The organism is Streptomyces sp. NPDC044719 (assembly GCF_056433405.1).
In genome coordinates, this window is sequence record NZ_JBWKHE010000003.1 from 762,523 (window position 1) to 875,482 (window position 112,960).

The window sequence follows — 112,960 nt, forward strand, 5'->3', positions numbered from 1 at the left end:
TTGCCTTCCGTGACCACATACAGGCGGTCGCCGGGGTCCCCCTCGTGGAACAGCGAGTCGCCGCGCGCGAGGGTCACCTCACTCATGGAGGCGCGGAGCTCCGAGGCCTGCTCGTCATCGAGCGCCGCGAAGAGCGGGTTGCGCCGCAGAACGTCGTCCACGAGTTCTCTCCTTGTCGACCTGCTCAGGGGACCTGGATCCCCCTTGTATCAAGGCACCGAGGTGCCCATTTTGCCGGACGGTCCAAACAGTGTGATCTGTCACAAGGATGCCGCACTGGTGTCCCGGGGTACGCGGCAGGGGTCCAATTGGACGCCGATCTTCAGGGCCCGGGGCAGATGTCGGTGCCACGCCTTAGGCTGGCCGGGTGTCCAAATCGCCGGTGAGAGCACAGGCCTAGGGGGCTGCGCGGGTGGTTGTACGTCGCGATTCCGCTGTGGGCGAACAGAGCCCCGATGGCGGTAGGAAAACGGCGAAAGAGAACAAGACGGATACCGCGAAGAAGGCGGCTGCCGGGAAGGCATCAGCCAAGAAGGCACCTGCCGAGAAGGCACCTGCCAAGAAGTCGGCGTCCGTGAAGAAGGCGGCGCCTGTGAAGAAGGCGGCGTCCGTGAAGAAGGCGCCCGCCGCCAAGAAGGTCACCGTCGCGCCCAAGAAGGCCACGGCCCGCGTCAAGGGCACCGCCCCCGCGAAGTCCGTCGTCCATCCGCCGGGTGACGAGTCGCGTACCGCCCTGGTCCGCCGCGCCCGCCGCATCAACCGCGAGCTCGCCGACGTCTTCCCCTACGCCCACCCCGAGCTGGACTTCGACAACCCCTTCCAACTGGTCGTCGCCACAGTCCTGTCCGCCCAGACCACCGACCTGCGCGTCAACCAGACGACACCCGCCCTCTTCGCCAAGTACCCCACCCCCGAGGACCTGGCCGCCGCCAACCCGGAGGAGGTGGAGGAGATCCTCCGCCCGTGCGGCTTCTTCCGGGCCAAGACGAAGTCGGTCATAGGGCTGTCCAAGGCCCTGGTGGAGGACTTCGGCGGTGAGGTACCGGGCCGGCTGGAGGACCTGGTCAAGCTGCCCGGCGTCGGCCGCAAGACCGCGTTCGTCGTGCTCGGCAACGCCTTCGGGCGGCCCGGCATCACCGTGGACACGCACTTCCAGCGACTGGTGCGCCGCTGGCAGTGGACCGGCGAGACCGACCCGGACAAGATCGAGGCCGCCCTCGGCGCGCTCTTCCCGAAGAGCGACTGGACGGACCTCTCGCACCACGTGATCTGGCACGGCCGCCGCATCTGCCATGCCCGCAAGCCCGCCTGCGGCGCCTGCCCGATCGCCCCGCTCTGCCCGGCGTTCGGCGAGGGCGAGACCGACCCGGAGAAGGCGAAGAAGCTGCTCAAGTACGAGAAGGGTGGCTTCCCCGGCCAGCGCCTGCGGCCCCCGCAGGCGTATCTGGACGCGGGCGGCAAGCCGGCGCCGCCGCTGGGGGCCGGATGAGCTGCCAGGACGGGGGATCGCGGTCGTTCGCGGAACGATCTCGCACCCGCCGCGCGTTGGAAGCGGCAGGACGACGGGGGTGGCGATGACGCGCGCGAGCGACACACAGGGCGGGCCTTTGACGCCGAGCAAGGAGGGCCTGCCGGCCTGGCTGGACCCGGTGGTGCACGCCGTGGAGACGGTCAGGCCGCGGCAGCTCAGCCGCTTCCTGCCGCCGGAGGACGGCGCCGGGCGCCAGTCCGCCGTGCTGATCCTGTTCGGGGAGGGCGAGCGCGGGCCCGAGCTGCTGCTCATGGAGCGCGCGAGCTCCCTGCGCTCGCACGCAGGCCAGCCCTCGTTCCCCGGCGGCGCCCTGGACCCGGAGGACGGCGACCCGCGCGGCGACGGCCCGCTGCGGGCCGCCCTGCGCGAGGCGGAGGAGGAGACCGGCCTCGACCCCTCCGGCGTCCAGCTCTTCGGCGTCCTGCCCCGGCTGTACATTCCGGTCAGCGGCTTCGTCGTCACCCCGGTGCTGGGCTGGTGGCGCGTACCGAGCCCGGTCGGGGTCGTCGATCCGAACGAGACCGCCAGAGTCTTCACCGTCCCCGTGGCGGATCTCACGGATCCCGCCAACCGCGCCACCACCGTCCACCCCAGCGGCCACCGAGGTCCGGCATTTCTGGTCGAATCAGCCCTTGTATGGGGTTTCACGGCCGGAATCATCGACCGGCTGCTGCACTTCGCGGGCTGGGAGCGGCCCTGGGACCGCGAGAAGCAGGTCCCGCTCGACTGGCGCGCATGACAGGGTGGCCTCCGTGAACGTGCTGGACATCTTGTTGCTGGTCGCCGCCGTGTGGTTCGCGGTCGTCGGATACCGCCAGGGATTCGTCGTCGGCATCCTGTCGGTGATCGGCTTCCTGGGCGGCGGTCTCGTCGCGGTCTACGTACTGCCCGTCATCTGGGACGCGCTCACGGACAACGCGGAGGTGAACACGACCGCCGCCGTCGTCGCGGTCGTCGTCGTCATCGTCTGCGCCTCCGTGGGCCAGGCCCTCACCACCCACCTCGGCAACAAGCTGCGCCGGCACATCACCTGGTCCCCGGCCCGGGCCCTCGACGCCACCGGTGGCGCCCTGGTCAACGTCGTGGCCATGCTCCTGGTCGCCTGGCTGATCGGCTCGGCCCTCGCGGGCACCACACTGCCGACGCTCGGCAAGGAGGTCCGCAACTCCAAGGTGCTGCTGGGCGTCTCGCAGGCGCTGCCGGACCAGGCCGCCACCTGGTTCGCGGACTTCTCCTCCGTCCTCGCGCAGAACGGCTTCCCGCAGGTCTTCAGCCCGTTCGCCAACGAGCCGATCACCGACGTCCAGCCCCCGGACCCGGCCCTCGCCAACAGCCCCGTCGCGAGTCGCGCCCAGCGCTCCATCGTCAAGGTCATGGGCACGGCCCCGAGCTGCGGCAAGGTCCTGGAGGGCACCGGCTTCGTCTTCTCCGGCCGCCGTGTGATGACCAACGCGCACGTGGTGGGCGGCGTCGACGAGCCGACCGTGCAGATAGGCGGCGAGGGCAGGAAGTACGACGCCACGGTCGTCCTCTACGACTGGCGGCGCGACATCGCCGTACTCGACGTGCCGGACCTCAAGGCGCCCGCGCTGCGCTTCACCAGCGGGGACGCGACCAGCGGGGACGGCGCGATCGTCGCCGGCTTCCCGGAGAACGGGGCGTACGACGTGCGTGCCGCGCGCGTGCGTGGCCGCATCACGGCCAACGGCCCGGACATCTACCACCGGGACACGGTCCGCCGCGACGTCTACTCCCTCTACGCGACCGTCCGCCAGGGCAACTCCGGCGGCCCTCTGCTCACCCCCGACGGCAAGGTCTACGGCGTGGTCTTCGCCAAGTCCCTCGACGACGCCGAGACGGGGTACGCGCTGACCGTGGACGAGATCCAGGAGGACATCACCAAGGGGCGCACCGCCAACCAGCAGGTGGACAGCGACAGCTGCGCGCTCTAGGAGCGGCCTTGCGGCGGGGTGGCCCGGGCGTCACTCGCGCGGGTGGCGCCTCAGTCGCGGGTGTGGCGCAGACGTACGGAGACCCAGCGGGCCCGGCGACGGAGGATGCGCGGGATCCCGACCCGGGGATCCGCGGTCACCATCTGCGGTGCGCCGCTTCGATGGTGGGGGTTCGCACCGCCCGCCGAGCGGCGATTGCGGCTTGCGTCACTGTAGTCGTGCGTCCAGCCCATACCCCGACGTGTGCCCCCGCCCCATGGTCGATAACCGCTCCCGGGGCGCCCAATTGGCCTATGCGCCGGGCAAGTGGCCGTTCGTAGGACAAGCGTTCACGTGCGGATACGGGGCGGGGCCGTCCGGTCACCGATCGGGTTCGGGATCCTTGAGCCAGTTGATGAGCTCCGAGGAGAACGCCACCGGGTCCTCCTCGTGCGGGAAGTGGCCGAGACCGTCGAACAGGCGCCAGCGGTAGGGGGCTTCGACGTACTCGCCGGATCCGGCCGCGCTGCGCGTGCGCATGACGGGGTCGAGCGAGCCGTGCAGATGGAGGGTCGGCACGCGCACGGGCCGCTTCATGCGGCGGTTGAACTGGATGCCGTCCGGGCGGGCCAGGGAGCGCACCATCCAGCGGTACGGCTCGACGGCGCAGTGCGCGGCGGAGGGGATGCACATGGCGCGGCGGTACGCCTCCAGCGCCTCGTCCTCCGGCGGGCGCGGCCCGGACCAGTCCTGGATCAGCTCCGCCACGAGCGCCCCGTCGTCGGCGGTGAGCTGCCGCTCCGGGACCCAGGGCCGCTGGAACCCCCAGATGTGTGAACCGGCGCGCGTCTGCTTGACGTCTCGCAGCATGGCCGAGCGCCAGCGCCGTGGATGCGGCATGGAGGCGACCGCCAGCCGCCGCACCAGCTTGGGGCGCATCGCGGCGGCCGTCCACGCGAGGTATCCGCCCAGGTCGTGGCCGACCAGCGCGGCGTCCGGCTCGCCGAGCGAGCGGATGACGCCGGTGACGTCGAGCGCGAGGTTGGCGGGGTCGTAACCGCGCGGCGTACGGTCGCTGCCCCCGACGCCCCGCAGGTCCATGGCGACGGCCCGGAAACCCGCGTCGGCGAGCGCCACCAGCTGGTGCCGCCAGGTCCACCAGAACTGCGGGAAGCCGTGCAGCAGCAGCACCAGCGGCCCGTCGCCCAGCTCGGCGATGTGGAAGCGGGCGCCGTTGGCGGCGACGTCGCGGTGACTCACCTTCCTCCCGCCGGGGACGTCGAGAAGAACGGCCGAGGCCGGTTGTGCCGAAGGTGTGGCGGGGTCCGTCATGACGACGAGCGTGCCACAGCCTCGATGGCCTCGGGGACCCGGTCCTGCGGGAGCTCCGGACGCGGGTGCGGCTTGGCCTTCTGCAGGACGACCGCGGTCTCCTTCATCGAGGCGGCGACCTTCTGCGGGCCCTTGCTCTTCTTGGCCTTCTTCGCGAAGACCACGCCGATCAGCGCCAGCACGACGGCGACCAGCACGTTCGCCGCGAAGGACAGCAGGAAGCAGATCGCGAGGTTCCAGTCGCTCCAGGTGCGGATGCCGTACGCCAGCGCGAAGTTCAGCATCGGCAGGGAGAAGATCAGCACCGCCCCGGCTGCCGAGAAGGCGCCGCCGCTGGTCGCGCCGCGCTTGACGTCCTGCTTGAGCTGCGCCTTCGCCAGCGCGATCTCATCGTGCACCAGCGCCGACATTTCCGCCGTCGCCGAGGCGAACAGCTGGCCGATGCTGCGTTCGGCGCCGACCGGGCTGCCGTCGGGTGCGCTCATCGCGGTCTCTCCCTCTCCGTCTTTTGTACCGTCTCGTCAGATCATGCCGGACCGTCGTGGTCCTCGCCTGCCCCGCCCGGTACTTCGGCAAGCTCGTGGCGCGCCGCTGCCTTCTCCTGGGCGATCCGGCGGTGTTCCGCGGCCTTGGCCTCGTAGCGGGCGGCCAGGCGCAGGTGGTACGCCGGGTCGTCCTCCTCGTAGACGTCCGGGATGCCGTCGAGGTCGTCGTCGCGCTCCTCGTCCTCCCACAGGCGGCGGTACTTGGCGTTCCGTATCTTCAGCAGGACGGTCGCCAGCGTGGCGGCGATGAGCGAGCCCAGCAGCACGGCGGCCTTGACCTCGTTCGTCATCGTCTCGTCGCCGGCGAAGGCGAGTTCGCCGATGAGCAGCGAGACCGTGAAGCCGATACCGGCGAGGCTCGCCACCGCGAACACGTCCGCCCAGGCGAGATCGTCGCTGAGCGAGGCCCTGGTGAAACGGGCGGTCAGCCAGGTCCCGCCGAAGATGCCGAGCGCCTTGCCGACGACCAGCCCGAGGACGACACCGAGGGTCTCCGGCGAGGCGAACACCTCCGAGAGCGCTCCGCCGGAGACGGAGACACCCGCGCTGAACAGCGCGAACAGCGGTACGGCCAGGCCCGCCGACAGGGGGCGTACGAGGTGCTCGATGTGCTCGCCGGGGGAGTGGGCCTCGCCCTCCTTGCGGTGGCAGCGCAGCATCAGGCCCATGGCCACGCCGGCGACGGTGGCGTGGACGCCGCTGTTGTACATCAGCGCCCAGATCACGAGCGCGAGCGGCACGTACACGTACCAGCCGCGTACGCCCTTGCGCAGCAGCAGCCAGAAGACGGCCAGGCCCACGACGGCGCCGCCGAGCGCGGCGAAGTTCAGGTCGGCGGTGAAGAAGACGGCGATGATCAGGATCGCGAAGAGGTCGTCGACGACGGCGAGCGTGAGCAGGAAGGCCCGCAGCGCGCTCGGCAGGGACGTGCCGATGACCGCGAGCACGGCGAGCGCGAAGGCGATGTCGGTGGCGGTGGGTACGGCCCACCCGGCCAGGGAGCCGCCGCCGGTGACGTTGGTGAGGGTGTAGACGAGCGCCGGTACCGCCATGCCGCACAGGGCGGCGACGACCGGGAGCGCGGCGGCCCTGGGCTCGCGCAGGTCGCCTGCGACGAGCTCGCGCTTGAGTTCGATCCCGGCGACGAAGAAGAAGATCGCCAGCAGTCCGTCGGCGGCCCAGTGCGCGACCGACAGGTCGAGGCCGATCGTGGCGGGGCCCAGATGGAAGTGGGCGACGTTCTCGTAGCTGTCGTGCAGCGCGGGGATGTTCGCCCAGAGCAGCGCGGTGACCGCGGCGGCGAGCAGCAGCACACCGCCGACGGTCTCGGTGCGCAGCGCGTCCGCCACGTAGGTCCGCTCGGGCAGCGACAGTCGTCCGAGGACCTTGCGGGGGGTGGTGGAGCGGGGCGCGGTCACGGGGAAGACCTCCGGTCGGTGGGCAGGGCTGAACGCATGCCGACCAGACTTCCCGGCGCACCATGAGGCAGTTGTTTTGCTTAGTTTAGCTAACCGTTTGGCCGTGCGCACCTGGCGATCTTCACCACGGACGCCGAAGGGGCACCCGGCGAGCTGTCTGCCGGGTGCCCCTTCGTCCGATCGGATATGCGTGGGCCTTGATCAGTCCTCGCTGGGCGCGGCCGGCAGCTTGGACTGGATGAGGTCCATGACCGTGGAGTCGGTCAGCGTCGTGACGTCACCGAGCTGGCGGTTCTCCGCGACGTCCCGGAGCAGACGGCGCATGATCTTGCCCGAGCGGGTCTTGGGCAGCTCGGCCACCGGCAGGACCCGCTTGGGCTTGGCGATCGGGCCGAGGGTGCTGCCGACGTGGTTGCGCAGCTCGGCGACCAGGTCCTCGGTCTCGGCGGCCGTACCGCGCAGGATCACGAAGGCGACGATCGCCTGCCCGGTCGTCTCGTCCGCCGCGCCGACCACGGCCGCCTCGGCGACCGACGGGTGGGAGACGAGCGCGGACTCGACCTCGGTGGTGGAGATGTTGTGCCCCGAGACGAGCATGACGTCGTCGACCCGGCCGAGCAGCCAGATGTCGCCGTCGTCGTCCTTCTTGGCACCGTCACCGGCGAAGTACTTGCCCTCGAAACGCGACCAGTAGGTGTCGATGAACCGCTGGTCGTCGCCCCAGATGGTGCGCAGCATCGACGGCCACGGCTCGGTCAGCACCAGGTAGCCGCCCCCGCCGTTGGGAACCTCGTTCGCCTCGTCGTCGACGACCGTCGCGGAGATGCCGGGCAGCGGCGTCTGCGCGGAGCCGGGCTTGGTCGCGGTCACGCCCGGCAGCGGGGTGATCATCATCGAGCCGGTCTCGGTCTGCCACCAGGTGTCCACGACCGGGGTGCGGTCGCCGCCGATGTTCTTGCGGTACCAGATCCACGCCTCGGGATTGATCGGCTCGCCCACCGAGCCCAGCACCCGCAGGCTGGACAGGTCGAACTTGGCGGGGATGTCGTCGCCCCACTTCATGAACGTACGGATCGCGGTCGGCGCGGTGTAGAGGATCGTCACGCCGTACTTCTGCACGATCTCCCAGAAGCGGCCCTGGTGCGGGGTGTCGGGCGTGCCCTCGTACATGACCTGCGTCGCGCCGTTGGCGAGCGGGCCGTAGACGATGTACGAGTGCCCGGTGACCCAGCCGACGTCGGCGGTGCACCAGTACACGTCCGTCTCCGGCTTGAGGTCGAAGACGGCGTGGTGGGTGTAGGCGGTCTGGGTGAGGTAGCCGCCGGAGGTGTGCAGGATGCCCTTCGGCTTACCCGTGGTGCCCGAGGTGTACAGGATGAACAGCGGGTGCTCGGCGTTGAACGCCTGCGGGGTGTGCTCGGGGCTCTGCCGCTCCACGGCGTCGTGCCACCACACGTCACGGCCCTCGGTGAAGGCGACCTCCTGGCCCGTGCGGCGCACGACGAGCACGTGCTCGACGATGCCCGCCTTCTCGACCGCCTCGTCCACGGCCGGCTTGAGCGCGGACGGCTTGCCACGCCGGTAACCGCCGTCGGAGGTGATGACCACGCGCGCGTCGGCGTCCTGGATGCGGGTGGCGAGCGCGTCCGAGGAGAAACCGCCGAAGACGACCGAGTGGGCGGCGCCGATCCGGGCGCAGGCCAGCATCGCGATCGCGGTCTCGGGGATCATCGGCATGTAGACGGCGACCCGGTCGCCGGCCTGAACTCCCAGCTCCAGCAGGGCGTTGGCCGCCTTGGAGACCTCGTCCTTGAGCTCGGCGTAGGTGATCGCGCGGCTGTCGCCGGGCTCGCCCTCGAAGTGGATGGCGACCCGGTCGCCGAGGCCGGCCTCCACATGCCGGTCGACGCAGTTGTAGGCGACGTTGAGCTCGCCGTCCTTGAACCACTTGGCGAACGGCGGGTTCGACCAGTCAAGAATCTCGGTGGGCTCCTTGGCCCAGGTCAGCCGACGGGCCTGCTCGGCCCAGAAACCGAGCCTGTCAGCCTTGGCCTGTTCATACGCCTCCGCGGTGACGTTGGCGTCGGCGGCCAGGTCGGCGGGGGGTGCGAACCTGCGCTCTTCCTTGAGCAGGTTGGCCAGGCTTTCGTTGCTCACGGCATCTGCCTTTCCCAGGGTGTCCGTTGTGTCCCAGGCCACAGCTCATCAGACCCGGGGGTGCGATGACAAGGGCCGACCGCCGATTGGTTTAGACCTCTCGGAGGTCCGTTTCGGCGGCGGGGTCATCCGTACCCACGGACGCCGACCAGGCAGGGTTCATTCTCTGTAACGCCTCTCACAGTCCCGCCCAACTACCAGTGAGGCGCACCGAGAGAGAGGACAGCCGAGTGGACGGCATACGGGGCGGGCCCGCAGCGGCGGCCCACGACCCGCAGCTCTTCGAAGAGTTCTACCGGCGCCATGTGGACGCCGTGATGTCTTTCGTGGCCCGGCGTGTCGCCGACGTCCACACGGTGGCGGACCTGACCGCCGAGGTCTTCCTCGCGGCGCTCGACTCCGCCCACACCTACCGCCCCGGCCGGGGCGACGAGCGGGCCTGGCTGTACGGCATCGCACGCAACATCGTCTCCTCCGAGCGCCGCCGGGTCGCCCGGGAGGCGGCGCGGAACCTCCGTATCTCGGGGCGGCGGTTGCTGGAGCCCGATGACATCGCGCGGCTCGAGGACAAGCTCGACGCCGAGAGCCCGGGGCGCCGGGCGCTGGCCGCGCTGGAGCGGCTGCCGGACGGTGAACGGGCCGTCGTCGAACTCGTCGCCGTGGACCAGCTCACCGTGACCGAGGCCGCCGCCGCGCTCGGCATCCGCCAGGTCACGGCCCGGGTGCGGCTGCACCGGGCCCGCAAGGCCCTGCGGGCGGAAGCGGATCCGGCGCCGGAGGCCCCGCCCGGCGCGTCCCTGTCGTACGTCACCGGCGGAGCCGGAGAATCCGGAGGAGAGGCATGACCACGAGGACCAGGTTCGAGGACCGGCTGCTGGCCGAGCTGCGGCGCGAGATCGAGATGCGAGGGGCCACCGGTCCCGCCGAGGCGGTCACGGCGCGACGCTCCCCGTTCGCGAGGGTGCTCACGGGGCGGCGTCTCGCCCTGACCGCGGGCGCCTGCGCCGTCACCGGGCTGGTGCTGGCGCTCGTGCCGGGCTCACCGGGTGAGTCCCCGGCGTACGCGGTGGAACGGCACGGCGACGGCAGCGTCACGCTCACCCTCACGAAGATCGCGATAGGCCAGGACGCCCAGCGCCGGCTGGCCGAACGCCTGAGGGACGAGGGCATTCACGTGACCATCGACAGCCTCCCCTTCGGCCACCACTGCGCGCAGCCGCGCGGCAAGATGCTGGCGAGCAGCGTGGCACGGGCGTTCATCGGCGATCCGCCCGAGGAGGGTTCCGTCCCCGTCGGCGGCCCGACCGACCCGGCCTTCCACCGCAATTGGCAGGTCACCCTGCACCCGGGCGACTCCCTGGGCATGGAGAACACCAGCCGCAAGGACGGCAAGCCCGGGCTCAACTCCGAGTCGTTCTACGCGATCAAGGGCAAGATCGCGCCGTGCGAGCCGGAGTCTCAGGGCTGAGGGCGCCGGCGGGCGGCGGGCGGCGGGCGGCGGGCGGCGTACGGGGGTTGCCGCCCGCCTCGGCCCGACCTGCCCCGACAGGGGCCGCCGGGTGGAAGGGGCCGCCGGGTGGACAGGGGCCGCTGGGTGCGGACCTCCGCCTCGGTCGGCTGCCGTGGGGCGGGGCCCCGCGCTCACGCCGGCAGGCCGGCCTCCCGTACGTGGTCGAACACCCGGTCCCCGTCCACCTCGGTGAGCAGATAGGCCTGGGCCTCGCCCACGTGGAAGTACATGCCGTGCAGCTCCAGCTCGCCCTCCTTCAGGGCGCGGGCGACCGAGTCGTGGGCGCGCAGATGCTCCAACTGCTGGACCACATTGGTCAGGCAGAGCTGCTCGACCGCGTCCTTGGGCGCCCGTCCGGCGAGCCTGCCCCGCAGGCCGTCGTCGGCCACGCGCTCCAGGCTGGGCAGTCCGTGCCGCAGCCATCGCTCGAGCGGGGTGCGGGTGCCGCCGGGTTCGGAGCCGAGCAGCGCCTGCATCGCTCCGCACCCGGAGTGCCCGCACACCGTGATGGACCGGACCTTCAGCACGTCCACCGCGTACTCGATCGCCGCGGCCACCGAGTCGTCCCCGCTCTCCTCGCCCGGGCGCGGGACGAAGTTGCCCACGTTGCGCACGACGAACAGGTCGCCCGGACCGCTGGAGGTGATCATCGAGGTGACCAGTCGTGAGTCGGCGCAGGTCAGGAAGAGCTGCGAAGGGCGTTGCCCCTCGCGCGCCAGCCGGGCCAGTTCACTGCGCACCAGGGGCGCGGTGTTGCGCTGGAACGCGCTGATGCCACGCGCCAGTTCGTGCCCGCTGGCCCCGCCGGGACCCGCCGGGTCCGGCTCGGGGCGGTCTGTGCCGTCCGGGGTGTGCTTGAAGTGGGGTGCGGGCCCGGGGCGGTCGCACTGGTGGTTGCGCCAGGGTGTCCAGGGTCGGCAACGGCAGTCGGTGAGGGGCTGGGGCTCGGAGACGCGGGTGCCGGGATGCCGGCCGGCGATCTCCACGGTGCCGCCCTGCGCGGTGTGCGTCTTCTGCCAGTCCTGCAACGTCTCGTACGCCGCGTGGTCCATGAACGAACCGTCCAGCTCGACGACGGCGTCGGCACCGTGGGGTACGCGATGCAGGGCCCGGCTGAGCCGAGGGACCGCGAGGAACGTCAGCTGTCCTCTGACGTGTACGTGATGGACTCCTTCCCTCTCGTCGTGCGTGATGCGGGTGCGGGTGAGACGGTGCAGGGCGACGCCGACGGCCATGGCGACGCCCAGCGCCACGCCCTCCAGGACGCCGAGGGACACGACGCCCAGGGTGGTGACGGCGTAGACCCACACTTCCCGGTGGCGCGTCACCGTGCGGATGTGGTTCAGGGACACCATCTGGATGCCGACGGCCATCACCAGGGCGGCGAGCGAGGCGAGCGGGATGAGCTCCAGGAGCGGAACCATCAGCAGTGCGGCGATCACTACGAGAACGCCGTGCAGCATCGTGGAGTTCCGGCTCACCGCACCCGCGTGCACATTCGCCGAACTGCGCACGGCCACACCGGCGATGGGCAGGCCGCCGAGCGATCCGGAGACGATGTTCGCGGCGCCTTGCCCGAGCAGTTCGCGGTCGAGGTTGGAGCGCCCGACCTGGGTCGACAGACCGGGACGCCCGGCGACCAGCTTGTCCACGGCGACCGCGCCGAGCAGGGACTGCACGCTGCACACCAGCGTGGTGGTGAGCACGGCGGCGACGAGGCCGAGCACGGGGCCCTCGGGCAGTCCGGCCAGGGCGTGGTTGCTCCAGGACGGCAGGTCGACCTTGGGCAGGCGCAGCCCGGCGAGGGCGGCGACCGCGGTGGCTCCGGCCACGGCGACGAGCGCGGCCGGGATCTTGCGCAGCAGGCGTCCGGCCCGGCCGGGCAGTCTCGGCCAGAGCAGCAGCAGCGCGAGGGTCAGCGCGCTCACCGAGACGGCCGCCGGGTGCACCTGCGCCAACTGGGCGGGCAGTGCGCGGAGGTTGTCGGGGACGGAGCTCTGCGGGGTGCCACCGAGCACGATGTGCAACTGGGCGACGGCGATGGTCACGCCGATTCCGGCGAGCATGCCGTGCACGATGGCGGGGCTGACGGCGAGGGCGCCGCGGGCCACGCGCAGACAGCCCAGGCCGAGTTGGGCGAGGCCGGCGAGGACGGTGATGGCGCAGGTCGTCCGCCAGCCGTAGCGCAGGATGAGGTCGGCGGTGACGACCGTGAGTCCGGCGGCCGGTCCGCTCACCTGGAGCGGGGAGCCGCCGAGCCGTCCGGCGACGAGTCCGCCCACGGCGGCGGCGACGAGGCCGGCCTGCAGGGGGGCGCCGGTGGCGAGGGCGATGCCCAGGGACAGGGGCAGGGCGATCAGGAAGACCGCGATCGAGGCCGACACGTCGGCACCCGCGATCCGGAAGCGGCGGGGGCCGGCCGGTGGCGGGCTGTGGGGCGGGTGGGTGCGCTCGGTCCGGTTCTGGTCGGCGGCGCGTGTGGGGACGCAGGCAGACATTGTTTCCCGTCTCCTCCGGGGCTGCGCGGTCGCGTAACTGGGCTCCCGCTCGGGGCGGGGTTCGGTCGCGGCCGTAGGTCACGGCGTAAATCGGCGGGATGAATCAACGCTCGGTAAACGGATCGTAATGCAGAGTAAAGGGCGGGCATAGACTTTACGGGCAAATGGGCGAATAAATCACCCCGACGAGTGAAGTGGCTATTTGATCGGCTTGTCGTACTAATTCCTTCTCGGTCCCGTGCGAATTTGGCGGCGCTGTCGGCACCCGAGAGAAGGAAGAAGGTGGGCGACACATGGCCGCCATCCACAGGATCGCCGCGGGCTCCTTGATCGCCGCTGTCTGTGCCGCACCGCTCGCCGGTTGCTCGACCGGCACTTCCCGGCACGAAGCAGCCCCCACCCCGCGGACGGCGAAGCCGGCCCAGGCGCCGAAGAGCACGGTCCGGCTGATCGGGGACGGCTCCACCGCCTACACCGGCGCCCAGCCCCACCTGCCGAGGCCCGAACGGCTGCGGCCCGGCCAGACGCCCCCGCAGTTCGTCGTCTTCTCCTGGGACGGCGCGGGCGAGGACGGCCAGAGGCTGTTCTCCCGCTTCCGCGAGGTCGCCAAGGCCAACGACGCGACGATGACGTACTTCCTGAGCGGCGTGTACATGCTGCCGGACGAGAAACGCGACCTCTACCGGCCGCCGCAGCACTCCCCGGGCCGCTCCGACATCGGCTTCAACGACCGCCGCGGCATCGCCGCCACAGCGAAGCAGCTGCGCCTGGCGTGGCTGGAGGGCAACGAGATCGGCACGCACTTCAACGGCCACTTCTGCGGCAGCGGCGGCGGGGTCGGCGAGTGGTCGGTGGAGGACTGGAAGGACGAGATCGCCCAGGCCAAGCAGTTCGTGAAGACCTGGAAGACCAACACCGGCATGCGCAACGCGTCCCCACTCCCCTTCGACTACGACAAGGAGCTCATCGGCGCCCGCACCCCCTGCCTCGAAGGCCGGCGGAACTTCATGAGGGCGGCCCGCGAGCTGGGCTTCCGCTACGACACCAGCGGCGTCAACGACCAGGTCTGGCCCGAGCGGAAGCAGGGCCTGTGGGACGTGTCCATGCAGCTCGTGCCCTTCCCCGGGCACTCCTACGAGCAGCTCACCATGGACTACAACTTCATGGTCAACCAGTCGGGCACCACCACCCAGGGCGACCCCGGCAAGTTCGACCTCTGGGGCGACCAGATGCGCGACGGCCTGCTCAAGGGCTTCTACCGGGCCTACGACGGCAACCGCGCGCCCCTGATCATCGGCAACCACTTTGAGTCCTGGAACGGCGGCACCTACATGCGGGCCGTCGAGGAGGTCATCGAGGCGGTGTGCACCAAGAAGGAGGTGCGCTGTGTCTCGTTCCGCCGGCTCGTGGACTGGCTGGACGCCCAGGACCCGGCGACGCTGGAGAAGCTGCGCTCCCTGAAGGTCGGCGAGAAGCCGAAGCAGGGCTGGGCGTCCTTCCTCGCCGGCGGCCCCGCCCCGGCCCCGAGGGGCGTGCCCGGGGCTCCGGCGGCGAAGCGGTAGCGCAGTGAAGAAGGCCACTCCGCCGTGGGGAGGGCCCCCGGGGTGCGTAGGGTCGTACTCATGAGTACAGCAGGTGCGACCGCCGACCCCCTCGCGACCCTGGGGGCGCTGCCCGGGGTGGCCGAGTCCGTGGAGTCCGTGCGCAAGGCCGTGGACCGGGTCTACGGGCACCGGATCATGCGGCGGCGCAGCAACGCGGTCACCTCCGAGGCGGCCCTGCGCGGCGCCCGTGGCTCGGCGGCCCTGTCCGGCGCGGACTGGGCCCTGGAGGAGGTGCGCCGACGTACGGACTTCGGCGGTGACGACGAGGCGCACACCGTGGGCGCCGCACTGCGGCTCACCGCGGAGGCGGGTCAGTTGCTGTCGATCTGGCGGCAGTCACCCCTGAGGGTGCTGGCCCGGCTGCACCTGGTCGCGGCCGCCGACCAGGCCGATCAGGTGGGGCGGCCCCGGCAGGAGGGCGAGCCGGTCGACGAGCCGCTCGTGGCCCTGCCGCTGCCGAGCGCGGCCGAGACGCACGGCCGGCTGGAGGGGCTGGCCGGACTGATCATCGCGGGCGGCACCGCACCGGCGCTGGTGACGGCCGCCGTCGTACACGGCGAACTCCTCGCGCTGCGCCCCTTCACGTCCCACAACGGCCTGGTCGCGCGCACGGCCGAGCGCATCGTCCTGGTCGGCAGCGGCCTGGACCCGAAGTCGGTCTGCCCGGCCGAGGTCGGCCATGCCGAGCTGGGCCGGGGCGCCTATCTGGAAGCCCTCGACGGGTACGTCTCCGGTACGCCGGAGGGCGTGGCCGCCTGGATCGCCCACTGCGGCAGGGCGGTCGAACTGGGGGCACGCGAGTCGACGGCGGTGTGCGAGGCGCTCCAGCGCGGAGCGGCGTGACACTGAGCCGGAAGGGCCGGGACCGGAAGGGCGCCGGGAGCGGAAGGGTGGCCGGAAAGAGATGCGGCGGTACGAGAAACTCGTACCGCCGCTGGCATGAGCATCGGGTTACCAAGCGTCCTCGGTATATGCCCATCAGGTCGGGAACTTAGCCCGTCACCTGGTGCGGCTGGCCCGTATTCGACGGGTCGACGTCGCGTGGGTGCCCGGTGTTCATGCGCGGTCCGTGGGGCCAAATGCGTATTTAAGGTGATCCTCTCGGATGTCCTTGGTCTCGCGGGCCGTTGAGTCCTTTGTACTCCTGCCCCGCAGTAAGCGGAAGTCCAGGCTGCACTTCTTTACTTTTGGGTTCAAATAGGACTTGGGGCCGTATCGGGTCAGGCGACCGACGTCCGGCGCCGGTTGGCGTACCAGACGAGACCCGCGGTGGCCGCCGCGGCACCTATCGCGGCGACCGCGACGAGCGCCGGACGCGGCGGTACGGAGAACGCGGGAATGCGCTGCTTGAGCCGGACCGGGCGGTGGAAGTCCAGAATCGGCCACTCGCGCGCGAGGGCCTCGCGGCGCAGCGCGCGGTCCGGATTCACGGCATGGGGGTTGCCGACGGACTCCAGCATCGGGACGTCGGTCGCCGAGTCGCTGTAGGCGTAGCAGCGGCTGAGGTCGTACCCCTCGGACGCGGCCAGCTCCCTGATGGCCTCGGCCTTGGTCGGGCCGTACGCGTAGTACTCCACCTCGCCGGTGAAGCAGCCGTCGTCGCCCACGACCATGCGGGTCGCCACCACGCGGTCCGCGCCGAGCAGTTCACCGATCGGCTCGACCACCTCCGCGCCCGACGTGGACACGATCACGACGTCGCGGCCCGCGGTGTGGTGTTCCTCGATGAGGGAGGCGGCCTCGTCGTAGATGATCGGGTCGATCAGATCGTGCAGCGTCTCGGCGACGATCTCCTTCACCTGCTGCACGTTCCAGCCGCGGCACAGCGCGGACAGGTAGGCGCGCATACGCTCCATCTGGTCGTGGTCGGCACCGCCGGCCAGGAAGACGAACTGGGCATATGCGGTGCGCAAGACAGCCCTGCGGTTGATCAGACCGCCTTGGTAGAACGACTTGCTGAACGTGAGCGTGCTCGACTTCGCAATGACCGTCTTGTCCAGGTCAAAGAAGGCCGCTGTGCGGGGCAACGAGTGGTTTTCCACGCCCCTGAGCATAGGGGCAGCCCATTCGGCGTAAGGTGGGGCGCGTGGGTTTGCCTGAGAGGGCTCTCGGGTACACCATGGAAGTCACGGATCGTTCGCGACCGTGCTAACCCGGCCCGACTCCTCCCCCCCGAGTCGGCCGTGGGGACGACCCCCGCTCTCCCCCCCGGCGGGGGTCGTCGCATGTCCGGGTGGGTTTTCTCCTTCTTCGTGCGCCCGGATCGGCGCTCTGATGTGGCGCTGGCAGCAGTCTTGTCATGCGCATGATTCGTCACCATGTGTAGCTGTCGGACTGCTCTGTGGAAGTCGCACAGAGGGCCTGTGGAGCTCACCGGTATGGGTGACGGCGATATTCACAACTGTCGAAGCGTCCACAGTTATCCACCAAGATCCACACGATTTTCGGGATCGCTGCACCGTGATTCCTGCGCGTCCCGCTCGCGGCGAGTTCATGGCCGGTTCCGATTGCCGGGGGGCGTTTGGCCGGTTTCTGTCGGCCGTTCATAGGGAGGCCGCCTTGTCGGTTCTTCCCACGTTCGGGAATCGCGGGGCCGCAGGGCCGCGCGAGGCAAGCAGTGAAGGGGGATGACCGTGGCCGGAGCCGTCACACACGATCCGCCACCGGCCGCCGGAGGGCGGCAGGGCGGACCATTGATCGTCACCGAGGACACCGACCTCCTCGACGACTTGCTGCGCCTGTGCGCGGCGGCGGGCGCCACGCCCGAGGTGCACCACGGGGTGCCGGAGCGCAGAGGCGGCTGGGAGGCCGCGCCGCTCGTCCTCGTGGGCGACGACGCCGCGCGGCGCGTACGCGGGACCGTGCGCAGAAGGGGCGTCGTCCTCGTCGGCCGGGACCTGGACGACTCGGGGGTGTGGCGGCGGGCCGTCGAGATCGGCGCCGAGCACGTCCTGATGCTGCCCGACGGCGAGCAGTGGCTCGTCGACCGTATCGCCGACGTGGCAGAGGGCGTCGGGCGGCCCGCCCTCACGGTGGGCGTCATCGGAGGCCGTGGCGGGGCCGGAGCGTCCACGCTCGCGTGCGCGCTGGCCGTCACCTCCGCGCGGGAGGGGCTGCGCACGCTCCTCGTGGACGCCGATCCGCTGGGCGGCGGACTCGACGTACTCCTCGGCGGTGAGACGGCCGAAGGATTGCGCTGGCCCGCGTTCGCCTCCTCCCGCGGACGGGTCGGCGGGGGTGCCCTGGAGGAGTCGCTGCCCGAGCTGCACTCGCTGCGGGTGCTCAGCTGGGACCGCGGCGACCGGATCGCCGTCCCGCCCCAGGCGGTGCGCGCGGTGCTCGCGGCGGCCCGCCGCCGGGGCGGCACGGTCGTGGTCGACCTGCCACGCCGTATCGACGACGGGGTCGCCGAGGTGCTCACCCAGCTGGACGTCGGCGTGCTGGTGGTGCCCGCCGAGCTGCGGGCCGTCGCGGCGGCCGGCCGCGTGGCGTCCGCTGTCGGCATGGTCCTGCGCGATCTGCGGGTGGCGGTCCGCGGGCCGTACCCGCCGGGGCTCGACGACCGGGAGGTGGCCCGGCTGCTCGGACTGCCCCTGGCCGGCGAGGTGCCGGTCGAGCCCGGACTGCTGCGCCCGGACGAGGGCACGGCACCACCGGGTGGCGCCCCGCGCGGACCGCTCGCCCGGTTCTGCAAGGGGTTCTGGGAGCGGGCGCTCGTCGAGGCGGGCGCCCCATGAGCGCGATGACCGAAACGACGCCCGGACCGGAGGGCGCCGGGCTGCTCGACGGGGTGCGGCGATGGCTGGCCGAGAGCGGGGCCGAGCCGACCCCCGCGCGCGTGGCCCAGGCCCTGCGGGAGCAGGGGCGGGTGCTCGGAGACGCCGAAGTCCTGGGCGCTGCCGCAGAGTTGCGGTCCGAACTGGTCGGCAGCGGACCGCTTGAGCCGCTGCTCGCCGACCCCTCGGTGACGGACGTGCTGGTGTCGGCCCCGGACCGGGTCTGGGTGGACCGGGGTGGCGGACTGGAGCTCACGCCGGTGCGGTTCGCGGACGCGGGCGCCGTACGGCGACTCGCCCAGCGCCTCGCCGCCGTGGCCGGGCGCCGCCTGGACGACGCCCGGCCCTGGGTCGACGCCCGGCTGCCCGACGGGACCCGGCTGCACGCGGTGCTGCCACCGGTGGCCGTGGGCTGCGCCTGTCTGTCGCTGCGGGTCGTACGGCCGCGTGCCTTCACCCTCGGCGAGCTGGTCACGGCGGGCACGGTGCCGCCGGACGGGGACCGCGTGCTGCGCGCGCTGCTCGACGCACGGCTGTCCTTCCTGATCAGCGGGGGTACGGGCTCGGGCAAGACGACCCTGTTGAGTGCCCTTCTGGGGCTGGTGGGACCGGACGAGCGGATCGTCCTCGCCGAGGACTCGGCGGAACTTCGGCCGGATCATCCGCACGTGGTGCGGCTGGAGACCAGACCCGCCAACCAGGAGGGCGCGGGCCTCGTCACCCTCGAGGACCTGGTGCGCCAGGCCCTGCGGATGCGGCCCGACCGGCTGGTCGTGGGCGAGGTGCGCGGACCCGAAGTGGTGCATCTGCTGGCCGCGTTGAACACCGGCCACGAGGGCGGCTGCGGAACCGTGCACGCCAATGCCGCCGCCGATGTACCGGCCCGGCTTGAGGCGCTCGGCACGGCCGCCGGGCTCGACCGGGCCGCACTGCACAGCCAGGTGGCGGCCGCCCTCTCCGTGGTGCTGCACCTCGTACGCGACCGGGCCGGGCGGCGGCGGATCGCCGAGGTGCATGTGCTGGAGCGCGATCCCTCGGGGCTGGTGCGGACGGTGCCGGCGCTGCGGTGGGGAGCGGAGGCCTTCGTGCGCGAACGGGGGTGGGAGCGGCTGCGGGGGCTGCTTGGTGGCGAGGGCTGCGAGGACCACGGGGGAAGCGGGGGAGCCGGGGGCGGCGGCAGTGGGCCGGGGGAGGCCGGCCGGGCGCCGGTGACAGCGTCGGGCGAGTGGTGACGGGGGCTCAGGGGGCTGAGGGATGGCAGGAACTGGGGGCTGAGCGATGGCAGGGACTGGGAGGGCTGAGCGATGGCAGGAACTGGGGCTGAGCGATGGCAGGGGCTGAAGGGGCCGAGTGATGGCGGGGGTGGCTGAGATGTCGATGGGGGCGGCCGTGGCGTGTATGGGGGCTGGGGTCTGGCTGTTGGGGGAGCGGGACTCGGTGGCGCGGCGGGCGCGATTGCTGCTCGCGGGCGGCGGAGCCGTCGGGAGCGGGCCCTCCGGGTGGCGGCGGATGAGCGGGGGGCTGCGGCGGGTTCGCGGGCGGTTGCGGGCCGAGTGGTGGTCACCGGTGGCCGGGCTGGTGCTGTCGGTGCTCGGGGCGTCGGTGCTGCCGGTCGTCCTCGGAGCTGCCGGAGTGCCGTTGCTGCGGCGGGTCCGGCTGGCGGGCCGGGCGGGGCGGGACCGGGAGCGGCGGGCGGATGCGGTGATCGCGTTGTGCGGGGCGCTCGCCGGGGAGGTGCGGGCCGGACGTCAGCCGGGCGAGGCGCTGTTGCGGGCCGCGCGGGACTGCGGGGGACTGGTGGACGCGCAGGCGACGGTTCTGGCGGCGGCGCGTTTCGGCGGCGACGTACCGGGCGCGCTCGAGGCGGCGGCCCGGCAACCGGGGGGCGAGGGACTGCGAGGACTCGCGGCGTGCTGGCGGGTGGCCGTGGACCAGGGCGCGGGCCTCGCGGCCGGACTCGACCGGCTCACCGCCGCCCTGCGCGTCGAGCGCGACCAACGCTCGGACCTGCGCGCCCAGTTGGCGGGTGCCAGGGCCACGGCGGTGATGCTCGCCTGCTTGCCGGCCCTGGGGCTTCTCATCGGCACCGCCCTCGGCGCCGAGCCCCTCCATGTCCTGCTGCACACCGCGGCGGGCCTGGGCTGTCTGGTCGTCGGCGGGGTGCTGGAGGGCCTTGGGCTGTGGTGGGTGCTGCGGATCGTGCGGGGCGCGGAGGAGGCGGCATGAGCGGGGAAGTTGTCCACAGGCTGGGGGTGGCGGTGGGGATCGTGCTGGCCCTCGGGTGGTCGGCCCGATGGCTGACGAAGTCGCGGCACCGCCGGAGGATGCGGCGGCGGCTGGCCGAGCTGTCGCCCCGGGAGGCGACCGCTCCGGCCCCGCGCCTCGCCTTACGCGGGGCCGCGCGGACATGGCTGCCTCCCGTGGGCGTGGCCTGCGCCGGCTGGGCGCTGGTTGGGGGCCTCGTCGGTGTCGCCGTGGGACTGGCCGGTGCGGTGGGGATGTGGCGGTGGCGGCTCCAGCAGGAGGCGGCGGGTACGGACGCGCGGGCGCCGGATCAGGCCGAGGCGACGCGGCAACTGCCCCTCGCGGCCGACCTGCTGGCGGCCTGCATCGCGGCCGGTGCCGGCCCGGTGATCGCGGCGCAGGCGGTGGGCGAGGCCCTGGGTGGTCCTGTGGGTGACGCCCTGGCGAGAGGCGCGGCGGAGGTCCGGCTGGGCGGTGAACCGGGCGCCGCCTGGCGGAGGCTGGCCGCCGTCCCCGGCGCCGAAGGCCTGGCCCGGTTGCTCGAACGGGCCGGTGTCTCCGGACTGCCCGCCGCCGCACCGGTCGCACGGCTCGCCGCCGAGGCCCGGGCCGACTGGGGCCGCGCCGCGACGGCCAGGGCCCGCCGGGCGGGCGTCATGGTCAGCGCACCGGTGGGGCTGTGCTTCCTGCCCGCGTTCATCGCGGTCGGCGTACTGCCCGTGGTGCTCGGGCTCGCGGGCGGGGTGCTCGGAGGGGGTGGTGGATGACGCGGGACACGGGCCCGAGAGGGGCCGGCGACACCCGGCAAAAGCCGGCGACACACGACAGAAATGCGGACGTTTTTACGGAGGTTGAGATGGATCAGGTGGTACGGGCACGGCTGCGTGCCCTGGTGTGCGGAATGCGTACGGCGCGGAGGGACGCGGGGATGGTCACGTCCGAGTACGCGATGGGAATCGTCGCGGCGGTGGCGTTCGCGGTGGTGCTCTACAAGGTCGTCACCGGCGGCGCGGTCAGCGCGGAGCTGCAGAGCATCGTGACGGACGCCCTCAATGCGCGGATGTGAGCGGGGCTCGGACCGGGGGTTCGTCACGGCGGAGTCGGCCGTGGTGCTGCCCGTACTGGTCATGTTCGCGATGGCGCTGGTGTGCGGACTGCTGGCCGTGGCCGCGCAGATCCAGTGCGTGGACGCGGCGCGGACGGGTGCTCGCGCCGCGGCCCGCCAGGACCCGCCCGACGCGGTCGTGCGGCTGACCCGCGAGGCGGCACCGCCCGGCGCCGAGGTGACCGTCAGCCGGGAAGCGGAACACGTCCGGGTGATCGTCGTGGCCGAACCGCCGGTGCTGCGTGGGCTGTCCTTCGCCCTGCGCGAGGAGGCCGTGGCGTCGGTGGAGGAGGCGGTGGGCAGATGAGACGCCGGGGCATGGCGCGCGATGTCTCGGACCGGGGTTCCGCCACCGTCTGGAGCGTCGGGGCGATCGCCGTCCTGTGCGTGGTGTTCGGCGTCGTCCTCGCGCTGGGACAGGCCGTCGCGATCCGGCACCGTGCGGCGGGCGGTGCGGATCTCGCGGCGCTCGCGGCGGCGGACCACTGGGCCGAGGGCGGTGCGGCGGCCTGTGCCAAAGCAGACCGGGTGGCACGGGCACAGGGCGTACGGCTCGTGCGGTGCGAGGTCGTCGGCGAGATCTCGGACGTGACGGCGGCGTCGGGACGCGGGCCGTTCACGGCGGAGGTCAGGGCGCGGGCGGGGCCTCCGACGGCTCCCCTGGAGCTCCCGTCGGCGGCGGGGAGGACGCGGGCCGGTCCTCCCGCGGTTCCTCCGGACCTCCGGGCGGCTGCTCGGCCGCCACGCCCTCCGCCGGGTCCGTCTCCTCCGTCTCCTTCTCCTCGGGGGCGCCCTCCAGCAGCACCGTGAGCAGCCGCACCGCCCCCCTCTTGTGCAGCGGGTCGTTGCCGTTGCCGCACTTGGGGGACTGGATGCAGGACGGGCAGCCGGCGTCGCACTCGCAGGAGGCGATGGCCTGGCGGGTGGCGGTCAGCCAGGTGCGGGCGGTGTGGAAGGCGCGCTCCGCGAAGCCCGCGCCGCCGGGGTGGCCGTCGTAGACGAAGACCGTGGGCAGCAGCGTGTCGGGATGGAGCGGGATCGACACGCCGCCGATGTCCCAGCGGTCGCAGGTCGCGAAGAGGGGCAGCAGGCCGATCGAGGCGTGCTCGGCGGCGTGCAGGGCGCCGCCGAGGATCTCCGGGTTGATGCGGGCCCGGTCCAGCTGGTCCTCGGTGACGGTCCACCACACGGCCCGGGTGCGCAGCGTACGAGGAGGGAGGTCGAGTTTCGTCTCGCCCAGCACTTCACCGGTGATGAGCCGTCTGCGGAGGAAGGAGACGACCTGGTTGGTGACCTCGACGGAGCCGAAGCAGAGGCGCCCGTCGCCCCAGGGGATCTCGGTGTCCGTCTCCAGGACGGAGATCGACGTGGTGTCGCGGGCGACCGTGGAGTACGGCGGGGCGGCCTCCTCGACGAGGGCGACGGAGTCCTCCAGGTCCAGGGAGCGCACCAGATAGGTGCGGCCCTGGTGGAGGTGGACCGCGCCTTCGTGCACCGTCGAGTGTGCGGCGCCGGCGTCGACCGTGCCGAGCAGCCGGCCCGTGCCGGTCTCGACGACCTGGACCGGGCGTCCGCCCTCACCGCGGATGTCGGTCAGGTCGGCTGCGCGCTCGCGGCGGGTCCAGTGCCAGGCCCTGGTGCGGCGGCGCAGCAGCTTCGCGGCCTCCAGCTGGGGCAGGAGACCCTCACAGGCCGGGCCGAACAGGTCGAGGTCCTCGTCCGTCAGGGGCAGCTCCGCCGCGGCCGCGCACAGGTGCGGGGCCAGGACGTAGGGGTTGTCCGGGTCGAGGACCGTGGACTCGACGGGCTGGTCGAAAAGGGCCTCCGGATGGTGGACCAGGAAGGTGTCCAGCGGGTCGTCGCGGGCCACCAGGACGGCCAGCGCCCCCTGTCCGGACCGTCCGGCCCGGCCCGCCTGCTGCCACAGGGAGGCGCGGGTGCCCGGGTAGCCGGCGATGACGACCGCGTCCAGGCCGGAGATGTCGATGCCGAGTTCGAGGGCGTTCGTCGCGGCGAGGCCCAGGAGTTCACCCGAATGGAGGGCGTGTTCGAGTGCGCGGCGTTCTTCCGGGAGATAGCCGCCCCGGTACGCCGCGACACGCCGGGCCAGCGACCGGTCGACCTCGGCCAGACGCTCCTGGGAGATGACCGAGATCAGCTCGGCGCCGCGCCGGGAGCGTACGAAGGCGACCGAGCGCACGCCCTGCACGGTGAGGTCGGTGAGCAGGTCGGCGGCCTCGGCGGTGGCCGTGCGGCGGACGGGGGCGCCCTTCTCGCCATGCAGCTCGGTCAGCGGCGGCTCCCACAGGGCGAACACCAGTTCGCCGCGTGGGGAGGCGTCGTCGGCGACCTCCAGTACCGGCAGGCCGGTGAGGCGGCGGGCCGCCACCGAGGGCTCGGCGGCGGTGGCGGAGGCCAGCAGGAACACCGGCGAGGCCCCGTAGCGGGCGCACAGCCGCCGCAGCCGGCGCAGCACCTGAGCCACGTGCGAGCCGAACACCCCGCGGTAGGTGTGGCACTCGTCGATGACGACGTACTTCAGCGATTTCAGGAAGGAGGACCAGCGGGGGTGGGACGGAAGTATGCCGCGGTGCAGCATGTCCGGGTTGGTCAGGACGTAGTTGCCGTACTGGCGGATCCACTCGCGTTCCTCGAACGGAGTGTCGCCGTCGTAGACGGCCGGGCGCACCGAATGGCCCAGTGGATGTGAAAGTTCCTTCACCGAGCGGCACTGGTCCGCCGCAAGAGCCTTGGTGGGAGCCAGGTAGAGGGTGGTCGCGCCGCGGCCGTTCGGGGCCTCGGCGCCGTCCAGAAGCGTGGAAAGGACCGGCACGAGGTACGCCAGGGACTTGCCGGAGGCCGTGCCCGTGGCGACGACGACCGATTCGCCGTCCAGCGCGTGCTCGGCAGCGCGCGCTTGGTGGGCCCAGGGATGTTCGATGCCCGCCGCTCGCACGGCGGCGACGACCTCCGCGCGGATCCGGTCCGGCCAGACGGCATGCCGACCCTCGCGCGGGGGCAAGTGCTCCGTATGAGTAACGCGCGAAGCCCTGCTCGGACCGGATGCGAGCCGGTCCAGGACCACGCCCGGCGCGGGTCGGGAGGCGGGGTCCGTCGGGGTTCGATCGGATCGGTGATTCTTGGCCATCGGCACCGAGTGTGTCACTGGCGTGACGGACAATGGAGCCAAGGCGTCGTGCACGCCTGCCGGTAAGTGATTGAATGCCATCGCGGCTGGCGAAGCGTCCAAGGGCTGAAGCCGAGTGCCCCAAGGGCGACCGCTCGATAGCAAGGTGCTGGAGGATCCGTGGACCTGTCCCTGTCGACCGAGACCATGGGCGATCGCACGATCGTCAGGGTCGGTGGCGAAATCGACGTATATACCGCGCCCAAGCTGCGCGAGCAGTTGGTCGAGCTGGTGAACGACGGCAGTTTCCACCTTGTCGTCGACATGGAGGGCGTGGACTTCCTCGACTCCACCGGACTCGGCGTACTGGTCGGCGGCCTGAAGCGCGTGCGAGCCCATGAGGGCTCCCTGCGCCTGGTCTGCAACCAGGAGCGCATTCTGAAGATCTTCCGTATCACCGGCCTCACCAAGGTGTTCCCGATTCACACCTCGGTCGAGGAAGCGGTTGCGGCCACCGACTGACACCGGACCCGGGCCCCGCGCCCGGGCCGGCCGAAGTTCGGCAGAAGTGAAGACCGAGGGGGCCCGGGCTTTCGGCGGCCCGGAGCCCCTCGACAGCACGCCCGTAGTTGCGAGGGGGATGCATGGCCACCGTTGAGCTCCGCTTCAGCGCGCTGCCCGAGCACGTCAGGACCGCCCGTTTGGTGGCGGCAGCGGTGGCGCGCAGGGCCGGAGTGGACGAGGCCGTCCTCGACGAGGTCAGGCTCGCCGTCGGCGAGGCGTGCACCCGTGCCGTCGGGCTGCACCAGACCGTCGGGATCTCGGCACCGGTGAAGGTGCTGCTGATCGAGGAGGAGAAGCAGTTCTCCATCGAGGTCGGCGACGAGGCCCCGCACGCGGTCCCGGGTGAGCACGCGCCCGGCCCCGGCGACCCCGACGGGGAAGCCGACGAGGACGAGATGGGCCTCGCGGTCATCAGCGGACTCGTCGACGACGTCGAGGTCAGCGCGGGAGAGCACGGCGGATTGATCAAGATGACGTGGCCGACCACGCCGCCGCCGACGATTCTGGTCTGAACCGGCCACGGCGCACACCGTTCCAGACGAAGGGCCCCACCCGTGGGGCCCTTCGTCATGTGCGGCTGTCAGTGCTCGCCTTTACAGTAGTTCCTGTGCCGTTCATCGCGTGAATTCGTTCACGATCATTCGCGTGCTCCAAGGGCGCTCCAGAATGCTTTCAGGGCATTACCTTGGAAGGCCAATTCCGTTTATCGCGCTCTGTTTTGATCAGGTTCCGGTACCTACAATCCCGTCCACATCTTGAGCTCAGCCCAAGCGTCAAGGAGGACGAATGGCGGGGCTTTTCATCTCACAACAGTCGGGCCATCCCACCGACCTCGCAGCCGCCGTACTGACCGATGGCAACCGCGTCCTCGTCGTGGTCATCGCGGTCGTCGCGCTGGCGGCGCTCGCGGTCGCGGGCGTCCTGGTGCGCCAGGTACTCGCGGCCGGCGAGGGCACCGACAGCATGAAGAAGATCGCGGCGGCGGTCCAGGAGGGCGCGAACGCCTATCTGGCACGGCAGCTGCGCACGCTCGGCGTATTCGCCGTGGTCGTGTTCTTCCTGCTCATGCTGCTGCCCGCGGACGACTGGAATCAGCGTGCCGGACGTTCGGTGTTCTTCCTGATCGGAGCGGCGTTCTCGGCAGCCACCGGCTATATCGGCATGTGGCTCGCCGTACGCAGCAATGTGCGTGTCGCCGCGGCGGCGCGTGAAGCCACCCCGGCGGCAGGCGAGCCGGAAAAGGATCTGACCGCCGTCTCGCACAAAGCGATGAAGATCGCATTTCGCACGGGCGGCGTGGTCGGCATGTTCACGGTGGGCCTCGGCCTGCTGGGCGCCTCGTGCGTGGTGCTGGTGTACGCGGCCGACGCGCCGAAGGTGCTCGAGGGCTTCGGCCTCGGGGCCGCGCTGATCGCGATGTTCATGCGTGTCGGCGGCGGCATCTTCACCAAGGCCGCCGACGTCGGCGCCGACCTGGTCGGCAAGGTCGAACAGGGCATTCCGGAGGACGACCCGCGCAATGCCGCGACCATCGCCGACAACGTGGGCGACAACGTCGGCGACTGCGCGGGCATGGCGGCCGACCTCTTCGAGTCGTACGCCGTCACCCTGGTCGCCGCGCTGATCCTGGGCTCGGCGGCCTTCGGTGACGCCGGGCTCGGCTTCCCGCTGCTCGTGCCGGCGATCGGTGTGATCACCGCGATGATCGGCATCTTCGCGGTGGCGCCCCGGCGCGCCGACCGCAGCGGTATGAGCGCCATCAACCGCGGGTTCTTCATCTCCGCGGTGATCTCGCTCGTGCTGGTGGCGGTGGCCGTGTTCGTCTACCTGCCGGGGAAGTACTCGGAGCTCGACGGCGTCACCGACACCGCCATCCTGGGCAAGGACGGCGATCCGCGGGTCCTCGCGCTCGTCGCGGTGGCCATCGGCATCGTGCTCGCCGCCCTGATCCAGCAACTGACCGGCTACTTCACCGAGACCACCCGCAGGCCCGTCAAGGACATCGGCAAGACCTCGCTCACGGGTCCGGCCACCGTCGTCCTCGCCGGTATCTCCGTCGGTCTCGAATCCGCCGTCTACACCGCCCTGTTGATCGGCCTCGGCGTGTACGGGGCGTTCCTGCTCGGTGGTACGTCGATCATGCTGGCGCTGTTCGCGGTGGCGCTGGCCGGCACCGGCCTGCTCACCACGGTCGGCGTGATCGTCGCGATGGACACCTTCGGGCCGGTATCCGACAACGCGCAGGGCATCGCGGAGATGTCCGGTGACGTCGAGGGCGCCGGCGCTCAGGTTCTCACCAACCTGGACGCGGTCGGCAACACCACCAAGGCGATCACCAAGGGCATCGCGATCGCCACGGCCGTGCTCGCGGCGGCGGCGCTGTTCGGGTCGTACCGCGACGCGATCATCACCGGGGCGCGTGACGTGGGCGAGAAGCTCAGCGGGGACGGCGCCCCGATGAGCCTGATGATGGACATCTCGCAGCCCAACAACCTCGTGGGTCTCGTCGCGGGCGCGGCGGTCGTCTTCCTCTTCTCGGGGCTGGCGGTCAACGCCGTGTCGCGGTCGGCGGGTTCCGTGGTCTTCGAGGTGCGGCGGCAGTTCCGTGAGAAGCCCGGGATCATGGACTACAGCGAGCAGCCGGAGTACGGCAAGGTCGTCGACATCTGTACCAAGGACGCGTTGCGCGAGCTCGCCACGCCCGGTCTGCTGGCCGTACTGGCGCCGATCTTCATCGGGTTCACGCTCGGCGTCGGTCCGCTCGGCGCGTTCCTGGCGGGCGCGATCGGCGCGGGCACGCTGATGGCGGTGTTCCTGGCCAACTCCGGTGGTGCCTGGGACAACGCCAAGAAGCTCGTCGAGGACGGTCATCACGGAGGCAAGGGCAGCGAGGCCCATGCGGCGACCGTGATCGGCGACACCGTCGGCGACCCGTTCAAGGACACCGCAGGTCCCGCGATCAACCCGCTGCTCAAGGTCATGAACCTGGTGTCGCTGCTCATCGCGCCCGCGGTGATCAAGTTCTCCTACGGCCCAGACAAGAGCATCGGCATGCGGATCCTGATCGCGGCGCTCGCGTTCCTCGTGATCGCCGGGGCGGTCTATGTGTCAAAGCGGCGCGGCATCGCCGTAGGTGACGAGAACGACGCCGAACCGGAACCCAAGTCTCCGGATCCGGCGGTGGTTTCGTAGGGAGGTCCGTCAAGCCCCAGCTCAAGGTGCGGGCGGGCGGCGCGCGTTGGCGCGTCGTCCGCCCGCCCTGTGTGTCCGCACGATCACGTCGTGAGCCTTGTCTCGCCCGGTGCAAAAGATAACAAAAGGGTCTTAATGGGTGCTCGACGTGCGGTTGCCGTGCCTCTGGCGTGTATGTTCCGGGGCCGAGAGCCATGGAAGGGACCAAACCGGTGAACAAGAAGCTCGCGGCCGCACTGTCCGGCGGTGCGGTACTGGTACTGGCGCTGTCGGGCTGCGGCGGCGACGACAACGAGAAGCTGGACTCCTGGGCCAAGGACGTCTGCGACGCCGTACAGCCGCAGGCCAAGAAGATCGAGTCGGCCAATGCCTCGATCCAGAAGGAGACCTCGGACAACAGCACGCCGGAGGACGTCCAGAAGACCGACGCACAGGCCTTCCAGGACATGTCCGACGCCTACAAGGCGATCGGGGCCGCGGTGAACAAGGCCGGGGCGCCGGACGTCGAGAACGGCGAGACGAAGCAGAAGGACGCGGTCAAGGAGCTCAACACGATCTCCGCGTCGTACGCCTCGCTGAAGAAGCAGGTCGACGACCTCGACACCAAGGACCAGGGCAAGTTCGCCGACGGTCTCAAGGACATCGCCACCGAGCTGGACAAGCTGAGCAAGAGCGGGAACGACGCGCTCAGCAACCTGGAGGAGGGCGAGGTCGGCCAGGCGATGGCCCGCCAGTCGAGCTGCAAGGCGGCGACGGGGCCGGCGTCGGCGACCTGAGACGGGCGCCGGCGACGCCGACCTGGACGGCCTGGAGCCGGGCGAGGAGCACGAGGCGCCGGGGACTGCTGAGCCGGGAGTGACGTGAGCCGCCGGGTAGCGGGGGCGCATCCCCTCCCCGGCAAAGCCCTGCGCGCTCCCCGCCCGGGCACGTGCGATCCAGGAACAGGCACATGCCATCCCCGGCACAGCCACGTGCGCCTGCGGTGCCGGCGGCCACAATGGAGGGCGTGAGTAACGCCAGCCAATCACCCCTGCCCCCGCTGCCCGCCCCCGACCGTCCCGAGGTCGCCGCCCGGCTCCGGGACGCCCTGCTCGGGGCCTCCTTCACCGCCGACGGACTGCTCGAACTGCTCGGCGCCCCCGCGTACGCGGCGCTGGCCCGGAGCGAGACCGTGCCCGCGCTGCGGGCGACCCGCGGGGACACACCGCTGGAGATGCTCGTCCGGCTGTTCCTGCTGCAGCAGCCCGTACCGCACGCGCGCGTGGCGGACGCCCTGCCCGTCGACGCCTGCCTGGAGAGCGGCTGGCTCAGGCGCGCCGGTGCGGACGAGCTCGCCGCCACGGTGGACGTGCGGCCGTACGGCGGGCCCGACGGCGAGGACTGGTTCATCGTGTCGGACCTGGGCTGCGCGGTCGGCGGAGCCGGCGGGATCGGCAGCCGCGACGAGGGCGTCGTCCTGGGCGTCGGCGGCGCCTCCACGACCCTCGCGGGCATCACCGTCCGTACGCCGGTCGGCGCCGCCCTCGACCTCGGCACGGGTTCCGGCATCCAGGCGCTGCACGCGGCCCGGCACGCCACCAGGGTGACGGCCACCGACCTCAACCCGCGCGCGCTGCACATCACCGGTCTCACGCTGGCCCTGTCCGGCGCCCCGGCCGCCGATCTGCGCGAGGGCTCCCTCTTCACCCCGGTCCGGGACGACGAGACGTACGACCTGATCGTCTCGAACCCGCCGTTCGTGATCTCTCCCGGTGCCCGGCTCACCTACCGCGACGGCGGCATGGGCGGGGACGATCTGTGCCGCACGCTCGTTTCGGAGGCGGGGGAGCGGCTGAACGAGGGCGGGTTCGCGCAGTTCCTCGCCAACTGGCAGCACGTGGAAGGGGAGGACTGGCAGGACCGGCTCCGGTCATGGGTGCCCCGGGGCTGCGACGCGTGGATCGTGCAGCGCGAGGTCCAGGACGTCAACCAGTACGCCGAGCTGTGGCTGCGGGACTCGGGCGACCACGAGGGCGACCCGGCGGAGTACCAGGCGCGGTACGACGCATGGCTCGACGAGTTCGAGGCGCGCAAGGTGAAGGCCGTCGGCTTCGGCTGGATCACCCTGCGCAGGACGGGCGCCGCCGTGCCCTCCCTGACGGTGGAGGAATGGCCGCATCCGGTCGAGCAACCGCTCGGGGACACCATCAGGGCCCACTTCGACCGGCTCGACCACCTCCGCGGCCACGACGACGCCGGACTGCTCGAAGGGCACTTCCGGCTCGCCGCCGAGGTCGTGCAGGAACAGGTCGGGCTGCCCGGCGCCGAGGACCCCGAGCATGTCGTGCTGCGCCAGAACCGCGGCATGCGCCGGGCGACCCGGGTGGACACGGTCGGCGCGGGTTTCGCGGGCGTCTGCGACGGCACGATGAGCGCCGGCCGCATCCTCGACGCCATCGCCCAGCTGATCGGCGAGGACCCGGTGCTGCTGCGCGACCGCACACCGGCGCAGATCCGGCTGCTCGTGGAGCAGGGGTTCCTGGAGCCGGTCCGCTGAGGGATCCCGGCGGGGCGGCGCGCTGAGGGGCCCGGAGAGGGGTCCGCCAATAAATTTCGAGTCGATTTGAACACCTCGTCCCGAACGGGTCCCGAGGGGCCGGCCCTCCCGGATCCACCGCCCCGTCGCCCCGGCGTTCACCTACGGTTCGCCTGCCCGCCGCCCACGCGTGTCAGCCTCCCGGGGCTGGAGAGTCGCGGACTGGGGAAAAGGGGCACGGGGGCCATGGAGAGCGAACCGGCGATCTTCGCGGGAGCGGTGTTCTCCCTGTTCGGAGCGGGACTGCTGGCGTGGACCGTGACGCGCGTACGCCAGCACCGGCCCGTCGCCGAAGGTGTGAGGCCCGTCGCATCGGCGACCCTCGCGAGCGTCGTCGCGGTGCTCGCCCTGGCGGTCGGAACATGGTGCTTCACCCGCCTCTGAAGCCCGGGTCGGCGTCGCGCCCGCCGGTAATCGAGAGGTCGCGCTCCGCATAGGGCCGGGCCTGCTCCGGGCACTACGGGCGGCAGGAATGGTGGTAGTCGGGTTACCGTTCGAGTGGCCGTTGCGGGCTTTTCCCGTTTGACACGGGGGCGGGCTGTACCGTCACACTCCGCAGCGTCACCACGACCCAGCCCCGGGATAAGCGACTCCGGGGAGGCCCCAGCGTCGACCGGAGAGAAGAGCGAAGTTGTCCCCGACCAGCGAGACCGCAGAGGGCGGCCGCCGACTCGTCATCGTCGAGTCGCCTGCCAAGGCGAAGACGATCAAGGGCTATCTCGGGCCCGGATACATCGTCGAGGCGAGCGTCGGGCACATCCGCGACCTTCCCAACGGTGCCGCCGAGGTGCCCGAGAAGTACACGGGCGAGGTCCGCCGCCTCGGTGTGGACGTCGAACACGACTTCCAGCCGATCTATGTGGTCAACGCCGACAAGAAGGCGCAGGTCAAGAAGCTCAAGGACCTGCTGAAGGAATCCGACGAACTCTTCCTCGCCACCGATGAGGACCGCGAGGGCGAGGCCATCGCCTGGCACCTCCAGGAGGTGCTGAAGCCCAAGGTCCCGGTCAAGCGGATGGTCTTCCACGAGATCACCAAGGCCGCGATCCAGGCCGCCGTGGCCAACCCGCGCCAGCTCAACCAGAAGCTCGTCGACGCCCAGGAGACCCGCCGCATCCTCGACCGCCTCTACGGCTACGAGGTCTCGCCGGTCCTGTGGAAGAAGGTCATGCCGCGGCTGTCCGCTGGCCGTGTCCAGTCGGTCGCCACGCGACTCGTCGTCGAGCGGGAACGCGAGCGCATCGCCTTCCGTTCCGCCGAGTACTGGGACCTGACAGGCACTTTCGCGACCGGCCGCGCCGGAGACTCTTCGGACCCGTCGTCGCTGGTCGCGCGCCTGCAGTCCGTCGACGGCAGGCGGGTCGCGCAGGGCCGCGACTTCGACTCCCTGGGGCAGCTGAAGAGCGCGAACACCCTCCACCTCGACGAGGCGAACGCCCGCGCCCTGGCCGCCGCCCTCGAGCAGACGCGGTTCGCCGTCCGGTCCGTCGAGTCCAAGCCCTACCGCCGCTCGCCGTACGCCCCGTTCCGTACGACGACGCTGCAGCAGGAGGCCAGCCGCAAGCTCGGCTTCGGCGCCAAGGCGACGATGCAGATCGCGCAGAAGCTGTACGAGAACGGCTACATCACGTACATGCGTACGGACTCCACGACCCTGAGCGACACGGCGGTCGCCGCCGCCCGCGCCCAGGTCACGCAGCTGTACGGCGCCGACTATCTGCCGCCGCAGCCGAGGACGTACGCCGGGAAGGTCAAGAACGCGCAGGAGGCCCACGAGGCGATCCGCCCCTCGGGTGATCGTTTCCGCACTCCCGCCGAGACCGGGCTGACCGGCGACCAGTTCAAGCTCTACGAGCTGATCTGGAAGCGGACCGTCGCCTCCCAGATGAAGGACGCGACCGGCAACAGCGTCACGGTGAAGATCGGCGGCACGGCGGCCGACGGCCGGGACGTCGAGTTCAGCGCGTCCGGCAAGACGATCACCTTCCACGGCTTCCTGAAGGCCTACGTCGAAGGCGCCGACGACCCGAACGCCGAGCTCGACGACCGCGAGCGCCGGCTGCCCCAGGTCTCCGAGGGCGACGCCCTGAGCGCCGAGGAGATCACGGTCGACGGGCACGCCACCAAGCCCCCGGCCCGCTACACCGAGGCCTCCCTGGTCAAGGAGCTGGAAGAGCGCGAGATCGGCCGTCCGTCGACGTACGCGTCGATCATCGGCACGATCCTCGACCGCGGCTATGTGTTCAAGAAGGGCACGGCACTCGTGCCGTCCTTCCTGTCCTTCGCCGTGGTCAACCTGCTGGAGAAGCACTTCGGGCGGCTCGTCGACTACGGCTTCACCGCCAAGATGGAGGACGACCTCGACCGCATCGCCCGCGGTGAGGCACGGTCGGTGCCGTGGCTGAAGCGGTTCTACTTCGGTGAAGGCACGGCCGACGGCGGTGCGGCCGACGCCGGCAACGGCGACGGGGACCACCTCGGCGGCCTCAAGGAGCTGGTGACCGACCTGGGCGCGATCGACGCGCGCGAGGTGTCGTCGTTCCCCGTGGGCAACGACATCGTGCTGCGGGTCGGCCGCTACGGGCCGTACATCGAGCGCGGCGAGAAGGACACCGAGCAGCACCAGCGCGCCGACATCCCGGACGACCTGGCGCCGGACGAGCTCTCCGTCGACCTCGCCGAGGAACTGCTCGCCAAGCCGAGCGGCGACTACGAGCTGGGCCCCGACCCGGCCACCGGCCACACGATCGTCGCCAAGGACGGCCGCTACGGCCCCTACGTGACGGAGATCCTCCCCGAGGGCACCCCGAAGACGGGCAAGAACGCGGTCAAGCCGCGTACGGCCTCCCTCTTCAAGACGATGTCCCTGGACACGGTGACGCTCGACGACGCCCTGAAGCTGATGTCGCTGCCGCGTGTCGTCGGCGCCGACGCCGAGGGTCAGGAGATCACCGCGCAGAACGGCCGCTACGGCCCGTATCTGAAGAAGGGCACGGACTCGCGCTCGCTCCAGGCGGAGGAGCAGCTCTTCACGATCACGCTGGAAGAGGCGCTGGCGATCTACGCCCAGCCGAAGCAGCGGGGCCGGGCGGCCGCCAAGCCGCCGCTGAAGGAGCTGGGCCCCGACCCGGTGAGCGAGAAGCCGGTCGTCGTCAAGGACGGTCGCTTCGGGCCGTACGTCACCGACGGCGAGACCAACGCGACCCTGCGCTCCGGCGACAGCGTCGAGGACATCACCCCGGAGCGCGGCTTCGAGCTGCTCGCCGAGAAGCGGGCGAAGGGGCCGGCGAAGAAGACTGCCAAGAAGGCGGCCAAGAAGGCCCCGGCGAAGAAGACGGCAGCCAAGAAGACCGCGGCGAAGAAGACCACGACCGCGAAGAAGACGACGGCCAAGAAGACCACCACGGCGAAGAAGACGGCGGCCAAGACGGCGACCGCCTCGAAGCCCGCGGAGGACTGAGGCCCGTTCAGGATCTGTTCGGGACCCGGGCCGCCAAGGCCTGGGTCTTCGCCCAGGGTTCGGAAAGCGAACGCCCCGGCAACACTTCGGTGTCGGGGCGTGCGCATGCCAGGACGGGCCCTCCAGGGTGTCGGTGGCTCCCGATAGGCTGAATGCATGACGCGAGCCGAGCACCCCACGGCCTCTCCGCCGGCCCCCGACGATGCCCTGGTCGCGGACTCCCGCGAGCGCGCCGTCCGCGCCCTGCTGCGCCGTCCGCAGTTGAAGCGGTTGTGGAGCGCACAGCTCGTGGGCGGCGTGGCCGACACCCTGGCCCTTCTCGTGCTGGTCCTGCTCACGCTCCAGGCGGCTGTCGCCGAGGGCGCGTTCGGGGGCGGCTATCGAGGCGTGGCGTTCGCAGTGGCGACCGTTTTCGGGGTGCGCATCCTCGCGACGCTCCTCTTCGGCGCCGTGCTCCTCGGTCCGCTCACGGCGCTCACCTCCCAGGACGGCCCGCTCGACCGCCGCTGGACCATGGTCGGCGCGGACGGGCTGCGCGCCGCGCTGCTCATCATCGCGCCGCTGTGGATCGACTGGATGCCCGACGACGCCCTGGCCATGCTCCTCGTCACGGCCTTCGTGACCGGAGTCGCCGAGCGTTTCTGGACGGTGTGCCGCGAGAGCGCGGCCCCCGCGCTGCTGCCCGCACCGCCGCCGGAAGGTGCGACGGTCCGGCCGCTGCCCGACCACCTGGACGCCCTGCGCCGGCTCTCGCTGCGCACCGGTTTCATCGCGATCCCGCTCGCGGCCGTCGTACTCGTCGTCGCGGCCCTCTTCAACAACCTGCTGGGCGTCGGCATCGACTGGTTCGGCCAGCACCAGGCGGCCCTCGCCTCGTACGTGGCGGCCGGGCTGTTCGCCGCGTCCCTCTCCGTGCTGACCTTCCTCGAACTGCCCGCCACACGCACCCCGCGCGCGCGTTCGCCGCTCGAGGGGCTGCGCCGCCCGAAGACCGCGACCGGCGCCGACAAGGGCCGCACCGGTGCGATGCCGCTGCTGGTGCTGGCCTGCGCGGCCGTCGCCGCCGCTGTGTCCGCCTCCGTCGCCGTGGTCGTGCTGCACGCCAAGGACCTGGGCGGCGGCCCGGTGCTCTACGGCCTGTTCGTGGGCGTGCTCACCGGCGGTGTCGTCGTCGGCATCCGTACGGCGCCCGCCCTGCTGCCCGCCCTGTCGCGCCGCCGGCTGCTCGCGCTGGTGATCGCCTTCACCGGTGTCGCGCTGCTGGCCGCCGGGCTGGTCCCGGACGTCACCACCGTGCTGCTGATCCTCGCCCTGGCCGGTGTCGGCGCGGGCATGGCCGCCAACATCGGGCACACGCTGCTCGACCAGGAGACCGAGGAGTACCGGCGGTCCCGTACGACCGAGCACCTGCACGCGGTCGTCCGGGTCTGCGTGGCGCTCGGCGCGGTGATCGCCCCGCTGGTGGCGGCGGCGATCGGGCCGCACCGGCTGGAGGGCGGCAAGTTCGTCTTCGCGCACGGCGGCGCGGCCTTCACGCTGATGCTGGCCGGCGCCCTGCTGCTGCCGGTGGCCGCGCTGGTCCTGGCCAAGGTCGACGACCGCTCCGGAGTGCCGCTGCGCCAGGACCTGCGGGACGCGCTGCTCCGCGGCGACGACCCGGATCAGGCGCCCGCGAGCACCGGTTTCTTCATCGCCCTGGAGGGCGGCGACGGGGCCGGCAAGTCCACGCAGGCGGAGGCGCTCGCCGAGTGGATCCGCGGCAAGGGCCACGAGGTCGTGCTGACGCGCGAGCCGGGGGCGACGCCGGTGGGCAAGCGGCTGCGGTCGATCCTGCTGGACGTGTCCAGCGAGGGCCTGTCGCACCGCGCGGAGGCACTGCTGTACGCGGCCGACCGGGCCGAGCACATCGACACCGTCGTACGGCCCGCCCTGGAGCGCGGCGCGGTCGTCATCTCCGACCGGTACATCGACTCGTCCGTGGCCTACCAGGGCGCGGGCCGCGATCTGTCGCCGACCGAGATCGCCCGGATCAACCGCTGGGCGACGAACGGGCTCGTGCCGCATCTGACCGTCCTGCTGGACGTCGCGCCGGAGACCGCGCGTGAGCGGTTCACCGAGGCGCCCGACCGGCTGGAGTCGGAGCCCGCCGAGTTCCACGCGCGCGTGCGGTCCGGCTTCCTCACCCTGGCCGCGGCCGATGCCGGGCGGTACCTGGTGGTGGACGCAGGCCAGGAGCCCGAGGCCGTCACGACCGTCATCCGGCACCGGCTCGACCAGGTGCTGCCGCTGTCCGAGGCCGAGATCAAGGCCCAGGAAGAGGCGCGGAAGAAGGCCGAGGAGGAGGCCCGCCGCAAGGCCGAGGAAGAGGCCGCCCGCAAGGCCGAGGAGGAGCGCCTGGAGCGTGAGCGCCAGGAGCAGCTGGCCAAGCTGCGCGCCGAGGAGGAGGAGCGCAAGCGGCGCGAGCTGGAGGAGGCGCAGCGGCGCGAGGCCGAACGGCAGGCGGAGGAGGCCCGGCGACGGGCCGAGGAAGCGCAGAAGAAGGCCGAGGAGGAGAGGGCGCGGCTCCTCGCGGAGGAGAAGGCCCGGGCCGAGGAAGAGGCCCGCCGCAAGGCCGAGGAGGAACGGCGCCGCAAGCAGGCCGAGGAAGAGGCCAGGCTGCGTGCCGAGGCCGAGGCGCTCCGTCTGGAGAAGCAGCGCAAGGCCGAGGCCGCGCTGCTGCGGGCCGAGGAGGCGCGACGCCTGGCGGAGGCGGCGGCAGCGGCAGCGGAGGCGGGACCGAAGCGCTCTCCCCAGGGTGCTGGCCAGGGTTCCGCTCCACAGCGCCCGTCCCGGGCGACGGGCGCTCAGGACGCGGCTACCGTGCCGACGCCGGAGGTGACACCGGAGAACGCCCCGGACGGTTCAGGTTCCGGCTCCGGGTCTGGCTCCGGCTCCGGATCCGGTTCCGTGGACGAGACGACCGTGCTGCGCCGGGTGCGGGACGACGAGGCGGGCGACGACGTCGGCAACAAGGCCGGTGAGCGGCCCGGCGGCAAGACCTCCGGCCGCGGCCGGAGCTCCGGGGGAGCCGACGCCGAGGTGACGGCCGAGCTGCCGAAGCCGTCCGTTCCGCCGGGAGCGGGCGAGGAGACGGAGGTGCTCCCGCCGGTTTCGCCCCGGGCCTGGGACGAGACCGAGGTGCTGCCCCAGGTGCCCTCCGGTGCGGCGGACGAGACGGCCGTGCTGCCTCCGGTCCGGCCGGGGGACGCCGAGGAGACGGCCGTACTGCCGCCCGTGCGCGGGGACGAACCCGCGGACCGGGTTCCGCCCGGGTACTTCCGGGACGACTCCCCGGCCGCCCGCCCCGACGGGACCGAGGACCGTACGCGCGAGCTGCCCCAGGTCGACGCCGAGGGCGAGCCGCGCCGCCGCCGGTCCGACTGGGCCGAGGAGACGCCGCTGGACGACCTGCCCTCACTGGCGGACGAGCTGCTCGGACCGCACGAGGACGAGCCGGACGAGGGCCGGGGGCGCCGGGGCAGGGGCCGGGGCCGCTGAGGCCCTGCCCGGCAGGCGATGTCGGGAAGATCACCGGCCCCGGCCCGCAGAGGGCCGGGGCCGGTTGTCAGTGGTCGCCCCCACAATGGATCTCGCAGGGCAGTACGGTCCGCGGACGCGGACGTGACGGAAGGGCGGCGTGACCCATGACCGTGTGGGACGACCTCGTCGGGCAGCAGAGGGTGAGCGCGCAGCTGGACGCTGCCGCCAGGGACGCCGACGCCCTGGTCACCGCGGCCGCGGCCGACGCCCCTCCGCCCGAGGCGTCGAAGATGACCCACGCGTGGCTGTTCACGGGCCCGCCCGGAGCCGGGCGGAACCAGGCGGCGCGGGCCTTCGCGGCGGCGCTGCAGTGCGTCAGCCCCGACCGGGCCCTCGGCGGCTCCCCGGGCTGCGGCTTCTGCGACGGATGTCACACGGCACTGGTGGGCACGCACGCCGACGTCACCACCGTGGCCGCCGTCGGCGCACAGATCCTCGCCGACGACATGCGCGACACCGTCCGCAAGTCGTTCACCTCGCCGGCGAACGGCCGCTGGCAGATCATCCTCGTCGAGGACGCCGAGCGGCTGAACGAGAAGTCGGCCAACGCCGTCCTCAAGGCCGTGGAGGAGCCGGCCCCCCGCACGGTCTGGCTGCTGTGCGCCCCCTCCATCGAGGACGTCCTGCCGACCATCCGCTCCCGCTGCCGCCATCTGAACCTGAGCACGCCGTCGGTCGACGCCGTCGCCGACATGCTCGTACGACGCGAGGGCATCGAGCCGGCCGCGGCCGCCGCGGCGGCCCGCGCGACCCAGGGCCATGTCGACCGGGCCCGCCGGCTGGCCACCGACCCGGCCGCGCGCGAACGCCGTGCCGCCGTGCTGAGGATGCCGCTGCGCGTGGAGGAGGTCGGCGGCGCGCTCAAGGCCGCCCAGGAGCTGGTCGACGCGGCCGCCCAGGACGCCAAGCAGCTCGCCGAGGAGATGGACGCCAAGGAGACCGAGGAGCTGAAGGCCGCTCTCGGCGCGGCCCAGGGCGGCCGGATGCCGCGTGGCACGGCCGGCGTGATCAAGGACCTGGAGGACAAGCAGAAGCGCCGCAGAACGCGCACGCAGCGCGACAGCCTCGACCTCGCCCTGACCGACCTCACGTCGTTCTACCGCGATGTCCTCGCCCTCCAGCTCGGCTCCCGGGTGGCCATCGCCAACGCGGACGCCGAGGACGCCCTGGAGCGCCTGGCCCGCGGCAGTTCCCCGGAGTCCACGCTCCGCCGCATCGAGGCGATCGCCGGCTGCCGTGACGCGCTCGACCGCAATGTGGCGCCGCTGCTCGCGGTGGAGGCGATGACGATGGCGCTCAGAGCGGGCTGACGCCCGGGTGAGGCCGGGAGGCGCGGGGGGCCTGGGGTTGACGTTGTAACTCGTACGAGGCTCGGCGTAACTCGTACGAGGCACGACACGCACGCACGGCACTCATTCCATCGCGCAGAGTTACGCTCGCTGGATGTACACAAGGCGCACCTCCCGCTCCGCCTCCACCCCGGCTTCCCGTCGCGCGGGCTCCGTCGGCGCCCACCGCAGGGCCCGTGGCGGAGTCAGGACCGCGGTCGGCCTCCTCGCCACGGCCGCGCTGCTGGTCTCCGCCTGCTCCTCGGGGAGCCCGACGACGTCCGCGGCCTCGGCGGCGCCGGAGCCGGCGGCGCTGGCCGCGCTGCCGAAGTCCGTCTCCGCGGCGCTCGCGCCGTACTACGCGCAGAAGCCGGCCTGGCGCGGTTGCGGCGTCCCCGGCTTCCAGTGCGCCACCATCAAGGCACCGCTCGACTACGCCAGGCCGTCCGCCGGTGACGTCCGGCTCGCCGTCGCCCGCAAGAAGGCCACGGGCGAGCGGCTGGGCTCGCTGCTCGTGAACCCCGGCGGGCCGGGCGGCTCGGCGATCGGCTACATGGAGTCGTACGCCGGCATCGGCTATCCGGCCGAAATCCGGGCCCGCTACGACATGGTGGCGGTCGACCCGCGCGGCGTGGCCCGCAGCGAGCCCGTCGAGTGCCTGGACGGGCCGGACATGGACACGTACACGCAGACGGACATCACGCCCGACGACGCGAAGGAGGGCGACGGGCTGGTCGCGGCGTACCGGACGTTCGCCGAGGGCTGCGGCGCGGACGCGCCCAGGCTGCTGCGCCATGTGTCCACCGTGGAGGCGGCCCGGGACATGGACATCGTGCGGGCGGCGCTCGGCGACAAGAAGCTGAACTACGTCGGCGCGTCCTACGGGACGTTCCTCGGCGCGACATACGCCGGGCTCTTCCCGGACCGGGCGGGCCGGCTGGTGCTGGACGGCGCGATGGACCCGTCGCTGAGCGCGCGGCGGCTGAACCTGGAACAGACGGCGGGCTTCGACACGGCGTTCCGGTCGTTCGCGCGGGACTGCGTACGCCAGGCCGACTGCCCGCTGGGCGGCGCGGGCACCTCGCCCGAGCGGGTGGGCAGGAACCTGAAGGCGTTCTTCGGGGAACTGGACAAGCAGCCCATCCCCACCGGCGACCCCGACGGCCGCCGCCTCACCGAGTCGCTCGCCACGACCGGTGTGATCGCGGCCATGTACGACGAGGGGGCGTGGCCGCAGCTGCGTGAGGCACTGACCGCCGCGATGAAGAAGGACGACGGCGCCGGGCTCCTCGTCCTGTCCGACGGCTACTACGAGCGTGACGCCGACGGCGCCTACAGCAACCTGATGTTCGCCAACGCGGCGGTGAACTGCCTGGACCTGCCGCCCGCATTCGACACCCCCGACCAGGTGCGCAGCGCGCTGCCGGACTTCAGAAAGGCGTCCCCCGTCTTCGGCGAGGGCCTCGCCTGGGCCTCGCTGAACTGCGCGTACTGGCCGGTGCACGCCACGGGCGAGCCGCGCCGCATCGAGGCGAAGGGCGCGGCCCCCATCGTGGTGGTCGGCACCACCCGCGACCCCGCGACCCCCTACCGCTGGGCGAAGGCCCTGGCCGGCCAGCTCACCTCGGCCCGCCTCCTCACCTACGCGGGGGACGGCCACACGGCCTACGGCCGCGGCAGCGCCTGCATCGACCGCACGATCAACGCCTACCTCCTCCGCGGCACCCCGCCCCAGGACGGAAAGCGCTGCTCATAGCCGCCGGCCCGGCCCCGGAGGGCCCGCCTCCGGGGCCGGTACGGAGCACCCTTCGAAACTGTGTAGACTTACCGTCGTTGCTGATCGCACCATAGTGCGGACAGCGCGCCGCCTTAGCTCAGATGGCCAGAGCAACGCACTCGTAATGCGTAGGTCTCGGGTTCGAATCCCGAAGGCGGCTCACCTGAAACCCCAGGTCGGATGGACTCCGACCTGGGGTTTTGTCGTTCAGCGCACGCGACGGCGACGCCGGGCGCGGGCCGCGCGGGTGTCTGCGGTCTCGCTCCCGTCCCCTCGTCCGGGGCGGGGCTCCCGTGGAGATCGCCTACGAGGCGGTCTGGGACAACGGCACGTCATGTTGGCGTCACGGCGTATCAGAATTCCCTCCTCGGAATGCCGGAGCGGAACCTGGGGTCCCGATGTCAGCGGGCGGTTTCCCGCTCCACCGGCAGCCACAGCTCGGCGTCCGCGTGGGTGCCGTCTGCCGAGAGTTCGGTTCGGAGGATCTCCGGGCCGGGGCGGCTGCGGTACGGGTTGGACGGGAACCACTCGGTGAAGACGTCTCGCCAGAGGTCCTGGATGGCCTGGGGAGCCGGGCCGGAGGTGGTGAAGACCGCCCAGGTACCGGGTGCGACGGGCAGGGTGGTGACGCCCTCGGGCGGCGAGGTCCGCGCTGAGGTGATCACGCCGTGGTAGTAGTCGAGTTGCGTCCCCTCGGCCCGGCTCGGGTCCAGGTCGTCGCAGACCGCGACGATGCCCTGGGGGTCCTGGTCGGAGAGCTTCTTCAGGTGTTCCAGGGCCGGCTTGTCGAGGCCGCGGACGAAGTCGATGATCGACTCGTTGGGGCCTGAGTGGACCAGGGGGATCCGGGTCTTGAAGCCGGTGACGGTGAAGGCCGGACGGTCCACCACTCGGTAGTTCATGCTGCTGCTCCCTTCGACGGTGAGGCGGAAGGTCAGCCGGGGCTGGGAGACGAGCACGGCGCCGGTGCGCCGGGCCTCGCCCGGTCCCACGCCGTGCATCGTGCGGAACGCCCGAGCGAACGCCTCGCCGGAGCCGTAGCCGTAGCGCACCGCGATCTCCAGCAGCGTCTCGCCGCCCGTGAGCACCTCGGCGCCCGCGACGGTGAGCCTCCGGCGCCGGATGTACTCCGACAGGGGCATGCCTGCGAGTGCGGAGAACATGCGGCGCAGGTGGTACTCGGAGGTGGCCGCGATCCGCGCCAGCTCCACGGCGTCGACGGAGTCGTCGAGGTGGCGCTCGATGTGTTCCATGGCCTGGTTGAGCCGCTCCAGCACGCCCGGTTCCTTCCTGTTTCGTGCCTCTTCGGTGTCCACCACGCTAGGCAGCGCGCCCCCTGCCGGACCCGACATCCTGTGCCCGATCGGGTCGGGTGCCGGTTCGGCCGAACGAGTCAGGCGGACCGTCGTCCGGCAGGCGTATTTAAGGGGGCCTTACCGTGAACGGCTAGCATCGCCCGTCGACCCGTCAGTTGCCGACCGTGATGAGGTGAGGACATGGGGGCGCCCAGGATCGCCGTCGCCGTGGTGACGATGGGCAATCGGCCCGAGGAGGTCGACGCGCTGCTCCGGTCCGTGGCCAAGCAGGACGTGGCGCCCGAGCGGATCGTGATCGTCGGCAACGGCTGCCCGCTGCCCGAGTTCGCCCGGCGGCTGTCGCTGCCCGGTGAGGTCACCCCTGTCGAACTCGACGAGAACCTCGGGTGCCCCGGTGGGCGGAACGCGGCCCTCGCGCGGCTGCGGGAGTTCGGTGATGTCGACGTCGTCATCGATCTGGACGACGACGGACTGCTCGTGGACGCCGATGTGCTGCGCCGCGTGCGCGATCTGTACGCCGCCGACGAACGGCTCGGCATCGTAGGGTTCCGCATCGCCGACGAACTCGGCGAGACGCAGCAGCGGCACGTGCCCCGGATCGGCGGCTCGGACCCCCTGCGGGGCGGTTACGTCACCGGGTTCCTCGGTGGCGGGCACGCGCTGCGGATGGCGATGCTCGACGAGATCGGCGACTGGCCCGCCGAGTTCTTCTTCGCCCACGAGGAGACCGACCTGGCCTGGCGCGCGGCCGACGCGGACTGGCACATCCTCTACGCGCCCGAACTGCTGCTCCAGCACCCGAAGACCTCGCCCGCCCGGCACGCCATCTACTACCGCGTGAACGCCCGCAACCGGGTCTGGCTGGCCCGCCGCCGGCTGCCGGCCGCGCTCGTCCCCGTCCATCTGGGGGTGTGGGTGCTGCTCACGCTGGCGCGGAACCGGTCCGGTGCCGGGTTGCGCGCGTGGTTCGGCGGATTCCTGGAAGGCGTACGGGAGCCGGCGGGGGAGCGGCGGCCCATGCGCTGGCGTACGGTGTGGCGGCTCACGCGGCTGGGGCGGCCGCCCGTCATCTGACAGCCGAGCCGGAGCGGCCTGAGGTTTGAGTGGGCCCCGGCCGTTCACCTCCGCCGACCGGGACCCGGAACCGGCCGCGGCGGCGACACTCCCCCGAGTGGCGCGCCGAGACGCGCGCACCGCCGGGCCAGATCCGACGGAGTGATCACATCAGGTTGTGCCAACGGATCGCTAACATATGGCCAACGGTTGACCAGGGTGGCGGAGATTCGTCAAGGGCGGTGACAGGGGAAGGCGGGGGAGCGATGGGGGCATCTCCCTGCACCGGCGGTGACGAAGGCCCCGGCGAGCGGTGCGAGCCGCGGTTCGGGCTGCTCGGGCCGCCGGTGCTCTACCACGACGTCAGCGGCGGCGGCCGGAGCGAGGCGCGGGGTATCGCGAGCCCCAAGGTCCGGGTGCTGCTCGCCGCTCTGCTGCTCGACGCCGGGCGGGTCGTCTCCGCCGAGTCGCTCAAGGACGCGCTGTGGAACGGGGCGCCGCCCGCTTCCGCCCAGGCCTCGCTGCACAACCACATAGCCCGGTTGCGGCGGTTGCTCGACGATCCCGAGCGGCTGCGGACCGTACCGTCCGGGTATGTGCTGCGCGTCGACGAGGGCGAGCTGGACGTCCACCTGTTCGACGCCCGGGTCGCCGCGGCGCGTGCCGCGCACGCCGGCCGGGACTGGGAGCGGGTCGTCCGCGCGGGTACGGCCGGGCTCGCGCTGTGGCGGGGCGCACCGCTCGCCGGGCTGCCGTCCGAGGTGGGCGGCTACGCCTTCGCGCAGCGGCTGCACGAGGCACGGCTGCTGCTCCTGGAGTGGCGCTACGACGCCGAGCTGGAGCTGGGCGGCCCGCGGCTCGACGGGCTCGTGCCGGAGCTGACGGCGTTGACCGCCGAGTATCCGCTACGTGAGGCCTACCACCGGCAGCTCATGCTCGCCCTGCACCGCACCGGCCGCCAGGCCGAGGCCCTGGCCGTCCATCACGAGCTGCGCACCCGCCTCGTCGACCGGCTCGGCATCGAGCCGGGGCCGGGGGTGCGGCAGGCGCACGTGGAGGTGCTGCGAGGCGGTACGGGGGGCGGTCGTGCCGACGATCCATGCGGTCCACCGGTGTCAGCGCGGGTCTTGGAGCGTACCGTCGCCCCATCGCCGACGCCGGCCCAGTTGCCTCCGCCGCCCGCTCACTTCACCGGGCGCACTGGCGTACGCGACTGCCTGCGCCGCACTCTCACGACGCCCGGCCCATGTCCCACCGCCGTCATCAGCGGCATGGCCGGCGTCGGCAAGAGCGCACTCGCGCTGCATGTCGCGCATCCTCTGGCCGAACGATTCCCTGATGGGCAGCTCTACCTCAACCTGCACGGCGCCACCCAGGGCATGACCCCCCTCACCCCTTCCCAGGCCCTCACCGCCCTGCTGCGTGACCTCGGCGTCGAGCCATGCCGGATCCCCGAACCGCCTGGCCTGGCCTCCGCGTTGCTGCGCTCGCTGCTCGCGCCGACGCGCACGCTCCTGGTGCTGGACGACGCCGCGAGTGCCGCGCAGGTGCGGCCGTTGCTGCCGGGCGGCTCCGGGTGCGCAGTGATCGTCACCAGCCGTTCGCCGCTCACCGCCCTGGACGGAGCGGCACGCTTCCCGCTCGGTCCGCTGTCGGACGAGGAGAGCGCCGAACTCCTGCACGCGGCCTCGGGCCGCGAGGGACTGGAGGGCGAGGAGGGTGACGCCGCTCGTCGCCTCGTCGAACTCACCGGCAGACTCCCGCTGGCCCTGCGCGTCGTCGCCGCTCGGCTCGCCGCCCGGCGGGCCCTCACCCCGGACGTTCTCGCCGGGCAACTGGCCGCCGTGGGTGAGCGGTTGCACCACCTGGAGTACGACGACCTGAGCGTCCGCCGGTCCCTGGCCGTCGCGCACGACGCGCTCGCCGCCTCCGAACGCGAGGCCGACCGGGACGCGGCCCTCGCCCTGCGCCGCATCGGCGCGCTCGACCTGCCCACCTACGGCGTCCCGCTGCTCGCCCGCCTCACCGGCACGGGCGAACGGCGTGCCGAGGCCGCCCTCGACCGGCTCGTGGACGTCGCCCTGCTGGAGGAGACGGCGTACGGCCGGTACGAGCCGCACGACCTGGTGCGCGACTTCGCGCGTGAACGGGCCGGGGAGGTGCCGGGTGAGACGGCCGGTGACGGGCTCGGTGGCGACGCCGTCGAGACGGCCCTGCGGTGGTACGCCGCCGTCGCCGAGCGCGTTCTCACCGCGATCGTCGAGCCCGGGCCCGACCAGGACGACCGCCGCCGGCCCACCGCGGGCCGGCCGGACGGGCACGGGCCCGCACCCGCCGACGCCGTCGCCCCCTTCAGCGGCCCCGAGGAGGCCTTCGCCTGGGGAGACCGGGAGTTGGCGAACCTCGTCACCCTGGTCGGGCGGCATGCGGACGACCCGTGCCGGCGGCGGGCGGGCCTGGTCTCCGACGTCGTCCGGCTGATCTTTCCCTACGCGCACCGCAGGGGGCGGGTCGCGGAGATGGAGGTGCTCGGGCGGGCCGGCCTCGGTGTGGCGCGGCGGCTCGGTGACCGGGCGGCGGAGGCGTGCGCGCTGGTCGACCTCGCCGGACTGCACTTCCTGACCGGCCGGCAGAACGAGGCGCTCGCCCTCAACGACCGGGCGCTGGTGCTCTGGCGGCGGCTGGACCACCTCTCCTGGATCCGTCGCTGCCTCAACAACCGCGGCCTGCTGCTCGACGGGCTCGGCCGGCACGCCGAGGCCGGCGAGGCGCTGCTGCTGAGCCTGGAGCACGCACGGCAGCTGGACGACCCGTACGGCGAGGCCGTGACCCGCAGCCACCTCGGCAACCTCTACGAGCACACCGACGCGCGGGCCGCCATCGAGCACCACCGGCGTTCGCTCGCCATCGGGGAGGACATCGGTGCCGTCATCCTGCGGCACTCCGCGCACTGCAACATCGGCTACGCCCATCTGCGGCTCGGCGAACCGGCCGCGGCCCTTCCGCACTTCGAGGAGAGCCTGCGCATCCTCGGCGGCCAGGGCGACTGGCACGGCGAGTCCCAGACCCGGCTCGGGCTGGTCCGTGCCCTGCGGCTGCTGGGCCGCACCGGGCGGGCCGCCCGCGAGTGCGCGGAGTTGCTGGACCGGGCCGATGCCCGCGCCGACCGCTACACCGGCGGTCTCGCCCGCCACCAGCACGGGCTGCTCCTGCGGGAGCGGGGGCGGCCCGAGGCGGCCCTCGAGGAGTGGCGCTCGGCACTCGCGGCGCTGGACGGAACGGACGAGCGGACGGTGGTCACGGAACTCCGCGAGCTGCTGGCCACGGCCGACTGATCAACAGGCCGGTGCCCGCCCCTCACTTGGCATCCGCATAGCACTCCACCACCGCCGTGGTGAACGGAAACCGCACCGGGGTCTGGCCGAAGGTCAGTCGGCCGGCCAGGGCCGCCGCCTCGTGGATCGCCGTCACGATCGCCTCCGTCTCCTCCTCGGGGCAGTGCACGATCACCTCGTCGTGCTGGAAGAACACCAGCTCCGCCGCCATGTCCGCGCAGGTCCTGCGCAGCGCGGCGAGCAGGAGCAGGGCCCAGTCGGCGGCGCTGCCCTGGACGACGAAGTTGCGGGCGAAGCGGCCGCGGGCACGGGCGTTGGTGGAGGCGTAGCCGGGCACCCAGGGCGCGGCGGCGTCGGGGTGGTCGTCGTCGGCGACGGGGATACCGGCCTCCTCCGTCCCGTCCTCCGTCGCCCGGGCCGCGGGCGGGCAGGTCCGGCCCAGCCAGGTCCGCACGAGCCGGCCCTCCTCGCCGGCGCGGGCCGCGTCGTCGACGTACGCCACCGCCCTGGGGAAGCGGCGTCTGAGCGCGGCGAGGTTCTTCAGGCCGTCGCCGGAGGTCTGGCCGTAGACCGCGCCGAGCACGGCGAGTTTGGCCTGGGCGCGGTCTCCGGAGAAGGCGCGGTCGGAGACGGACTGGTACAGGTCGGTCTCCCGGCCGGCCACCTCCATCAGCCCGGGGTCGCGGGAGATCGCCGCGAGGACGCGCGGCTCCATCTGGTCGGCGTCGGCGACGACGAGCCGCCAGCCGGGGTCGGCGATCACGGCCCGCCGGATCACCTTGGGGATCTGGAGCCCGCCCCCGCCGTTGGTCACCCAGCGCCCGGTGACCGTCCCGCCCGCGAGGAACTCGGGTCTGAACCGCCCGTCGCGGACCCAGTCCTGGAGCCAGGACCAGCCGTGGGCGACCCAGACGCGGTACAGCTTCTTGTACTCGATCAGGGGCTTCACGGCCGGGTGGTCGATCGACTCGATCTCCCAGCGGCGGGTCGAGGAAATCTTGATCCCGGCCTGGGCGAAGGCCTTGACCACGTCGGCCGGCAGGTCGGGCCGCACCCGGCGCCCGAAGGCCGTGGACACCTCGTCGGCCAGTTCGGCCAGGCGGCGTGGCTCGCCGCCGCCCGCGTACCGCTCGCCCAGCAGGTCGTGCAGCACCGCGCGGTGCGTGTCGGCGCGCCAGGGCAGCCCGGCGCGGTTCATCTCGGCGGCCACCAGCATGCCCGCCGACTCGGCGGCCGTGAGCAGCCGCATGCGGCCGGGGTGCTCGGCGCTCTCGTGCCGGCGCTGCTGCTCGGCGTAGACCGCGAGGAGGTCCGGCAGGGGGAGAGGGACGCCCTGTGGCTCGAACAGGGAGGACTGCGAGCCCGGTTCGGCGGACCGCTGGGGCGGATCGGGCGGTACGGGGCCGCCGCGCAGCCGGGCCAGGGCGGCCGCGGCCGAGCGCGGTTCCCCGTACCGCCCCTCGTGGCCGAGGAGGAGCGTCTCGGCGGCCTCGATGTCGTAGCACCGCTCGACTCGCACCCCCGTGGCGAGCAGACGCGGGTAGACCTCGGCGGTGGACCGCCACACCCACCGTGTGACGCCGGGACGGCTCCGCACGGCCTCGGCGGGGTCCGTCTCCCGTCGCACCGGCCCGGCGGGCAGCCCGTCCGGACCGAGGGAGGCGACGTCCACGCCACCGTCCTCGGCCGGAGCGAGCGCCCACCGGTCGGCCATGCGGCGAGTCTGCCAGGGGGGTCTGACAACGCCCCCCGATCGCCGCCTCGGCAGGCGCTGTCGGCCCTCGTCAGGCCTCGTCCGGCGTCTCCTGCTGCGCCTGCATGATCTTCTCCAGCACGGTCACGACGTACTGCTCGGTCCGCTCCTTGCCGATGCCGAGGCCGCTGAGGACGCCCTCGCCGTTCTCGTGCTCCAGCAGGGCCAGCAGGATGTGCTCGGTGCCGATGTAGTTGTGGCCGAGGCGCAGGGCCTCGCGGAAGGTGAGCTCCAGGACCTTCTTGGCGGCCTGGCCGTACGGCACGAGCTCCGGGGCCTCCTCGACGGCGGGCGGGAGCGCCGCCGTCGCCGCCTCGCGTACCGCGTCGAGGGTGACGCCCTGGACGACGATCGCCTTCGCGGCGAGGCCGTCGGGCTCGGCCAGCAGACCGAGGACGAGGTGCTCGGGCAGGCCCTCGGCGTTGTGCGCGGCCTTGGCGGCGTTGTGCGAGGCCATCACCGTGTTGCGGGCGCGGGGCGTGTAGCGGTTGAAGCCCTGGCTCGGGTCGAGGTCGGCCGACTCCTTCGGCACGAAGCGCTTCTGCGCGGCCTGCCGGGTGACCCCCATGCTCTTGCCGATGTCCGTCCAGGAGGCACCCGAACGCCGGGCCTGGTCCACGAAGTGGCCGATCAGATGGTCGGCCACCTCGCCGAGGTGATCGGCGGCGATCACCGCGTCCTGGAGCTGCTCGAGGGGTTCCTGGTGAACCTTCTTGATCGCCGCGATCAGGTCGTCGAGGCGCACGGATGACGTGATGTTGGGGTTCGTCGTCATGTGTCAACCGTAGGTTGCGTACCCAAGGGTGTCAACCGTGAGTTGACAGTTCGGCGCGTGGCACCATCGGCCCGTGAGTACGTCCCCCACCGTCGACCGCGCGTTCGAAGCAGCCCTGTACGCGACCGGCGAGACGGCCCTCGACACAGGCGCGTCCCTGCTCGCCTCCGACCCGGCGGCGGATGCCGAACTCGCCCGGCGCGGGGAGGAGTTCGTGGCGGCGTCCTGGCGGCGCGGCTGGCAGCCGGCCGACGTCGTACGGATCGTCCGGAGCGAGCTGGAGGACGTCCACGTGCTCCTCGTGGCCGCGCTGATCCGAGCCCAGGCACCCGGCGACCGCCCCCGCGGCAGCCGCTGGAGCGCGCAGCTCGCGGAACTCCCCGCCGAGGCCCCGCCCCGCACCGACCGCTTCTCGCACGCCACGGCCGTGCTGGAGCTGTACCGCCTGCTGCTGCGGCTGCCCGCCCTCGAGGCCCTCGACGAGGCGCCGGGGGAGGCGACCGGTGGGGCCAGGGCCGAGTCCCGCATGCTCACCCGCATCCGCGCCCTGCTCGCCAAGGCGGAGGCCACCGGGTTCCCGGAGGAGGCGGAGGCGCTCAGCGCCAAGGCGCAGGAGCTGATGGCCCGGCACAGCGTCGACGAGGCGCTGCTCGCGGCGCGGGCCCCCTCGCCCGACACCCCCGGCGCCTGCCGGATCGGTGTGGAACCGCCGTACGAGCAGGCCAAGGCGGTGCTGCTGGACGCCGTCGCCTCCGCCAACCACTGCCGCGCGGTGTGGAACGAACCCCTGCGCTTCTCCACCGTCGTCGGCTTCGAAACGGACCTGGAGGCGGTCGAACTCCTCTACACCTCGCTCCTCGTGCAGGCCACGACCGCGATGACGAAGGCGGAGGCCGCCCAGCGCGCCGGGGGCCGCAAGCGCACCAAGACGTTCCGGCAATCCTTCCTCGCGGCCTACGCCCACCGCATCGGCACCCGCCTGGCGGAAGTGGCGGAAGCCCAGGTGACCGACGACCTGCTCCCGGTCCTCGCCACCCGCGACGTCGCGGTCACCGGGCGGCTGGACCGCATGTTCCCGGAGACGACCACGACCCGCCTGCGCGGTGTGCGCGACGCGGCGGGCTGGACGGAGGGCGCGCAGGCGGCGGACCGGGCCCAGGTCGGGCACCGGCCGCCGCTGCGCTGACCCGCCGTCAGTCGCCGGCCGCCTGGAAGGCGCTCACCGAGGCGTCGGGCTCGCCCGCCCCGCCCTTCAGGGCGACCGGGCCGTAGGACCACTTCACGTCGTGCGTGGCGCCCGCGCCGGGCAGGCGGAAGGACGCCTTCTGTACGGGCAGACTCCGGGGGCCGCTCTCCTCGCCCCGGACGTAGGTGATCGTGAAGGAGGCGGTGGCGGCCTTGGCCAGTGTGAGCGACTCGGCCTTCGCCGCCTGGGCCGCCTTGTCCGCGGGGACGGAGGTTGTGCTGTCCGCGGCCACGAGGTCGACGGCGGGGAAGCCCTTCAGCGTGCACCGCTCGCCCTGGTTGGTGAGGGTGACGGTGACGTTGCCGGTGTCCCCGGCGGCCGGGGCGGCACCGGCCCCGACCTCCACGCCCATGTCGCCGATCGCGCAGGCCGAAGCGGCCGGCCGGTCCGCGTTCTTGACGTCATCGGTGCCGGCCCCGTCGTCGTCGCAGGCGGTCAGCAGGAGCGTCCCGGCGAGGGCGGCGGCCAGGGCGAGGGGAGGGAGGGTGCGCATGGGGACCTCTGGTGCGTGATGGCGGTGAGCGTTCCGATGGAGGGATCATCTCGGACGGACGGACCATCACGCACCCGGGCAGGCCGCCCTCCGGAGGGGCGTCGAAACTCGCGGCTACCCGAGGCCCGCCGTGGGCAGCCCGGTCGGCAGCTTGCCGCCCTCGGACCTGGTGTAGGTCTCCGCGCCGAGGCCGCCCTCCCAGGTGACCTTCAGGCTGGTCTTGTTCACGGAGTCGACCATGCCGGTCGTCCGGTCCTTGCTGCCGTCCGTGCACTTCAGGCGGACCATCCGCATCCCGGACTCCTCGCCGGCGGTGCCGCTGCACACGCTCCCGCCGGTGGCGAAGAGCGCGGCCTGTTTGCCGGTGATCACCAGGGCCACGGCCTTGCCGCCGGTCGTCGCGAGCCAGCTGCCCTCCAAGCCCGTGCCGGAACCGGAGCCGGAGCCGCCCGATCCGCCGCCGGTGGAGGCGGACGCCGAGGGGGACGGGGCCGGGCCGGACGCGGAGTCGTCCCCGGAGTCGCCGTCACTGCTGCACGCGGACAGGGCGAGCGCACCGGCCAGCCCCGCGGCCGCCGCCGCGACCCGCAACCGCCGACGCGCTCCCGTGCGCCGCGAGAAGATCACCGAAGTCACTGCAAGCCCCCAAGCTGTAGCCGCCGGCGAACCCGGCCCGGGCCCGCCGGCCCTTGCCGGAACGATCGCAGCAAGCTACCAGGGCCGGTCAAGGGGCCCCGGGGGCGCGTCCCCCGGGGCTCGTCCGTCACCAGGAGGACTTCCGCACCCCCGGCAGGTACCCCGCGTGCGCCTGCTCCCGCAGACTCACCCGGGACAGCCCGAACGCCCGGAAGTAGCCGCGCGGGCGCCCGTCCACCTGGTCGCGGTTGCGGACCCGTGTGGCACTCGCGTCGCGCGGCTGCCTGCGCAACTCCGCCTGCGCGGCGAGGCGCTCCGCCTCCGTCGACGACGGCCGCCGGATGATCTCCTTCAGTTCGGCACGCCGGGCGGCGTAGCGCGCGACGACCTCCTGCCGCTTGTCGTTCTTCGCGATCTTGCTCTTCTTCGCCATCAGACCTTCACTCCCCGGGCGCGGATCCGGGCGACGGCCGCCTCGACTCCGATCGTGTCGACGGTCTTGACCGCCCTGGCGCTCAGCCGGAGGCGGACGTACCGGCCCTCGCCCGGCAGCCAGTAGCGCTTGGACTGGATGTTCGGGTCGAACCGCCGGGACGTGCGCCGGTGGGAGTGCGAGATGCGGTTGCCGAAGCCGGGCCGGGCGCCGGTCAGCATGCAGTGCGCGGACATGTGGTGACGTACCTCTCTGACTCAGGTGATGTAAATGGAATTCATTTTCAGTAGTGTAGCGGCATGGCACGCAACGAACTCCGGCCGGTCATCAAGCTCCGGTCCACCGCCGGAACCGGCTACACCTACGTGACCCGCAAGAACCGCCGCAACGACCCGGACCGCATGATCCTGCGCAAGTTCGATCCGGTCGCCGGCCGCCACGTCGACTTCCGAGAGGAGCGCTGACCATGCGCGAGGGACTCCACCCGGAGTACGGCCCGGTCGTCTTCCGCGACCGCGCCGCGAACTACGCCTTCCTCACCCGCTCGACCCTCTCGGCCAGGGCGGGCGAGAAGATGATCGAGTGGGAGGACGGCAACACCTACCCCGTCTTCGACGTCGAGATCTCCGACGCGAGCCACCCCTTCTACACCGGCACCGCCCGTGTCCTGGACACGGCGGGGCGTGTGGAGCGCTTCGAGCGCCGGTACGGAAAGAAGGGCTGACCCGGTGACTGCCCCCTCCGGTCTCTCCGTCGTGATCGTCGGCGGGCTGCACGCCGACGCCCGCAGGGCCGCCGTGGCCCGGCTGCTCGCCGACGTGCCCGGCAGCGTCGCCCTCCACCACGACCTAGCCACGGCCGCGGCCGGCACGGTCGTACGGACCGTCCGGGACGCCACCGGCCTCCTCGACGCGGGGGAGGCGCCGCTGGTCAACGACTGTGCCTGCTGCGCCCTGCGCGAGGACCTGGTCCCGGAGCTGGAGCGGCTCGCCGATGCCGGGCGGACGCCGCTGGCCGTCGTCGAGCTGTGGGACTCCGTCGAGCCCAAGGCGATGGCCGAGGTCGTCACGGCCGGCGGGCTCACCGTCACCGGTGTGCTCACCGCCGTCGACCCCGCCCTGGTCCTGCCGTACCTCGGCAACGGCGACGACCTGGCCGACGGCGGTCTCGCCGCCGCCGCGACCGACCAGCGCACGGTCGCCGACACCTTCGCGCGCCAGCTGGAGTACGCCCCCGTCCTCGCGATCGCCGAGTCCCCCGAGGCCGACGACGAGGACCGCGAGCTGCTCGCCCAGCTGCACCCGACGGCCCGCCAGGTCCCGATCGGCCGGGGCGAGCCGCCGGCCGACGACGGCCTGACGGTGCCGGCCCCGCGCCGGCGCCCGCTGGCGCCGCTGGCCGAGGCGGCCCTGGCCGGCTTCGACGTGGAGGCCGCGGCGGCCGCCCAGCACCCGGCCTGCGCCCTGCTGCCCGCCGAGGCCGACGCGCACGGCGTCTCCACCCTGGTCTGGCACCGGTGCCGCCCCTTCCACCCCGAGCGGCTCTACGCCGCCCTGGAGGACCTGACCTGCGCGGCGGCCCGCAGCCGGGGCCGGTTCTGGCTCGCCGACAAGCCCGACACGCTGTACCACTGGGACGCCGCGGGCGGGGCCCTGTGCGTGGAGAGCGCGGGGCCCTGGCTGGCCTCCCTGCCGGACGCGGCCTGGGAGATGGTCCCGCCGGTGCGCCGCGCCGCCGCCGCGCTGGACTGGCACCCCGAGCACGGCGACCGCGGCCAGCACCTCGTCTTCACCTCGCCCGGCCTCGACCGGGACGGCCTGGAGCGACTGCTGGAGTCCTGCCTGCTGACCGACGCCGAGTACGCCGCCGGGCGTGACGCCTGGCAGCGGCTGCCGCACGCCTTCGACACCCTCCTGGAGGTCTGATCCCCGATGCCCCGCAAGTCCGACCGCAAGCTCCCCGCCAAGAACCGTCCCAATCCGCTGGACCAGGCAGGGATCACGTACATCGACTACAAGGACACCGACCTGCTGCGGAAGTTCATCTCCGACCGCGGCAAGATCCGCAGCCGCCGGGTCACGCGGGTGTCGGCGCAGCAGCAGCGGCAGCTGGCCAAGGCGATCAAGAACGCACGCGAGATGGCGCTGCTGCCGTACGCCGGGCGCTGAGCGTCCGGCCCGGGTGAGGTTCCCCACGCTTGACGCGTGGGGGACCTCATGCCTGCGTTCCGGACCTTCAACAGGCGCACGCCGGGCGGTCCGTCAGGGCCGGGTGGCCCACCGCGTCTCCGCCGATGGTGCGAGCCGGGCACCGGCCCGCAGGACGACGTCCCGGTCCTGCGAGCGGCCCATTTCTCCCTGGCCCCGCAGGTCGCGGTCGTCTTCCGCATGGCGCCGGGCCCGCCCCGGCCGGTCCCCGGCCCGCGCGCCGCCAGCTCCCTCTTCTCGGTCGCGGGCCCCGCCGGGCCCCCCGCCCTCGCCGCCGAGTGGATGCTCCGCCTCCACCGGACCTCCGCCGAACCCGCCGACTTCCCCGTCTGCCTCCGGGAACGCGCGAGAAGGCAGCGCCGTCAAACAGGCAAGGGAATCGGTAAAGCGGTCGTCAAAGCTGTAACCGCAGGACCACCCCGCGTGCACGTGCATCTGCTCATGCATCCGCACATGAACAGGGCTATGATCCGGGTCAGTTGACCACTGCATCAATGGCCACATAAGCCAGTGCACCACCGGGGAGCGACCTGTGGACCACGACGTGTACAACGGGATGGCGGCCGCCGGGCTGAACGGTGTGGCCTGGCAGAAGAGCCGGCACAGCAACTCGCAGGGTTCGTGCGTGGAGTTCGCCCGGCTCCCGGGCGGGGACGTCGCCGTACGCAACTCGCGCTTCCCCGACGGGCCCGCGCTGGTCTACACCCGCGCGGAGATCGAGGCGATGCTGCTGGGTGTGAAGGACGGCGAGTTCGACCACCTGGTGGGTGGCTGACGAGTCGACGGACCCCCTACAAACCGGGGGTAATCGGAAATACACGCGCTGTAACGCGCGTAGAACCGCGGCGCCAGGAAGCGCCGCGGTTTCTCATTCGCTGCCGGATCGCGGCAGCCGGAACAGTGCCCAGACCACCTTGCCGCTGAGCGCGCCCGCCAGCGGGTGCCAGCCCCAGCTGTCGCTGAAGGAGTCGACGAGGAACAGCCCGCGGCCCGACTCGGCCGAGAAGTCGTCGGTCTCCCGGGCTACGGGACTGTCGTGACTGGGGTCGCGCACCGCGCACACCAGACGCTCGGTCCAGCGCATCAGGTGCAGCCGCACCGGAGGCTCCCGGCCGGGGGCACACGGGGCGTTGACCGGCAGGCCGTGCCGCAGGGCGTTGGTGACGAGCTCCGAGACCACCAGACAGACGTCGTCGAAGCGGTCGCCCATGTCCCACTGGTCGAGGGTGCAGCGGGTGAACCGCCGTGCGTCGCGCACCGCTTCGTAGCGGGCGGGCAGAGCGCACGAGGCGGCGTCGGACACGGCCGCTGGATCAAGCGGCGGAAGGCCCTGCCGTAACGGCTCGAGCATGGTTGATCCATTCGTCCCCATGCGAGGCACTCCCGGGAATTCGCGGTCGGTGCGATGCGGCGGTGGTGCGGGACCATGGTTTCGGATGCGTTCAGCAGATGCAAGGGCAGATGCACGTGCACGTGACCGGAATGAGCCGTCCCGTACCGCTTGTTGGTCAATTTTTCCGTCATCTTCGCGTCCTTCTCCGGCCGTTCGCATGCCTCCTTCTTGCATTCGCGCGCGTGCGTTCTCCGATTCGATTCCGTTTCCGTAACCGGACGAGTACTGCTCGGAGTGTTTTAGTGGCAGACTTCGGGCCCTGAAGACGTTGGGGAGGCTGGCGAACGTGAGCGCGGGAGAGCCGGGATCGGTGGTGCGGCGCATGCTGCTCGGATCACAACTCAGGCGTCTGCGTGAGGCGCGGGGCATCACGCGCGAGGCGGCGGGCTACTCGATCCGCGCCTCCGAGTCGAAGATCAGCCGGATGGAGCTGGGCCGGGTGAGCTTCAAGACCAGGGACGTCGAGGACCTGCTCACGCTGTACGGCATCACGGACGAGCAAGAGCGCGCCTCCCTGCTGTCCCTGGCCAAGGAGGCCAACGTCGCGGGCTGGTGGCACAGCTACTCGGACGTGCTGCCCAGCTGGTTCCCGACCTACGTCGGCCTGGAGGGCGCCGCCTCGCTGATCCGGGCGTACGAGGTGCAGTTCGTGCACGGCCTGCTGCAGACCGAGGCGTACGCGCACGCGGTGGTCCGGCGGGGCATGCAGGGCGCGAGCGAGGCCGACGTCGAACGGCGTGTGGCGCTGCGCCTGGAGCGGCAGAAGTACCTCGTCGACGAGCGGGCTCCCGACTTCCACATCATCCTGGACGAGGCCGCACTGCGCCGTCCGTACGGCGACCGCGAGGTGATGCGCGGTCAGCTCCAGCACCTCATCGAGATCTCCGAGCGGCCCAATGTGCGGCTCCAGGTCATGCCGTTCAGCCTCGGCGGCCACTCCGGCGAAAGTGGCGCGTTCACGATCCTCAGCTTCCCGGAGTCCGACCTCTCGGACGTCGTCTACCTGGAGCAGCTCACCAGCGCGCTGTACCTCGACAAGGCCGAGGACGTCGCGCAGTACGAGAAGGCGCTCAAGGAACTCCAGAGCGACAGCCCGGGCCCCTCGGAGAGCCGGGACCTTCTCCGAGGACTCCTCCAACTCTCCTGAAGGGCTCCTCCAACTCATCTGAAACAGAAGTACGATGACGTGTGATCAGATCGTGAAGGCGCGATCAGAGGTCTGCTTAGGGATCGAGGGATCACATGTCGTCGTCCTACTTCACCGACCTTGCACAGCAGTACATCGACGGTGAGTGGCGCCCGGGTACCGGCTCCTGGGACATCATCGACTTCAACCCGTACGACGACGAGAAGCTGGCGTCGATCACCATAGCCACGGTCGACGAGGTCGATCAGGCGTACCGGGCGGCGGCCCGCGCCCAGAAGCAGTGGGCCGCGACCAACCCCTACGCCCGCCGGGCGGTCTTCGAGAAGGCGCTGCGCCTGATCGAGGAGCGCGAGGCCGAGATCTCCGAGGCCATCATCGCCGAGCTCGGCGGCACCCGTCTGAAGGCCGCCTTCGAGCTGCACCTCGCCAAGGAGTTCCTGCGCGAGGCGGTCCATCTGGCGCTGCGCCCCGAGGGCCGGATCATCCCCTCGCCGGTGGACGGCAAGGAGAACCGCGTCTACCGCGTGCCGGTCGGCGTCGTGGGCGTGATCAGCCCCTTCAACTTCCCCTTCCTGCTGTCGCTGAAGTCCGTCGCCCCGGCGCTCGCGCTCGGCAACGCCGTGGTGCTGAAGCCGCACCAGAACACGCCGGTCGTCGGCGGCTCCCTGGTCGCGAAGATCTTCGAGGACGCGGGGCTGCCCGGCGGTCTGCTGAACGTCGTCATCACCGACATCGCGGAGATAGGCGACGCCTTCATCGAGCACCCGGTCCCCAAGGTCATCTCCTTCACCGGCTCCGACGCCGTCGGTCGGCACGTGGCCACCGTCTGCGCCCGGCAGTTCAAGCGCTCGGTGCTCGAACTGGGCGGCAACAGCGCGCTGGTGGTCCTCGACGACGCCGACATCGACTACGCGGTGGACGCTGCCGTCTTCAGCCGGTACGTCCACCAGGGCCAGGTCTGCATGGCCGCCAACCGCGTCCTGGTCGACCGGTCGGTCGCGGACGAGTTCACCGAGAAGTTCGTCGCCAAGGTGAAGACCCTCAAGGCGGGCGACCCGCGCGACCCGGAGACCGTCATCGGCCCGGTCATCAACTCCTCGCAGGCGGACGCCGTCTCCGGCGTGGTCGAGCAGGCCCTCGCCGAGGGCGCCACGGCCCTGGTGCGCGGCGGGCGGACGGACAACCTCGTCGAGCCGTCCGTGCTGACGGACCTCCCCGCCGACTCGGCGCTGCTCAAGCAGGAGGTCTTCGGGCCGGTCGCGTTCCTCGTCCCGTTCGACGGTGAGGAGGAGGCCGTACGCCTCGTCAACGACACCCCCTACGGTCTGAGCGGCGCCGTCCACACCGGGGACATCGAGCGGGGCGTCGCGTTCGCCAAACAGATCGACACGGGCATGTTCCATGTGAACGACGGCACCGTCCACGACGAGCCGATCGTCCCCTTCGGCGGTGAGAAGCACTCGGGCATCGGCCGGCTCAACGGCGACACGATGCTGGACTCCTTCACCACGACCAAGTGGATCTCGGTGCAGCACGGGCGCAGCGGGTTCCCCTTCTAGAGCACCTCCGCAGGTCACGGGAGAGCGTCTCGAGACTCACTCGAGACGCGGTCGAAGGCAGGTGGCCGATGTCCGGATCTCGTTGCGTGAGGCGGGTCCGGCCCAGCATGCTCATACCGCGTCCGTCGGGGCTGCCAAAAGCAGTCGTACAGCGCAACTCCCCCTTGAACCATGTGGTTTGAGGGGAAGTCCCAGGCGATACTCAAATTGGAGTATCGGGTGGTACGTTGTGCCCACCGACGGACGGAGTGAGTGCATGCACGAACAGGACGAGGTCCTCGACAGCCCGACCGGCTGGGTCGCCACGCATGTGCGTCGATACGTGGCCAGCGAGGGGTCGAACGGGCACATCTGGTACGGAAAGCCGACGCTGCTGCTGACCACACGGGGCCGCAGCTCCGGGGCGCTGCGGCGGACCGGACTGATCTACGGGGAGGATCAGGGCAACTACGTCGTCGTCGGGTCCAACGGCGGATCCGACCATCATCCTCACTGGTACCTCAACCTGCTGGCGGAGCCGCGGGTGCGAGTGCAGGTGGCCGCGGACACGTTCGAGGCGGTCGCCAGGGAGGCGGAAGAGGGGGAACGGGATCGCCTGTGGGAGGCGATGACCGTGATTTTTCCGCAGTACAAGAGCTACCGGAAGAAGACCGACCGGAAGATCCCCGTCATCGTGCTGGAGCCACAGGGGCCCGCACAGGATTGACGGGTGTCCGACGCCTCCGGTGAGGAGGCGGCTACGGCGATGCTCGGGGGAGTGCGCGTCGGTCGGGGGCCCGGTCGAACCGGGTCCCGCGCGCGGACGGCAGGGGGCCGTGCCGTGAGGGGGGACGCGTCATCGCGCCGTTCCACCCACTCGTTTCTCATCGAAGGGTTGGGTGTGTGTCATGGGCGGATTCAGTCGCCGCGGATTTCTGAGAACCACAGGGGCGGGTGCCGCGGCGGTCGCCACCACGGGGGCCGTCGCGGCACCGGCCGAGGCCGCGCGGGCCAGGGCCAATGTGTGTGTGCCGGAGGCGCCGGTCACCACGGTCGCCGCCGCCGATCCCCGGTACGGCGAACTGGTCGCCAGGGGATTCAACGCCCGCTTCACCGGGTCGCCGGACCTCGTGCACGTGGTCCACACGCCCCGGCAGATCGACCAGGTCGTCACGGACGCCGTGGCGGCCGGGAAGCGGATCGCGGTCCGCAGCGGCGGGCACTGCTTCGAGAACTTCGCCGACCACCGCGACGTCCGTGTGCTGATCGACACCTCGCCCATGCGCGCGGTCTACTTCGACAAGGAGCACCGGGCGTTCGCCGTGCAGCCCGCCGCCACCCTGGGCGAGGTCTACCGCACGCTGTTCTACGACTACGGCGTGACCCTGCCGGCCGGGGTCTGCCCCCAGGTCGGTGCCGGCGGGCATGTCGCCGGCGGCGGATACGGGCCGCTGACCCGCCGCGACGGCACCGTCGTCGACCATCTGTACGGCGTCGAGGTCGTGGTGGTGGATGCGAGCGGCAAGGCCCGCACCCTCACCGCCACCCGCGAGCGGGACGATCCCCACCACGATCTCTGGTGGGCGCACACCGGGGGCGGCGGCGGCAACTTCGGCATCGTCACCCGCTATCTGTTCCGTACGCCCGGGGCCTCGGGCGACGACCCCTCGGGCCTGCTGCCCAAGCCGCCCACCCGGCTCCGCTCCACCTTTGTGACCTGGTCGTGGGCCGATCTCGACCTGGCCAAGTTCACCAAGCTCGTCACCAACTTCAGCAAGTGGTACGAGCAGAACCACGCCGACGCCCGGTACGGCAGCCTCTACAGCACCCTGCACCTCAACACGCACGCGATCGGCTCGATCTCCCTGGACATCCGCTTCGACGGCGGCCGCGCCGACGCCGCGGAACTGATCGAGCGGTACGTCAACGCCGTCAACGCGGGGACCGGACTCGAGCCGGCCATCGAGCACGCCGAGGACCTCTGGCTCCAGGCCACCCTCGGGGCACGCTTCGACACCGGCGGCTACGACCGCCACAAGTCGAAGAGCGCCTACCTCAGGCGCACCTGGACGCCCGAGCGCATCAAGACCGTCCACAAGCACCTGACCGACCCCGCGTTCGAGGGCTGGGGCGCCGTCGACCTCTACTCGTACGGGGGGAAGGTCAACACCGTGGCGCCCGGTGCCACCGCGGTGCCCCAGCGGGACTCGATCCTCAAGGCGTGGTTCTCCGCCACCTGGATGGATCCGGCCCTCGACGACGTGCACCTGAACTGGATCCGCGAGCTGTACCGGGACGTGTTCCGCGACACCGGCGGCGTCCCCGTGCCCAACGACGAGCACGACGGCTGCTACATCAACTATCCCGACACCGACCTGGCCGATCCGCGCTGGAACACCTCGGACGTGCCCTGGCACACCCTCTACTACAAGGACGGATACCGCCGCCTGCAGAAGGTCAAGGCGAAGTACGACCCCCGCGGCGTCTTCCAGCACCCGCTCTCCGTCCGGCTTCCCTGATCCCCTCCTGACTCCCGGCTGAAAGGAAACCGACACCGTGCGACCCGGCCGAGCCCTCGGTACACAGATCACCCTGGGAGGCGACCTCACCGTGGGCCGGCTCGGCTTCGGGGCGCTCCGGCTCACGGGCTCCCACCACTGGGGCCCGCCCGCCCGGCCGGACAAGGCCGCCGAGGTGGCACGGTGCGCGGTGGAGCTCGGCGCGACGTTCATCGACACCGCCGACGTCTACGGGCTCGGGGCGAACGAGGAACTGCTCGCGTCGGCGCTCCACCCCTACGCGCCGGGTCTGGTCGTCTCCACCAAGGCGGGTGAGGTCCGGCCCGGTCCCCACCAGTGGCGGGTGCTGGGCCGGCCCGACTACCTGCGCCAGCAGGCCGAGTTGAGCCTGCGCCGGCTGCGGCTCGAGCGCATCGAGCTCTTCCAGCTGCACCGGGTCGATCCCCAGGTGCCGCTGGAGGACCAGATCGGGGCGCTGAAGCAGCTCCAGGACGAGGGGAAGATCCGCCACATCGGGCTCTCCGAGGTGACGGTGGAGCAGATCGAGCAGGCCCGGCGCGTGGCACGCGTCGTGAGCGTGCAGAACAAGTACAACCTCTACGACCGGCGTTACGAGAAGGAGCTGGACCACTGCGAGCGGGAGGGCATCGCCTTCATCGCCTGGAAGCCGCTCGCCGGTACGGCCCGGCCGGCCCCGGACAGCGCGCTCGCCCGGGTCGCCGCGCAGACGGGTGCGACTACGACGCAGGTGGCACTCGCCTGGCTGCTGCACCGCTCACCGGTCCTGATGCCCATCCCGGGCACGGCTTCCCTGTCCCATCTGCGGGCCAACATGGCGTCGGCGGACATCGCCCTCGACGACGAGCAGCTGACCCTGCTCGACGGGGAGTGAGAAGCCGAAGAGTGCGAATCCTGGGAACGAGGAGCCGGGGAACGAGCAGGCCGGGGGCCACCGCCCCCGGCCCCGGCCCCGTCCAGGGGCTGTTGCCCCGGCGCGGTCAGACGCTCATTTCGCTCGCCACCGCCATCACGTACTCGCCGTACCCCGACCGGGACAGTTTCGCCCCGAGCCGGTGGCAGGCGTCGGCGTCGATGAAGCCCATGCGCAGGGCGACTTCCTCCAGGCAGGCGATCCGTACGCCCTGCCGGTCCTCCAGGGTCTGGACGTACTGGCCGGCCTGGAGCAGCGACTGCGGAGTGCCGGCGTCGAGCCAGGCGAATCCGCGGCCGAACGTGACGAGTTTCGCCCGGCCCTGTTCCAGATAGATCCGGTTGACGTCGGTGATTTCCAGTTCGCCGCGTGCCGACGGGCGTATTCCGCGAGCGATCTCCACGACGTCGTTGTCGTAGAGATAGAGCCCGGTGATGGCGAGATTCGATCGGGGCTTTTCGGGCTTCTCCTCCAGGGAGACGAGCCGGCCTGATTCGTCGACCTCGCCCACGCCGTAGCGCTCGGGATCGGTGACCGGATATCCGAAGAGGACACAGCCGTCGATGTCCCGGGAGTGCACGTCCAGGAGATCGTAGAAACCGTTTCCGTGGAAGATGTTGTCGCCGAGGACGAGGGCGACCGAGTCGTCGCCGATGTGGTCGGCCCCGGTGAGGAACGCCTGCGCGAGTCCGTTGGGAACGGGCTGCTCAGCGTAGGTGAGGGAGATCCCCAGGTGGCTGCCGTCGCCCAGCAGTTGACGCAGCTGAGGGATGTCGCCGGGCAGGGCGATGATGAGGATGTCCCGGACGTCGGCCAGCATCAGCGCCGACAGAGGGTAGTAGATCAACGGCTTGTCGTTGACGGGAAGCAACTGCTTCGAAACAGCCAGGGTGATCGGGTGTAAACGGCTGCCATAGCCGCCTGCCAGCACAATTCCTTTCACTGGCTCCTCCTTAGTCTGGGCATTCTCTGCGACAGTAGGCCGGAAGTATCCCGGCCGACAACAATCGCCCCGCCGATATCGACCGCGATACGAGGTGAGGGCGCCATGGTCACCTTCTGTTCAAGTCCGCTCGATCGGTTCTCGAGTCTGTTCCTTCCGAATCTGCATAGGGTGAACTTCGTGGCCGTTGTTGATCCTGACGGTCCCGAAAGAGCGAGAGGTATCGACCGCAAGGGGAGGAAGAACTGTCGTGGCGGCACTGACGAGCGAGAAACTCTTTGCCATCCTGCGCGAGTGCGCGGGGGAAGAGGAGTCCGTAACCAGCGCGGAAAACGCAGTTGACATGGAATTCACAGACCTCGGGTACGACTCGCTGGCCCTCCTGGAGACCGCGGCCCGGGTCTCGCGCGAGTACGACGTGGAGATCCCCGAAGGGGATCTTTCCGAAGTGACGACCCCTGCCGGGTTTATGGCCGTTGTCAACAGCCTGTTGAAGGTGGCTTGATTCGTTCGGCGGCACCCGCGGAACCCGGTCCGGCTGTTGATTGCGCAACCTGTTTTGTTGCTCTCGCAACGAAAATCCTGGCGCTGACAGCGCTTTCCTTTCTGGCGAAATTCTGTTCTCCCTGTGGGGAACTTGTGAACCGCCGGAGGCGTTGACGGTCGGTAGACCAGTAGCTTTCTGCGATCTATGGGGGAACGTCGTGAAGCTAGGAGTTTTAGGCCCACTTTCCGTGCAGGTCGAGGGTGATCTGCACACTCCGAGCGCACCGAAGATGAGAAGCGTTCTGGCCACATTGCTGGTGCACGCCGACCAGGTGGTACCCGTGTCGTCACTGATACGCGAACTCTGGGACGAGGAGCCTCCGGTCAGCTGCCTGACCACGCTGCAGACCTACATCCTCAACCTGCGCAAGTTGCTGGCGTCCGCGACGGGAATGACCGCCCGTCAGGTCGCCTCCGAGATCCTCGTGACCCGGTCCGGTGGCTACCTCTTCCGCACCACCCAGGGGGATCTGGACGTCCACCGGTTCCACCAGCTCGTCTCGGACGGACGCCGGGCGCTGTCGTCGGGGGACGACAGCACCGCGCTGTCCACCCTCTCCAGCGCGCTGCAGCTGTGGCGCGGACCCGCGCTCGTGGACGTCGTCGCCGGCCGGATCCTCGAAGGGCGGCGCCAGCAGTTCGAGGAGTCACGGCTGGTCGTCCTGGAGTATCTCGTCGACACCCAGCTGCGGCTCGGCATGTACCGCGAGGTCCTCACCGAACTCGCGGCCCTGACGGCCGACAACCCGTACCACGAGGGCCTGCACGCCCAGTACATGCGGGCCCTCTACCTCAACGGCCGGCGGGCGCAGGCCCTGGAGCTCTTCCAGCGCCTGCGGGTCAACCTGGTGAACCACCTCGGCCTCGAACCCGGCCCGATGGCCCAGGAACTGCACCGTTCCATCCTCAACGCGGAGTCGATCGACGCGCAGGGCAACCTCCGCAGGCCCACCGGGGACATCGTGCGGATGTCGTCCTCGGGCGCGGTGCGCGTCTACTGACACCACGTGGAGCCCTGTCCGAGGGGCGGACCGGGCTCCACGTGCTCCGTGGGCGGTCAGTGCGCGATCGACGCGCTGACGAACCTGACCGGGGTGGGCAGATGCAGCGGGCCCTCGCCGCGCAGCCGGTCCAGCTCGGTGGTCAGACGGTGGCGCAGCTGCCGGTTCTCGTACTCCGGGAGGTGCTGCCAGAGCAAGCGCATTCCCTGCGTGTGGGACCAGTCCACCCATGTTTCGCCGTCCGGCGCGCGCAGATCGATGTGTTCGTCGGCGATCTCCACGTCCTCGAATCCGGCGCGGACCATCGTCCGGGTCAGGTCGCCGGTGTCCTGAAGCCAACTGTTGAACCGTCGCTTCAGCGCGTCCGGCCGCCAGTCGGCCGGAAGGTTGCGCAGCAGGCGCTCGGGGATCAGGTCCGTGAACACGGGCGGCAGGAAGGGGAAGGTGTCCTCCGTGAAGACCGGGCTGGTGAAGGCGATCCGGCCGCCCGGCCGCAGCAGGGCCGCGTACCGGGGGAGCGCGGCCGGCGCGTCGGGCAGGAAGATCAGGCTGTAACTGCCGGTCACCACGTCGAAGGAGGCGGGCGGAAAGTCCGGGTGCTCGCCGTCCATGACCCGGACCTCCACGTGCCGGGTGCCGAGCGTGCCGGCCTGACGGCGGGCCTCCTCGACCATGGCCGGCGCGATGTCGATACCCAGCACATGGCCGGAGGGGCCCACCTTCTCCGCCGCCACGAACAGGGAAGCGCCCCGCCCGCATCCCACATCGAGAACACGCTGCCCGGGCTGCGGATCGGCCCTTTCCACCAGTCGCCGGCCCATCGGTGTGAAGAACTCGACGCCCAACTGGTCATAAGTCGCCGCGGCATTGTTGAACGCCTCGGTGACCGTCGATTTGTACTTCGTCTTGTCCATGGGTCCTCCGGGTGACGAAAGCCGACCCGACCACCCTGGCCCGTCCCTCTGAAATGTGGGTCGGAAGGCGCTCGGTGGCCGCTCGAAACCGGCTTGTCAACGGGTCGAGCCGGTGCGGAAAAGGATTGTTGCGAAGAGGCGCGGAAGTCAGGATGAACTCATCGACGACCGACAAGGAGTGCCGACCGTGAGCGATCGCATCGACATTGTTCGCCGCATGGTGAACAGCTACAACACCGGAAAGACGGACGACGTCGCCGAGTTCATCCACGAGGAGTACCTCAATCCCGGAGCCCTGGAACACATGCCGGAACTGCGCGGTCCCGAGGCGTTCGCACTCGCGGTGAAGTGGTTGAAGCTCACTTTCTCCGAGGACGCGCATCTGGAGGAGATCGGCTACGAGGAGAATGGCAGCTGGGTGCGGGCGAAACTCGCCCTGTACGGACGTCAGGTGGGCGAACTCGTAGGAATGCCCGCCACCGGGCGGAAGTTCTCCGGCGAACAGATTCACCTCATCCGGATCGTCGACGGAAAGATCCGCGACCACCGCGACTGGCCCGACTACCTCGGCACCTACCGCCAGCTCGGCGAGCCCTGGCCCACCGAGGAGGGCTGGCGCCCCTGAGCAGCGCCTTTGTTCCGGCACACCGACGCCCAAGGGAAGGAACACGGTGAGCTCTTCCGCACCCGGGGGACCCCTGGAACCGACCGACCAGGACCTCGACGTACTCCTGAAGAACCTCGGCAACCTGGTGACCCCGATGGCCCTGAGGGTCGCCGCGACGCTTTGCCTGGTCGATCACCTCCTGGCCGGAGCCGGCACCGTCGCCTCCCTGGCCGACCGTACGGGCACCCACCCCCAGGCGCTCTCCCGCCTGGTCAGGCACCTGACCGTCGTCGGTGTCCTGGAGGGCGGAGAGAAGCCGGACCAGCCGCTGCGCCCGACCCGGCTCGGGATGCTCCTCGCCGACGGCCACCCGGCCCAGCAGCGGGCCTGGCTGGACCTGAACGGGGCCGTCTCCCACGCCGACCTGGCCTTCACCGGGCTCCTCGACGTGGTCCGCACCGGCCGCCCCGCCTACGCCGGGCGGTACGGGCGGCCCTTCTGGGAGGACCTCTCGGCGGACGTGGCACTGGCCGACTCCTTCGACGCGCTCATGTCCTGCGACGAGGACCTGGCCTACGAGGCCCCGGCCGACGCCTACGACTGGTCGGCGGTCCGGCACGTCCTCGACGTGGGCGGCGGCAACGGCGGCATGCTCGCGGCGATCGCTCAGCGGGCCCCGCACCTGAGGGGCACCCTGGTCGAACTCGCGGGTCCCGCCGAGCGGGCCCGGCGCAGGTTCGCGGACGCCGGCCTGGCCGACCGGGTCACGGTGGCGGAGGGCGACTTCTTCAAGCCGCTGCCCGTCACCGCCGACGTCGTCCTGCTGTCGTTCGTCCTGCTCAACTGGTCCGACGAGGACGCGCTGACGATCCTGCGCGGCTGCGTCAGGGCGCTGGAGCCGGGAGGCAGGATCCTGGTCCTCGACCGTGCCGACGTCGAGGGGGACGGTGCCGACCGGTTCTTCAGCACGCTGCTCGACCTGCGGATGCTGACCTTCATGGGGGGACGGGTGCGCACCCGGGACGAGGTCGTGGCCCTGGCCGCGCCGGCCGGTCTCGCCCTGGCCTCGGAGCGCACGAGCGGCTCCACGACCCTCCCGTTCGACTTCTCGATCCTCGAGTTCACGGCCGTGTCCGAGGAAGCGGCCCCGGCCCTCCCAGCACAGGAGTAGACACATGTCCGAACGCATCGTGCCGAGCGGGGACGTCGAGCTGTGGAGCGACGACTTCGGTGACCCGGCGGACCCGGCGCTGCTGCTCGTCATGGGCGGCAACCTCTCCGCCCTCGGCTGGCCCGACGAGTTCGCCCGGCGGCTCGCCGACGGCGGCCTCCACGTCATCCGCTACGACCACCGCGACACCGGCCGCTCCACCACCCGCGACTTCGACGGGCACCCCTACGGCTTCGGCGAGCTGGCCGCCGACGCGGTCGCCGTCCTCGACGGCTGGGGCGTCGACCGGGCCCATGTGGTCGGCCTGTCGATGGGGGCGACCATCGCCCAGGTCATCGCGCTCGACCACCACGACCGGCTGAGCAGTCTGACCATGATGCTGGGCGGCGGGCTCGACATCGACTTCGACGCCAACATCGAGCGCGTGATGCGCGGCGAACCCACGCTGGACGGCCTGCCCGGGCCCCAGCAGCCGTTCCTGGACGCGCTCGCCCTGATGAACCAGCCGGCCGAGGGACGGGCCGCCGAGGTGGCCAAGCGCGTGAGCAAGTGGCGCATCCTCTCCGGCACGGGTGTGCCGTTCGACGACGCCGAGTACGCGCGATGGGAGGAACGGGCGATCGACCACGCGGGCGGCGCGCTCACCGAGCCGTACGCGCACTACTCACTGACCCTGCCGCCGCCGGCCCGGGCCGCCGAGCTGCGCGACGTCACCGTGCCGACCCTGGTCATCCAGGCCGAGCACGACCCGATCGCCCCCGCGCCGCACGGCAAGCACCTCGCCGGGCTCATACCCACCGCCCGCCTCGCGGAGATCCCGGGCATGGGGCACGCCCTGCCCTCCTCGGTCCACGGGCCGCTCGCCGAGGTCATCCTCGCCCACACCCGCTCGGCGGCCTGACCGTGGCGGACGAGCAGCGCGCGGGAGAGACGATGTACGGGGCGGACCTCGCCCGGGTCTACGACCTGGTGCACCGGGAGCGGGGCAAGGACTACCGGGCCGAGACCGAGGCGGTCGCCGCCGCGGCCCGGCGGAGCAGGCCGGGGGCCGGACGGCTGCTCGACGTCGCGTGCGGCACCGGAGGGCATCTGCGGCACTTCGCCGACCTCTTCGCCCACGTCGAGGGAGTGGAGCTGTCGGAGCCGATGGCCGAGGAGGCCCGGGCCGCGCTGCCCGGGGTGACCGTGCACGCGGGCGATATGCGCGACTTCCGCCTCGGCACCACCTTCGACGTCGTGACCTGTATGTTCGGCTCCATCGGCTATATGACGTCGGTCGATGAACTCGGCCAGGCACTGCGGATGTTCGCCCGGCATCTGGAGCCGGGCGGGGTGGCCGTGGTCGACCCGTGGTGGTTCTACGAGACGTTCGCCGACGGCCATGTCTCCGCCGACATCGTGACCGTCGACGGCATCACCGTCTCCCGGGTCTCGCACTCCGCCCGCCGGGGCCGTACCTCGCACATGGACGTGCACTTCGTGGTCGCCGAACCCGGCGCCGGAGCCCAGCACTTCGTCGACACCCACATCATCTCCCTGTTCAGCCGCGCCGAGTACGAACAGGCCTTCCGGGAGGCCGGCTTCGCGGTCGAGTACCTCCCCGAGGCGCCGTCGGGCCGCGGCCTGTTCGTCGGCGTCCGGGCGTGAACCGAGCGGCGGGAACCCGCAAGAAACGACGAGAGAGGTATGGCATGAACGACCACGAGGTCGATGTTCTGGTGGTGGGTGCGGGCCTCGGCGGCCTGTCGACGGCGATGTTCCTCGCCCGGCAGGGTGTCCGCGTGCTCGTGGTGGAGCGCAGGACGGGCCTCTCGCCCTATCCGCGGGCCGCCGGGCAGAACCCGCGGACCATGGAGCTGCTGCGCATCGGGGGCGTCGCGGACGAGGTGGTCCGGGCCGACGACATCCGCGGCAACCAGGGCGACTTCGTCATCCGGCTCGCCCAGAGCGTGCGGGGCGAGATCCTGCGGACCGTCTCGGAGAGCTTCGACGACATGGTGGCCGCCACCGAGCCGTGCACGCCGGCCGGCTGGGCGATGCTCTCCCAGGACAAGCTGGAGCCGATCCTGCTCGCGCAGGCGAAGAAGCACGGCGGCGCCATCCGCTTCGACACCCGGCTGCTGTCGTTCCGCCAGGCCGCCGACGGCGCCGGTGTGACGGCCCGGCTGGCGGGGCCGGACGGCGAGTACGACCTGCGCGCCGGGTACCTCGTGGGCGCCGACGGCAACCGCAGCCTGGTACGGGAGTCGCTGGGCATCGGGCGGTACGGGCACGGCACGCTGACCCACATGGTCGGGGTCATCTTCGACGCGGACCTCTCCGGGATCATGGAGCCGGGCACGACCGGCTGGTACTACCTCCACCACCCGGAGTTCACGGGCACGTTCGGGCCCACGGACCGGCCCGACCGGCACACCCTCTTCGTCGAGTACGACCCCGGCAAGGGCGAGAGCCCCGAGGACTTCACACCGGAGCGCTGTGTCGAACTCATCGGCCTCGCCCTGGACGCCCCCGAGGTGAAGCCCGAGCTGGTCGACATCCAGGGCTGGGAGATGGCGGCCCGGATCGCCGAACGCTGGCGCGAGGGGCGGGTGTTCCTGGTCGGTGACGCGGCGAAGGTCACCCCGCCGACCGGGGGCATGAGCGGCAACGCGGCCGTCGCCGACGGCTTCGACCTGGCCTGGAAGCTGGCGGCGGTGCTGCAGGGGCAGGCCGGGGCGGGCCTCCTCGGTACGTACGAGGACGAGCGCAAGATCGCCGCGGAGCTGGTCGTCGCCGAGGCGCTGGCGATCTACGCGCAGCGGATGGCGCCGCACATGGCGGATGTGTGGGACAAGTCGGTGGGGTACCCCGAGACGCTGCTCGGGTTCCGCTACCGGTCCTCGGCGGTGCTGGCCACGGACGACGACCCGGCGCGGGTGGAGAACCCGATGACGCCGAGCGGGCGTCCCGGTTTCCGCGGGCCGCATGTGCCGGTGGCGCTTCACGGGGAGCGGCTCTCGACGGTCGAACTGTTCGGCGACGGCTGGACGTTGCTGGCCGGGGAGCTCGGGTCGGACTGGGTCGCGGCGGCGGAGGCGGTCTCGGTGGAGCTGGGGGTGCCGGTGAGGGCGTACCGGGTCGGGGCGGGGCTGACCGACGCCGAGAACCTGGTGTCCGAGCGTTATGGCATCGGGAAGGCGGGGGCGAGTCTGGTGCGGCCGGACGGGATCGTGGCTTGGCGTTGTGATGAGGCGGCGGTTGATGCGGGGGCGACGCTTGAGGGGGTTCTGCGTCGGGTTCTTGACCGCTGAAGGAATGGCTTCGCGCCCCGCCGGATGATTTGGCGGGGCGCGGTGTCGTTGGCGGGTGCGGGCAGGCGGCTGCGGGCAGTGGGGGCTGTTCGCGCAGTTCCCCGCGCCCCTAGGTGCCTTCAGCTGAGCCCTGTGTTCCGCGCCAAGGCGTCATGCGGGCGGGACTTGGGGTCGCCGATGAGTTTGGCCGCTCGGCGGACGCGGTCGACGAGCAGGGCCTGGCGTTGGATCGCCGACGTGTCGGCCAAGGGGCCGGTGCCCGTGAGGGCCGCTCGGACGAAGGCGTCCATCGCGTTGAAGACCTGGTTGTCCTCGGGCAGCGACCGCTCCGTCGTCACGTCCTGCTGCTCGATCCTGACCACCGGCTTGAGCTGCTCGGGGGGCGTGAAGGCGCGCCGGACGCTCACCCGGCCCCGGTTGCCCCACAGCGCGTAGGTCGACCGGTAGGAGTGCTCGAAGCCGAAGTCCAGCTGGGCCGTCACCCCCCGGTCGTCGCTCAGCAGCACACTGCCCGCCACATCGGCCCCGGTCGCCTCGTCGACGCGCAGACACGCCCCGAGGACATCGAGTTCCCCGGTGAGGTACAGCTGGGCCGCGCGCAGGGGATAGACCCCGACGTCGAGCAGCGCGCCTCCGCCCAGGGCCGGCTGGTACCGGAACGAGTCCGGAGCCAGCGGCGGCACCGCGAACGAGCCCGAGAACAGCCGCAGTTCCCCCACGGACTCGTCGAGCATCGCGCGTACCGCCGCGTGCTGGGAATGGTGCAGGAACATGAAGTTCTCGGCGAGCACGAGCCCGAGTTCCGAAGCGGTCGACATCAGCTCGAGAGTTTTCTCGTACGTGTCCGACATCGGTTTCTCGACCAGCACGTGCTTTCCCGAACGCAAAGCCCGCAGCGCCCACTCGTGATGCATGCCGGGCGGCAGCGGAATATAGACGGCGTCAAGGTCGTCCCGCTCGACGAGTGCCTCGTAATCGCCCACGCCACGGCAGCCGAAAACCGCCCCCACCCGCTCGGCCCGGTCCTTGTCCCGGCTGGCCACAGCCACGAGGTCGACGTGGTCATGCGCGGCGAGCACGGGCATGATCCGGCGTATCGCGATGTTCGCCGTGCCGATCACGCCCATTCGGAGCGCCCGTTGCTGACGGTGCTCTGGCATAGGGATCCTCATCACCTTGCGGGAGTCCAGTGGGTTCCCCACCGTACGACCGGGGGATCAAGCACTGCTTGAGGAACGGTGGATACGGAAAACGGCAGTTCGAGTGTTCTTCTAATACGGCCCCGTACCTTGCCGAGGTAATCGGATGACGGAGGTGGCGGGGTGACGGCGGCGACGAATGCCCTGGGGCGCGAACTGCAACTCGTCCACGCGGCACAGTGGCTCTACGCGATCAACGCGGAGCCGTTCGTACCGGGGGCGGGTGACCCGTACGCCCGGCTGGTACGGGGATTCGAGATCGGCGAGGACGGCACGGACGGGACGGACGACGCGGGCGGAACCCTCGCGGCGATCGCGGAGCGGGGGCCGGTGTGGCGCAGCCGGCTCGACACCTGGGTCGTCACCGGCCCCGCGGCGCTGCGGGAGCTGTCCGCCGGCGCGGAACCGGCGGTGTCCGCCGCGGTGCCGCAGGCGGAGGCATGGCTGCCCGAAGCGGAGCGACAGCGCACGACGGAACTCGCCCGGGACCTGGCGCGGCGGGGCGGGACGAGGGCCGTGGGGAAGCGGGCCGGATCATTGCGGGAGCTGGCCGGACAGGCCGCGGCCCGGCTCGGCCCTGGCCCGGTCGACCTGGTGGCGGACTTCGCCGAGCCGCTGACCGCGGCCGGGTTCGCCGCGCTCCTGGACGTCCCCGAGGAGCGGCGCGCGGCGTTCGCCGCCGACCTCGCCGCGGCGGCCCCGGCCGTGGACGCGCTGCTCTGCCCGCAGACGCAGGAGACGACGCGGCGGCTGGCGGCGGGCGTGCGCGGACTCCGGGAACTCTTCGCCGGGCGCGCCCACGCGGAGGCGGACCTGGTGCTCGCGGTGGCCGGGGCCCGGGCCGCGGCCGACCTGCTCGGCGACGCGCTGCGCAGGGTCCTCGACCGGCCCGGCGAGTGGGAGCCGCTGCGCTCGGACCCCGCGCACGCGGCCCGGCTGGTCGACGAGGTCCTGTACCACCGGCCGCCATGGCGGGCGTGCCCCTTGGTGGCCCTGACCGCGACGGAGGTGGCAGGCACCCGCATCGAAGCGGGCGACACCGTCACCGCCGTCACGACCACCACCGCCGGGACCGGCGGGGCCGCCGCCCTCACCGAAACCGCCGGGGCTCCCGGCATCACGGAGGCCGCCGGGGCCGCCGGAACCACCGCCACCGGCGGAGCCCTCGGCGGCACGGAGGCCGCCGCGGCCGCGGGCACCACCGCGACCGGCGCGATCGCCGCGCCCGGCGACACCACCAAGACCCCCGGTGCCTCCACCGCCCTTCCCGTGGCCGCCTGCGCAACCCTGCTCCCGGCCGCGCGGGCGCTCGCCGGGCACGCGCTGGTGGCGCTGGCCGCGCGGGTCCCGGTGCCGCGGCCGGACGGCGAGCCGGTGCGCGTGCGCCGGGCGCCCCTGACCCGGCGCCTGGTCAGGCTGCCGGCCCGACTCGGCGAGGAGGAGACGCGATGAGGGTTCTGTTCACCTCACTGGCCCACCACACCCACTACTACCCGCTCGTACCGCTCGCGTGGGCGCTGCGCACCGCCGGCCACGAGGTGCGCATCGCCAGCCAGCCCGAGCTGACCGACGTCATCACCGGTACGGGGCTGACCGCCGTCCCCGTGGAGTGGTCGCTCGGCGCCCTGGAGGACCTCGGGCTGCTCGGCAAGCTCCACGACGAGGCCTCGGCCCACGTCCAGGGCTTCGACTACGCCGCCCGGGGCGAACACCCCTGGGACTACGAGCAGTTGCTGGCACTGGAGAACATCATGGTGCCCACGCTCTACGGCGCGCTCAACAACGACACCATGGTCGACGCCCTCGTGGACTTCGCCCGCTCCTGGCAGCCCGACCTCGTCGTCTGGGAGACCTTCACCCTCGCCGGGGCCATCGCGGCCCGGGTGACGGGCGCGGCGCACTGCCGGCTGGTCTCGGGCCCCGACATCAGCGTGCGGGCCCGCAAGGAGTTCCTGCGGCTGGCCGCTGAGCAGGAGCCGGAGCACCGCGAGGACCCCACCGCCGAGTGGCTGGAGCGCACTCTGCGGCGGCTGGGATCCGACGCCGGGTTCGACGAGGACATGGTCACCGGGCAGTGGACGGTCAACACCACACCGCCCAGCACCCAGCTCGACCTGAAACTGCCGACCGTGCAGGTGCGCCACGTGCCGTACAACGGCCCGGCGGTGGTGCCGGACTGGCTGCGGGCCGAACCCGGGCGCAGCCGCGTCTGTGTGACGCTCGGCTCCTCGGCCTCCGACGTCGGCGTCGACATGGCCGAGCTGCTGGCCCACCTCGCGGAGCTGGACGCGGAGATCGTCGCGACCGTCGACGAGGCGACCCGCGAGGCCGCGGGGGACCTGCCGGACAACGTACGCCTGGTCGACTTCGTCCCGCTCAACGACCTGCTGCCCACGTGCGACGCGATCGTGCACCACGGCGGTGTCGGCACCAAGGCGACGGCCGAACTGCACGCCGTGCCCCAGCTCATCCTGGCCTTCGGCTGGGACACCGAGGTCATGGGGCGCGGACTCGAGGACATCGGCGCCGGCCTGTGCGTGCCGAGCGGCGACCTGCTTCCGGACGTCCTGCGCAAGCAGGTCCAGCGGCTGGTCAGTGAGCCGTCGTTCGCGCAGGGCGCCCGCCGGCTCCAGGAGGAACTGCTCGCCGTGCCCAGCCCCAACGAGGTCGTTCCGGTGCTGGAACGGCTGGTCGCCGAGCACGGCACGAACGGCTCAGTCCACGACCGAGGGTGAGGGATCCAGACGTGACGGACACCAAGGCGCTGGTGCTGGAACTGGCGCGCAAGTACCACAAGGAACAGGAACCGCGCGGGTTCGAACCCGGGGTCACGCCGATCCTGTCCTCGGGGGCGGTCCTCGACGAGGAGGACCGGAACGCCCTGGTCGAGGCGGCGCTGGAGATGCGGATCGCCGCCGGGGTGCGCACCCGGAAGTTCGAGAGCGAGTTCGCCCGCTACTTCCGGCTGCGCAAGGCCCACATGGTGAACTCGGGATCGTCGGCCAACCTGCTGGCGGTCAGCGCGCTCACCTCGCCGAAGCTGAAGGACCTGCGGCTGCGCCCCGGCGACGAGGCCATCACGGTCGGCGCCGGCTTCCCGACCACCATCAACCCGCTCGTCCAGAACGGCCTGACACCGGTCTTCGTGGACGTGGAACTGGGCACCTACAACGCCTCCCTGGCCCAGATCGAGGCGGCGATCTCCCCGCGCACCAGGCTCATCATGATCGCGCACGCCCTGGGCAACCCGTTCCCCGTCGCCGAGGTCGCGGAACTGGCCCGCAAGCACGACCTGTTCTTCATCGAGGACAACTGCGACGCCGTCGGCTCCACCTACGGGGGCAGGCTCACCGGCACCTTCGGCGACCTGTCGACCGTGAGCTTCTACCCCGCCCACCACATCACCGCAGGCGAGGGCGGCTGTGTCCTCACGGCGAGTCTGGAACTGGCCCGGATCGTCGAGTCGATGCGCGACTGGGGCCGGGACTGCTGGTGCGAACCGGGCACGGACAACACCTGCCTGAAGCGGTTCGACTACCAGATGGGCACCCTCCCGGCCGGCTACGACCACAAGTACATCTTCTCCCACGTCGGCTACAACCTGAAGGCAACCGACCTCCAAGGAGCCCTGGCGCTCAGCCAGTTGAAGAAGGTCGACGACTTCGGCGCGGCCCGCCGGCACAACTGGCAGCGGCTGCGCGACGGCCTGGCCGATGTGCCCGGACTGCTGCTGCCGCGGGCCACCCCGGGCAGCGACCCGAGCTGGTTCGGCTTCGCCCTGACCGTGCTGCCCGACGCGGGCTTCACCCGCAGGGACCTGGTCGACTTCCTGGAGGGCCGCAGGATCGGCACCCGCCGGCTGTTCGGCGGGAACATCACCCGCCATCCCGCCTACCAGGACGTGCGCTACCGGATCGTGGACGAGCTGGTCAACTGCGACACCGTCACGGAGGACACCTTCTGGATCGGCGTCTATCCGGGGCTCACCAAAGAAATGCTCGACTACGTCGTCGAGTCCATCACCGAGTTCTGCACGCGAGAGGGCTGATCGGACGATGTCCACCATGGCCACACCAACCAGCCGGGTCGCCGTCGTCACCGGCGCCACCAGTGGGATCGGCCTCGCCGTCACCCGGTCCCTGGCCGCCGTCGGCCACCGCGTGTTCCTCTGCGCCCGGGACGCCGACCGGGTCGCGCTCACGGTCAAGGAGCTGCGCGCCGAGGGCCACGACGTGGACGGCGCCGTCTGCGACGTACGGGACGTGGCGAGCATCGAGGCGCTGATGGACGCGGCGGTGGAGCGCTACGGGCCCGTCGAGGTGCTCGTCAACAACGCCGGCCGCAGCGGCGGAGGCCAGACGCACACCATCGCCGACGAGCTGTGGGACGACGTGATGGCCACCAACCTGGACAGCGTCTTCCGCGTCACCCGTGCCGCCCTGACCACCGGCCGTATGCGGGAGGGGAGCTGGGGCCGGGTCGTCAACATCGCCTCCACCGGAGGCAAGCAGGGCGTGGTGCTGGGCGCCCCCTACTCCGCCTCCAAGCACGGCGTCGTCGGCTTCACCAAGGCCCTCGGCCTGGAACTGGCCAAGTCCGGGATCACGGTCAACGCGGTGTGCCCCGGCTATGTGGAGACGCCCATGGCGGTACGGGTCAGGCAGGGCTACGCCGCCGCCTGGGAGACCTCCGAGGAGGAGGTGCTCGACCGGTTCCAGGCCAAGATCCCGCTCGGCCGCTACACCACGCCCGACGAGGTTGCGGGCATGGTCGGCTATCTGCTGACCGACGCGGCATCGTCCGTCACCGCGCAGGCGATCAACGTCTGCGGCGGGCTGGGAAACTACTGAGGAGAGCCATGTCGGACGAGACCGTGCACACCACCGTCCACGAGATCGAGGTGCGTGCCCCGGCCGGGGCGGTGTTCGACCTGGTCGCCGAGGCCTCCCGCTGGCCCGTGCACTTCCCGCCGAGCGTGCACGTCGAGCGCCTGGAGGGCGACGACCGGCAGGAGCGGCTGAGGATCTGGGCGACGGCCAACGACGAGGTCAAGTGCTGGACCTCGCGCCGCGAACTGGACCGCGCCGGACTGCGGGTGGCGTTCCGGCAGGAGGAGTCGCGGGCGCCGGTGCGGAGCATGAGCGGCGAGTGGCTGCTCGAGCCGCTCGGCGACCAGGGGACCCGGGTGCGGTTCACCCACACCTTCACCGCCGTCGACGACGCCCCCGAGCACGTCGAGTGGATCCGCCGGGCCATCGACACCAACACCGCGTCCGAACTGGAGGCCCTGCGCCGGGGTGTGGAGGACGCTGACCCGGAGCTCACCTTCACGTTCGACGACAGCGTGCGCGTCGACGGCTCCGCGAAGGACGCCTACGAGTTCATCCGCGCGGCCGACCGCTGGACGGAGCGGCTGCCGCACGTCGCCCGGGTCGTCCTCACCGAGGACACTCCGAACGAGCAGATCCTGGAGATGGACACGCTCACCGCCGACGGCGCGACCCACACCACCCGTTCGGTGCGCGTCTGCTTTCCGGCCGAGCGGATCGTCTACAAGCAGATTCAGACCCCCGCGCTGATGGCCGCCCACACCGGCGAGTGGATCTTCGAGGAGGACGACAAGGGCTGCACGGTCACCTCCCGGCACACCGTGCGGATCGCGCCGGAAGCGGTGACGAGCGTCCTGGGTCCGCAGGCGGACGTGGCCGCCGCCCGCACCATGATCCGGGACGCCCTCGGCCGCAACAGCCTCACGACGCTGCGGTGCGCGGCCGGCCACGCCGAGCGGCTGCGCGGCACCGAGCCGGTCCCCGCCGAGACGTATGTCGCCGTGCAGCAGTTCTACGCCCGGCAGATGCGGCTCCTCGACGAGCGGCGGGCCGAGGAGTGGGCGCGGACGTTCACCGAGGACGGCGTCTTCGCGCAGAACATCGTCCCCGAGCCCCTGCGCGGCCGGGACGCCGTCGCCGCCGCCGTACGCCGCAACCTGGAGCGCACGGTGGACACACCGGAACAACGGCGGCACGTCTTCTCCATGCTCACCGTCGTGCCCGGCCCCGACGGCTCCCTGAACACCCGCTGCTACGCACAGGTCCTGGTCACCCCGGCGGGTGGGCCGGCCAGGCTGCACCTGAGCGCGGTGTGCGAGGACGAACTGGTCCCGCACGGCGACGGCTGGCTGGTGCGCCACCGCAGGGTGGAGCACGACGGCGTCTGAGCCGCCGCCCCGGGCACACACGTCGACGGGCCGCACCGGTTGCAGGTGCGGCCCGTTGGTGTGCGGTCGGCCTTCCATGCGGCCTGGCGGCCCGCCGTCCGGGCGGCGGGACCACGGTGCTCGAGCGGCACGTGGCGGCGGCCCGGACTCCGCCCGGCCCGGCGGAGTGCGGCCTGGCTCCGGTCCCGACACGTGGGGCCCGGCAGGCCTTGCGGTCCGGGCCCTAGGTGTCACCCCGTGCCGCCCGGCCCGTCGTGCCGTCGGGCGGGGGAGTGGTCAGGTGAGGGAGAGGCCGCCGTCGACCGGGACGACCGCGCCCGTCATGTAGCGGCCCTCGGGGTCGGCCAGCGTGGTGATCCACCAGGCCACGTCCTCGGGCCTGGCGACCCGCCCCAGCGGGATCCGCTCGGCGAGCTGACCGAGGAACCCCTGGTACTGCTCGGCGGACATGCCGACACGCTCACCGATGCCGGTGTCGGTCACGCCCGGGGCGACCGACACCACCCGGATACCGCGCGGCGCCAGCTCCACGGCCCAGGTGCGGGTGAAGTGGTTCAGCGCCGCCTTCGTCGCCCAGTAGACCGAGTTGTCGGGGAACCCCTGGATGCCGAGAGAACCGGCCGAGCTGACGTTGACGATGGTGCCGCCGGTCGCCTCCAGTGCCTCCAGCGCGGCCTGCGCGACGAAGGCCGGGGCGATCAGGTTGACGGCGACCTGCTGCTCGGTCGCGGCCCGGTCGAGTTTGGCGAGCGGCGCGAACGTGCCGGTCCCGGCGTTGTTGACCAGCACGTCCACCCGCCCGAATGCCTGCAGCGCGGCCTCCACCACCGTTTCGCCGGCCCCCGGCTCGGTGATGTCCGCCACCAGGGTGCGGATGCCGTCGTGGCCCTCGGCCGTCTCGTCGAGGGCGGCGGCGGTGCGGCCCACGACCAGGACACGGTCTCCCTGCCCGGCGAAGCGGCGGGCCGTCGCACGGCCGATTCCGGTGCCGCCACCAGTGATGATCACAGTCCTAGGAGTCATGCCGGGACGCTACGGGCGAGGCCTCGAAGCCGGGTCGAGGTCAGCCCGCCGGCCGGTCGTCCCGGGTGATGTGCCGCTCGGCCACGAGCAGTTCGCCGTCCCGCCGGACCAGCCGGTCGCGCATCACGCAGGACAGCTCCAGGCGCGGGGCGCCGCCCCGCGGGGTCGCCAGGATCTGTACGTACGAGACGGTCTCGGTGCCGGCGCCGGCGCCGGTGCCCCGGGCGGTCGTCATGGTCACCCAGTGGCGGTGCGTCTCCCCGGCCGCGGCCCGCCCCTCGACCGCCGCCCGCGCGCCCGCGGCGATGCCGTCCCGGCCCCGGACGGGCTCCGTCATCGACGGGGCCTTGAAGACGGCGTCGGGCGTGAACGTGGCTGCCCACGCCTCCGCCTCGCCGCCGTCGAGCAGCTGCATGTGGCGGGCGTAGAACTGCTCGATCTCGGTGTCGTTCATGAACAACCTCCCCTGCGACGGTTCTCCGGGCCCGATCCTGGCGCACCCCTGTCGATTCCCGGTCGAGACGGCCGTGCGGTCGTCGAGCGGTCTTCCAATGCCTTCCGAGCGGCTGCGGCCAGGCTGGCCGGGTCGTCCAGGAGGTGACCGTGCGCATCATTGACCTGTCCTCGCCGGTGGACGCCGGCTCGTTCGAACCGGACCCCGTGGTCCACGAGGTGATGTCCCCACGCGAGGGCGCGCTGCACATGCGCGACGAGATGCGGCGCCACTTCGACATCGAGTTCGACCCCGACGACCTGCCCGACGGTGAGTTCCTCTCGCTGGACCGGCTGAGTCTGACCACCCACACCGGCACGCACGTCGACGCGCCCTCGCACTACGGCTCCCGCACGACGTACGGCACCGGCGTGCCCCGGCACATCGACGCGATGCCGCTGGAGTGGTTCCTCGCGCCCGGGGTCGTCCTGGACGTCCGGGGCCGCGAGGCCGGCGTGGTCGACGCGGCGGACCTGCGCAAGGAGCTCGACCGGATCGGCTACACGCTCGCCCCGTCCGACATCGTGCTCCTGCACACCGGCGCCTCCGCGTGGTCCGGCACGAGCCGGTACTTCACCGACTTCGTCGGTCTCGACGCGAGCGCCATCGCCTTCCTGCTCGACGAGGGCATCCGGGTCGTCGGCACCGACGCGTTCAGCCTGGACGCGCCGTTCACCACGATCATCGCCGAGTACCGGCGGACCGGGGACCCCGCCGTGCTCTGGCCGGCCCATGTCGCCGGACGCCACCGGGAGTACTGCCAGATCGAGCGGCTCGCGGGCCTCGAGGAGCTGCCCGCACCGTACGGCTTCCAGGTGGCCTGCTTCCCGGTGAAGGTCGCCGGCGCCGGGGCCGGCTGGGCGCGCGCGGTCGCCCTCGTCGACGACCAGGCCCCCCTGACCAGCCCCTGACCCGAGGAGAAACCATGTACAGCACCGACCTCGCCGAGGTCTACGAGACGGTGTACCGCAGCCGGGGCAAGGACTGGGCGGCGGAGGCCGAGGACATCGCGGCCGTGGCCCGCCGGCACGCCCCGGGCGCCGACACGCTGCTCGACGTGGCCTGTGGCACCGCCGCCCATCTCGGCCCCTTCAGCAAGCTCTTCGCCACGGCGGAGGGTCTGGAGATCGCCGCGCCGATGCGTGATCTGGCGCTCGAGCGGTGGCCCGGCCTGACCATCCACGAGGGCGACATGCGCGACTTCGACCTCGGCCGCCGGTACTCCGTCGTCACCTGCATGTTCTGCGCCATCGGCTATCTGGGCAGCGTCGAGGAGATGCGCTCCGCCGTGGCCTCGATGGCCCGTCACCTCGACCCGGGCGGTGCGCTGATCATCGAACCCTGGTGGTTCCCCGAGCAGTTCAAGGAGGGGTTCGTGGCCGGGGACCTGGCCCGCGAGGGCGAGCGGACCGTCGCCCGGATCTCCCACTCCACCCTCCAGGGGCGCGCGACCCGGATGGAGGTCCGCTTCCTCGTCGGCGAGCCGTCGGGCATCCGGACCTTCACCGAGATCGACGTACTGACCCTGTTCACGCGTGACGAGTACGAGCAGGCGTTCAAGGACGCCGGCTGCTCCGTCACGTACCAGCCGGGCCCGCCGACCGGCCGCGGGCTCTTCGTCGGAGTCAAGGAGCGGGAGGTGTCCGGGCGATGACCACCTACGTCTGGGACTATCTGCGGGAGTACGCCGAGGAGCGCGAGGAACTCCTCGACGCCGTCGACACGGTGTTCCAGTCCGGTCAGCTCGTCCTCGGGGAGAGCGTCTCCCGCTTCGAGCAGGAGTTCGCCGCCTACCACGGGCAGCCGCACTGCGTCGGCGTCGACAACGGCACCAACGCGATCGTCCTCGGCCTCCAGGCGCTCGGCGTGAAGCCGGGCGACGACGTGATCACGGTGTCCAACACGGCGGCCCCCACCGTCCTGGCCATCGACGCCGTGGGAGCCCGGCCGGTCTTCGTCGACGTGCGCGAGGAGGACTACCTCATGCGCACCGACCTGCTCGAGGACGCGCTCACCGAGCGGACCACGGCGATCGTGCCGGTGCACCTGTACGGGCAGTGCGTCGACATGGCCGCGGTGACCGCCTTCGCGAAGCGCCACGGCCTGAAGGTCCTGGAGGACTGCGCCCAGGCCCACGGCGCCCGCCACCACGGCCGGCTCGCCGGGACCATGGGCGACGCCGCGGCCTTCTCCTTCTACCCGACGAAGGTCCTCGGGGCGTACGGCGACGGCGGAGCGGTGGTCACCCACGACGCCGGCACCGACGCGGAGCTGCGCCGGCTGCGCTACTACGGCATGGAGGACAGGTACTACGTTGTCCAGACTCCCGGGCACAACAGCCGCCTCGACGAGGTCCAGGCCGAGATCCTCCGCCGCAAGCTACGGCGCCTCGACACCTACGTCGAGGGCCGGCGGCGCGTGGCGCGGCGCTACGCGGAAGAGCTGGGGGACACCGGCCTGGTCCTGCCCGAGAACGCGGTGGGCAATGATCACGTCCACTACGTCCACGTGGTCCGCCACCCCGAGCGGGACCGGATCATCGAGCGGCTCAAGGCGTACGACATCGAGCTGAACATCAGCTACCCCTGGCCGGTGCACACGATGTCCGGCTTCGCGCACCTCGGCTACCACGAGGGCGATCTGCCGGTCACCGAGCGGCTGGCGAAGGAGATCTTCTCGCTGCCGATGTACCCCTCGCTGCCGCAGCACGTCCAGGAGAAGGTGATCGAGGCGCTGCGCGAGGTGATCGCCGGCCTGTGACGCCCTGCGCCTGTACGAAACGCCGTGTCCCGGTGAGGCAGTCCGCCTCACCGGGACACGGCGTTTCAGGGGGTCCTGCCGTCAGCCCGCGTGGTACAGGCTGTGCAGGCAGGCGATCAGGCTGCGGGCCTGGACGTTGACGTAGTGGCTGTGCCGCAGCAGGTCCGACAGCTGGTGCAGCGTCATCCAGCGGTGGTCGGGGTGGTCGCGGGGCACGTCCTGGTCGGTCTCCACGATCAGGTAGCGGTTCAGCGCGTGGAAGAAGCGGCCGCCCTCCTCGGAGAGCACCGTGTCGAACCGGACGCGCTCCTCGGGAGCCCCCAGCACCTCGTCGAGGAAGGGCGGCGCGGTCCCCCCGGGCAGCTGCGCGTGGCTCTCCGCGACGCACTGCACGGTGGGGCCCAGCTCCACCACGTCCGCGAAGCCCGGCTCCACGCGCGCGTGCACGAGGACGTGCAGCACCCCCTCGAAACGCCGGACGAGGAAGGCGATGACGCCCTGCCCCACCGGTTCGATCATCGGCTGGCTCCACCGGTGGACCTCGCGGCCGCCGGCGTCCACCCGCACGCCGATGACGTCGAAGAAGGCGCCCGCGTCGTGGCGGATGCGGTCGCCGGTGCGGCTCCAGTCGCGCAGCTCGCCGAGCGCGACCCGGCGGACCGCGATGTCGCTGCTGGTGCGCCGGTCGGTGATCCAGCCGAGGATCTCCGAGGCGCTGTGCACACTTCCCGCCCCGGGGTCACCCGAGCGCAGCAGAGCCGACCGGAAGTCGTCCCCGTCCGGCTCGTCGACGCCGGACCCGGTGAACGGAAGGCACGACAGCACGGTCCGGGCGTCCATGTTGACCGTGTCCCGGCGCCCCAGCAGCTCATGGATCTGTCCGAGCGTCATCCAGCGGTACCCGTCGAGGGCCTCCACCGGCTCGGGCAGTTCGACGACCACGTTGCGGTTGCGCTTGCGGTAGAACCAGGACCCCTGCTCGGACTGCCGTACGTCGGCGAGCACTCCGGGACGGCTGTGGATGTCCATGAAGTGCTCGAGATACGGCACCGCGCGCCCCTGGTGGACCCGGGTGTAGTTGCTGCGGGTCGCCTGGACGGTCGGGGAGAGCTGGAGCCCCTCGGCGTTCCCGGGCTCGACCTTGGCCTGCATCAGGCAGTGCAGCACCCCGTCGATCGGGGCGGTGAGAATGCCGAGGATGCCGATCTCGGGCTGGTTGATGATCGGCTGGGTCCACTGCGCCACCGGCGCGCCCGGGTTGCTGACCTCCAGCCCGTGCACGGTGAAGAAGCGGCCCGTGTGGTGGCGCAGATCGCCGGTGCCCGGGTCGGTCTCCCAGCCCTCCAGGGCTTCCAGGGGGACCCGGTCGACATGGGTGTAGGCCCGCCGGCCGTAGTCGGCGAACCAGTCCGTGAAGTCGGAGAGGTCGCCGAGGGGGCCGGTCCGCAGCCGGGCCGAATCATCGATCCGCCGCTCGACGGGATCTCGCGTCGCCGCGAACGAGGGGGCAGGGGTGTCGCTCATGAGACCTCCAGGGAGGTGGTGTCCGCTGCCGCTTCCCACATCGCCCGGACGGACTCGCCGAGCTCGATCGTGGGCCGCCAGCCGAGCACCTGGGCGGCGAACCGGATGTCCGCGCAGGTCCAGCCGCCGCCCTTGCTGGCGACCTCGGCGGAGTTGAGCTTCACCGACGCGGCGTCGACGCCGGCCGCGTCGAACAGGGCGTCGACCAGGTCGCGCATCGGCACCGCCTCGCCGCGCCCGATGTTCACGACCAGGCCGGTGACGGGCGCGTGCACCGCTGCGACGGCCGCCCGGGCCAGGTCCCGCACGTCGACGAAGTCCCGCCGGGCGTCGGCGACGTCGAGGCTGAGCACGTCGCCGGGGCCGAGGGCGCGCAGCCGGGCCACGACGGCACCGAGGAAGCTGGCCGTCGGGGTGTGCGGTCCGCAGACGTTGACCGCGCGCAGCACGACCCCGTCCACCCGGCCCGCCCGGGTCCGGTCGAGCAGATGCTCGGACCCGGTGCGCTTGGTCAGCCCGTACGGGGTCAGCGGGCCGGGCTCGCGCTGTTCGTCGATACGGACTCCGTCGGGCACGGGCCCGTACTCGTGGATCGATCCCATCTGGACGATCCGCAGCCGCCGGGAGGTCGCGACGCACCCCTCGACCAGGCGTTCCACGAGGTCGATGTGGGCGCTGCGCATCTCCTCGACGGTGGTGCCCCAGCCGCCGGTGGCGTTGATGACGGCGGTGACGCCGTGCCGGTCGAGGAGCGCCGCGATCTCCTCCGGCGCGGCGGCGGCGACATCGAGGGGGACGAAGGCGTCCGCACGGGTGTGCGGGGCCGGGTGCCGGGCCACCGCGAGCACCTGGTGCCCGGTCCGCAGCAGTTCGTCGCAGAGGCTGCGGCCGACGCATCCGGTGGAGCCCAGCACGGCCACGGTCCCGGCGGACGGCCCGCCCTGTGTGGTGGTGGACATCGCCGGGCTCAGCGCGTGGCGCCGATGCCGGAGGGCTGCCACAGGGCCTCCTCGACCGCCAGGGACTCGGCGTAGTCGGGCAGCAGGCCCTGGGCCCGGGCCGAGGCGAAGGACAGCGCGGCGGCGTCCCGCTCCGACTGCACGGTGTCCAGGCCCGAGGGGAGCCGCACGCCCAGGTCCTTGTCGAAGACGTCGACGGCGAGCTCGTTCTCGGCCACGTACGGGCCCGTCAGCAGGTACGACATGACGGTGTCGTCCTCGAGCGCGACGAAGGCGTGGCCGACGCCGACCGGGAAGTACGAGGCGCGGAAGTGGACCTGGTCCATCTCGACCGCGTCCCACTGCCGGAAGGTGGGCGAGCCGACCCGCAGGTCGACCACGATGTCGAGGGCCCGGCCGCGCGCGCAGTACACGTACTTCGCGGTGCCGGGCGGCGTGACGGTGAAGTGGATGCCGCGGATCGTGCCGCGCCGGGAGAGGCTGTGGTTGGTCTGCGCCACCGGGAAGTGCGGCCGCCCCAGGGCCTGCTGGAACGCGTCGAGCTGGAAGGGCGAGACGAACAGCCCGCGGTGGTCGCGGAACTGGCGGGGGGTGAACTCGTACGCCCCCTCGACCTTGAGCTTACGGATCTGCATCGCTTGGTTCACCGTCCGGGAGGTAGTCGGGTACGGCAGGGCCGGCGGCCCGGGCGTGTGCGGGTGCGGCGCGCCGGTCACCGGCGGCGGTGCTCGACGGCCAGGCGCTCCAGGGTGGGGACGACCTGCGCGGGGGCGGGGGCGGCGAGCGCCTCGCGCCGCAGGGCCTCGGCGTTGCGCTTGAAGACCGGTTCCTCGAGCAGGCGGACGAGCAGCTCGCGCAGTCCCTTCGCGCTGAGCTTGCCCGGCACGTAGAGCCCGGCCTGGCGCTCTTCCAGGTAGCGGGACTTGTTGATGGTGTCCCAGACGCCGTCGACGACGATGAGCTGGGGCACGGCGTGGATCATCGCCGTGCCGAAGCTGCCGGACCCGCCGTGGTGGATCACCGCGTCGCAGGTGGGCAGCAGCGCGTCGAGCGGGACGAAGTCCACGGCCCGGACGTTGTCCGGCAGGGTGTCGAAGTCCGTCAGCTGCTTCTCGTTGAGCGTGGCGACGACCTCGACGTCGTCGAGGCCCGCGACGGCCTCCAGCAGGTCCCCGATGGAGGCCCGGTCGGCGCCGAGCACCTCGCGGTGGGCCACGCCCAGGGTGATGCACACCCGGCGGCCCTTCTTCGGCGGCTCCTGAAGCCACTGCGGCACCGTGGACTGCCCGTTGTACGGCACGTACCGCATCGGCACGTAGTGCAGGTCCACCGGGAGCCGCATGGACGCCGGCAGCGGGCAGACGGTGAAGTCGCCCGTCACCGCGGCCTCCTCGAAGGAGGCGCCGTGCCGCTCCAGGCTCCAGGTGAGCCACTCGCGCAGCGGGTCGTCCCGCAGCTCCGGCGGGCGCGCGGCCAGCTGCCCGAGGAAGGTCTCGCGCATCAGGCCCGCCAGGTCGAGCCCGAACAGCAGCCGGCCGTGTGCCGTCCCGGTCGCCATGGCGGCGATCGCGCCGGCGAAGGTCATGGTGTCCCACAGGACCAGGTCCGGCTTCCAGGAGCGGCAGTGCTCCACCAGCTCGTCGACCATCTGGTCCGAGCAGCAGTTCTGGAAGACGACCGAGGTCATGGCCGTGAACACACCGAGTGTGTAGTCCGGCGTGAGCCGCTCCGGCCGGGTCTCGCTCATGTCGAGACCGACCTGTGCCTGGCTCTCCAGCTGGTCGACGTCCTGGCCGATGTTCTCCTGGGTCTCCTGCATCTGCTCGTCGAGATGCAGTTCCTCCCCGACCCCGACGGCGGTCAGCCCCGTCTTGGTGATCTCGTCGGCGAGATCGGGATGACTGGCGATCCTGACGTCGTGGCCCGCTGCCTTCAGGGCCCAGGCGAGTGTCACCTGGGCATGCATGTGCGACTTGGCGGCGAAGGTGGTGAAGAGTACCCGCATCCCAACCCCTGTTCCGGCGAACGACCCTTGTGATGGGCCTCCACCCTCGGACCGTGACCTCGTGCGGGAGTCGAGAGTCGTTGCAGCGGCGCTCGATCCGGGGCTTATCGCGCGGTCCGTCCCTCCCGCGCTCGCGGAGAACAGCAGGTCATGTACTACCGTGGGATCAGCCGGCGGGGCCCGGCCTCAGTGAAAGGACCCCCCTGAGGGCGGAGCACCGGTCGCCGGTCCGTGCCGTGAGGGAGATTCAGCAGGGAGACCATGTCTGCCACGAGATTGCTCGTCCTGGGCGTCGTGCGCATGCACGGCCGGGCGCACGGCTATCTGGTCCGTTCCGAGCTGCTGTCCTGGGGGGCCGACGAATGGGCGCACATCAAGTTCGGCTCGATCTACCACGCGCTGCGGCAGCTGGCCAAGGACGGGTTGCTGAAGTCGACGGACATCCCGGACTGGCCGGGCCGGGTCGACTACGAGATCGCGCCGCCGGGCGACGAGGAGTTCTTCAGGTTGCTGCGTGACGCGCTGCGCCAGGGGAACAACCGGCCGGACATGCTGGGCGCGGCGCTCGTGCTGCTGCCCGCGCTCAGCCGCGAGGAGGCGATCGGTCTGCTGCGCGAGCGCATCGCGTCGCTCTCGGCCGAACAGTCGGAGCTGATCGCCAAGGTCGACGAGACGGCCGGCGAGCGGCCGCAGCGTGCCCACATCCGTGAGCTCCTCGGCCTCTGGGAGCACGGCGCCGCCAGTCAGGCCGCCTGGACCGAGGCGCTGATCGAGCGCCTGGAGGCGGGCGCCTACGTCATGGCGGGGGAGGAGAAGGGCGCCTGACGGGGAGCCCTTCCGGCCGTTGATCGGGATCGGGTGGAGGACGGCGCACGTCCCGTGATACTCAAGTTTGTATACCCAAGCTGCCGGTCCCGAGAGGACGATCGCCGTGCCGATCATGCTGACCTCGGAAGACGTGGACGACGCCTTCGACGACGAGGCCTTCATGGAGGAGCGGTTCTCCGACGTGCAGCGACTGCTCCTCGGCCACGATCCGGCGCCCGGCCCCGAGACCCTGGTCCTGCTCCCCGCCACACGCTGCCGGCTGACCGTCGGACCGCACGCTTCCGGCCCCTTCGGCCGCTGCTTCGCCGTCCGTCTCGAACCCCGCGCCGACCTGTCCGCCGCGTGCGTGGAACTGCTGCTCGCCGATGACGGGTCCCTCCTCGGCCTCGTGGACGCCGGCGCCCTCGACGGCTGGCGCGGCGCCATCCCCGCCGGACTCGCCGCGCGGTACCTCGCCCCGCCGGCCCCCGCCACGCTCGGCCTCTTCGGCACCGGGGAGGCGGCCTGGTCCTGCCTGCTCGTCCTGCACCACGCGCTGCCCTCGCTCTCCGAGGTGCGTGTCGTCGGCCGGGAACCGGACCGGGCCCGGGACTTCGCCGCCGCCGCGGCCCTGCGCACCGGCCTGCGGGTGCGGGTGTCCGAGGACGCCCGCGCCACCGCCGCCCGCGCCGACGTCGTCGCCACCACCGGAGGCCACCCGCCCGTCCGGGCCGAGTGGCTCACGGCCGGAGCGCTGCTGATCGACCAGACCACGACGACCGCGCCCACCGCCCCGGGCGACCCCCGTGATCCGGTGACCGGTGCCCGAGCCTCTGAGGCCAGTGCCGGTGCCGGTGCCGGTGCCGGTGCCGACGCCGGTGCCCGTGCCGACGCCGCCCTGAGGGCTTGGCCTTCGGGCATCCGCCCGGGTGTCTGGTTGTCCGGTGGTGGTCCGGGCGCCAGGTCTTCCGGCACCGTTCCGGCCGCTGAGCCGCCCGGCACCGGCCGAGGCGCCCAACCGCCCCGCACCGGCCCGGCCGCCCCGTCGCCCGATGCCGCCCCCGCTGCCCCGGGTCCCGCCGTCCGGCACGTCAGCATCGCTCCCACCGGCGACCGCTCCGCGGGCACCCGGCACGCGCCGGTTCCGCTCGCCGAGATCGTCGCGGGCCGGGCCCTGCCCCGGCGCAGCGGATCCGACATCGTCCACTACCAGGGCGGTGAGCCCGCCGGCTGGAGCGTCATCGCCGCCGTCGCCGGACTCGGCCACGCCTGGCAGCGGGACGTAGGCATCCCGGTGCGGCTGGGGCGAGGGGGCCCCTGACCGGGGTTGTGAACTGCTGCCGGATGACAGCACACGAGTGAGTGTGGTGTGCGTGTGTGAGGGTCGGGCTGTTTGTGGTTGGGCCCGCCACCGGGGAACGGGAGTTCTCGTCTCGAATGGGTGACCTTTCCTGGTGCTGGTCGTTGGGTGTGACGGCGGGTGTCTTCGGCCCTTGGAGGGGGATCGCGTGGGTGGGCTGCGGGAGGTGGCGGCGCCGTTCGTGGCTCTGGGGCCGTCCGGTGTGGCGGTGCGTGACCGCCTCAAGTACCTCACGCCCGAGGACGAGAAGGTGCTCAGGCTGGTGGGCGCGCACCTCGGATCGCTCGCGTCGAAGGACCTCAAGGCCCGCTGCGCTGACAGACTTGAACACTCCACCGACACATGGGCGGCGCGGAAGCGGAAGCTGACGGCCGAGTCGTCCTCGCGGTGGGCGGGAAGTATCACCAAGGCCCCCCACGACCAGTGGGCGCTGGCCCGGCGCGGGCAGATGGCGCACCTTCAGTCTCTCGAAGCCGGCGTCAGGACGATCCGGCACCGCCTGTCACTCCCGGTTGGCGAGAAGGGCGGCAAGGGCGCTCCGGGCGGCTACCGCTCCGCCCACGAATGGTTTAACAAGACCCGCCGCCTGCATGTCCTCGAAGACCGGCTCCACAAGGTCCGCGCCGACCGTGACAACGGCGTCGTACACGTGGCGCGGGGCGGGAAACGTCTGTTCAACACCCGCCACAACCTTGACCTTTGCCAGCTCACCGAGACCGAATGGCGCGAACGCTGGGAAGCCGGGCGCTGGTTCCTCCAGGCCGACGGCGAGTCCGGCAAACGCTTCGGCAACGAGACGATCCGCATCACGCCCCAGGGCGAGGTCAGTATCAAGCTCCCGGCCCCGTTCGCCTCTCTGGCCAACGCCAGTCACGGCCGGTACGTGCTCGCCGCGCGAGTGCGGTTCCCTCACCGGGGGCAGGAGTGGGCCGACCGCGTGGAGGCCAATAGGGCTGTCGCCTACCGCATCCACTACGACACGGGACGGGGCCGCTGGTATGTGACGGCCTCCTGGCAGATCCCGCCGGTGAAGTCCGTCCCGATGGAAGCGGCCCTCGCCCACGGCGTGATCGGGGTGGACACCAACGCCGACCACCTGGCCGCATGGCGCCTCGATGCCCACGGGAACCCGATCGGCCGGCCCCGCCGGTTCGGCTACGACCTGTCCGGCAGCACGGACCATCGTGACGCCCAGGTGCGGCACGCCCTGTCGCGGCTGCTGAACTGGGCGAAGTCCTGCGGTGTCACAGCCATCGCGGTCGAAGACCTCGACTTCCAGGCGGAGAAGATCCGCGAGAAGCACGGCCGCCGGCGCCGTTTCCGGCAGCTCATCTCGGGCATGCCCACCGGCCGTCTACGGGCCCGGCTGATCTCGATGGCCGACCAGACCGGTATCTCGATCATCGCCGTCGATCCGGCCTACACCAGCAAGTGGGGCGCCCAGCATTGGCAGAAGCCGATGGCCACCCCCACTCATAAGACCACCCGTCACGATGCCGCGAGCATCGCGATCGGGCGACGCGCCCAGGGACACCCGATCAGGCGACGGACGGCACCGCCCCGTGCACACCAGAGCGATGTGCACGGGCATCGGACCGTCCAGGCCCGACCGGCGGTCCCTGGGCGTGAGGGACCCCGCCCCCGCATTCCCGGACCACGGACACGATCCGTGCCGCCGCATGCGGGCCGTACGCGGGCGACCAGGACATCCAAAACCGTTCGGAATGTCCGCAGCGACCAGGCATGGGTACAAGACTCACTCATGCTCGCTGATTAGGAACGGTCGGGATCCAGCCGTCTTCTAGGGCGCCGCGAGGCATGCGCCGGAGGGTTTCAGTCTGACCTCGGCGTACGCGTCGCCGGACGCCCGGACGATGAGGAGCACCGATCCCATGTCAGCCGATCAGCCCGGCCCCGCCACCGGCGGCCCGGCCACCTTCGTGAACAGCTTCACGCTTCGCACCTCCCCGGAGGAGTTCGAGGACGTCTTCGCCCGCACCGCACGCTTCATGGAGCGGCAGCCCGGATTCCTCGGCTACACCCTCGTGCGCCATCTGGAGAAGCCGCACAGCTACGTCAACATCGCCCGCTGGTCCGACGTCTCCGCCTTCCGTGCCGCCGTCGGCCAGGCCGACTTCCGGCCGCACGCCGAGGCGCTGCGGGCGATCAGCACCAGCAGCTCCAACCTCTACCTGGAGCGGCACAGCGCGACCGGGGAGGCACGATGACCCGGCGGGTCGCGATCACCGGCATCGGCGTGGTGGCCCCCGGCGGCATCGGCACCAAGCAGTTCTGGCAGACCATCACCGGCGGCCGCACCGCCACCCGGGCCATCAGCCTCTTCGACCCCGCCCCCTTCCGCTCCCGGATCGCCGCCGAGTGCGATTTCGACGCCGCGGAGCAGGGGCTGAGCGCCGAGGACGCCGAACGGCTCGACAGGGCGGCGCAGTTCGCCCTGGTCGCCCTGCGCGAGGCCGTCACCGACAGCGGCCTCGAGCCCGACCCGGAGACCGCCCACCGCACCGGCGTCAGCCTCGGCAGCGCGGTCGGCTGCACCCAGAAGCTCGAAGAGGAGTACCTGGCCCTCAGCGGCGGCGGACAGGAGTGGCTGGTCGACCACACCGCCGCGAGCGCCCAGCTGTACGACCACTTCGTGCCCAGCTCGATGGCCGCCGAGCTCGCCTGGGAAGCCGGCGCCGAAGGGCCCTGCACCGTCGTCTCGGCCGGCTGCACCTCCGGCCTCGACTCGGTCGGGCACGCGGTCGCCCTCATCCGCGAGGGCCTGGCCGACGTGATGATCGCCGGGGCCACCGACGCCCCCATCTCCCCGATCACCGTGGCCTGCTTCGACGCCATCCGGGCCACCTCGCCCCGCAACGACGACCCGGCGACCGCGCTGCGCCCCTTCGACCGCACCCGCAACGGCTTCGTCCTCGGCGAGGGCGCCGCCGTCCTGGTCCTCGAAGAACTCACCGCGGCCCGGGCCCGGGGCGCCCACGTCTACGCCGAGATCGCCGGCTACGCCTCCCGCGGCAACGCGTACCACATGACCGGGCTGCGCACCGACGGACGCGAACTGGCCGCCGCCGTCGACGCCGCCCTCGACGAGGCCCGCCTGGGCCCGGACGCGCTCGGCTACGTCAACGCCCACGGCACCGCCACCAAGCAGAACGACGTGCACGAGACCGCCGCCCTCAAGCGCAGTCTCGGGGCCGCCGCCCACCGGGTCCCGGTCAGCTCCATCAAGTCGATGATCGGGCACTCGCTGGGCGCCATCGGCTCCATCGAGGTCGCCGCCACCGCGCTGGCCCTCGAACACGGCGTCATCCCGCCCACCGCGAACCTGACCGACCCCGACCCCGAACTCGACCTGGACTACGTCCCCCTGCACGCCAGGGAGCGCGACATGTCGGCCGCGCTCACCGTGGGCAGCGGCTTCGGCGGCTTCCAGAGCGCCATGGTGCTGCGCCGGCCCGAGGGGCGGGCCGCATGACCCCCGTCGTGGTCACGGGCATCGGGGTGGTCGCCCCCACCGGCATCGGACTCGACGCCTACTGGGCGGCGACACTGCGCGGCGAGGACGGCATCCGGCGCGTCCAGGCGTTCGACCCCAGCCGCTATCCGACGCGGCTGGCGGGCGAGGTGACCGGGTTCGAGGCGGGCGAGCACCTGCCCAGCCGGCTGATCCCGCAGACCGACCGCATGACCCAGTTCGCCCTGGCCGCCGCCGACTGGGCCGTCGCCGACGCCGGCATCGACCTCGACTCCGTGCCCTCGCTGGCACGCGGCGTCGTCACGGCCGGCGCCTCGGGCGGCTTCGGCTTCGGCCAGCGCGAACTTCAGCACCTGTGGGGCGAGTCCCCCAAGAAGGTCAGCGCCTACATGTCGTTCGCCTGGTTCTACGCCGTCAACACCGGCCAGATCTCCATCCGGCACGGCATGAACGGGCCGACCGGCGTCTTCGTCGGCGAGCAGGCCGGGGGCCTGGACGCCCTCGCCCACGCCGGACGCCAGATCCGCTCCGGGGCGCAGCTGATGATCTCCGGCGGCATGGACTGCTCCCTGTGCCCGTACGGCATGGCCGCCCAGCTGGCCGGCGGACGGCTCACCGCCGGCGCCTACCTGCCCTTCGACGACCGGGCCTCCGGTCATCTGCCCGGCGAGGGCGGCGCGCTGCTCACCCTGGAGAGCGCCGAGGGGGCCCGGGCCCGGGGGCGTCACCCCTATGGCGAGATCGCCGGATTCGGCGCCACCTTCGACCCGCGCCCCGGGTCCGGGCGGCCCCCGACCCTGCGGCGGGCCGTCGAGCAGGCGCTCGCCGACGCCGGGGCCGATCCGCGGGACATCGCCGTCGTCTTCGCCGACGGCGCGGGCGTGCCCGAACTCGACGCGGCCGAGGCCGAGGCGCTGACCGCGGTCTTCGGCGCGGGCAAAGTCCCGGTCACCGTGCCCAAGACGGCCACCGGCCGGCTCTACTCCGGCGCCGCTCCGCTGGACGTGGTGACCGCCCTGCTGACCCTGCGCGACGGGCTCGCCCCGCCCACGGTCAACGTCACCCGGGTTCCCGAGACCTACGGCCTCGACCTCGTCGTCGGCCGGCCCCGGCCGGTCACCGGCACCGCGGCCCTGGTCCTGGCCCGCGGCCACCACGGCTTCAACAGCGCCATGGTCGTACGGGCCCCCGCGCCCGCCGAAGCGCTCACGGGGGCCGGGCGGAAGGTGGCGGCATGAACGGCGGCGAGCTGTACATCCGGCCGACGGGGACGTGGCTGCCGCCCGTCGGGCGGGCCGCGGAGAGTCGCTGCGCGTCTGCCGAGGCCCTCGCGTACCCGTCCGGGGAGAGGGATGGCGGCGTGAACGGCGGCGAGTTGTACATCCGGGCGACGGGGACGTGGCTGCCGCCCGTCGGGCGGGCCGCGGGCGGTCGCTCCACGTCCGCCGAGGCCCTCGCGTACCCGCCCGGAGAGGGGGTGGCGGCGTGAACGGCGGCGAGCTGTACATCCGGGCCACCGGTACCTGGCTGCCGCCCGTCGAGCGGGTCGCGGACGCGGTCGCGGACGGGCGGTGCGACGCCGCCGTCGCCCGCTCCACCCGGATGGAGTCGGTGACGGTCTCCGCGGGGGAGCCCGCTCCCGAGATGGCGGCCCGGGCCGCCCGGACCGCGCTGGAGCGGGCCGCCGCCGAACCGGGCGACATCGACCTGGTGCTGCACGCCAGCTTCTACTACCAGGGCTTCGACCTGTGGGCCCCCGCCTCCTACGTCCAGCGGACCGCCGTGGGCAACCAGTGCCCCGCGCTGGAGGTCCGGCAGGTCTCCAACGGCGGCATGGCGGCACTCGACCTGGCCTGGGCCTACCTGGCCGCCGACCCGGCCCGGGTCGCGGCCCTGGTGACCACCGGCGACCGGTTCTGCCCGCCGGGCTTCGACCGGTGGCGCAGCGACCCCGGAACCGTCTACGGCGACGGCGGCACCGCCCTCGTTCTCTCGCGGCACTCCGGATTCGCCCGGGTCCGCAGCGTCGCGACCGTCTCCGCGCCCGACCTGGAGGGCATGCACCGCGGCGACGACCCGTTCGGCCCGGCCCCGTTCAGCCACCGCGAGGTCGTCGATCTGGAGGCGCACAAGCGGGACTTCCTGGCCCGCCACGGCGTCGCCCCGACCGTCGCCCGGGTCGCCGCCGCGCAGGAGTCCGTCGTCAAGCAGGCGCTCGCCGACGCCGGGCTCGGCCTCGCGGACATCGACCGGTTCGTGCTGCCGCACCTCGGCCACCGCAGGCTGCACGTCGCCTACTTCGCCAAGTTCGGCATCGACCCCGAGCGCACCACCTGGTCCTGGAGCCGGACGATCGGGCACCTGGGCGCCGGGGACCCCTTCGCCGGACTCGACCACCTGGTCACCGGCGGGGCGCTCCGGCCCGGTGACACGTGCCTGCTCTTCGGCGTCGGCGCCGGCTTCAGCTGGTCCTGCGCCGTGGTCGAGATCCTGAACACGCCTTCCTGGAGGGACCGATGAACGGCACCGCCCGACCGGTCGCCCTGCTGCTGCCCGGCCAGGGCTCGCAGCATCTGCGCATGGCCGCCGGACTCCTGGACGCCGAGCCCGTCTTCGCCGAGGCGATGGACGAGGCCCTGACCGCGCTGACGGACCTCGGCGGCCACAGCACCGGCCTGCGCGAGGACTGGCTGGGGACGGCCGACACCGCGGTGATGGACCACGTCACACGCTCCCAGCCGCTGCTGTTCGCGGTCGACTACGCCCTCGGGCGGCTCGTCCTCGACCGGGGCGTACGGCCCGTCGCCCTGCTCGGGCACAGCATCGGCGAGGTGGCGGCCGCGGTCCTCTCCGGCGTCTTCACACTGCGGGACGCCGCCGCCCTGGTGCACGACCGCGTCGGGCGGCTGGCACAGGCACCGCCCGGCGGGATGGTCGCCGTCGCGGCCGGCCAGGACGAGGTGGCGCCCTTCCTCACCGACGGCGTGGTCGTCGGCGCCGTCAACGCCCTGCGCCAGACGGTCCTCGCCGGCCTCGACGACCCGCTGCGCGAGGTCACGGCGGCACTCACCGATGCCGGGTTCGTGCTCCAGCGTGTGCCGGCCTCCACGGCGTTCCACAGCCCGTCCCTGGCCCCGGCCATGCGCGGGGCCGGCGAGCGGATCGCCGCGCTGCCCGTCGGCGAGCCCCGCATCCCGGTCATGTCCGGCTACACGGCCCGGTTCCTGACCCCCGCGGAGACCAAGGACCCGGCGTTCTGGTCCCGTCACCCCGTCGCGCCGGTGCTCTTCTGGCCCGCCCTCGACGCGCTCCTCGCCGAAGCGGAAGGTGACCTGGTGCTCGTCGAGGCCGGTCCGGGCCAGGGGCTGTCCCAGCTGGCCCGCCGCCACCCGGCCGTGCGGTCGGGCCGCTCCGCCGTCGTCCCCCTGCTCCCGGCCCGGCCGGGCACGGCCGAGCAGGATGTGACCGCCGTACGCGCCGCCGCGGGGGCTCTGGGCGTGTAGCGCGCGTCGAGTGCCCTTGTAGGCACGCGGCCTAGCGTCGCCGGTGGCGCTTCGCCCCTTCTTCTTCCCTCTTCACCCTTCTTCTCTCGAGGACGGTGTCATGCTGACCGATCAGACCAACAGCGAGCTGGGCCGGCATCTGCTGACCATCCGAGGCGTGCAGTTCATCTTCGGCGCCCAGGGCGACCCCTTCGCCATGATCCTGCGCGCCGGTGACGACGACCCGCTGGACCACGGGGCGCGCGCCCGCGAGCAGGGCCTGCACGAGAGCAGCGTCGGCGCGTGGGTCACCGCGAACCGCGAACTGGGCGCCCGCATTCTCGGCGACCCGCGGTTCTCCCCGCGCCACGCCGAGGAGGGCCCGCAGTCCCACCCGGGCGTCGACGTCTGGGACAACCCCCTGCTGTGCCATGTCGTCCCGCTCGACGACGTCCGCCTCAACCTCGACCCGGCCGCGTACGCCGAGCTCGCCGAGGTCTCCGCGCCGCTGCTGTCGGCCGAGGCGCTCGCGGCCCGGGCGCCTCAGATCGAGGCGGCCTACCGCGAGACGCTCGCCGCGACGGGCGAACGGTTCGACCTGTACCGGGACTTCGCCGTCCCCGCCGCCCTGCGGGTGGTGGCCGATGTGCTCGGCCTGCCCGACGAGACCCGCGAGCGCCTGCCCGAACTGCACGCGGGCCTCGCCACCGCCCTCGACGCCGGGAGCTGCCCGCAGCAGCTGGCGACCGCCCGGGCGCTGCTCACAGCCGTGTCGGGCCTGTCCGCCGAGCTGACCGGCCTGGTGGACGCCGGCCGTGCCACCGGCCTCGCCGGGCTGTCGCCCGAGGACGCGGTCGCCGTCGGCGCGCTCGCCGTCGTGGTGGGCGTCGAGGTGACCGCGACCGCCGTGTGCAACGCCGTCGAGGTCCTGCTGGCGCACCCGGAGGAGTGGCAGCGGATCGGGCAGGATCCCGCCGCGGCCCCGGCCGCGGTCCGGGAGGCCCTGCGGCTGGCTCCGCCGCTGCGGTTCGAGAGCCGTATCGCCCGCGAGCAGGCCGAGTTCGACGGCAAGACGATCGAGGAGGGCCGCCGCGTGGTGGTGCTCGTCGACGCGGCCAACCGGGACCCCGAGGCCTTCGCCGACCCGGACGCCTTCACGCCCGGCCGCGGTGACGGCGACCGTTCGCTCACCCTCCTCGGCGGTCCCGCCGCCCCGGTCACCGACGCGCTGGTCCGCGTCCAGACCGAGGCCGCCGTCCGCGCCCTGGCCGCACTCCGGCCCGCCCTGCGCACGAACGCCGAGGTCCTGCGCCGCATGCGCTCGGCGGTGCTGCACGGCGTGCTGCGCTTCCCCGTCGCATGACCGGACCGGCCCACACCAGGGGAGGAGCACCGCGGTGCGTGTACTGCTGACAGCCTTCGCACAGGACGCCCATCTCAACGGCGTCGTCCCGCTCGCCTGGGCGCTGCGGACCGCCGGGCACGAGGTCCGGGTGGCCGGGCAGCCGGCCGCGGTCGAAAGCATCACCCGGGCAGGCCTGACGGCCGTGCCGGTGGGCGAGAACCACCGGATGGACGCCGTCATCCCCACCGTCGGTCCCGGGATGCTCATGCACCACCTGGACCGCGACTACCTGGAGAACCGTCCCGAGCGGCTGAGCCTCGACTTCCTGCGGGCGTCGAACGCGATGCTGACGGCGACCTTCTACGCCCAGATCAACAACGACTCGATGATCGACGCGCTCGTCGACTACGCCCGGTTCTGGCAGCCGGACCTGGTGCTCTGGGAGCCCTTCACCTTCGCCGGGGCCGTCGCCGCCAAGGCGACCGGGGCCGCCCACGCCCGGCTGCTGGCCTTCCCCGACCTCTTCGCCAACACCCATCTGACGCTGCGCCGGCGTCAGGCGGAACTGCCCGCGGAACTGCGCGACGACCCGCTGGAGGAGTGGCTGGCATACACCCTGGACCGGCACGGGGCCGCCTTCGACCCCGACGTGGTCACGGGGCAGTGGTCGGTCGACCAGATGCCCCCCGGGGTGCGGATGGAGCTGGGACTGCCGACGGTGCCCACGCGCTACGTGCCCTACAACGGGCCGGGCCCGGCCGTCGTACCGGACTGGCTGCGCCGCCCGCCGGAGCGCCGCCGGGTCTGCCTCACCCTCGGGCTCACCATCCGGGACACGGAGTTCCCCAACGCCGTCGACGTGAACGACGTCTTCGCCTCGCTGGCCGACCTGGACGTCGAGGTGGTGGCGACCCTCAGCGAGAAGGAACTCGCCCAGGTGTCGCGGGTGCCGGACAACACGCGGGTGGTCGACCACGTGGCGCTGCTGGCGCTGCTGCCGAGCTGCTCGGCGATCGTGCACCACGGCGGCGCGGGCACCTGGGCGACCGCCGCCGCCTACGGGGTGCCGCAGGTGGCGCTCGGCTGGATGTGGGACGCGATCTACCGGGCCCAGCGGGTGGAGGAGCTGGGCGCGGGGCTGCATCTGCACTCCGAGGGCCTGACCGTCGACATCCTGCGCGACAAGCTCGTCCGGGTGCTCGACGACCCGGCGTTCACGGAAGGGGCGCGGCGGCTGCGCCTGGCCATGCTGTCGGCGCCGAGCCCCAACGAAGTGGTGCCGACGCTGGAGAAGCTGACAGCCCGTCATCGAGTGAGGGCGGGAGAAGCGTGAACATCCTGGTGACCGGTGCGGCCGGCTTCATCGGCTCGCACTTCGTCAGAACACTGCTGAGCGGCGGTTACCCGGGGCACGAGGACGACCGGGTGACCGTCGTGGACAAGCTCACCTACGCGGGGACGCTGAACAACCTCCCCGCACACCATCCGCGACTGACCTTCGTGCAGGGCGACATCTGCGACACCACGCTGCTGGAGAAGGTCTTCCCGGGCCACGAGGCGGTGGTGCACTTCGCCGCCGAGTCGCACGTGGACCGTTCGGTGGCGGGCGCCGAGGCCTTCGTCCGCACGAACGTGCTCGGCACCCAGGCCCTGCTCGAAGCCGCGCTGCGGCACGGCACGGGCGTCTTCGTCCAGGTCTCCACGGACGAGACGTACGGCTCCATCGCCGAGGGACGCTGGACGGAGGACGAGCCGCTGCTGCCCAACTCCCCGTACGCGGCGTCCAAGGCGTCGGCCGATCTGATCGCCCGGTCGTACTGGCGCACCCACGGCCTCGACGTGCGCATCACCCGGTGCGCCAACAACTACGGCCCCGGCCAGCACCCCGAGAAGCTGGTCCCGCTGTTCGTCACCCGGCTCCTCGACGGGCAGCCGGTCCCGCTCTACGGGGACGGCTCCAACCTGCGGGAGTGGCTGCACGTCGACGACCACTGCCGGGCGGTGCGGCTGGTGCTGGACGAGGGCCGGCCGGGGGAGATCTACAACATCGGCGGCGGCACCCATCTGACCAACAAGGAGATGACCGGCCGTCTCCTGGAGCTCTGCGGGCGCGACTGGGACCTGGTCCAGCGGGTGGCCGACCGCAAGGGGCACGACTTCCGCTACGCGGTGGACGACTCCAAGATCCGCCGCGAACTGGGCTACGCCCCGCGCTGGTCGCTGGAGGACGGGCTGCGCGAGACGGTCGAGTGGTACGCCGCCCACCGAGACCACTGGAGCGTCCGGGAGGAGGACGCCGACGAGAGGCACGGCAAGGGGTACTAAAACTTGAATATCCGGGTCGCCCTCCCCTATGCTCGCCGGGTACCCAAATTTGAGCACCCGAAAGAAGGGGCGGGCATGGGCGGCGCCGATTTGGCGATCCAGACCGAAGCTCTGAAGAAGAAATACGGCGACAAGGAGGCCCTCGCGGGACTCGACCTGGAGGTACCCCGAGGCGTCGTCTACGGCCTTCTCGGCCCGAACGGCGCCGGAAAGACCACCGCGGTCCGCATCCTCTCCACCCTGCTGAAGTACGACGAGGGCACCGCCCGGGTCGCCGGCTACGACGTCGCCACTCAGTCGGCGCAGGTCCGCTACAGCATCGGCCTCCTCGGGCAGCACGCCGCGGTGGACGAAGACCTGAGCGGCCGTCAGAACCTCGTGATGTTCGGGCGCTTATACCACATCGGCAAGCGCACCGCGCAGAGCCGGGCCGACGAACTGCTGGAGCGCTTCGGCCTGACCGAGGCAGCCGGAAAGCCGGCCAAGCAGTACTCCGGCGGTATGCGGCGGCGGCTCGACCTCGCCGCCAGTCTCATCCTGGCCCCGTCCGTGCTGTTCCTCGACGAGCCCACCACCGGGCTCGACCCGCGGGGCCGCAACGACGTCTGGGAGTCCGTCCGCGGCCTGGTCTCCGAGGGCCGCACCGTCCTGCTGACCACCCAGTACCTCGAGGAGGCCGACCAGCTGGCCGACAAGATCGCCCTGATCGACAACGGGCGGGTCGTCGAGTCCGGCACCCCGGACCAGCTCAAGAACAAGATCGGCGGGGACCGGATCGACGTCGTGCTCCGCCGGGCCGGCGACCTCGAACGGGCCGAGCGCATGATCGGCGCGCTGCTGCGGGCCGAGCCCGAGACGGACGCCGACAGCCGGCGCGTCAGCGTCGTCGTCGCCAACCGGGTCGCCGCCCTCACCGCGGTCGCCCGCGAGCTCGACGACGCCGGCATCGAGGCCGAGGACATCGCCCTGCGCAGGCCCACACTCGACGAGGTGTTCCTGAACCTGACCGGCAACAGGTCGGCCACGTCCGCCGAGCAGAGCCTCAAGGAGGTCGCCCAGTCATGACCGCGATCATCGCGCCCGAACTGCCCAGGAACCCGCTGGCCAAACTGGGCTGGGTCCTCGCGGACTCCTGGACGCTCACGCTCCGCGGACTGTCCCACTGGGCCCGCAACCCCACCCAGATCCTCGCCGGCCTCGCCTTCCCGATCCTCATGGTGCTGCTCTTCGGCGGCATCTTCGGCAGCGGGATGCAGGTCGAGGGCGGCGGGGACTACATGGAGTTCCTGATGCCCGGCATGTTCGTCATGTCGATGGCCTTCGGCATCGGCGAGACCATGGCCGGCGTCACCGCCGACGCCTCCAAGGGCGTCACCGACCGGTTCCGCTCCATGCCCATGTCGGCCGCCTCGGTCGTCATCGGCCAGAGCATCGTCAACATGCTCTACAGCACCGTCGTCCTGATGATCCTCATGGGCTGTGGAGTCATCGCCGGATGGAGCTGGAGCGACGGGTTCATGCAGGCGCTCGGCGCCTTCGCGCTCCTGCTCCTCCTGCGCTTCGCCCTGCTGTGGGTCGGCATCTACCTCGGCCTGATCATCAAGACCCCGGAGGCGGCCTCCGCCGTCTACACCCTGCTGTTCCCGCTCGGCATCGTCGCCAACACCTTCGCCTCCCCGGAGATGATGCCGGGCTGGCTGGCGACCATCGCCGAGTGGAACCCGCTGTCGTCCACCGCCCACGCCACCCGTGAGCTGTTCGGCAACCCCGGGGTCGGCGGCACCTCGTGGATCGCCGAGCACGCGATGCTCATGTCCTTCGTCTGGCCGCTCGCGATCTTCGCGGTCTTCTTCCCGCTGGCCGTCCGCAAGTACCGGTCCCTGAGCCGGTAGGGACGGCCCCGTGCCGGGGTGTGAGCCGGCTAATCCCCCGGGTCGGCTCACACCCCCTCGGCCTGTCCACCGCCACCTCGGCCTGTCCACCGTCACCTCGACGGGACGTCGACCACCTCTGGAGCGGGCGAACCTAGCGTGCACGGCATGACCGTCTTCGACATCGCCATCGCGGAACTCAACGGCAAGCCCGACCTGCTGGCCCGGCATCGCGGCCGGACCCTCCTCATCGTCAACGTGGCGTCCCGGTGCGCCCTGGCGAGCCAGTACGCCGGACTCGACGCGCTCGCCCGCCGTCACCACCAGGACGGGTTCAGCGTCATCGGAGTGCCCTGCAACCAGTTCGGCGAACAGGAGCCGGGCACCCCCGAGGAGATCGCCGGCTTCTGCTCCCTGCAGCGGATCTCTTTCCCGCTCACCGAGAAGACCGCCGTCAACGGAGCGGACCGCCACCCCCTCTACGCCGCCCTGACCCCCTGCGCCGACGCGGAGGGCCACACCGGCGACGTGCGCTGGAACTTCGAGAAGTTCCTCGTCTCGCCCACCGGCGAACCCGTGGGCCGCTTCGGCCCCACGGTCGACCCGCAGGACCCCGAACTGCTGCGCGCCGTCCGCGCGCAGACGCAAACGCAGTGAGCCCCACACGGAAGGGATGATTCGTGAACCAGACGCCGGTTAACGCAACCGACGAGGGCATCCAGGTCGTAGGTGCCCGAGAGAACAACCTGAAGGACGTCTCCCTCGTCATCCCCAAGAACCGGATCTCGGTCTTCGTCGGCGTCTCCGGCTCCGGAAAGTCCTCCCTGGTCTTCGACACCGTCGCCGTGGAGGCCCAGCGGCAGCTCAACGCCACCTTCCCCTGGAACATCCGGCACGACCTGCCCAAGTTCGAACGCCCGCACGTGGACGCGGTCACCCGGCTGACCACCCCGGTCGTGGTCGACCAGCGCCCCCTCGGCGGCAACGCCCGCTCCACCGTCGGCACCGTCACCGACGTCTACACCGTGATGCGCGTGCTCTTCGCCAACCACGGCAACGACGGACTCGGCCAGACCTGGCTCTACTCCTTCAACGACCCCAAGGGCATGTGCCCCGAGTGCGAGGGCCTCGGCCGCGCCCGGCGCCCCAGCCCCGAGCTGATGACCGACCCCGGCAAGTCGATCGCCGAGGGCGCCATCCTCCTGCCCGGCTACACCGTGGGCAGCGCCAACTGGCAGTTCTATGCCAACTACGAGCACCTGGACGCCGAGAAGAAGCTCGCGGACTACACCGACGAGGAGATGCACACCCTGCTGCACGGCAGCACCGGCACGGTCGAGGTGACCTACCCCAACGGCAACGTGCTGGCGCTGCGCTACGAGGGCCTGGTGGACAGCTTCGTCCGCCGCCACCTCAAGCGGGACACCGGCGGCATGAGCAAGGCGGCCCGCGACAAGGCGGCCGAGTTCTTCACCGACGGCGTCTGCCCCACCTGCGAGGGCGCCCGGCTCAACCAGAAGGCGCTCGCCACCCGCATCGACGGCCACAACATCTCCGACTGGTCCCAGATGCAGGTCAGCGACCTCATCGGCGTGGTCGCCACGCTCCGGGAGCGGCTCGACACCCCGCTCGTCACCACCATCACCGAGACGCTGGAGCAGATCCAGGCCATCGGCCTCGGCTACCTCACCCTCGACCGGTCCACCACCTCGCTCTCCGGCGGCGAGGGCCAGCGGCTCAAGCTCGTCAACCACCTCGGCAGCGAACTGACCGGCCTGACCTACATCTTCGACGAGCCCAGCGTCGGCCTGCACCCGCGCGACGTCAGCCGGCTCAACGACCTGCTGCGCGCCCTGCGCGACAAGGGCAACACGGTCCTCGTCGTGGAGCACGACCCCGACGTCATGGCGGTCGCCGATCACGTCGTCGAGATCGGGCCGCGGGCCGGCGTGCACGGCGGCACGATCGTCTTCGAAGGCGCCTACGACGAGCTGCGCACCAGCGACACGCTGACCGGGCAGGGACTGCGGCGCACCGGCGGGATCAAGGAGAACCCCCGCCCGTGGGGCCGGACCCTGCCGATCCGCAACGCCACGGCCAACAACCTGAAGAACGTCTCCACGGAGATCCCCTCCGGTGTCCTCACCGCCGTCACCGGGGTGGCCGGCGCCGGCAAGAGCTCCCTGATCGCCCACGCCTTCCGGGAGCAGTACCCGGGCTCCGTCTTCGTCGACCAGTCGCCCATCCCGCGCTCCTCGCGGTCCACCCCGGCGAGCTACCTCAAGCTGATGGACCCGATCCGCAAGCTCTTCGCCAAGGCCAGCGGCGAGGACGCCTCGCTCTTCAGCTTCAACTCCAAGGGCGCGTGCGAGGAGTGCGAGGGCCGCGGCCTGCTCATCACCGAGGTCGCCTACATGGACCCGGTCACCACGCACTGCGAGGTCTGCGAGGGCCGCCGCTTCAAGGAGTCGGTGCTCCAGCACCTGGTGCGCGGCAAGAACATCGCGGACGTCCTGGCCATGTCCGCCGAGGAAGCGGGGGAGTTCTTCCTCTCGGGCCCGCTGCGCGCCAAGACCAAGGCCCTGATCGAGACCGGCATCGGCTACCTCGGTCTCGGCCAGTCGCTGGCCACGCTGTCCGGCGGTGAACGGCAGCGGCTCAAGCTCGCCGACCGTCTCTCCGGTTCGGGCACGGTCTACATCCTCGACGAGCCGACCACCGGACTGCACCTGTCCGACATCGACAACCTGGTCGGGCTGCTGAACCGGATCGTCGACCGGGGCAACACCGTCATCGTCATCGAGCACGACCTGGCCGTGATCTCCCAGGCCGACTGGGTCATCGACCTCGGGCCCGAGGGCGGCAACACCGGCGGCGAGATCGTCTTCACGGGCACTCCCGCCGAACTGGCGAAGGCGACGCACTCGCACACCGGACAGCACCTGAGCCTGTACCTGGAGAACTAGACAGAACCAGGCGGCCGCCGCGGACCCTTGCGGACAGAACCTGACCGCAAGGGTCCGTAGTTTCGTCCTTGTCAGGAAGAAGGCATCACCGACGAGAGGCGGCCGTTCATGGTGAAGCACGTGGGACCCGAGGCACCCGGCGACGAGCGCGGAGCGCTCCTGTCCTTCATCGCCGAGCAGCGCGGCGGCATCCGGCGGGCCCTGCTCGGCCTGACGGAAGAGCAGGCCTCGTCCTGCCCCAGCGCCAGCGAGCTCTCGCTCGCCGGGCTGGTCAAGCACGTCGCCGAGGTCGAGCAGATGTGGGTGTCCATGGCCAAGGGCGAGCCACCGGCCGTCGTGCGCGACCAGAGCACCTGGCACGAGTGCTTCCGGCTGGTCGAGGGCGAGACCGTCGCCTCGCAGCTCGAGTACTGGGAGAAGGTCGCCGCCGAGACGGAGGCGTTCGTCAACTCGGTGCCAAGCCTCGACGACACCTTCGCGCTGCCCGACCAGCCCTGGTTCCCGCCGGACGGCAGGGTCTCCATGCGCTGGCTGTGCCTCCACCTGATCCGCGAGACGGCCCGGCACGCCGGGCACGCCGACATCATCCGCGAATCACTGGACGGTGCGACGGCTTTCGAGCTGGTGGCCGCGGAACAGCAGACGACGCCCGGGTCCTAACCTGGACCGCATGTCAGCGATCCGCCTGCTCGTGCTCGGCGCGGTCCGCCAGCACGGGCGGGCCCACGGCTACCAGGTACGGGGCGACCTGGAGTACTGGGGCGCTCACGAGTGGTCCAACGCCAAGCCCGGGTCGATCTACCACGCCCTGAAGCAGCTGGCGAAACAGGGGCTGCTGCGGGCGCACGAGATCGCCCCGTCCACGGCCGGGGGCCCGCCGCGCACGGAGTACGAGATCACCGAGCAGGGCACCGCGGAGTACTTCGCGCTGCTCCGGCAGTCGCTCACCGCCTACGACCAGAAGCCGGACGTGCTCACCACCGCGCTCGGCTTCATGGTGGACCTCGGCCGCGAGGAGGCCCTGGGCCTCCTCGAGCAGCGGGTGCGGTCCATCGAGGAGTGGCGCGCCACCGTCGTCGAGGACTACCTGCCCGAGGGCGGCCCGCAGCAGCTCGGCCACATCGGCGAGATCATGAACTTCTGGGTCCACTCGGCCGACACGGGCGCGCAGTGGACCCGCGACCTCATCGAACGAATCCGCGCCGGCGCCTACACCTTCGCGGGCGAAGGCGCCCCGTTCGTGGGCGTACTGCCGGACGACTCCCGTTAGTGGTGGAACCCGGTGGCCGCCTGCTTGTCCCGGGTCAGGGGTCCCGGCTGACGGCGCAGTTCCGGGAGGAGCCGTTCCAGGTCCTGGGTGAGCAGCTCGGCGAGGTCCGCGGAGAAGCCGTTGCGGCACACCACGCGCAGCACGGACAGGTCCTCCCGGTGCGGCGGGAAGGTGTACGCGGGCACCAGCCAGCCGCTCTCGCGCAGCCGCCGGGAGACGTCGAACACGTCGTACGCCGTCACGTCCGGCGCGGTCGTGAAGGCGAACACCGGCAGCTCGTCGCCCCGGGTCAGCAGCCGGAAGTCGCCGAGCGCCTCGATCCGGCCGGCCATGCGCGTGGCCACGTCCCGCGCGGCCTGCTGCACGGCCCGGTAGCCGTCCCGGCCCAGCCGCAGGAACGTGTAGTACTGCGCCACGACCTGCGCGCCCGGCCGCGAGAAGTTCAGCGCGAAGGTCGGCATGTCGCCGCCCAGGTAGTTCACCCGGAACACCAGCTCCTCGGGCAGCGCCTCCGCGTCCCGCCACAGCGCCCAGCCGACCCCCGGGTAGACCAGCCCGTACTTGTGCCCGGAGGTGTTGATCGACGCCACCCTCGGCAGCCGGAAGTCCCACACCAGGTCCTCGTCGAGGAACGGCGCGACCATGGCCCCGGACGCCCCGTCGACGTGCACGGGGATGTCGAGCCCGGTCCGCTCCCGCAGCGCGTCCAGCGCCGCGCACAGCTCGGCCACCGGCTCGTAGGACCCGTCGAAGGTCGAGCCCAGGATCCCCACGACCCCGATGGTGTTCTCGTCGCACAGCTCTGCGGCGGCCTGCGGGTCCAGATGGAACCGCTCGCCCTCCATGGGCACCAGCCGGGCCTCCACCTCCCAGAAGTTGCAGAACTTCTCCCAGCAGACCTGCACGTTCACGCCCATCACCAGATTGGGCCGGACCCCCGGGTACCGGTCGGCGTTGCGCCGCGTCCAGCGCCGCTTCAGCGCCATCCCGGCGAGCATGCACGCCTCGCTCGACCCGGTCGTCGAACAGCCCACGGCCGCCGCCGGGTCGGGCGCGTGCCACAGGTCGGCGAGCATCGCCACGCACCGCCGCTCCAGCTCGGCCGTCCGCGGGTACTCGTCCTTGTCGATCATGTTCTTGTCCCGGCACTCCGCCATCAGCAGCCCGGCCTCCGGCTCCATCCAGGTGGTGACGAAGGTGGCGAGGTTCAGCCGCGCGTTGCCGTCGAGCATCAGCTCGTCGCGCACCAGTTGATGGGCGGTGGCCGGAGCCACGGGCTGGTCCGGGAGCCGGTGCGTGGGCGGGGCCTCGGCCATGTAGCCGAGCGGGTTGGCGGGGCCGTAGAAGGGGTTGACGGACAGGCGGCGTTCGCCGGACTGACGGGGGCCTTCGTTGAGCGGCAAGGGAGCCTCCAGGGATGGGAACGGGGACGAGCAGGGGAAAGGGATGTCACCGCAGCGGCGTCCCGTCCTCCCGCAGCTGCATCTGCGGCCGCCCCGTCACCAGCAGCCAGGCCGGCAGCGAGGCGACGCAGAGCAGGGTGAGGATCCCCGGCGAGAGGACCAGCACCGCGGCGACGAAGAGGCTGATCCAGCCCTGCCGGGTGATGGCCAGCAGCACCCCGAGCACCCCGGCGGACACACCGACCGACGGGTGCACCCCGGACACCAGGGCGTGCGCGCACAGACCGAGGGCGGTGCCCACGAACACGGCCGGGAAGATCCGCCCGCCGCGGAACCCGCAGGACGCGGCGACGACCAGCGCGGCCAGCTTCACCACCGTCATGAGGGCGAACTCCCCGGCCGACCAGCCGTCCGGGTCGTGCGCCAGCTCGGCGATCTCGTCGAGCCCCTTGAACAGCGTCAGATGGCCGCCCAGGGCCGCGAGAGCGCCCAGCACGACGCCGCCCGCCGGGAGCATCAGCATCGGGTGCCGCAGCCGGTGGAAGGCCCCGTGGACGTAGGGGAGCGCGCGCACGGCGCACATGCCGAGCAGCGCGCCGGCACAGGCCACCACGACCGCCGCCAGCAGGTCCGGCCAGTCCGGCCGGCCGAAGGAGGGCAGGTCCAGGTCGAAGCTCGGGTGGTCGATGAGCACGGCGGTCTGGGCACCGGCCGCGGCGGCGGTCAGCGGCGCGAAGAGGTTGTCCCACAGCAGTCCGCGCGTCTCCTGCCGGGACAGCACCTCGGAGATCACCAGGGCCGCCGCCACGGGCGTGCCGAACAGCGCGCCGAGCGTCCCCGCCTCCGCCAGCGCCGGCCAGATCCGGCCCGGCGCCCGGGGGATGAACCGGCCGCCCAGCAAGACCGCCACGCCGACGTTCACGGCGATGATCGGGTTCTCCGGGCCGAGGCTCGGCCCGCCGGCCAGCATCAGCGCGGTCGCCAGCAGCAGCCCCGGCAGCACGACGGGCGGCAGGACCGGGGCGTCCAGGCCGAGGGTGGCCGGATCGGGGCCCGCGTGCCCCGGCACCTTCCACACCACCAGGCCGACGGCGATGCCGGTCGCGACGAGCACCACGAACATCCACGCCACGGAGTACCGGCCGATCCCCAGCGCGTCCGGCAGGGTCTGCCACAACACGTCCTCGAGCTGCTCGGCGGCGATCTCCACCCCCACCAGGAGCAGGCTGCAGATCACCCCCACGGCCAGGGCGGGCAGGATCGACGGCAGCAGGGCGCGGGCGGGAGTCGCGGGGGTGACGGAGGGCGCCTGCCGCTCGGAGTCCTGGATCACGGGCACACGATAAACGGATCAATCGGGACAATCAGGAAACACGCTTGCACCTCACGTGGCGTGAGGCCCGACCGTGAAGCACGAAGGAACGAACGAAGACACGGAAAGAGACACGGAAGAAGAAGGGAGCGGAAGTGAGCTACTCCGTGGGACAGGTCGCGGGCTTCGCCGGTGTCACCGTGCGCACGCTGCACCACTACGACGACATCGGCCTGCTCGTCCCGAGCGGACGCAGCCACGCGGGCCACCGGCGCTACGGCGACGCCGACCTCGACCGGCTGCAGCAGATCCTGTTCTACCGAGAGCTCGGCTTCCCCCTCGACGAGGTCGCCGCCCTGCTCGACGACCCGGCAGCGGACCCGCGCGCGCACCTGCGCCGCCAGCACGAACTGCTGACCGCCCGGATCGAGAAGCTGAGCAAGATGGCGGCGGCCGTGGAGCACGCCATGGAGGCACGCAGAATGGGCATCGACCTCACCCCCGAGGAGAAGTTCGAGGTCTTCGGGGACTTCGACCCGGACCAGTACGAGGGCGAGGTGCGCGAGCGCTGGGGCGGCACCGACGCCTACCGCCAGTCACAGCAGCGCACGGCCTCGTACACCAAGGAGGACTGGAAACGCGCCACCGAGCGGTTCGACGCGATCCACCGGCGCATGGCCGGCCTGATGGCCGACGGCACGCCGGCCGACTCCAGGACGGCCATGGACACCGCGGAGGAGCACCGCCGCTTCATCGCCGGGACGTACTACGACTGCTCGCACGAGATGCACAGCGGTCTGGGCGAGATGTACGTCGCCGACCCGCGGTTCACCGCGACGTACGACGCCATCCGCCCGGGCCTCGCGGTGTACCTGCGCGACGCGATCCTGGCCAACGCCGCCCGGCATTCCTCCTGACCCCTGGCCCGGGACCCCGTACGGGTCACTCCCGGGCCAGGACCACCGCGGTCCCGTAGGCGCACACCTCGGTGCCCACGTCCGCCGCCTCCGTCACATCGAAGCGGAACGCCAGCACGGCGTTGGCGCCACGCGCGCGTGCCTGCTCGATGAGCCGCGCCATGGCCTGGTTGCGGGTCTCCACGAGTGTCTTGGTGAGCCCCTTGAGCTCACCGCCGACCAGGGACTTCAGCCCGGCGCCGATCTGACTGCCCACGTGCCGGGAGCGCACGGTCAGGCCGAAGATCTCGCCGAGCACCTCCTGCACGCGGTAGCCGGGTACGTCGTTCGCGGTGACGACGAGGACGTCGGGCTGAGGGCCCTGGCCGCCGCCGTATTCGTCGATGCCCATGGTTCACAGCTTTGACCGGGACGGCCCACAGTGCATCCTGAGTACGCCCATGGAACCTGGGCCATGACGGCCGCGTTGATACTTTGATGCAGTCAGCCCCAGCCCGTATCCCCCCAGCAGCAGGAGCCACATCCCCGTGACCACGCTTGCGCTCGGCCCCGAGTGGCTCAGCCCGGACTACCTGATCTCCACGTTCAGCCTGCCCGGCATCCTGCTCATCGTCTTCGCGGAGTCCGGACTCTTCGCGTTCCTGCCCGGCGACTCCCTGCTGTTCACGGCCGGCCTCTTCGTGGCCGAGGGCACCTACATCACCCAACCGCTGTGGCTGGTCTGCACGCTGATCGTGATCGCCGCCGTCGTCGGTGACCAAGTGGGCTACATGATCGGAAAGTTCCTGGGCCCGAAGCTCTTCAACCGGCCCAACTCCAAGCTCTTCAAGCAGGAGAACCTGGACAAGGCCCACGAGTTCATGGAGAAGTACGGCCCCAAGGCGATCGTCCTGGCCCGCTTCGTCCCGATCGTGCGCACCTTCGCCCCCATCGTGGCCGGCGCCGGCCGCATGAAGTACCGCACGTTCCTCACATACAACGTCATCGGCGGCATCGCCTGGGGCACCGGCGTCACTCTCGCGGGCTACTGGCTGGGCCAGATCGGCTTCATCAAGAAGAACGTCGAGTCGATCCTCATCCTGATCGTCCTGCTCTCGATCGTGCCGATCATCATCGAGTACCTGCGCGACCGCTCGAAGAAGAAGAAGGCGGCGGCCCAGGCCCCGGCCCCCCAGTCCCAGCTCCCCGCCATGGACGACGCCACGACCCAGCTCCGCCGCATCACCCCGGACGACCAGCCCCCGCACCAGCAGCAGCCGTACGGCAACCACAACGGCTACAACGACCAGCAGTACTACAACCAGTACCCCCAGGCCCCGGGCTACGGCCAGCAGCAGGGAAACCAGCAGCCTTACAACGGCGGCTACTGAACCGACCTGCTTTTCAGGGGCGCGGGGAACTGCGCGAACAACCCCCACCGGCCTGCGGCCGCCAACGGACAGGAAGCCCCCACCCCATAGGCAAAGGGCGTCAGAAACCCCTGGTCCGCTTGGCGGCCCGCCGCTTCTCCGCAGACCCGATCCGCAGGAACATCCGCGATATCTCGGACCCCAGATTCACCCCGATGGCGATCGCCATGGCCAGCGCCACCGCCTTGGACAGCGACACCAGCCCCTCGTCGATCTCGTTCTGCGCGATCGCCAGCAGTCCGAAGTACGTCGCGGAACCAGGCAGCAACGGCCCGATCGCAGCGGTCGTGTACGGCAGAGCCGAAGCGAACTGATACCGCGACAGCAGCTGCCCGAACAACCCCACCAGCCCGGCAGCAGCAGCGGTGGACGCCACCGGCGAGATCTCCCCGGCATAGTGCATCGCGCCGTACACGATCCACGCGACACCGCCGTTCAGGGTCACCCACATCACGGTGGATCGTTCCTGCTGAAGCAGCACGGCGAACGCCAGCGACAACAGCATCGACGCCCCGATCAGCAGCACCGGCTCGTCGGAGACCCCGAGCGCCGCGTCGGGATTCAGCCGCGCCCCGAGCTGCACACCGAAGTACAGCACCAGCAGCACACCCGCGACGATGCCGACGAAGAAGTACAGCACCTCCAGCAGACGCGCGGACGCGGTGATGTAGAAGCCGGTCAGACCGTCCTGCACGCCCGCCACCAGCGCCCGCCCGGGCAGCAGCGCGAACAGCCCACCGGTGATGACCGCGGAGGCGTTGACGTCCACATGGACGAGCGTCAGCGCGACCCCGATCGCGGCCGGCGGCATCGCGGCCACCGTGAACTGGTAGAACTCCGGCAGCCCGCGCCCCGCGCACAGCCACGCCAGCCGGTCACCGAGCATGGCGCCCAGCGCCGCCGCGATGAACACCAGCAGATCACCGCCGACGAGCACGGAGGCCGCACCGGCCAGCAGCCCGCTCGCACCGGTCAGCGCCCAGCCGGGGTAGGGGTGACGGTTACGGCGGATCTCAGCCAGCCGCCGGTAGGCCTCCTCCAGGGAGACCGCCGTCTCGTCGTCGCTGAGGTCGTCCACCAACTGGTACACGGCCGCCAGCCGCGTGTAGTCGGTGCCCCGGCGGCGCACGGTCCGCGACGCCGTGACCGGGTCGTCGACGAGCGACGGCTGGTAGGAGATCGCCAGCAGCGTGAAGGTGACGTTCGGCTCGCAGCGGTCCAGGCCGTAGGACCGGCAGACGGCGAACATGGCCGCCTCCACGTCCTCGGCGCCCTCACCGCCCGCCAGCAGCAACTCGCCGATACGCAGCGTCAGGTCGAGCACACGCGGCACCGCGGGCCCTGTTTCGTCGCTGCCGCGCTGGATCGTCTCCGGCGCCGGCCGCTCCGCCACCGGCATGCGCAGCATGGTGCGCATCCGGTCCTGCCAGGGCACGTCCTTGGTCAGGCTGACCACGGGGATCCCGCTCGGCGGGGTGAACGCCGTCGGGGCCTGTTTCGCGCTGTACGTGCTCGGCGTCGTGAACGCCGACCCCTCCGGTTCCGCCGAGGGCGCCTGCGGGACGTCCATCCCCTCCGGCAGGGCGAACTCGGACGTCGTCTCGGCCTCCGTCTGGGCCGTCCTGTGGACGGCCAGCCCCTCCGGGATCGCGAACTCCGACGTCGTCGACATATCCCCGTCGACGGCGGCCCCACCGGGAGGCGAGAAACTACTCCTTGCCTCGTCCGACTTGGGCTTGCGGTCCTCCGCGTCCGTCACTGCCTGGCGCTCCCTGTACGACACGTCAGCCTCGTACCCCCCACAGCTTCAGTATGCGCACAAACGGACGAACGGGCCGCACGCGCAGGCGTGCGGCCCGGGAGTGTCGAGGAGGGGTCAGTGCCCGCCCGACTCCTTGAAACGCTTGTAGGACCGCTCGATCTCGATCTCGGCGTCCGTACGGCCCACCCAGTTGGCGCCCTCGACCGACTTGCCGGGCTCCAGGTCCTTGTAGACCTCGAAGAAGTGCTGGATCTCCAGGCGGTCGAACTCCGACACGTGGTGGATGTCCCGCAGGTGCTCCACACGCGGGTCCGTCGCCGGCACGCACAGCAGCTTGTCGTCGCCACCCGCCTCGTCCGTCATACGGAACATGCCGATCGCACGGCACTTGATGAGGCAGCCCGGGAAGGTCGGCTCGTCCAGGATGACCAGCGCGTCCAGCGGGTCGCCGTCCTCGCCGAGGGTGTTCTCGACGAAGCCGTAGTCGGTCGGGTAGGCGGTCGAGGTGAAGAGTCGCCGGTCCAGGCGGATACGACCGGTCTCGTGGTCCACCTC

The 112,960-nt window shown here is 71.7% G+C and carries 103 protein-coding genes, 1 tRNA gene and 1 pseudogene (2 of these 105 running past the window's edge); 73 read left to right on the forward strand and 32 right to left on the reverse strand.

The window, feature by feature from the left end:
- A protein-coding gene (locus tag AC07DF_RS15030; RefSeq protein WP_215119931.1) for a Crp/Fnr family transcriptional regulator crosses the window boundary here: on the reverse strand, positions 1-161 show its 5' end (the start). 514 nt of this gene lie to the left of the window's left edge; 161 of the gene's 675 nt are visible here — the first part of the coding sequence; it begins with the start codon at positions 159-161; the stop codon falls past the left edge of the window.
- 275 nt (positions 162-436) lie between these two features.
- Between AC07DF_RS15030 and nth the strand changes: the two genes are divergently transcribed.
- The 3 genes from nth to AC07DF_RS15045 all read left to right on the forward strand — a co-directional run bounded on the left by nth (position 437) and on the right by AC07DF_RS15045 (position 3,483).
- Positions 437-1,489 (forward strand): endonuclease III, encoded by a 1,053-nt coding sequence (gene nth, locus AC07DF_RS15035; protein WP_478970663.1) that lies wholly within the window; start codon positions 437-439, stop codon positions 1,487-1,489.
- A gap of 85 nt (positions 1,490-1,574) precedes the next feature.
- Entirely contained in the window at positions 1,575-2,270 is a 696-nt protein-coding gene (locus tag AC07DF_RS15040) for an NUDIX hydrolase (RefSeq protein WP_478970665.1), read from the forward strand.
- Positions 2,271-2,283: 13 nt separating this feature from the next.
- Positions 2,284-3,483 (forward strand): MarP family serine protease, encoded by a 1,200-nt coding sequence (locus AC07DF_RS15045; protein ID WP_478970667.1) that lies wholly within the window; start codon positions 2,284-2,286, stop codon positions 3,481-3,483.
- Positions 3,484-3,533: 50 nt separating this feature from the next.
- Here the strand turns inward: AC07DF_RS15045 and AC07DF_RS15050 are convergent, their stop codons facing one another.
- The 5 genes from AC07DF_RS15050 to acs form a co-directional block, all read right to left on the reverse strand.
- A complete protein-coding gene (locus AC07DF_RS15050) occupies positions 3,534-3,716 on the reverse strand; it encodes a hypothetical protein (protein ID WP_382592553.1) in 183 nt (60 codons plus the stop codon).
- A 127-nt stretch (positions 3,717-3,843) separates the two neighbouring features.
- Positions 3,844-4,794: an alpha/beta fold hydrolase gene (locus AC07DF_RS15055; protein WP_478970669.1), complete on the reverse strand. Its 951-nt coding sequence runs from the start codon at positions 4,792-4,794 to the stop codon at positions 3,844-3,846.
- Positions 4,791-5,279 (reverse strand): phage holin family protein, encoded by a 489-nt coding sequence (locus tag AC07DF_RS15060; RefSeq protein WP_478970671.1) that lies wholly within the window; start codon positions 5,277-5,279, stop codon positions 4,791-4,793. The genes AC07DF_RS15055 and AC07DF_RS15060 overlap by 4 nt, the downstream gene beginning before the upstream one ends.
- A gap of 41 nt (positions 5,280-5,320) precedes the next feature.
- Entirely contained in the window at positions 5,321-6,757 is a 1,437-nt protein-coding gene (nhaA, locus tag AC07DF_RS15065; RefSeq protein WP_478970673.1) for a Na+/H+ antiporter NhaA, read from the reverse strand.
- A 201-nt stretch (positions 6,758-6,958) separates the two neighbouring features.
- A complete protein-coding gene (gene acs, locus AC07DF_RS15070; protein ID WP_478970675.1) occupies positions 6,959-8,914 on the reverse strand; it encodes an acetate--CoA ligase in 1,956 nt (651 codons plus the stop codon).
- A gap of 230 nt (positions 8,915-9,144) precedes the next feature.
- Here acs and AC07DF_RS15075 point away from each other — a divergent pair, with 230 nt between their 5' ends.
- Together AC07DF_RS15075 and AC07DF_RS15080 are read left to right on the forward strand one after the other, a co-directional pair.
- Positions 9,145-9,759, forward strand: a complete 615-nt coding sequence (locus tag AC07DF_RS15075; RefSeq protein WP_478970676.1) for an RNA polymerase sigma factor — start codon at positions 9,145-9,147, stop codon at positions 9,757-9,759.
- Positions 9,756-10,382 (forward strand): hypothetical protein, encoded by a 627-nt coding sequence (locus AC07DF_RS15080; RefSeq protein WP_478970678.1) that lies wholly within the window; start codon positions 9,756-9,758, stop codon positions 10,380-10,382. Before AC07DF_RS15075 ends, AC07DF_RS15080 begins: the two co-directional genes overlap by 4 nt.
- 173 nt (positions 10,383-10,555) lie before the next feature.
- On the opposite strand, the gene AC07DF_RS15085 is transcribed toward AC07DF_RS15080, so the two are convergent.
- Positions 10,556-12,922 carry a bifunctional SulP family inorganic anion transporter/carbonic anhydrase gene (locus AC07DF_RS15085; RefSeq protein ID WP_478970680.1) on the reverse strand — a complete coding sequence of 789 codons (2,367 nt, stop codon included), beginning with the start codon at positions 12,920-12,922 and terminating at the stop codon, positions 10,556-10,558.
- A 293-nt stretch (positions 12,923-13,215) separates the two neighbouring features.
- Between AC07DF_RS15085 and AC07DF_RS15090 the strand changes: the two genes are divergently transcribed.
- A complete protein-coding gene (locus AC07DF_RS15090; protein WP_478970681.1) occupies positions 13,216-14,484 on the forward strand; it encodes a polysaccharide deacetylase family protein in 1,269 nt (422 codons plus the stop codon).
- A gap of 60 nt (positions 14,485-14,544) precedes the next feature.
- On the forward strand, positions 14,545-15,369 hold the full coding sequence (locus AC07DF_RS15095; RefSeq protein WP_478970683.1) for a Fic family protein: 825 nt from the start codon (positions 14,545-14,547) through the stop codon (positions 15,367-15,369).
- A gap of 377 nt (positions 15,370-15,746) precedes the next feature.
- On the opposite strand, the gene AC07DF_RS15100 is transcribed toward AC07DF_RS15095, so the two are convergent.
- Positions 15,747-16,580 (reverse strand): HAD family hydrolase, encoded by an 834-nt coding sequence (locus AC07DF_RS15100; protein WP_478970685.1) that lies wholly within the window; start codon positions 16,578-16,580, stop codon positions 15,747-15,749.
- Positions 16,581-17,159: 579 nt separating this feature from the next.
- On the opposite strand from AC07DF_RS15100, the gene ssd reads away from it, so the two are divergent.
- The 7 genes and pseudogenes from ssd to AC07DF_RS15135 form a co-directional block, all read left to right on the forward strand.
- Positions 17,160-18,263 (forward strand): septum site-determining protein Ssd, encoded by a 1,104-nt coding sequence (gene ssd, locus AC07DF_RS15105; protein WP_478970687.1) that lies wholly within the window; start codon positions 17,160-17,162, stop codon positions 18,261-18,263.
- Positions 18,260-19,534, forward strand: a complete 1,275-nt coding sequence (locus tag AC07DF_RS15110; RefSeq protein ID WP_478970689.1) for a TadA family conjugal transfer-associated ATPase — start codon at positions 18,260-18,262, stop codon at positions 19,532-19,534. Before ssd ends, AC07DF_RS15110 begins: the two co-directional genes overlap by 4 nt.
- A 121-nt stretch (positions 19,535-19,655) precedes the next feature.
- The gene (locus AC07DF_RS15115) at positions 19,656-20,528 is read left to right on the forward strand and encodes a type II secretion system F family protein (RefSeq protein WP_478970691.1); all 873 of its coding nucleotides are present in this window, start codon (positions 19,656-19,658) and stop codon (positions 20,526-20,528) included.
- Positions 20,525-21,313 carry a type II secretion system F family protein gene (locus AC07DF_RS15120; protein ID WP_478970693.1) on the forward strand — a complete coding sequence of 263 codons (789 nt, stop codon included), beginning with the start codon at positions 20,525-20,527 and terminating at the stop codon, positions 21,311-21,313. Before AC07DF_RS15115 ends, AC07DF_RS15120 begins: the two co-directional genes overlap by 4 nt.
- An 89-nt stretch (positions 21,314-21,402) precedes the next feature.
- Positions 21,403-21,612 (forward strand): DUF4244 domain-containing protein, encoded by a 210-nt coding sequence (locus AC07DF_RS15125; RefSeq protein ID WP_478970695.1) that lies wholly within the window; start codon positions 21,403-21,405, stop codon positions 21,610-21,612.
- On the forward strand, positions 21,599-21,958 hold the full coding sequence (locus AC07DF_RS15130) for a TadE family type IV pilus minor pilin (RefSeq protein ID WP_478970696.1): 360 nt from the start codon (positions 21,599-21,601) through the stop codon (positions 21,956-21,958). The genes AC07DF_RS15125 and AC07DF_RS15130 overlap by 14 nt, the downstream gene beginning before the upstream one ends.
- An 11-nt stretch (positions 21,959-21,969) precedes the next feature.
- Positions 21,970-22,239: pseudogene (locus AC07DF_RS15135) on the forward strand (Rv3654c family TadE-like protein); the annotation flags it as partial.
- A gap of 40 nt (positions 22,240-22,279) precedes the next feature.
- Here AC07DF_RS15135 and AC07DF_RS15140 read toward each other — a convergent pair.
- Positions 22,280-24,880 (reverse strand): DEAD/DEAH box helicase, encoded by a 2,601-nt coding sequence (locus tag AC07DF_RS15140; RefSeq protein ID WP_478970698.1) that lies wholly within the window; start codon positions 24,878-24,880, stop codon positions 22,280-22,282.
- A gap of 78 nt (positions 24,881-24,958) precedes the next feature.
- Here AC07DF_RS15140 and bldG point away from each other — a divergent pair, with 78 nt between their 5' ends.
- The 11 genes from bldG (at position 24,959) to AC07DF_RS15195 (ending at position 41,413) form a co-directional block, all read left to right on the forward strand.
- Positions 24,959-25,300: an anti-sigma factor antagonist BldG gene (gene bldG / locus AC07DF_RS15145; protein ID WP_003991900.1), complete on the forward strand. Its 342-nt coding sequence runs from the start codon at positions 24,959-24,961 to the stop codon at positions 25,298-25,300.
- 122 nt (positions 25,301-25,422) lie between these two features.
- Positions 25,423-25,854, forward strand: coding sequence for an ATP-binding protein (locus AC07DF_RS15150; protein ID WP_382491091.1), 432 nt, complete (start codon positions 25,423-25,425; stop codon positions 25,852-25,854).
- Between the two features lie 274 nt (positions 25,855-26,128).
- On the forward strand, positions 26,129-28,534 hold the full coding sequence (locus tag AC07DF_RS15155) for a sodium-translocating pyrophosphatase (protein WP_478970701.1): 2,406 nt from the start codon (positions 26,129-26,131) through the stop codon (positions 28,532-28,534).
- 194 nt (positions 28,535-28,728) lie between these two features.
- Complete coding sequence (locus AC07DF_RS15160) at positions 28,729-29,310, forward strand: small secreted protein (protein WP_478970703.1); 582 nt, start codon at positions 28,729-28,731, stop codon at positions 29,308-29,310.
- Positions 29,311-29,531: 221 nt separating this feature from the next.
- A complete protein-coding gene (locus AC07DF_RS15165; RefSeq protein ID WP_478970704.1) occupies positions 29,532-31,070 on the forward strand; it encodes a DUF7059 domain-containing protein in 1,539 nt (512 codons plus the stop codon).
- Between the two features lie 225 nt (positions 31,071-31,295).
- Positions 31,296-31,493: a hypothetical protein gene (locus AC07DF_RS15170; protein WP_478970706.1), complete on the forward strand. Its 198-nt coding sequence runs from the start codon at positions 31,296-31,298 to the stop codon at positions 31,491-31,493.
- 247 nt (positions 31,494-31,740) lie between these two features.
- Positions 31,741-34,569: a type I DNA topoisomerase gene (topA, locus tag AC07DF_RS15175; protein ID WP_478970708.1), complete on the forward strand. Its 2,829-nt coding sequence runs from the start codon at positions 31,741-31,743 to the stop codon at positions 34,567-34,569.
- Positions 34,570-34,725: 156 nt separating this feature from the next.
- The gene (tmk, locus tag AC07DF_RS15180) at positions 34,726-38,106 is read left to right on the forward strand and encodes a dTMP kinase (RefSeq protein ID WP_478970710.1); all 3,381 of its coding nucleotides are present in this window, start codon (positions 34,726-34,728) and stop codon (positions 38,104-38,106) included.
- 146 nt (positions 38,107-38,252) lie between these two features.
- Positions 38,253-39,458, forward strand: a complete 1,206-nt coding sequence (locus tag AC07DF_RS15185) for a DNA polymerase III subunit delta' (RefSeq protein WP_478970712.1) — start codon at positions 38,253-38,255, stop codon at positions 39,456-39,458.
- Between the two features lie 133 nt (positions 39,459-39,591).
- A complete protein-coding gene (locus AC07DF_RS15190; RefSeq protein WP_478970714.1) occupies positions 39,592-41,232 on the forward strand; it encodes an alpha/beta hydrolase in 1,641 nt (546 codons plus the stop codon).
- Positions 41,233-41,339: 107 nt separating this feature from the next.
- Positions 41,340-41,413 (forward strand) — tRNA-Thr (locus AC07DF_RS15195).
- A 241-nt stretch (positions 41,414-41,654) separates the two neighbouring features.
- Here the strand turns inward: AC07DF_RS15195 and AC07DF_RS15200 are convergent.
- On the reverse strand, positions 41,655-42,530 hold the full coding sequence (locus AC07DF_RS15200) for an AraC family transcriptional regulator (protein WP_478970994.1): 876 nt from the start codon (positions 42,528-42,530) through the stop codon (positions 41,655-41,657).
- 219 nt (positions 42,531-42,749) lie between these two features.
- Here AC07DF_RS15200 and AC07DF_RS15205 point away from each other — a divergent pair, with 219 nt between their 5' ends.
- Positions 42,750-43,643, forward strand: coding sequence for a glycosyltransferase family 2 protein (locus AC07DF_RS15205; RefSeq protein ID WP_478970716.1), 894 nt, complete (start codon positions 42,750-42,752; stop codon positions 43,641-43,643).
- Positions 43,644-43,888: 245 nt separating this feature from the next.
- Positions 43,889-46,957, forward strand: coding sequence for an AfsR/SARP family transcriptional regulator (locus AC07DF_RS15210; protein ID WP_478970717.1), 3,069 nt, complete (start codon positions 43,889-43,891; stop codon positions 46,955-46,957).
- 22 nt (positions 46,958-46,979) lie between these two features.
- Here the strand turns inward: AC07DF_RS15210 and AC07DF_RS15215 are convergent, their stop codons facing one another.
- Together AC07DF_RS15215 and AC07DF_RS15220 are read right to left on the reverse strand one after the other, a co-directional pair.
- On the reverse strand, positions 46,980-48,671 hold the full coding sequence (locus AC07DF_RS15215) for a bifunctional 3'-5' exonuclease/DNA polymerase (RefSeq protein WP_478970719.1): 1,692 nt from the start codon (positions 48,669-48,671) through the stop codon (positions 46,980-46,982).
- Between the two features lie 70 nt (positions 48,672-48,741).
- Positions 48,742-49,485, reverse strand: coding sequence for a Clp protease N-terminal domain-containing protein (locus AC07DF_RS15220; protein ID WP_478970721.1), 744 nt, complete (start codon positions 49,483-49,485; stop codon positions 48,742-48,744).
- Between the two features lie 73 nt (positions 49,486-49,558).
- Here AC07DF_RS15220 and AC07DF_RS15225 point away from each other — a divergent pair, with 73 nt between their 5' ends.
- Complete coding sequence (locus AC07DF_RS15225) at positions 49,559-50,671, forward strand: DUF2786 domain-containing protein (protein WP_478970725.1); 1,113 nt, start codon at positions 49,559-49,561, stop codon at positions 50,669-50,671.
- Between the two features lie 7 nt (positions 50,672-50,678).
- On the opposite strand, the gene AC07DF_RS15230 is transcribed toward AC07DF_RS15225, so the two are convergent.
- From AC07DF_RS15230 to rpmB, 4 genes are all read right to left on the reverse strand, one after another.
- Positions 50,679-51,224 carry a DUF4232 domain-containing protein gene (locus tag AC07DF_RS15230; RefSeq protein ID WP_478970729.1) on the reverse strand — a complete coding sequence of 182 codons (546 nt, stop codon included), beginning with the start codon at positions 51,222-51,224 and terminating at the stop codon, positions 50,679-50,681.
- Between the two features lie 114 nt (positions 51,225-51,338).
- Positions 51,339-51,860 (reverse strand): hypothetical protein, encoded by a 522-nt coding sequence (locus AC07DF_RS15235; RefSeq protein ID WP_478970731.1) that lies wholly within the window; start codon positions 51,858-51,860, stop codon positions 51,339-51,341.
- Between the two features lie 127 nt (positions 51,861-51,987).
- A complete protein-coding gene (gene rpsN / locus AC07DF_RS15240; RefSeq protein ID WP_031115923.1) occupies positions 51,988-52,293 on the reverse strand; it encodes a 30S ribosomal protein S14 in 306 nt (101 codons plus the stop codon).
- Complete coding sequence (gene rpmB, locus AC07DF_RS15245) at positions 52,293-52,529, reverse strand: 50S ribosomal protein L28 (protein ID WP_382491035.1); 237 nt, start codon at positions 52,527-52,529, stop codon at positions 52,293-52,295. Before rpmB ends, rpsN begins: the two co-directional genes overlap by 1 nt.
- 63 nt (positions 52,530-52,592) lie before the next feature.
- On the opposite strand from rpmB, the gene rpmG reads away from it, so the two are divergent.
- Genes rpmG through rpsR form a run of 4 tightly spaced genes read left to right on the forward strand, consistent with a single transcriptional unit; the run spans position 52,593 to position 54,461 of the window.
- A complete protein-coding gene (rpmG, locus tag AC07DF_RS15250; RefSeq protein WP_193483085.1) occupies positions 52,593-52,757 on the forward strand; it encodes a 50S ribosomal protein L33 in 165 nt (54 codons plus the stop codon).
- A 2-nt stretch (positions 52,758-52,759) separates the two neighbouring features.
- Entirely contained in the window at positions 52,760-53,017 is a 258-nt protein-coding gene (locus AC07DF_RS15255; RefSeq protein WP_478970734.1) for a type B 50S ribosomal protein L31, read from the forward strand.
- Between the two features lie 4 nt (positions 53,018-53,021).
- On the forward strand, positions 53,022-54,218 hold the full coding sequence (locus tag AC07DF_RS15260; protein WP_478970736.1) for a CobW family GTP-binding protein: 1,197 nt from the start codon (positions 53,022-53,024) through the stop codon (positions 54,216-54,218).
- Between the two features lie 6 nt (positions 54,219-54,224).
- Positions 54,225-54,461 (forward strand): 30S ribosomal protein S18, encoded by a 237-nt coding sequence (rpsR, locus tag AC07DF_RS15265; protein WP_478970738.1) that lies wholly within the window; start codon positions 54,225-54,227, stop codon positions 54,459-54,461.
- A 93-nt stretch (positions 54,462-54,554) separates the two neighbouring features.
- Here the strand turns inward: rpsR and AC07DF_RS15270 are convergent, their stop codons facing one another.
- The gene (locus AC07DF_RS15270; protein WP_478970740.1) at positions 54,555-54,797 is read right to left on the reverse strand and encodes a hypothetical protein; all 243 of its coding nucleotides are present in this window, start codon (positions 54,795-54,797) and stop codon (positions 54,555-54,557) included.
- A 259-nt stretch (positions 54,798-55,056) separates the two neighbouring features.
- Between AC07DF_RS15270 and AC07DF_RS15275 the strand changes: the two genes are divergently transcribed.
- Positions 55,057-55,275, forward strand: a complete 219-nt coding sequence (locus AC07DF_RS15275; protein ID WP_229873094.1) for a DUF397 domain-containing protein — start codon at positions 55,057-55,059, stop codon at positions 55,273-55,275.
- Between the two features lie 93 nt (positions 55,276-55,368).
- Here the strand turns inward: AC07DF_RS15275 and AC07DF_RS15280 are convergent, their stop codons facing one another.
- The gene (locus tag AC07DF_RS15280) at positions 55,369-55,872 is read right to left on the reverse strand and encodes an ATP-binding protein (RefSeq protein WP_478970742.1); all 504 of its coding nucleotides are present in this window, start codon (positions 55,870-55,872) and stop codon (positions 55,369-55,371) included.
- A gap of 343 nt (positions 55,873-56,215) precedes the next feature.
- On the opposite strand from AC07DF_RS15280, the gene AC07DF_RS15285 reads away from it, so the two are divergent.
- From AC07DF_RS15285 to AC07DF_RS15305, 5 genes are all read left to right on the forward strand, one after another.
- Positions 56,216-57,040, forward strand: coding sequence for a helix-turn-helix domain-containing protein (locus tag AC07DF_RS15285; protein WP_189725931.1), 825 nt, complete (start codon positions 56,216-56,218; stop codon positions 57,038-57,040).
- Between the two features lie 95 nt (positions 57,041-57,135).
- Entirely contained in the window at positions 57,136-58,599 is a 1,464-nt protein-coding gene (locus AC07DF_RS15290) for an aldehyde dehydrogenase family protein (RefSeq protein ID WP_478970744.1), read from the forward strand.
- A gap of 256 nt (positions 58,600-58,855) precedes the next feature.
- Positions 58,856-59,305: a nitroreductase family deazaflavin-dependent oxidoreductase gene (locus AC07DF_RS15295; protein WP_454362527.1), complete on the forward strand. Its 450-nt coding sequence runs from the start codon at positions 58,856-58,858 to the stop codon at positions 59,303-59,305.
- A gap of 181 nt (positions 59,306-59,486) precedes the next feature.
- The gene (locus AC07DF_RS15300) at positions 59,487-61,097 is read left to right on the forward strand and encodes an FAD-binding oxidoreductase (RefSeq protein ID WP_478970746.1); all 1,611 of its coding nucleotides are present in this window, start codon (positions 59,487-59,489) and stop codon (positions 61,095-61,097) included.
- 37 nt (positions 61,098-61,134) lie between these two features.
- On the forward strand, positions 61,135-61,989 hold the full coding sequence (locus AC07DF_RS15305) for an aldo/keto reductase (RefSeq protein ID WP_478970748.1): 855 nt from the start codon (positions 61,135-61,137) through the stop codon (positions 61,987-61,989).
- 106 nt (positions 61,990-62,095) lie between these two features.
- On the opposite strand, the gene rfbA is transcribed toward AC07DF_RS15305, so the two are convergent.
- Positions 62,096-62,971, reverse strand: a complete 876-nt coding sequence (gene rfbA / locus AC07DF_RS15310; RefSeq protein WP_478970750.1) for a glucose-1-phosphate thymidylyltransferase RfbA — start codon at positions 62,969-62,971, stop codon at positions 62,096-62,098.
- A 250-nt stretch (positions 62,972-63,221) separates the two neighbouring features.
- Here rfbA and AC07DF_RS15315 point away from each other — a divergent pair, with 250 nt between their 5' ends.
- Both AC07DF_RS15315 and AC07DF_RS15320 read left to right on the forward strand, forming a co-directional pair.
- The gene (locus AC07DF_RS15315; protein WP_478970752.1) at positions 63,222-63,476 is read left to right on the forward strand and encodes an acyl carrier protein; all 255 of its coding nucleotides are present in this window, start codon (positions 63,222-63,224) and stop codon (positions 63,474-63,476) included.
- A 322-nt stretch (positions 63,477-63,798) separates the two neighbouring features.
- Complete coding sequence (locus AC07DF_RS15320) at positions 63,799-64,518, forward strand: AfsR/SARP family transcriptional regulator (RefSeq protein ID WP_229845503.1); 720 nt, start codon at positions 63,799-63,801, stop codon at positions 64,516-64,518.
- A 56-nt stretch (positions 64,519-64,574) separates the two neighbouring features.
- Here the strand turns inward: AC07DF_RS15320 and AC07DF_RS15325 are convergent, their stop codons facing one another.
- Positions 64,575-65,432 (reverse strand): class I SAM-dependent methyltransferase, encoded by an 858-nt coding sequence (locus tag AC07DF_RS15325; protein ID WP_478970755.1) that lies wholly within the window; start codon positions 65,430-65,432, stop codon positions 64,575-64,577.
- 187 nt (positions 65,433-65,619) lie between these two features.
- Here AC07DF_RS15325 and AC07DF_RS15330 point away from each other — a divergent pair, with 187 nt between their 5' ends.
- Genes AC07DF_RS15330 through rdmE form a run of 5 tightly spaced genes read left to right on the forward strand, consistent with a single transcriptional unit; the run spans position 65,620 to position 70,503 of the window.
- Positions 65,620-66,057, forward strand: a complete 438-nt coding sequence (locus tag AC07DF_RS15330; protein ID WP_261681994.1) for an ester cyclase — start codon at positions 65,620-65,622, stop codon at positions 66,055-66,057.
- Between the two features lie 46 nt (positions 66,058-66,103).
- On the forward strand, positions 66,104-67,210 hold the full coding sequence (locus AC07DF_RS15335; protein WP_478970757.1) for a methyltransferase: 1,107 nt from the start codon (positions 66,104-66,106) through the stop codon (positions 67,208-67,210).
- A 4-nt stretch (positions 67,211-67,214) separates the two neighbouring features.
- The gene (gene rdmC / locus AC07DF_RS15340; protein ID WP_478970759.1) at positions 67,215-68,111 is read left to right on the forward strand and encodes an anthracycline biosynthesis tailoring methylesterase RdmC; all 897 of its coding nucleotides are present in this window, start codon (positions 67,215-67,217) and stop codon (positions 68,109-68,111) included.
- Positions 68,112-68,143: 32 nt separating this feature from the next.
- The gene (locus tag AC07DF_RS15345; protein WP_478970997.1) at positions 68,144-68,857 is read left to right on the forward strand and encodes a class I SAM-dependent methyltransferase; all 714 of its coding nucleotides are present in this window, start codon (positions 68,144-68,146) and stop codon (positions 68,855-68,857) included.
- Between the two features lie 44 nt (positions 68,858-68,901).
- Complete coding sequence (gene rdmE / locus AC07DF_RS15350) at positions 68,902-70,503, forward strand: aklavinone 12-hydroxylase RdmE (RefSeq protein ID WP_478970761.1); 1,602 nt, start codon at positions 68,902-68,904, stop codon at positions 70,501-70,503.
- Positions 70,504-70,622: 119 nt separating this feature from the next.
- Here the strand turns inward: rdmE and AC07DF_RS15355 are convergent, their stop codons facing one another.
- Positions 70,623-71,630: a Gfo/Idh/MocA family protein gene (locus AC07DF_RS15355; protein WP_478970999.1), complete on the reverse strand. Its 1,008-nt coding sequence runs from the start codon at positions 71,628-71,630 to the stop codon at positions 70,623-70,625.
- Positions 71,631-71,825: 195 nt separating this feature from the next.
- Between AC07DF_RS15355 and AC07DF_RS15360 the strand changes: the two genes are divergently transcribed.
- From AC07DF_RS15360 to AC07DF_RS15380, 5 genes are read left to right on the forward strand one after another with little or no spacing between them, the layout of a single operon-like run.
- Entirely contained in the window at positions 71,826-73,154 is a 1,329-nt protein-coding gene (locus tag AC07DF_RS15360; protein WP_478970763.1) for a cytochrome P450 family protein, read from the forward strand.
- Positions 73,151-74,437 (forward strand): activator-dependent family glycosyltransferase, encoded by a 1,287-nt coding sequence (locus tag AC07DF_RS15365; protein WP_478970765.1) that lies wholly within the window; start codon positions 73,151-73,153, stop codon positions 74,435-74,437. Before AC07DF_RS15360 ends, AC07DF_RS15365 begins: the two co-directional genes overlap by 4 nt.
- Before the next feature lie 11 nt (positions 74,438-74,448).
- The gene (rfbH, locus tag AC07DF_RS15370) at positions 74,449-75,750 is read left to right on the forward strand and encodes a lipopolysaccharide biosynthesis protein RfbH (protein ID WP_478970767.1); all 1,302 of its coding nucleotides are present in this window, start codon (positions 74,449-74,451) and stop codon (positions 75,748-75,750) included.
- Positions 75,751-75,766: 16 nt separating this feature from the next.
- Positions 75,767-76,552: an SDR family NAD(P)-dependent oxidoreductase gene (locus tag AC07DF_RS15375; RefSeq protein WP_478970769.1), complete on the forward strand. Its 786-nt coding sequence runs from the start codon at positions 75,767-75,769 to the stop codon at positions 76,550-76,552.
- Between the two features lie 8 nt (positions 76,553-76,560).
- Positions 76,561-77,919, forward strand: a complete 1,359-nt coding sequence (locus AC07DF_RS15380) for a nuclear transport factor 2 family protein (RefSeq protein ID WP_478970771.1) — start codon at positions 76,561-76,563, stop codon at positions 77,917-77,919.
- A 276-nt stretch (positions 77,920-78,195) separates the two neighbouring features.
- Here the strand turns inward: AC07DF_RS15380 and AC07DF_RS15385 are convergent, their stop codons facing one another.
- Both AC07DF_RS15385 and AC07DF_RS15390 read right to left on the reverse strand, forming a co-directional pair.
- Positions 78,196-78,927, reverse strand: coding sequence for an SDR family NAD(P)-dependent oxidoreductase (locus AC07DF_RS15385; RefSeq protein WP_478971000.1), 732 nt, complete (start codon positions 78,925-78,927; stop codon positions 78,196-78,198).
- 55 nt (positions 78,928-78,982) lie between these two features.
- The gene (locus AC07DF_RS15390; protein ID WP_478970773.1) at positions 78,983-79,396 is read right to left on the reverse strand and encodes a nuclear transport factor 2 family protein; all 414 of its coding nucleotides are present in this window, start codon (positions 79,394-79,396) and stop codon (positions 78,983-78,985) included.
- A 149-nt stretch (positions 79,397-79,545) separates the two neighbouring features.
- On the opposite strand from AC07DF_RS15390, the gene AC07DF_RS15395 reads away from it, so the two are divergent.
- Genes AC07DF_RS15395 through AC07DF_RS15405 form a run of 3 tightly spaced genes read left to right on the forward strand, consistent with a single transcriptional unit; the run spans position 79,546 to position 82,195 of the window.
- Positions 79,546-80,346, forward strand: coding sequence for a cyclase family protein (locus AC07DF_RS15395; RefSeq protein ID WP_478970775.1), 801 nt, complete (start codon positions 79,546-79,548; stop codon positions 80,344-80,346).
- Positions 80,347-80,360: 14 nt separating this feature from the next.
- Entirely contained in the window at positions 80,361-81,089 is a 729-nt protein-coding gene (locus AC07DF_RS15400) for a class I SAM-dependent methyltransferase (RefSeq protein ID WP_478970777.1), read from the forward strand.
- Positions 81,086-82,195 (forward strand): DegT/DnrJ/EryC1/StrS family aminotransferase, encoded by a 1,110-nt coding sequence (locus tag AC07DF_RS15405; RefSeq protein ID WP_478970779.1) that lies wholly within the window; start codon positions 81,086-81,088, stop codon positions 82,193-82,195. The genes AC07DF_RS15400 and AC07DF_RS15405 overlap by 4 nt, the downstream gene beginning before the upstream one ends.
- Positions 82,196-82,276: 81 nt before the next feature.
- On the opposite strand, the gene AC07DF_RS15410 is transcribed toward AC07DF_RS15405, so the two are convergent.
- The 4 genes from AC07DF_RS15410 to AC07DF_RS15425 all read right to left on the reverse strand — a co-directional run bounded on the left by AC07DF_RS15410 (position 82,277) and on the right by AC07DF_RS15425 (position 86,683).
- Positions 82,277-83,719, reverse strand: coding sequence for an NDP-hexose 2,3-dehydratase family protein (locus AC07DF_RS15410; protein ID WP_478970781.1), 1,443 nt, complete (start codon positions 83,717-83,719; stop codon positions 82,277-82,279).
- The gene (locus AC07DF_RS15415; RefSeq protein ID WP_478970783.1) at positions 83,716-84,678 is read right to left on the reverse strand and encodes an NAD-dependent epimerase/dehydratase family protein; all 963 of its coding nucleotides are present in this window, start codon (positions 84,676-84,678) and stop codon (positions 83,716-83,718) included. The genes AC07DF_RS15410 and AC07DF_RS15415 overlap by 4 nt, the downstream gene beginning before the upstream one ends.
- Positions 84,679-84,686: 8 nt before the next feature.
- Positions 84,687-85,313, reverse strand: a complete 627-nt coding sequence (locus tag AC07DF_RS15420; RefSeq protein WP_478970785.1) for a dTDP-4-dehydrorhamnose 3,5-epimerase family protein — start codon at positions 85,311-85,313, stop codon at positions 84,687-84,689.
- A 77-nt stretch (positions 85,314-85,390) separates the two neighbouring features.
- The gene (locus AC07DF_RS15425) at positions 85,391-86,683 is read right to left on the reverse strand and encodes an activator-dependent family glycosyltransferase (RefSeq protein WP_399024623.1); all 1,293 of its coding nucleotides are present in this window, start codon (positions 86,681-86,683) and stop codon (positions 85,391-85,393) included.
- Positions 86,684-86,944: 261 nt separating this feature from the next.
- On the opposite strand from AC07DF_RS15425, the gene AC07DF_RS15430 reads away from it, so the two are divergent.
- From AC07DF_RS15430 to AC07DF_RS15515, 18 genes are all read left to right on the forward strand, one after another.
- The gene (locus tag AC07DF_RS15430) at positions 86,945-87,508 is read left to right on the forward strand and encodes a PadR family transcriptional regulator (protein ID WP_478970787.1); all 564 of its coding nucleotides are present in this window, start codon (positions 86,945-86,947) and stop codon (positions 87,506-87,508) included.
- Between the two features lie 115 nt (positions 87,509-87,623).
- Positions 87,624-88,811 (forward strand): hypothetical protein, encoded by a 1,188-nt coding sequence (locus AC07DF_RS15435; protein WP_478971002.1) that lies wholly within the window; start codon positions 87,624-87,626, stop codon positions 88,809-88,811.
- Between the two features lie 187 nt (positions 88,812-88,998).
- Positions 88,999-90,627 carry a nuclease/transposase family protein gene (locus AC07DF_RS15440; protein ID WP_478970789.1) on the forward strand — a complete coding sequence of 543 codons (1,629 nt, stop codon included), beginning with the start codon at positions 88,999-89,001 and terminating at the stop codon, positions 90,625-90,627.
- Positions 90,628-90,742: 115 nt separating this feature from the next.
- On the forward strand, positions 90,743-91,078 hold the full coding sequence (locus tag AC07DF_RS15445; RefSeq protein WP_215119855.1) for an antibiotic biosynthesis monooxygenase family protein: 336 nt from the start codon (positions 90,743-90,745) through the stop codon (positions 91,076-91,078).
- A complete protein-coding gene (locus AC07DF_RS15450; RefSeq protein WP_478970792.1) occupies positions 91,075-92,343 on the forward strand; it encodes a beta-ketoacyl-[acyl-carrier-protein] synthase family protein in 1,269 nt (422 codons plus the stop codon). Before AC07DF_RS15445 ends, AC07DF_RS15450 begins: the two co-directional genes overlap by 4 nt.
- Positions 92,340-93,581, forward strand: a complete 1,242-nt coding sequence (locus tag AC07DF_RS15455; RefSeq protein WP_478970793.1) for a ketosynthase chain-length factor — start codon at positions 92,340-92,342, stop codon at positions 93,579-93,581. The genes AC07DF_RS15450 and AC07DF_RS15455 overlap by 4 nt, the downstream gene beginning before the upstream one ends.
- On the forward strand, positions 93,578-93,832 hold the full coding sequence (locus AC07DF_RS15460) for a hypothetical protein (RefSeq protein ID WP_478970795.1): 255 nt from the start codon (positions 93,578-93,580) through the stop codon (positions 93,830-93,832). Before AC07DF_RS15455 ends, AC07DF_RS15460 begins: the two co-directional genes overlap by 4 nt.
- A complete protein-coding gene (locus AC07DF_RS15465; RefSeq protein WP_478970797.1) occupies positions 93,829-94,863 on the forward strand; it encodes a ketoacyl-ACP synthase III family protein in 1,035 nt (344 codons plus the stop codon). Before AC07DF_RS15460 ends, AC07DF_RS15465 begins: the two co-directional genes overlap by 4 nt.
- Entirely contained in the window at positions 94,860-95,846 is a 987-nt protein-coding gene (locus AC07DF_RS15470) for an acyltransferase domain-containing protein (RefSeq protein WP_478970799.1), read from the forward strand. Before AC07DF_RS15465 ends, AC07DF_RS15470 begins: the two co-directional genes overlap by 4 nt.
- Positions 95,847-95,946: 100 nt before the next feature.
- Positions 95,947-97,188 carry a cytochrome P450 family protein gene (locus AC07DF_RS15475; protein ID WP_478970801.1) on the forward strand — a complete coding sequence of 414 codons (1,242 nt, stop codon included), beginning with the start codon at positions 95,947-95,949 and terminating at the stop codon, positions 97,186-97,188.
- Between the two features lie 34 nt (positions 97,189-97,222).
- A complete protein-coding gene (locus AC07DF_RS15480; RefSeq protein WP_478970803.1) occupies positions 97,223-98,503 on the forward strand; it encodes an activator-dependent family glycosyltransferase in 1,281 nt (426 codons plus the stop codon).
- Positions 98,500-99,495 carry a dTDP-glucose 4,6-dehydratase gene (gene rfbB, locus AC07DF_RS15485; RefSeq protein WP_478970805.1) on the forward strand — a complete coding sequence of 332 codons (996 nt, stop codon included), beginning with the start codon at positions 98,500-98,502 and terminating at the stop codon, positions 99,493-99,495. Before AC07DF_RS15480 ends, rfbB begins: the two co-directional genes overlap by 4 nt.
- 75 nt (positions 99,496-99,570) lie before the next feature.
- Positions 99,571-100,560 (forward strand): ATP-binding cassette domain-containing protein, encoded by a 990-nt coding sequence (locus AC07DF_RS15490; RefSeq protein WP_478970807.1) that lies wholly within the window; start codon positions 99,571-99,573, stop codon positions 100,558-100,560.
- Positions 100,557-101,387, forward strand: a complete 831-nt coding sequence (locus tag AC07DF_RS15495; protein ID WP_184594729.1) for an ABC transporter permease — start codon at positions 100,557-100,559, stop codon at positions 101,385-101,387. The genes AC07DF_RS15490 and AC07DF_RS15495 overlap by 4 nt, the downstream gene beginning before the upstream one ends.
- A gap of 147 nt (positions 101,388-101,534) precedes the next feature.
- Positions 101,535-102,023, forward strand: a complete 489-nt coding sequence (locus AC07DF_RS15500) for a glutathione peroxidase (protein WP_478970809.1) — start codon at positions 101,535-101,537, stop codon at positions 102,021-102,023.
- Positions 102,024-102,046: 23 nt separating this feature from the next.
- Complete coding sequence (locus tag AC07DF_RS15505) at positions 102,047-104,332, forward strand: ATP-binding cassette domain-containing protein (protein WP_478970811.1); 2,286 nt, start codon at positions 102,047-102,049, stop codon at positions 104,330-104,332.
- A 108-nt stretch (positions 104,333-104,440) separates the two neighbouring features.
- A complete protein-coding gene (locus AC07DF_RS15510) occupies positions 104,441-104,992 on the forward strand; it encodes a DinB family protein (protein WP_478970813.1) in 552 nt (183 codons plus the stop codon).
- Between the two features lie 10 nt (positions 104,993-105,002).
- Positions 105,003-105,602: a PadR family transcriptional regulator gene (locus AC07DF_RS15515; protein WP_478970815.1), complete on the forward strand. Its 600-nt coding sequence runs from the start codon at positions 105,003-105,005 to the stop codon at positions 105,600-105,602.
- Here AC07DF_RS15515 and gad read toward each other — a convergent pair.
- Together gad and AC07DF_RS15525 are read right to left on the reverse strand one after the other, a co-directional pair.
- Positions 105,599-107,005: a glutamate decarboxylase gene (gad, locus tag AC07DF_RS15520; protein ID WP_478970817.1), complete on the reverse strand. Its 1,407-nt coding sequence runs from the start codon at positions 107,003-107,005 to the stop codon at positions 105,599-105,601. The genes AC07DF_RS15515 and gad overlap by 4 nt on opposite strands.
- A 46-nt stretch (positions 107,006-107,051) precedes the next feature.
- Positions 107,052-108,344, reverse strand: coding sequence for an ion channel protein (locus tag AC07DF_RS15525; RefSeq protein WP_478970819.1), 1,293 nt, complete (start codon positions 108,342-108,344; stop codon positions 107,052-107,054).
- A 128-nt stretch (positions 108,345-108,472) separates the two neighbouring features.
- Between AC07DF_RS15525 and AC07DF_RS15530 the strand changes: the two genes are divergently transcribed.
- The gene (locus tag AC07DF_RS15530; RefSeq protein ID WP_478970820.1) at positions 108,473-109,234 is read left to right on the forward strand and encodes a MerR family transcriptional regulator; all 762 of its coding nucleotides are present in this window, start codon (positions 108,473-108,475) and stop codon (positions 109,232-109,234) included.
- A gap of 25 nt (positions 109,235-109,259) precedes the next feature.
- Here AC07DF_RS15530 and AC07DF_RS15535 read toward each other — a convergent pair whose 3' ends face one another.
- Positions 109,260-109,625 (reverse strand): YbjQ family protein, encoded by a 366-nt coding sequence (locus tag AC07DF_RS15535; RefSeq protein WP_478970822.1) that lies wholly within the window; start codon positions 109,623-109,625, stop codon positions 109,260-109,262.
- Positions 109,626-109,761: 136 nt separating this feature from the next.
- Between AC07DF_RS15535 and AC07DF_RS15540 the strand changes: the two genes are divergently transcribed.
- Positions 109,762-110,604: a DedA family protein gene (locus AC07DF_RS15540; protein ID WP_478970824.1), complete on the forward strand. Its 843-nt coding sequence runs from the start codon at positions 109,762-109,764 to the stop codon at positions 110,602-110,604.
- A 100-nt stretch (positions 110,605-110,704) separates the two neighbouring features.
- Here the strand turns inward: AC07DF_RS15540 and AC07DF_RS15545 are convergent, their stop codons facing one another.
- Together AC07DF_RS15545 and AC07DF_RS15550 are read right to left on the reverse strand one after the other, a co-directional pair.
- Complete coding sequence (locus AC07DF_RS15545) at positions 110,705-112,402, reverse strand: threonine/serine exporter family protein (RefSeq protein ID WP_478970826.1); 1,698 nt, start codon at positions 112,400-112,402, stop codon at positions 110,705-110,707.
- 117 nt (positions 112,403-112,519) lie between these two features.
- Positions 112,520-112,960 carry the 3' portion of an inorganic diphosphatase gene (locus AC07DF_RS15550; protein ID WP_217556031.1) on the reverse strand. The gene runs 51 nt beyond the window's last position, so 441 of the gene's 492 nt are visible here — the last part of the coding sequence; its start codon lies off the right edge, out of view; the stop codon is at positions 112,520-112,522.

What these genes read in the sequence shown, in the direction of transcription:
- AC07DF_RS15140 (WP_478970698.1), bottom strand. Translation starts at nt 24,880, where the DNA reads ATGGCATTCAATCACTTACCGGCAGGCGTGCACGACGCCTTGGCTCCA.
- AC07DF_RS15300 (WP_478970746.1), top strand. Translation starts at nt 59,487, where the DNA reads ATGGGCGGATTCAGTCGCCGCGGATTTCTGAGAACCACAGGGGCGGGT.
- AC07DF_RS15345 (WP_478970997.1), top strand. Translation starts at nt 68,144, where the DNA reads ATGTACGGGGCGGACCTCGCCCGGGTCTACGACCTGGTGCACCGGGAG.
- AC07DF_RS15390 (WP_478970773.1), bottom strand. Translation starts at nt 79,396, where the DNA reads ATGAACGACACCGAGATCGAGCAGTTCTACGCCCGCCACATGCAGCTG.
- AC07DF_RS15535 (WP_478970822.1), bottom strand. Translation starts at nt 109,625, where the DNA reads ATGGGCATCGACGAATACGGCGGCGGCCAGGGCCCTCAGCCCGACGTC.
- AC07DF_RS15120 (WP_478970693.1), top strand. Translation starts at nt 20,525, where the DNA reads ATGAGCGGGGAAGTTGTCCACAGGCTGGGGGTGGCGGTGGGGATCGTG.
- AC07DF_RS15290 (WP_478970744.1), top strand. Translation starts at nt 57,136, where the DNA reads ATGTCGTCGTCCTACTTCACCGACCTTGCACAGCAGTACATCGACGGT.
- AC07DF_RS15280 (WP_478970742.1), bottom strand. Translation starts at nt 55,872, where the DNA reads ATGGGGACGAATGGATCAACCATGCTCGAGCCGTTACGGCAGGGCCTT.
- AC07DF_RS15405 (WP_478970779.1), top strand. Translation starts at nt 81,086, where the DNA reads ATGACCACCTACGTCTGGGACTATCTGCGGGAGTACGCCGAGGAGCGC.
- AC07DF_RS15375 (WP_478970769.1), top strand. Translation starts at nt 75,767, where the DNA reads ATGGCCACACCAACCAGCCGGGTCGCCGTCGTCACCGGCGCCACCAGT.
- AC07DF_RS15420 (WP_478970785.1), bottom strand. Translation starts at nt 85,313, where the DNA reads ATGCAGATCCGTAAGCTCAAGGTCGAGGGGGCGTACGAGTTCACCCCC.
- AC07DF_RS15155 (WP_478970701.1), top strand. Translation starts at nt 26,129, where the DNA reads ATGGCGGGGCTTTTCATCTCACAACAGTCGGGCCATCCCACCGACCTC.
- AC07DF_RS15220 (WP_478970721.1), bottom strand. Translation starts at nt 49,485, where the DNA reads ATGACGACGAACCCCAACATCACGTCATCCGTGCGCCTCGACGACCTG.
- AC07DF_RS15255 (WP_478970734.1), top strand. Translation starts at nt 52,760, where the DNA reads ATGCGCGAGGGACTCCACCCGGAGTACGGCCCGGTCGTCTTCCGCGAC.
- AC07DF_RS15475 (WP_478970801.1), top strand. Translation starts at nt 95,947, where the DNA reads ATGCTGACCGATCAGACCAACAGCGAGCTGGGCCGGCATCTGCTGACC.
- AC07DF_RS15170 (WP_478970706.1), top strand. Translation starts at nt 31,296, where the DNA reads ATGGAGAGCGAACCGGCGATCTTCGCGGGAGCGGTGTTCTCCCTGTTC.
- rpsN (WP_031115923.1), bottom strand. Translation starts at nt 52,293, where the DNA reads ATGGCGAAGAAGAGCAAGATCGCGAAGAACGACAAGCGGCAGGAGGTC.
- AC07DF_RS15190 (WP_478970714.1), top strand. Translation starts at nt 39,592, where the DNA reads ATGTACACAAGGCGCACCTCCCGCTCCGCCTCCACCCCGGCTTCCCGT.
- AC07DF_RS15090 (WP_478970681.1), top strand. Translation starts at nt 13,216, where the DNA reads ATGGCCGCCATCCACAGGATCGCCGCGGGCTCCTTGATCGCCGCTGTC.
- AC07DF_RS15460 (WP_478970795.1), top strand. Translation starts at nt 93,578, where the DNA reads ATGAACGGCGGCGAGCTGTACATCCGGCCGACGGGGACGTGGCTGCCG.
- AC07DF_RS15060 (WP_478970671.1), bottom strand. Translation starts at nt 5,279, where the DNA reads ATGAGCGCACCCGACGGCAGCCCGGTCGGCGCCGAACGCAGCATCGGC.
- rpsR (WP_478970738.1), top strand. Translation starts at nt 54,225, where the DNA reads ATGCCCCGCAAGTCCGACCGCAAGCTCCCCGCCAAGAACCGTCCCAAT.
- AC07DF_RS15445 (WP_215119855.1), top strand. Translation starts at nt 90,743, where the DNA reads ATGTCAGCCGATCAGCCCGGCCCCGCCACCGGCGGCCCGGCCACCTTC.
- AC07DF_RS15185 (WP_478970712.1), top strand. Translation starts at nt 38,253, where the DNA reads ATGACCGTGTGGGACGACCTCGTCGGGCAGCAGAGGGTGAGCGCGCAG.
- AC07DF_RS15080 (WP_478970678.1), top strand. Translation starts at nt 9,756, where the DNA reads ATGACCACGAGGACCAGGTTCGAGGACCGGCTGCTGGCCGAGCTGCGG.
- AC07DF_RS15100 (WP_478970685.1), bottom strand. Translation starts at nt 16,580, where the DNA reads ATGCTCAGGGGCGTGGAAAACCACTCGTTGCCCCGCACAGCGGCCTTC.
- AC07DF_RS15325 (WP_478970755.1), bottom strand. Translation starts at nt 65,432, where the DNA reads ATGGACAAGACGAAGTACAAATCGACGGTCACCGAGGCGTTCAACAAT.
- AC07DF_RS15285 (WP_189725931.1), top strand. Translation starts at nt 56,216, where the DNA reads ATGCTGCTCGGATCACAACTCAGGCGTCTGCGTGAGGCGCGGGGCATC.
- AC07DF_RS15275 (WP_229873094.1), top strand. Translation starts at nt 55,057, where the DNA reads ATGGCGGCCGCCGGGCTGAACGGTGTGGCCTGGCAGAAGAGCCGGCAC.
- AC07DF_RS15425 (WP_399024623.1), bottom strand. Translation starts at nt 86,683, where the DNA reads ATGCGGGTACTCTTCACCACCTTCGCCGCCAAGTCGCACATGCATGCC.
- AC07DF_RS15125 (WP_478970695.1), top strand. Translation starts at nt 21,403, where the DNA reads ATGGATCAGGTGGTACGGGCACGGCTGCGTGCCCTGGTGTGCGGAATG.
- AC07DF_RS15085 (WP_478970680.1), bottom strand. Translation starts at nt 12,922, where the DNA reads ATGTCTGCCTGCGTCCCCACACGCGCCGCCGACCAGAACCGGACCGAG.
- AC07DF_RS15215 (WP_478970719.1), bottom strand. Translation starts at nt 48,671, where the DNA reads ATGGCCGACCGGTGGGCGCTCGCTCCGGCCGAGGACGGTGGCGTGGAC.
- rpmG (WP_193483085.1), top strand. Translation starts at nt 52,593, where the DNA reads ATGGCACGCAACGAACTCCGGCCGGTCATCAAGCTCCGGTCCACCGCC.
- AC07DF_RS15055 (WP_478970669.1), bottom strand. Translation starts at nt 4,794, where the DNA reads ATGACGGACCCCGCCACACCTTCGGCACAACCGGCCTCGGCCGTTCTT.
- AC07DF_RS15435 (WP_478971002.1), top strand. Translation starts at nt 87,624, where the DNA reads ATGCTGACCTCGGAAGACGTGGACGACGCCTTCGACGACGAGGCCTTC.
- AC07DF_RS15450 (WP_478970792.1), top strand. Translation starts at nt 91,075, where the DNA reads ATGACCCGGCGGGTCGCGATCACCGGCATCGGCGTGGTGGCCCCCGGC.
- AC07DF_RS15230 (WP_478970729.1), bottom strand. Translation starts at nt 51,224, where the DNA reads ATGCGCACCCTCCCTCCCCTCGCCCTGGCCGCCGCCCTCGCCGGGACG.
- AC07DF_RS15110 (WP_478970689.1), top strand. Translation starts at nt 18,260, where the DNA reads ATGAGCGCGATGACCGAAACGACGCCCGGACCGGAGGGCGCCGGGCTG.
- AC07DF_RS15510 (WP_478970813.1), top strand. Translation starts at nt 104,441, where the DNA reads ATGGTGAAGCACGTGGGACCCGAGGCACCCGGCGACGAGCGCGGAGCG.
- AC07DF_RS15415 (WP_478970783.1), bottom strand. Translation starts at nt 84,678, where the DNA reads ATGTCCACCACCACACAGGGCGGGCCGTCCGCCGGGACCGTGGCCGTG.
- AC07DF_RS15095 (WP_478970683.1), top strand. Translation starts at nt 14,545, where the DNA reads ATGAGTACAGCAGGTGCGACCGCCGACCCCCTCGCGACCCTGGGGGCG.
- AC07DF_RS15515 (WP_478970815.1), top strand. Translation starts at nt 105,003, where the DNA reads ATGTCAGCGATCCGCCTGCTCGTGCTCGGCGCGGTCCGCCAGCACGGG.
- rpmB (WP_382491035.1), bottom strand. Translation starts at nt 52,529, where the DNA reads ATGTCCGCGCACTGCATGCTGACCGGCGCCCGGCCCGGCTTCGGCAAC.
- AC07DF_RS15500 (WP_478970809.1), top strand. Translation starts at nt 101,535, where the DNA reads ATGACCGTCTTCGACATCGCCATCGCGGAACTCAACGGCAAGCCCGAC.
- AC07DF_RS15050 (WP_382592553.1), bottom strand. Translation starts at nt 3,716, where the DNA reads ATGGGCTGGACGCACGACTACAGTGACGCAAGCCGCAATCGCCGCTCG.
- AC07DF_RS15495 (WP_184594729.1), top strand. Translation starts at nt 100,557, where the DNA reads ATGACCGCGATCATCGCGCCCGAACTGCCCAGGAACCCGCTGGCCAAA.
- rdmE (WP_478970761.1), top strand. Translation starts at nt 68,902, where the DNA reads ATGAACGACCACGAGGTCGATGTTCTGGTGGTGGGTGCGGGCCTCGGC.
- AC07DF_RS15150 (WP_382491091.1), top strand. Translation starts at nt 25,423, where the DNA reads ATGGCCACCGTTGAGCTCCGCTTCAGCGCGCTGCCCGAGCACGTCAGG.
- AC07DF_RS15355 (WP_478970999.1), bottom strand. Translation starts at nt 71,630, where the DNA reads ATGGGCGTGATCGGCACGGCGAACATCGCGATACGCCGGATCATGCCC.
- AC07DF_RS15400 (WP_478970777.1), top strand. Translation starts at nt 80,361, where the DNA reads ATGTACAGCACCGACCTCGCCGAGGTCTACGAGACGGTGTACCGCAGC.
- AC07DF_RS15470 (WP_478970799.1), top strand. Translation starts at nt 94,860, where the DNA reads ATGAACGGCACCGCCCGACCGGTCGCCCTGCTGCTGCCCGGCCAGGGC.
- AC07DF_RS15380 (WP_478970771.1), top strand. Translation starts at nt 76,561, where the DNA reads ATGTCGGACGAGACCGTGCACACCACCGTCCACGAGATCGAGGTGCGT.
- AC07DF_RS15130 (WP_478970696.1), top strand. Translation starts at nt 21,599, where the DNA reads ATGCGCGGATGTGAGCGGGGCTCGGACCGGGGGTTCGTCACGGCGGAG.
- AC07DF_RS15210 (WP_478970717.1), top strand. Translation starts at nt 43,889, where the DNA reads ATGGGGGCATCTCCCTGCACCGGCGGTGACGAAGGCCCCGGCGAGCGG.
- AC07DF_RS15455 (WP_478970793.1), top strand. Translation starts at nt 92,340, where the DNA reads ATGACCCCCGTCGTGGTCACGGGCATCGGGGTGGTCGCCCCCACCGGC.
- AC07DF_RS15430 (WP_478970787.1), top strand. Translation starts at nt 86,945, where the DNA reads ATGTCTGCCACGAGATTGCTCGTCCTGGGCGTCGTGCGCATGCACGGC.
- AC07DF_RS15040 (WP_478970665.1), top strand. Translation starts at nt 1,575, where the DNA reads ATGACGCGCGCGAGCGACACACAGGGCGGGCCTTTGACGCCGAGCAAG.
- AC07DF_RS15165 (WP_478970704.1), top strand. Translation starts at nt 29,532, where the DNA reads ATGGAGGGCGTGAGTAACGCCAGCCAATCACCCCTGCCCCCGCTGCCC.
- tmk (WP_478970710.1), top strand. Translation starts at nt 34,726, where the DNA reads ATGACGCGAGCCGAGCACCCCACGGCCTCTCCGCCGGCCCCCGACGAT.
- AC07DF_RS15365 (WP_478970765.1), top strand. Translation starts at nt 73,151, where the DNA reads ATGAGGGTTCTGTTCACCTCACTGGCCCACCACACCCACTACTACCCG.
- AC07DF_RS15410 (WP_478970781.1), bottom strand. Translation starts at nt 83,719, where the DNA reads ATGAGCGACACCCCTGCCCCCTCGTTCGCGGCGACGCGAGATCCCGTC.
- AC07DF_RS15115 (WP_478970691.1), top strand. Translation starts at nt 19,656, where the DNA reads ATGGCGGGGGTGGCTGAGATGTCGATGGGGGCGGCCGTGGCGTGTATG.
- rdmC (WP_478970759.1), top strand. Translation starts at nt 67,215, where the DNA reads ATGTCCGAACGCATCGTGCCGAGCGGGGACGTCGAGCTGTGGAGCGAC.
- AC07DF_RS15160 (WP_478970703.1), top strand. Translation starts at nt 28,729, where the DNA reads ATGGAAGGGACCAAACCGGTGAACAAGAAGCTCGCGGCCGCACTGTCC.
- AC07DF_RS15490 (WP_478970807.1), top strand. Translation starts at nt 99,571, where the DNA reads ATGGGCGGCGCCGATTTGGCGATCCAGACCGAAGCTCTGAAGAAGAAA.
- AC07DF_RS15295 (WP_454362527.1), top strand. Translation starts at nt 58,856, where the DNA reads ATGCACGAACAGGACGAGGTCCTCGACAGCCCGACCGGCTGGGTCGCC.
- AC07DF_RS15205 (WP_478970716.1), top strand. Translation starts at nt 42,750, where the DNA reads ATGGGGGCGCCCAGGATCGCCGTCGCCGTGGTGACGATGGGCAATCGG.